This window comes from Erythrobacter sp. QSSC1-22B (assembly GCF_001678665.1).
In the GTDB taxonomy this organism is placed as follows: domain Bacteria; phylum Pseudomonadota; class Alphaproteobacteria; order Sphingomonadales; family Sphingomonadaceae; genus Qipengyuania.
The window spans coordinates 111,147-225,721 of the sequence record NZ_LZRP01000005.1 but is presented as its reverse complement, the minus strand read 5'-3'; the positions used below and the strand labels follow the sequence as shown (position 1 = coordinate 225,721).

The 114,575-nt window shown below is 63.6% G+C and carries 106 protein-coding genes (2 of these 106 cut by a window edge); 43 read left to right on the top strand and 63 right to left on the bottom strand.

Annotated elements, in window-relative coordinates; translation table 11 throughout:
• Positions 1-361: the 5' portion of a DUF1761 domain-containing protein gene (locus A9995_RS10130; protein ID WP_067612387.1), read on the bottom strand. The gene continues 38 nt to the left of window position 1, outside the view; 361 of the gene's 399 nt are visible here — the first part of the coding sequence; it begins with the start codon at positions 359-361; the stop codon falls past the left edge of the window.
• Between the two features lie 82 nt (positions 362-443).
• On the opposite strand from A9995_RS10130, the gene rimO reads away from it, so the two are divergent.
• From rimO to A9995_RS10090, 8 genes are all read left to right on the top strand, one after another.
• Positions 444-1,817, top strand: coding sequence for a 30S ribosomal protein S12 methylthiotransferase RimO (gene rimO / locus A9995_RS10125; RefSeq protein WP_067612666.1), 1,374 nt, complete (start codon positions 444-446; stop codon positions 1,815-1,817).
• Between the two features lie 58 nt (positions 1,818-1,875).
• Positions 1,876-2,676 carry a transglutaminase family protein gene (locus tag A9995_RS10120; RefSeq protein ID WP_067612382.1) on the top strand — a complete coding sequence of 267 codons (801 nt, stop codon included), beginning with the start codon at positions 1,876-1,878 and terminating at the stop codon, positions 2,674-2,676.
• A 75-nt stretch (positions 2,677-2,751) separates the two neighbouring features.
• Positions 2,752-4,194, top strand: coding sequence for a glucose-6-phosphate dehydrogenase (zwf, locus tag A9995_RS10115; RefSeq protein ID WP_067612380.1), 1,443 nt, complete (start codon positions 2,752-2,754; stop codon positions 4,192-4,194).
• Positions 4,184-6,001, top strand: coding sequence for a phosphogluconate dehydratase (edd, locus tag A9995_RS10110; RefSeq protein ID WP_067612377.1), 1,818 nt, complete (start codon positions 4,184-4,186; stop codon positions 5,999-6,001). The genes zwf and edd overlap by 11 nt, the downstream gene beginning before the upstream one ends.
• Before the next feature lie 46 nt (positions 6,002-6,047).
• Positions 6,048-7,028, top strand: a complete 981-nt coding sequence (gene glk / locus A9995_RS10105) for a glucokinase (protein ID WP_067612374.1) — start codon at positions 6,048-6,050, stop codon at positions 7,026-7,028.
• Complete coding sequence (gene eda / locus A9995_RS10100; protein ID WP_067612372.1) at positions 7,025-7,639, top strand: bifunctional 4-hydroxy-2-oxoglutarate aldolase/2-dehydro-3-deoxy-phosphogluconate aldolase; 615 nt, start codon at positions 7,025-7,027, stop codon at positions 7,637-7,639. Before glk ends, eda begins: the two co-directional genes overlap by 4 nt.
• Positions 7,636-10,407, top strand: coding sequence for a phosphoenolpyruvate carboxylase (locus A9995_RS10095; protein ID WP_067612369.1), 2,772 nt, complete (start codon positions 7,636-7,638; stop codon positions 10,405-10,407). The genes eda and A9995_RS10095 overlap by 4 nt, the downstream gene beginning before the upstream one ends.
• Positions 10,408-10,498: 91 nt before the next feature.
• Positions 10,499-11,170, top strand: coding sequence for a L,D-transpeptidase family protein (locus A9995_RS10090; protein WP_067612364.1), 672 nt, complete (start codon positions 10,499-10,501; stop codon positions 11,168-11,170).
• On the opposite strand, the gene tilS is transcribed toward A9995_RS10090, so the two are convergent.
• From tilS to A9995_RS16050, 5 genes are all read right to left on the bottom strand, one after another.
• Entirely contained in the window at positions 11,167-12,048 is an 882-nt protein-coding gene (gene tilS, locus A9995_RS10085; RefSeq protein WP_168157381.1) for a tRNA lysidine(34) synthetase TilS, read from the bottom strand. The genes A9995_RS10090 and tilS overlap by 4 nt on opposite strands.
• Positions 12,049-12,139: 91 nt before the next feature.
• Positions 12,140-13,096 carry a tol-pal system YbgF family protein gene (locus A9995_RS10080; RefSeq protein WP_233998163.1) on the bottom strand — a complete coding sequence of 319 codons (957 nt, stop codon included), beginning with the start codon at positions 13,094-13,096 and terminating at the stop codon, positions 12,140-12,142.
• Between the two features lie 123 nt (positions 13,097-13,219).
• The gene (locus A9995_RS10075) at positions 13,220-14,062 is read right to left on the bottom strand and encodes a helix-turn-helix domain-containing protein (protein WP_067612358.1); all 843 of its coding nucleotides are present in this window, start codon (positions 14,060-14,062) and stop codon (positions 13,220-13,222) included.
• 128 nt (positions 14,063-14,190) lie between these two features.
• Positions 14,191-16,461, bottom strand: coding sequence for a phosphoenolpyruvate--protein phosphotransferase (gene ptsP, locus A9995_RS10070; protein ID WP_067612356.1), 2,271 nt, complete (start codon positions 16,459-16,461; stop codon positions 14,191-14,193).
• A 58-nt stretch (positions 16,462-16,519) separates the two neighbouring features.
• Positions 16,520-16,675, bottom strand: a complete 156-nt coding sequence (locus A9995_RS16050; protein WP_082992626.1) for a YdcH family protein — start codon at positions 16,673-16,675, stop codon at positions 16,520-16,522.
• Positions 16,676-16,854: 179 nt separating this feature from the next.
• Between A9995_RS16050 and A9995_RS10065 the strand changes: the two genes are divergently transcribed.
• Complete coding sequence (locus A9995_RS10065) at positions 16,855-17,052, top strand: YdcH family protein (protein ID WP_067612349.1); 198 nt, start codon at positions 16,855-16,857, stop codon at positions 17,050-17,052.
• A gap of 133 nt (positions 17,053-17,185) precedes the next feature.
• Positions 17,186-17,659 (top strand): DUF1465 family protein, encoded by a 474-nt coding sequence (locus tag A9995_RS10060; RefSeq protein ID WP_067612343.1) that lies wholly within the window; start codon positions 17,186-17,188, stop codon positions 17,657-17,659.
• Positions 17,660-17,680: 21 nt separating this feature from the next.
• Here A9995_RS10060 and glpK read toward each other — a convergent pair whose 3' ends face one another.
• A complete protein-coding gene (gene glpK, locus A9995_RS10055; RefSeq protein WP_067612339.1) occupies positions 17,681-19,144 on the bottom strand; it encodes a glycerol kinase GlpK in 1,464 nt (487 codons plus the stop codon).
• Between the two features lie 90 nt (positions 19,145-19,234).
• Here glpK and A9995_RS10050 point away from each other — a divergent pair, with 90 nt between their 5' ends.
• On the top strand, positions 19,235-20,107 hold the full coding sequence (locus A9995_RS10050; protein WP_067612660.1) for an MBL fold metallo-hydrolase: 873 nt from the start codon (positions 19,235-19,237) through the stop codon (positions 20,105-20,107).
• Between the two features lie 97 nt (positions 20,108-20,204).
• On the top strand, positions 20,205-21,191 hold the full coding sequence (nadA, locus tag A9995_RS10045) for a quinolinate synthase NadA (RefSeq protein WP_067612657.1): 987 nt from the start codon (positions 20,205-20,207) through the stop codon (positions 21,189-21,191).
• On the opposite strand, the gene A9995_RS10040 is transcribed toward nadA, so the two are convergent.
• Together A9995_RS10040 and A9995_RS10035 are read right to left on the bottom strand one after the other, a co-directional pair.
• On the bottom strand, positions 21,188-21,889 hold the full coding sequence (locus A9995_RS10040; RefSeq protein WP_067612337.1) for a Brp/Blh family beta-carotene 15,15'-dioxygenase: 702 nt from the start codon (positions 21,887-21,889) through the stop codon (positions 21,188-21,190). The two genes, nadA and A9995_RS10040, sit on opposite strands and share 4 nt — an antisense overlap.
• A gap of 122 nt (positions 21,890-22,011) precedes the next feature.
• Positions 22,012-22,878, bottom strand: a complete 867-nt coding sequence (locus A9995_RS10035) for a bacteriorhodopsin (protein ID WP_067612333.1) — start codon at positions 22,876-22,878, stop codon at positions 22,012-22,014.
• A 177-nt stretch (positions 22,879-23,055) separates the two neighbouring features.
• Here A9995_RS10035 and A9995_RS10030 point away from each other — a divergent pair, with 177 nt between their 5' ends.
• Together A9995_RS10030 and A9995_RS10025 are read left to right on the top strand one after the other, a co-directional pair.
• Positions 23,056-24,372 (top strand): DUF2254 family protein, encoded by a 1,317-nt coding sequence (locus tag A9995_RS10030; protein WP_168157380.1) that lies wholly within the window; start codon positions 23,056-23,058, stop codon positions 24,370-24,372.
• A 103-nt stretch (positions 24,373-24,475) separates the two neighbouring features.
• On the top strand, positions 24,476-25,795 hold the full coding sequence (locus A9995_RS10025; RefSeq protein WP_067612328.1) for a DUF2254 domain-containing protein: 1,320 nt from the start codon (positions 24,476-24,478) through the stop codon (positions 25,793-25,795).
• On the opposite strand, the gene A9995_RS10020 is transcribed toward A9995_RS10025, so the two are convergent.
• The gene (locus A9995_RS10020; protein WP_067612324.1) at positions 25,792-26,697 is read right to left on the bottom strand and encodes a DMT family transporter; all 906 of its coding nucleotides are present in this window, start codon (positions 26,695-26,697) and stop codon (positions 25,792-25,794) included. The two genes, A9995_RS10025 and A9995_RS10020, sit on opposite strands and share 4 nt — an antisense overlap.
• A gap of 54 nt (positions 26,698-26,751) precedes the next feature.
• Between A9995_RS10020 and A9995_RS10015 the strand changes: the two genes are divergently transcribed.
• On the top strand, positions 26,752-27,843 hold the full coding sequence (locus A9995_RS10015; protein ID WP_067612322.1) for an alkene reductase: 1,092 nt from the start codon (positions 26,752-26,754) through the stop codon (positions 27,841-27,843).
• A gap of 39 nt (positions 27,844-27,882) precedes the next feature.
• Here A9995_RS10015 and A9995_RS10010 read toward each other — a convergent pair whose 3' ends face one another.
• Both A9995_RS10010 and lipB read right to left on the bottom strand, forming a co-directional pair.
• Positions 27,883-28,206, bottom strand: coding sequence for a hypothetical protein (locus A9995_RS10010; protein ID WP_067612318.1), 324 nt, complete (start codon positions 28,204-28,206; stop codon positions 27,883-27,885).
• A complete protein-coding gene (lipB, locus tag A9995_RS10005; protein ID WP_067612315.1) occupies positions 28,203-28,874 on the bottom strand; it encodes a lipoyl(octanoyl) transferase LipB in 672 nt (223 codons plus the stop codon). Before lipB ends, A9995_RS10010 begins: the two co-directional genes overlap by 4 nt.
• A 134-nt stretch (positions 28,875-29,008) precedes the next feature.
• On the opposite strand from lipB, the gene A9995_RS10000 reads away from it, so the two are divergent.
• Positions 29,009-29,776: a glycerophosphoryl diester phosphodiesterase membrane domain-containing protein gene (locus A9995_RS10000; RefSeq protein WP_168157379.1), complete on the top strand. Its 768-nt coding sequence runs from the start codon at positions 29,009-29,011 to the stop codon at positions 29,774-29,776.
• 3 nt (positions 29,777-29,779) lie between these two features.
• Here A9995_RS10000 and A9995_RS09995 read toward each other — a convergent pair whose 3' ends face one another.
• Entirely contained in the window at positions 29,780-30,352 is a 573-nt protein-coding gene (locus tag A9995_RS09995; protein WP_369815835.1) for a class I SAM-dependent methyltransferase, read from the bottom strand.
• A 166-nt stretch (positions 30,353-30,518) separates the two neighbouring features.
• Here A9995_RS09995 and A9995_RS09990 point away from each other — a divergent pair, with 166 nt between their 5' ends.
• Positions 30,519-31,898 (top strand): MFS transporter, encoded by a 1,380-nt coding sequence (locus A9995_RS09990; RefSeq protein ID WP_067612309.1) that lies wholly within the window; start codon positions 30,519-30,521, stop codon positions 31,896-31,898.
• On the opposite strand, the gene arsC is transcribed toward A9995_RS09990, so the two are convergent.
• The gene (gene arsC / locus A9995_RS09985; protein ID WP_067612307.1) at positions 31,895-32,239 is read right to left on the bottom strand and encodes an arsenate reductase (glutaredoxin); all 345 of its coding nucleotides are present in this window, start codon (positions 32,237-32,239) and stop codon (positions 31,895-31,897) included. The two genes, A9995_RS09990 and arsC, sit on opposite strands and share 4 nt — an antisense overlap.
• A 73-nt stretch (positions 32,240-32,312) precedes the next feature.
• Positions 32,313-32,867 carry a (2Fe-2S)-binding protein gene (locus A9995_RS09980; protein ID WP_067612654.1) on the bottom strand — a complete coding sequence of 185 codons (555 nt, stop codon included), beginning with the start codon at positions 32,865-32,867 and terminating at the stop codon, positions 32,313-32,315.
• A 107-nt stretch (positions 32,868-32,974) separates the two neighbouring features.
• Here A9995_RS09980 and A9995_RS09975 point away from each other — a divergent pair, with 107 nt between their 5' ends.
• The 8 genes from A9995_RS09975 to A9995_RS17375 all read left to right on the top strand — a co-directional run bounded on the left by A9995_RS09975 (position 32,975) and on the right by A9995_RS17375 (position 42,939).
• Positions 32,975-34,333: an MATE family efflux transporter gene (locus tag A9995_RS09975; protein ID WP_067612304.1), complete on the top strand. Its 1,359-nt coding sequence runs from the start codon at positions 32,975-32,977 to the stop codon at positions 34,331-34,333.
• Positions 34,334-34,380: 47 nt separating this feature from the next.
• Positions 34,381-36,519, top strand: coding sequence for a chemotaxis protein CheA (locus tag A9995_RS09970; RefSeq protein ID WP_067612302.1), 2,139 nt, complete (start codon positions 34,381-34,383; stop codon positions 36,517-36,519).
• Positions 36,516-36,950 (top strand): chemotaxis protein CheW, encoded by a 435-nt coding sequence (locus tag A9995_RS09965; RefSeq protein ID WP_067612300.1) that lies wholly within the window; start codon positions 36,516-36,518, stop codon positions 36,948-36,950. Before A9995_RS09970 ends, A9995_RS09965 begins: the two co-directional genes overlap by 4 nt.
• A gap of 62 nt (positions 36,951-37,012) precedes the next feature.
• Positions 37,013-37,378: a PleD family two-component system response regulator gene (locus A9995_RS09960; RefSeq protein ID WP_067612296.1), complete on the top strand. Its 366-nt coding sequence runs from the start codon at positions 37,013-37,015 to the stop codon at positions 37,376-37,378.
• 14 nt (positions 37,379-37,392) lie between these two features.
• Positions 37,393-38,538, top strand: a complete 1,146-nt coding sequence (gene cheB, locus A9995_RS09955; RefSeq protein ID WP_233998162.1) for a chemotaxis-specific protein-glutamate methyltransferase CheB — start codon at positions 37,393-37,395, stop codon at positions 38,536-38,538.
• Positions 38,529-39,398, top strand: coding sequence for a protein-glutamate O-methyltransferase CheR (locus tag A9995_RS09950; RefSeq protein ID WP_082992622.1), 870 nt, complete (start codon positions 38,529-38,531; stop codon positions 39,396-39,398). The genes cheB and A9995_RS09950 overlap by 10 nt, the downstream gene beginning before the upstream one ends.
• A gap of 137 nt (positions 39,399-39,535) precedes the next feature.
• Positions 39,536-41,074, top strand: a complete 1,539-nt coding sequence (locus A9995_RS09945) for a bifunctional diguanylate cyclase/phosphodiesterase (RefSeq protein WP_233998161.1) — start codon at positions 39,536-39,538, stop codon at positions 41,072-41,074.
• Positions 41,071-42,939: a methyl-accepting chemotaxis protein gene (locus tag A9995_RS17375; RefSeq protein WP_233998160.1), complete on the top strand. Its 1,869-nt coding sequence runs from the start codon at positions 41,071-41,073 to the stop codon at positions 42,937-42,939. The genes A9995_RS09945 and A9995_RS17375 overlap by 4 nt, the downstream gene beginning before the upstream one ends.
• Before the next feature lie 24 nt (positions 42,940-42,963).
• Here A9995_RS17375 and A9995_RS09935 read toward each other — a convergent pair whose 3' ends face one another.
• From A9995_RS09935 to flgB, 14 genes are all read right to left on the bottom strand, one after another.
• Entirely contained in the window at positions 42,964-46,296 is a 3,333-nt protein-coding gene (locus A9995_RS09935) for an amidohydrolase family protein (protein ID WP_067612289.1), read from the bottom strand.
• A gap of 109 nt (positions 46,297-46,405) precedes the next feature.
• The gene (locus A9995_RS09930; RefSeq protein ID WP_067612286.1) at positions 46,406-47,230 is read right to left on the bottom strand and encodes a flagellar motor protein MotB; all 825 of its coding nucleotides are present in this window, start codon (positions 47,228-47,230) and stop codon (positions 46,406-46,408) included.
• A gap of 1 nt (position 47,231) precedes the next feature.
• The gene (gene motA, locus A9995_RS09925; protein ID WP_067612283.1) at positions 47,232-48,095 is read right to left on the bottom strand and encodes a flagellar motor stator protein MotA; all 864 of its coding nucleotides are present in this window, start codon (positions 48,093-48,095) and stop codon (positions 47,232-47,234) included.
• A gap of 28 nt (positions 48,096-48,123) precedes the next feature.
• A complete protein-coding gene (locus A9995_RS09920) occupies positions 48,124-49,035 on the bottom strand; it encodes a flagellar biosynthesis protein FlgL (RefSeq protein ID WP_067612279.1) in 912 nt (303 codons plus the stop codon).
• Positions 49,032-50,372 carry a flagellar hook-associated protein FlgK gene (gene flgK, locus A9995_RS09915; protein ID WP_067612277.1) on the bottom strand — a complete coding sequence of 447 codons (1,341 nt, stop codon included), beginning with the start codon at positions 50,370-50,372 and terminating at the stop codon, positions 49,032-49,034. Before flgK ends, A9995_RS09920 begins: the two co-directional genes overlap by 4 nt.
• The gene (locus A9995_RS09910) at positions 50,372-50,692 is read right to left on the bottom strand and encodes a rod-binding protein (RefSeq protein WP_082992621.1); all 321 of its coding nucleotides are present in this window, start codon (positions 50,690-50,692) and stop codon (positions 50,372-50,374) included. Before A9995_RS09910 ends, flgK begins: the two co-directional genes overlap by 1 nt.
• On the bottom strand, positions 50,689-51,795 hold the full coding sequence (locus A9995_RS09905; protein ID WP_369815832.1) for a flagellar basal body P-ring protein FlgI: 1,107 nt from the start codon (positions 51,793-51,795) through the stop codon (positions 50,689-50,691). Before A9995_RS09905 ends, A9995_RS09910 begins: the two co-directional genes overlap by 4 nt.
• A gap of 6 nt (positions 51,796-51,801) precedes the next feature.
• Positions 51,802-52,455 (bottom strand): flagellar basal body L-ring protein FlgH, encoded by a 654-nt coding sequence (locus tag A9995_RS09900; RefSeq protein ID WP_082992641.1) that lies wholly within the window; start codon positions 52,453-52,455, stop codon positions 51,802-51,804.
• Between the two features lie 11 nt (positions 52,456-52,466).
• On the bottom strand, positions 52,467-53,255 hold the full coding sequence (flgG, locus tag A9995_RS09895; RefSeq protein WP_067612271.1) for a flagellar basal-body rod protein FlgG: 789 nt from the start codon (positions 53,253-53,255) through the stop codon (positions 52,467-52,469).
• A gap of 21 nt (positions 53,256-53,276) precedes the next feature.
• Positions 53,277-54,017 (bottom strand): flagellar basal body rod protein FlgF, encoded by a 741-nt coding sequence (locus A9995_RS09890; RefSeq protein ID WP_067612269.1) that lies wholly within the window; start codon positions 54,015-54,017, stop codon positions 53,277-53,279.
• Between the two features lie 5 nt (positions 54,018-54,022).
• Positions 54,023-54,835, bottom strand: a complete 813-nt coding sequence (locus tag A9995_RS09885; protein WP_067612266.1) for a flagellar hook-basal body protein — start codon at positions 54,833-54,835, stop codon at positions 54,023-54,025.
• Positions 54,835-55,125: a flagellar hook assembly protein FlgD gene (locus A9995_RS09880; RefSeq protein ID WP_067612262.1), complete on the bottom strand. Its 291-nt coding sequence runs from the start codon at positions 55,123-55,125 to the stop codon at positions 54,835-54,837. The genes A9995_RS09885 and A9995_RS09880 overlap by 1 nt, the downstream gene beginning before the upstream one ends.
• Entirely contained in the window at positions 55,122-55,526 is a 405-nt protein-coding gene (flgC, locus tag A9995_RS09875) for a flagellar basal body rod protein FlgC (RefSeq protein WP_067612260.1), read from the bottom strand. The genes A9995_RS09880 and flgC overlap by 4 nt, the downstream gene beginning before the upstream one ends.
• Positions 55,527-55,528: 2 nt before the next feature.
• Positions 55,529-55,876, bottom strand: coding sequence for a flagellar basal body rod protein FlgB (flgB, locus tag A9995_RS09870; RefSeq protein WP_067612257.1), 348 nt, complete (start codon positions 55,874-55,876; stop codon positions 55,529-55,531).
• 183 nt (positions 55,877-56,059) lie between these two features.
• Between flgB and A9995_RS09865 the strand changes: the two genes are divergently transcribed.
• The 8 genes from A9995_RS09865 (at position 56,060) to A9995_RS09830 (ending at position 62,167) form a co-directional block, all read left to right on the top strand.
• On the top strand, positions 56,060-56,716 hold the full coding sequence (locus A9995_RS09865) for a MotA/TolQ/ExbB proton channel family protein (RefSeq protein WP_067612254.1): 657 nt from the start codon (positions 56,060-56,062) through the stop codon (positions 56,714-56,716).
• Positions 56,713-57,177, top strand: a complete 465-nt coding sequence (locus tag A9995_RS09860; RefSeq protein ID WP_067612251.1) for a hypothetical protein — start codon at positions 56,713-56,715, stop codon at positions 57,175-57,177. The genes A9995_RS09865 and A9995_RS09860 overlap by 4 nt, the downstream gene beginning before the upstream one ends.
• Positions 57,178-57,201: 24 nt before the next feature.
• On the top strand, positions 57,202-57,714 hold the full coding sequence (locus tag A9995_RS09855) for a flagella basal body P-ring formation protein FlgA (protein ID WP_067612248.1): 513 nt from the start codon (positions 57,202-57,204) through the stop codon (positions 57,712-57,714).
• 80 nt (positions 57,715-57,794) lie between these two features.
• Complete coding sequence (locus A9995_RS09850) at positions 57,795-58,079, top strand: flagellar biosynthesis anti-sigma factor FlgM (protein WP_067612246.1); 285 nt, start codon at positions 57,795-57,797, stop codon at positions 58,077-58,079.
• The gene (locus A9995_RS09845) at positions 58,076-58,411 is read left to right on the top strand and encodes a hypothetical protein (RefSeq protein ID WP_233998159.1); all 336 of its coding nucleotides are present in this window, start codon (positions 58,076-58,078) and stop codon (positions 58,409-58,411) included. The genes A9995_RS09850 and A9995_RS09845 overlap by 4 nt, the downstream gene beginning before the upstream one ends.
• Before the next feature lie 80 nt (positions 58,412-58,491).
• Complete coding sequence (locus A9995_RS09840; protein WP_067612240.1) at positions 58,492-59,346, top strand: transglycosylase SLT domain-containing protein; 855 nt, start codon at positions 58,492-58,494, stop codon at positions 59,344-59,346.
• Positions 59,343-61,445, top strand: coding sequence for a flagellar biosynthesis protein FlhA (locus A9995_RS09835; protein ID WP_067612238.1), 2,103 nt, complete (start codon positions 59,343-59,345; stop codon positions 61,443-61,445). Before A9995_RS09840 ends, A9995_RS09835 begins: the two co-directional genes overlap by 4 nt.
• Positions 61,442-62,167, top strand: a complete 726-nt coding sequence (locus A9995_RS09830; RefSeq protein WP_067612236.1) for a sigma-70 family RNA polymerase sigma factor — start codon at positions 61,442-61,444, stop codon at positions 62,165-62,167. The genes A9995_RS09835 and A9995_RS09830 overlap by 4 nt, the downstream gene beginning before the upstream one ends.
• Before the next feature lie 68 nt (positions 62,168-62,235).
• Here the strand turns inward: A9995_RS09830 and A9995_RS09825 are convergent, their stop codons facing one another.
• From A9995_RS09825 to A9995_RS09735, 19 genes are all read right to left on the bottom strand, one after another.
• Positions 62,236-62,919 (bottom strand): response regulator transcription factor, encoded by a 684-nt coding sequence (locus A9995_RS09825; RefSeq protein WP_067612234.1) that lies wholly within the window; start codon positions 62,917-62,919, stop codon positions 62,236-62,238.
• A gap of 192 nt (positions 62,920-63,111) precedes the next feature.
• Positions 63,112-63,492 (bottom strand): flagellar protein FliS, encoded by a 381-nt coding sequence (locus A9995_RS09820; protein WP_067612232.1) that lies wholly within the window; start codon positions 63,490-63,492, stop codon positions 63,112-63,114.
• 1 nt (position 63,493) lies between these two features.
• The gene (gene fliD / locus A9995_RS09815; RefSeq protein ID WP_067612230.1) at positions 63,494-64,912 is read right to left on the bottom strand and encodes a flagellar filament capping protein FliD; all 1,419 of its coding nucleotides are present in this window, start codon (positions 64,910-64,912) and stop codon (positions 63,494-63,496) included.
• Positions 64,909-66,072 carry a flagellar biosynthesis protein FlhB gene (locus A9995_RS09810; protein ID WP_067612226.1) on the bottom strand — a complete coding sequence of 388 codons (1,164 nt, stop codon included), beginning with the start codon at positions 66,070-66,072 and terminating at the stop codon, positions 64,909-64,911. The genes fliD and A9995_RS09810 overlap by 4 nt, the downstream gene beginning before the upstream one ends.
• A complete protein-coding gene (gene fliR / locus A9995_RS09805) occupies positions 66,069-66,854 on the bottom strand; it encodes a flagellar biosynthetic protein FliR (RefSeq protein WP_067612224.1) in 786 nt (261 codons plus the stop codon). Before fliR ends, A9995_RS09810 begins: the two co-directional genes overlap by 4 nt.
• On the bottom strand, positions 66,851-67,123 hold the full coding sequence (locus A9995_RS09800; RefSeq protein ID WP_067612221.1) for a flagellar biosynthetic protein FliQ: 273 nt from the start codon (positions 67,121-67,123) through the stop codon (positions 66,851-66,853). Before A9995_RS09800 ends, fliR begins: the two co-directional genes overlap by 4 nt.
• 5 nt (positions 67,124-67,128) lie before the next feature.
• On the bottom strand, positions 67,129-67,899 hold the full coding sequence (gene fliP, locus A9995_RS09795; RefSeq protein WP_067612218.1) for a flagellar type III secretion system pore protein FliP: 771 nt from the start codon (positions 67,897-67,899) through the stop codon (positions 67,129-67,131).
• Positions 67,896-68,180: a flagellar biosynthetic protein FliO gene (locus A9995_RS09790; RefSeq protein WP_067612213.1), complete on the bottom strand. Its 285-nt coding sequence runs from the start codon at positions 68,178-68,180 to the stop codon at positions 67,896-67,898. The genes fliP and A9995_RS09790 overlap by 4 nt, the downstream gene beginning before the upstream one ends.
• Positions 68,180-68,488, bottom strand: a complete 309-nt coding sequence (gene fliN / locus A9995_RS09785; RefSeq protein ID WP_067612211.1) for a flagellar motor switch protein FliN — start codon at positions 68,486-68,488, stop codon at positions 68,180-68,182. Before fliN ends, A9995_RS09790 begins: the two co-directional genes overlap by 1 nt.
• Before the next feature lies 1 nt (position 68,489).
• Entirely contained in the window at positions 68,490-69,392 is a 903-nt protein-coding gene (locus tag A9995_RS09780; RefSeq protein ID WP_067612208.1) for a FliM/FliN family flagellar motor switch protein, read from the bottom strand.
• A complete protein-coding gene (locus A9995_RS09775) occupies positions 69,389-69,976 on the bottom strand; it encodes a flagellar basal body-associated FliL family protein (protein ID WP_067612204.1) in 588 nt (195 codons plus the stop codon). Before A9995_RS09775 ends, A9995_RS09780 begins: the two co-directional genes overlap by 4 nt.
• Before the next feature lie 36 nt (positions 69,977-70,012).
• Positions 70,013-71,338 (bottom strand): hypothetical protein, encoded by a 1,326-nt coding sequence (locus tag A9995_RS09770; RefSeq protein ID WP_067612201.1) that lies wholly within the window; start codon positions 71,336-71,338, stop codon positions 70,013-70,015.
• A 56-nt stretch (positions 71,339-71,394) separates the two neighbouring features.
• Positions 71,395-71,778: a hypothetical protein gene (locus A9995_RS09765; RefSeq protein ID WP_067612198.1), complete on the bottom strand. Its 384-nt coding sequence runs from the start codon at positions 71,776-71,778 to the stop codon at positions 71,395-71,397.
• Complete coding sequence (locus A9995_RS09760) at positions 71,768-73,099, bottom strand: FliI/YscN family ATPase (RefSeq protein WP_067612195.1); 1,332 nt, start codon at positions 73,097-73,099, stop codon at positions 71,768-71,770. The genes A9995_RS09765 and A9995_RS09760 overlap by 11 nt, the downstream gene beginning before the upstream one ends.
• Entirely contained in the window at positions 73,087-73,662 is a 576-nt protein-coding gene (locus A9995_RS09755; protein ID WP_233998158.1) for a FliH/SctL family protein, read from the bottom strand. Before A9995_RS09755 ends, A9995_RS09760 begins: the two co-directional genes overlap by 13 nt.
• Positions 73,655-74,674 carry a flagellar motor switch protein FliG gene (gene fliG, locus A9995_RS09750; protein ID WP_067612189.1) on the bottom strand — a complete coding sequence of 340 codons (1,020 nt, stop codon included), beginning with the start codon at positions 74,672-74,674 and terminating at the stop codon, positions 73,655-73,657. Before fliG ends, A9995_RS09755 begins: the two co-directional genes overlap by 8 nt.
• Positions 74,671-76,281, bottom strand: coding sequence for a flagellar basal-body MS-ring/collar protein FliF (fliF, locus tag A9995_RS09745; RefSeq protein WP_067612186.1), 1,611 nt, complete (start codon positions 76,279-76,281; stop codon positions 74,671-74,673). Before fliF ends, fliG begins: the two co-directional genes overlap by 4 nt.
• A gap of 3 nt (positions 76,282-76,284) precedes the next feature.
• A complete protein-coding gene (gene fliE / locus A9995_RS09740) occupies positions 76,285-76,650 on the bottom strand; it encodes a flagellar hook-basal body complex protein FliE (RefSeq protein WP_067612183.1) in 366 nt (121 codons plus the stop codon).
• The gene (locus A9995_RS09735; RefSeq protein ID WP_067612180.1) at positions 76,647-77,912 is read right to left on the bottom strand and encodes a sigma-54-dependent Fis family transcriptional regulator; all 1,266 of its coding nucleotides are present in this window, start codon (positions 77,910-77,912) and stop codon (positions 76,647-76,649) included. The genes fliE and A9995_RS09735 overlap by 4 nt, the downstream gene beginning before the upstream one ends.
• Before the next feature lie 221 nt (positions 77,913-78,133).
• On the opposite strand from A9995_RS09735, the gene A9995_RS09730 reads away from it, so the two are divergent.
• Together A9995_RS09730 and A9995_RS09725 are read left to right on the top strand one after the other, a co-directional pair.
• A complete protein-coding gene (locus A9995_RS09730) occupies positions 78,134-78,958 on the top strand; it encodes a flagellin (protein WP_067612177.1) in 825 nt (274 codons plus the stop codon).
• Between the two features lie 240 nt (positions 78,959-79,198).
• Positions 79,199-80,479, top strand: a complete 1,281-nt coding sequence (locus A9995_RS09725; protein ID WP_067612174.1) for an MFS transporter — start codon at positions 79,199-79,201, stop codon at positions 80,477-80,479.
• Positions 80,480-80,507: 28 nt separating this feature from the next.
• On the opposite strand, the gene A9995_RS09720 is transcribed toward A9995_RS09725, so the two are convergent.
• Both A9995_RS09720 and A9995_RS09715 read right to left on the bottom strand, forming a co-directional pair.
• Entirely contained in the window at positions 80,508-82,373 is a 1,866-nt protein-coding gene (locus tag A9995_RS09720) for a methyl-accepting chemotaxis protein (RefSeq protein WP_233998157.1), read from the bottom strand.
• A gap of 92 nt (positions 82,374-82,465) precedes the next feature.
• Entirely contained in the window at positions 82,466-84,964 is a 2,499-nt protein-coding gene (locus tag A9995_RS09715; protein WP_067612168.1) for a TonB-dependent receptor domain-containing protein, read from the bottom strand.
• 235 nt (positions 84,965-85,199) lie between these two features.
• Between A9995_RS09715 and A9995_RS09710 the strand changes: the two genes are divergently transcribed.
• Positions 85,200-86,126, top strand: coding sequence for a DMT family transporter (locus tag A9995_RS09710; RefSeq protein WP_067612636.1), 927 nt, complete (start codon positions 85,200-85,202; stop codon positions 86,124-86,126).
• Positions 86,127-86,610: 484 nt separating this feature from the next.
• On the opposite strand, the gene A9995_RS09705 is transcribed toward A9995_RS09710, so the two are convergent.
• Together A9995_RS09705 and A9995_RS09700 are read right to left on the bottom strand one after the other, a co-directional pair.
• Positions 86,611-87,930: an Hsp70 family protein gene (locus tag A9995_RS09705; protein WP_067612165.1), complete on the bottom strand. Its 1,320-nt coding sequence runs from the start codon at positions 87,928-87,930 to the stop codon at positions 86,611-86,613.
• A gap of 463 nt (positions 87,931-88,393) precedes the next feature.
• The gene (locus tag A9995_RS09700; RefSeq protein ID WP_067612633.1) at positions 88,394-89,068 is read right to left on the bottom strand and encodes an alpha/beta hydrolase; all 675 of its coding nucleotides are present in this window, start codon (positions 89,066-89,068) and stop codon (positions 88,394-88,396) included.
• Between the two features lie 46 nt (positions 89,069-89,114).
• Here A9995_RS09700 and A9995_RS09695 point away from each other — a divergent pair, with 46 nt between their 5' ends.
• Positions 89,115-89,567 carry a hypothetical protein gene (locus A9995_RS09695; protein WP_233998156.1) on the top strand — a complete coding sequence of 151 codons (453 nt, stop codon included), beginning with the start codon at positions 89,115-89,117 and terminating at the stop codon, positions 89,565-89,567.
• A 334-nt stretch (positions 89,568-89,901) separates the two neighbouring features.
• Here the strand turns inward: A9995_RS09695 and A9995_RS09690 are convergent, their stop codons facing one another.
• Entirely contained in the window at positions 89,902-91,716 is a 1,815-nt protein-coding gene (locus tag A9995_RS09690; RefSeq protein WP_233998155.1) for a M1 family metallopeptidase, read from the bottom strand.
• Positions 91,717-92,324: 608 nt separating this feature from the next.
• On the opposite strand from A9995_RS09690, the gene A9995_RS09685 reads away from it, so the two are divergent.
• Complete coding sequence (locus tag A9995_RS09685) at positions 92,325-93,488, top strand: site-specific integrase (protein WP_067612628.1); 1,164 nt, start codon at positions 92,325-92,327, stop codon at positions 93,486-93,488.
• Between the two features lie 216 nt (positions 93,489-93,704).
• The gene (locus A9995_RS09680) at positions 93,705-97,037 is read left to right on the top strand and encodes an NERD domain-containing protein (protein ID WP_145916892.1); all 3,333 of its coding nucleotides are present in this window, start codon (positions 93,705-93,707) and stop codon (positions 97,035-97,037) included.
• A gap of 39 nt (positions 97,038-97,076) precedes the next feature.
• Here A9995_RS09680 and A9995_RS09675 read toward each other — a convergent pair whose 3' ends face one another.
• A complete protein-coding gene (locus tag A9995_RS09675; protein WP_145916891.1) occupies positions 97,077-97,718 on the bottom strand; it encodes a hypothetical protein in 642 nt (213 codons plus the stop codon).
• Between the two features lie 92 nt (positions 97,719-97,810).
• Between A9995_RS09675 and A9995_RS09670 the strand changes: the two genes are divergently transcribed.
• Together A9995_RS09670 and A9995_RS09665 are read left to right on the top strand one after the other, a co-directional pair.
• Complete coding sequence (locus A9995_RS09670; protein ID WP_233998154.1) at positions 97,811-99,778, top strand: ATP-dependent endonuclease; 1,968 nt, start codon at positions 97,811-97,813, stop codon at positions 99,776-99,778.
• Between the two features lie 2 nt (positions 99,779-99,780).
• A complete protein-coding gene (locus A9995_RS09665) occupies positions 99,781-101,685 on the top strand; it encodes a UvrD-helicase domain-containing protein (RefSeq protein WP_067612153.1) in 1,905 nt (634 codons plus the stop codon).
• 135 nt (positions 101,686-101,820) lie between these two features.
• Here A9995_RS09665 and A9995_RS09660 read toward each other — a convergent pair whose 3' ends face one another.
• From A9995_RS09660 to A9995_RS09635, 5 genes are all read right to left on the bottom strand, one after another.
• Positions 101,821-103,761, bottom strand: coding sequence for a DUF2075 domain-containing protein (locus A9995_RS09660; protein ID WP_067612151.1), 1,941 nt, complete (start codon positions 103,759-103,761; stop codon positions 101,821-101,823).
• 79 nt (positions 103,762-103,840) lie between these two features.
• The gene (locus tag A9995_RS16040; RefSeq protein ID WP_082992618.1) at positions 103,841-104,293 is read right to left on the bottom strand and encodes a P27 family phage terminase small subunit; all 453 of its coding nucleotides are present in this window, start codon (positions 104,291-104,293) and stop codon (positions 103,841-103,843) included.
• Between the two features lie 306 nt (positions 104,294-104,599).
• Entirely contained in the window at positions 104,600-105,220 is a 621-nt protein-coding gene (locus A9995_RS09650; protein ID WP_067612146.1) for a hypothetical protein, read from the bottom strand.
• 229 nt (positions 105,221-105,449) lie between these two features.
• Positions 105,450-105,743, bottom strand: coding sequence for a hypothetical protein (locus tag A9995_RS16680; RefSeq protein WP_168157378.1), 294 nt, complete (start codon positions 105,741-105,743; stop codon positions 105,450-105,452).
• Positions 105,744-107,031: 1,288 nt separating this feature from the next.
• The gene (locus A9995_RS09635) at positions 107,032-108,288 is read right to left on the bottom strand and encodes a Xaa-Pro peptidase family protein (RefSeq protein WP_067612137.1); all 1,257 of its coding nucleotides are present in this window, start codon (positions 108,286-108,288) and stop codon (positions 107,032-107,034) included.
• A gap of 492 nt (positions 108,289-108,780) precedes the next feature.
• Here A9995_RS09635 and A9995_RS09630 point away from each other — a divergent pair, with 492 nt between their 5' ends.
• Positions 108,781-109,845, top strand: a complete 1,065-nt coding sequence (locus A9995_RS09630; protein WP_067612131.1) for a class I SAM-dependent methyltransferase — start codon at positions 108,781-108,783, stop codon at positions 109,843-109,845.
• Between the two features lie 82 nt (positions 109,846-109,927).
• Here the strand turns inward: A9995_RS09630 and A9995_RS09625 are convergent, their stop codons facing one another.
• Complete coding sequence (locus A9995_RS09625; RefSeq protein WP_082992617.1) at positions 109,928-111,418, bottom strand: LytTR family DNA-binding domain-containing protein; 1,491 nt, start codon at positions 111,416-111,418, stop codon at positions 109,928-109,930.
• Positions 111,419-111,559: 141 nt separating this feature from the next.
• Between A9995_RS09625 and A9995_RS09620 the strand changes: the two genes are divergently transcribed.
• A complete protein-coding gene (locus A9995_RS09620; protein ID WP_199797246.1) occupies positions 111,560-113,005 on the top strand; it encodes an alpha/beta fold hydrolase in 1,446 nt (481 codons plus the stop codon).
• A 392-nt stretch (positions 113,006-113,397) separates the two neighbouring features.
• On the opposite strand, the gene A9995_RS17645 is transcribed toward A9995_RS09620, so the two are convergent.
• The 3 genes from A9995_RS17645 to A9995_RS09605 all read right to left on the bottom strand — a co-directional run.
• Complete coding sequence (locus A9995_RS17645) at positions 113,398-114,090, bottom strand: thermonuclease family protein (RefSeq protein WP_067612126.1); 693 nt, start codon at positions 114,088-114,090, stop codon at positions 113,398-113,400.
• Positions 114,091-114,144: 54 nt separating this feature from the next.
• Complete coding sequence (locus A9995_RS09610; protein ID WP_067612124.1) at positions 114,145-114,372, bottom strand: hypothetical protein; 228 nt, start codon at positions 114,370-114,372, stop codon at positions 114,145-114,147.
• A gap of 149 nt (positions 114,373-114,521) precedes the next feature.
• Positions 114,522-114,575, bottom strand: partial view of a hypothetical protein gene (locus A9995_RS09605; RefSeq protein WP_082992616.1) — the final stretch only. Its footprint extends 159 nt past the window's final position; the window shows 54 of its 213 coding nt (coding positions 160-213); the start codon falls outside the window, past its right edge; it ends in the stop codon at positions 114,522-114,524.

Sequence of the window (114,575 nt, the reverse complement as noted above, 5' to 3'; positions counted from 1 at the left end):
TGCCGGTCACGATATGGCCTGAATCGATCAGGAAATGGCTCAGCGTCTTGCGCAGATAGAGATAGTGGATCCCCAGCGCCGGGACCATTACCGTCACACCGAAACCGACCGCCATCATCATCGTGGCGCGGGCGCTGGCGCCGCTGCGCTCGATCCCGTGCCACAGCGTCGAGGCGATCAGCAGTTCGAACAGGAAGGTCAGCGCGAAGATCAGCGCCATATTGCCCGAGCGCACCGTTTCGTCGCTCAGCCGCGCGGATTTCTGCCAGACCTTGCCGAACAGCACTCCGTACCACAGCGCTCCGACCACGAAGAAGGCGAGTGCGCCAAGCACCACCGCCAGCCAGTTGAACTCACCCATCCTGTATCCCCTGCCGCGCATGACGCACGATGCGCGCGACGCTAGCGCATTTGCGCTGACGGGTGTAGGGGCGCGCGCAATCATGAACACCGCCACCACCATCCTTCCCGACCAGAAGAAGATCGGCATGGTCAGCCTGGGTTGCCCCAAGGCGCTGGTCGATTCCGAACGCATCCTCACCCGGCTGCGCGCCGATGGCTATGCCATGAGCCCCGATTACGCCGGCGCCGATGTGGTGCTGGTCAACACCTGCGGCTTTCTCGACAGCGCCAAGGAGGAAAGCCTGCAGGCCATCGGCGAGGCGATCGCCGAGAACGGTCGCGTGATCGTGACAGGTTGCATGGGCGAGGAGGCGGAGGCTATCCGTGCCGCGCATCCCGCGGTGCTGGCGATCACCGGCGCGCATCAATACGAGGCTGTGGTCGAGGCGGTTCACACCCATGCCCCGCCGAGCCAGGGGCCCTATGTCGACCTGATCCCCCAGCCCGACATCAAGCTGACCCCGCGGCACTATTCCTATCTGAAAATTTCCGAGGGCTGCAATCATTCCTGCGCCTTCTGCATCATCCCGCAATTGCGCGGCAAACTCGCCAGTCGGCGGATCGACGCGGTGCTGCGCGAAGCGGAGAAGCTGGTCGCGGCGGGGACGCTCGAGCTGCTGGTGATCAGTCAGGACACCTCGGCCTATGGCGTCGACACCCGCCACGATCCGCGCGAGTGGAAGGGCCGCGAAGTGCGCGCGCATATGACCGATCTGGCGCGCGAGCTGGGCGGTTTGCGCACTCCCGAAGGGCAAGTGCCCTGGGTGCGGCTGCATTATGTCTATCCCTACCCGCATGTCGACGCGGTGATCCCGCTGATGGCCGACGGGCTGCTCACGCCCTATCTCGACATCCCGTTCCAGCACGCCAGCCCCAAGGTGCTCAAGGCGATGCGCCGCCCCGCCAATGAGGCCAAGGTGCTCGAGAGGCTCAAGGCCTGGCGCGAAATCTGCCCCGATATCGCGATCCGCTCGTCCTTCGTGGTCGGCTTTCCCGGCGAGACCGAGGAAGATTTCCGCTATCTGCTCGACTGGCTGGAAGAGGCGCGGCTCGACCGGGTCGGCGGCTTCCGCTTCGAACAGGTCGAGGGCGCGCGCGCCAATGCGCTTCCCGACCATGTGCCCGAGGAGCTCAAGGAAGAGCGCTACGCCCGGCTGATGGAAGTGACGGAGCGGATCAGCACAGAATTGCTCGCCGCCAGGGTTGGCCGCCGCATCCCGGTGATCGTCGACGAGGTCGGCGAACCCGACGAGGATGGCGATATCGGTGCTACCGCCCGCAGCCAGGCCGATGCGCCGGAGATCGACGGCCAGGTCTATCTGCGCAATGTGCCCGCTACGCTGGTGCCCGGCGCGGTGATCGATGTCGATATCGAGGATGCCGACGCACACGATCTGTTCGGCGTTCCCGCCTGACCCGGCTATATTTCACGCCACGAGAAACCGTCACACTCGGGAGGCGTTGCCACCACGCATGCCCATAAAAATCGAAGCCAGTTTCGCCTTCACACTTGAACGGCCGACCGATGTCCTGCTCCAGTTTGAGGCGGCGGCGATCCCCGAGCAGGCGATCATCGAGCGCCACACGAGGATGAGCGACGCCGAACATTGCGCCTGGGTCCCGGCGCAGGACGATATCGGCGAACGCATCTGGGTCCGCGCCCAGGGCGATTTCGAGGTCGAATATACCGCGCTGGTTCGCCCGCAGCGCCAGTTGCCCGACATCGCAGGGCTCGCGCGGATGGAACCGCACCACATGCCCGGCGAGGCGGTGCAATACCTGTTCGATTCACGCTATTGCCAGGCGGACAAGTTCCAGCCCTTCGTCAATTCGGAGTTCGGCGGCACCGAGGGCGGCGCGCGCATCGCCGCGATCCGCGACTGGATCGCCGATCACTTCTCCTACGAGCCGGGTACGTCCGATTCGCGCACCACCGCGCTCGACAGCTTCGTCGAGCGGCGCGGAATCTGCCGCGACTATGCGCATGTGCTGGTCACGCTGGCCCGCGCGAGCACAATCCCGGCGCGCTTTGTCGCCTGCTACGCCCCCGGGGTCGAGCCGCCCGATTTCCACGCCATCGCCGAGGTGTTCCTCGACGATCCCGAGACGCCCGGCGGCGGGATGTGGCAGCTGGTCGATGCGACCAAGATGGCCGATCCCGCCGACACGGTGAAGATCGGCGTCGGCCGCGATGCCGCCGATGTCAGCTTCCTGACCAGCTTCGGACCCAACAATTTCCGCCGCAGCTCGGTGAACGTCACCAGGACCGACTAGGCCGCGCGGCGCGCTGGCATGCTCCCCGGCACGATGCTAGGCTGGGAAGCTTCACTAGGGAGGGACGACACCGCGATGATTTTCACTGCGGACAGGCTGCTGCTGTTCGGCGCGACGGGCGATCTCGCGCAGCGGATGCTCCTCCCCTCGCTCTGCGCGCTGCATTCGGACGGGTTGCTGGCCCCTGATCTCAAGATCGTCGGCACCGCGCGGACAGAGATGTCCGACGACGAGTACCGCGAATTCGCTCGCAAGGCGCTGGAGCAATACCTGCCCGCCCCGCGCCGTGGCGGGGTCGGCGAATTTCTCAAGCGGCTGGTCTACGAGGCGGTCGATGCGACCACGCTCGACGGCTACCAGCGGCTGGCCGATCAGGTCGGTAAGGATTGCCAGGGGCTGGCGATTTTCCTCTCCACCGCGCCCAGACTGTTCGAGCCGACTATCCGCGGGCTGGCGCATGCCGGGCTGACCGGAGAGCGTACGCGGATCGGGCTGGAAAAGCCTCTCGGCACCGATCTCGGCTCGAGCTGCGAGATCAACGACGCGGTCGCCCGCGAGTTCGGCGAAGACCGCATTTTCCGGATCGACCATTATCTGGGCAAGGAGACGGTGCAGAACCTGCTCGCCCTGCGCTTCGCCAACCTGCTGTTCGAGCCGGTGTGGAATTCCACCTATATCGACCATGTCCAGATTACCGTCGCCGAGACAGTTGGGCTCGAGGGCCGCGCAGGCTTCTACGACGAGACCGGCGCCCTGCGCGACATGGTCCAGAACCACATGCTCCAGCTGCTGGCGCTGGTGGCGATGGAACCGCCGACCAGCTTCGATGCCACCGCGGTGCGCGACGAGAAGGTCAAGGTTCTGCGCGCGCTGCGTCCCGTGGCGGAGGGCGAAACCGTCACCGGGCAATATCGCGCCGGTGCGTCCGCGGGCGCGGCGGTCCCGGGCTATGACGAGGAGCTGGGCGAGGACAGCGCGACCGAGACCTTCGTCGCGATCAAGGCGCATGTCGACAATTGGCGCTGGAAGGGCGTGCCCTTCTACCTGCGGACCGGCAAGCGCCTGCCCGAGCGGGTGACCGAAATCATCGTCCAGTTCCGCAGTATCCCGCATTCGATCTTCGAGGCCAAAGGCGCCACCACCACGCCCAACCGGCTCGTCATCGGCATCCAGCCCGAGGAAAATATCCAGTTCTCACTGATGGCCAAGCTGCCCGGGCTCGACCGCGAGGGGCTGCGGTTGCGGCAGGTCCCGCTCGACGTGACCATGCCCGATGCCTTTTCCGACACGATCCGCCGGATCGCCTACGAACGGCTGCTGCTCGATCTGGTCGAGGGCGACCAGACGCTGTTCGTCCGCCGCGACGAGGTCGAAGCGCAATGGGAGTGGATCGATGCGATCCGCGCGCAATGGGGCGCGCAAGGGATCAAGCCCCGGCCCTACACCGCCGGAAGCTGGGGGCCGAGCGCCGCGATCGCCCTGATCGAACGTGACGGAGCAAGCTGGCATGACGAGTAAACCTCTCCACGACACGATCCACCGCGTCACCCAGCGCGTCATCGCCAATTCGCGCGCCGGGCGCGCGCGCTATCTGGAACTGATGGAGCGCGAGCGCGAGCGCAGGCCCGAACGCTCGCAGGTTTCCTGCTCTAATCTCGCGCATGCCTATGCCGGGGCCGACGAGGACCAGCAGGCGTTGCGCGCCTCGAGCGGGCCCAACCTCGCCATCGTCACCGCCTACAACGACATGCTTTCGGCGCATCAACCTTATTACCGCTATCCCGAGCGGATGAAGATCTGGGCGCGCGAGGTCGGAGCCACCGCGCAGGTCGCCGGCGGCACCCCGGCGATGTGCGACGGCGTGACGCAGGGCGAGGACGGGATGGAATTGTCGCTGTTCAGCCGCGACGTCATCGCGCTCTCGGCTTCGGTGGCGCTCAGCCACCAGATGTACGACGGCATGGCGCTGCTCGGCATCTGCGACAAGATCGTCCCGGGTCTGATGATCGGCGCCTTGCGCTTCGGCCATCTGCCCGCGATCTTCGTGCCCGCCGGGCCGATGCCCAGCGGCATCCCCAACAAGCAGAAGCAGGCGGTCCGCCAGCTCTATGCCGAAGGCAAAGCGGACCGCGCGCAATTGCTCGAAAGCGAGATGGCGAGCTATCATTCGCCGGGCACCTGCACCTTTTACGGCACCGCCAATTCCAACCAGATGATGATGGAGATGATGGGGGTGCATGTGCCGGGCGCCGCCTTCGTCCAGCCGGGCAAGAAGCTGCGGCAGGAGATAACCCGCGCCGCGGTCCACCGCCTCGCCGCGATCGGGATCGAGAGCGACGACTATCGTCCGTTGTCCCGCGTCATCGACGAAAAGGCGATCGTCAACGCCGCGATTGGCCTGCTCGCCACCGGCGGCTCGACCAATCACGCGATCCACATCCCGGCGATGGCGCGCGCGGCTGGCATCGCTTTCGACTGGGACGACCTCGCCGAACTCTCGAGCGCGGTTCCGCTGGTCGCCCGGGTCTATCCCAACGGCTCAGGGGATGTGAACCATTTCCACGCCGCCGGCGGGATGGCCTATGTCATCGGCACGCTGCTCGACGAGGGGCTCGCGCATGGCGATCTGCTTACCGTGTGGGATGGCGGGGTGCCAGCCTATGCCCGCGAACCCTACGAACGCGATGAGGCGCTCGACTGGCGCGATCCGGGACCGAGCGGCGACACCGAGATGCTCCGCCCCGCCAGCGAGCCGTTCCAGCCCGATGGCGGGATGCGGCTGTTGCAGGGCAACCTCGGGCGCGCCTGTTTCAAGTCCTCATCGGTAGAGCGCGAACGCTGGACGGTGGAAGCGCCGTGCCGCGTATTCTCCACCCAGCACGCTGTGGCCGAAGCTTTTGCGCAAGGCGAGCTCGACCGCGATGTCGTCGTCGTCGTCCGCTTCCAGGGCCCGCGCGCCAACGGCATGCCCGAACTGCACAAGCTCACCCCCGCGCTCGGGGTGCTCCAGGATCGCGGCTATCGCGTCGCTTTGCTTACCGACGGGCGCATGTCGGGTGCCAGCGGCAAGGTACCGGCGGCTATCCATTGCAGCCCCGAAGCGCGTGGCGGCGGCCCGCTGGCCTTGCTGCGCGACGGCGATGTGATCCGGGTCTGCGCCGCGACTGGCGAACTCTCGACCAGCGCCGATCTCGCTTCGCGCGAGCCCTCTCCCGATCCGCAACCCGAACAGGGTGTGGGCCGCGAGCTCTTCGCCATGTTCCGCGCGCATGCCGACGAGGCCGAGCGCGGCGGCTCCTCGATGCTGGCGCTGGCGGGGCTGTGAGGGCCCTCGCGGCGCAGGCTGACTGATCGCAACCGGAGGCAATTTGATGACCGAACTCGTCGCCGTCGATGTCGGCGGAACCCATGCGCGGTTCGTGATCGCCAGCGTAGCTGCAGACGGCAGCCTGACGCTGGGCGAGCCGGAGACGCTGCACACCCGCGATCATGCCAGCTTCCAGACCGCGTGGGAGGATTTCCGGCTTCGTCAGGGCGGATCCCTGCCCCCGCGTGTGGCGCTGTCGGTCGCTGGGCCGGTAGGCGGCGAGGTGATCCGCTTTACGAACAACCCATGGATCATTCGCCCCTCGCTGATGCAGTCCAAGCTGGGGGTCGATAAGTTCACGATCGTCAATGATTTCGCCGCGGTCGCCCATGCCGTGGCGCGCGCGGCCGAAGACCAGTTCGTGCATGTCACCGGACCCGACAGGCCCCTCGCCGCCGAAGGCACGATCAGCGTGCTGGGCCCCGGCACCGGCCTGGGAGTGGCGCATCTGTGGCGGTCCGGCAGCACCTATCGCGTGACCGCAACCGAGGGCGGACATGTCGATTTCGCCCCGCTCGACAGCATCGAGGACGCGATCCTCGCCCGCCTGCGCCGCTCGCACAACCGCGTCTCGATCGAGCGCGTCGTTTCGGGCCCGGCCATCGGTCCGATCCGCCAGACGCTCGCCGCGATGGAAGGGCGCGCGCTCACCGAAGAGGACGACGTCACGCTGTGGACGCGCGGGCTCGAGGACAAGGACAGCCTCGCCGCCACCGCCGTCGACCGCTTCTGCCTGTCGCTGGGCAGCGTGGCAGGCGATATCGCTCTGTCACAGGGCGGGTTTGGCGGGGTGGTGATCGCCGGGGGGCTGGGATACCGATTGCGCGACCACCTGCCCCGCTCCGGTTTTGCCGAACGCTTCCGCGCCAAGGGGCGGTTCGCCGAACTGATGGGCACCATCCCCGTCAAGCTGATCGTGCATCCGCAGCCCGGGCTGTTTGGTGCCGCTGCCGCCTTCGTCGCAGAACATGGAGTTGCCCAATGACCCCGATCGCCGCGATCATGCAAGCCGCCCCGGTGATCCCCGTCATCGTGGTGGACGAGCTCGAGCACGCCCGCCCGCTGGCCGAGGCGCTGGTGGCCGGCGGACTCACCGCACTTGAGGTCACCTTGCGCACCCCGGTGGCGCTCGACGCCATCCGCGCGATGCGCGAGGTCGAGGGCGCGGTGGTCGGTGCGGGCACGGTGACCGGCGAGCGCGGGCTGGCCGAGGCGCTCGAGGCGGGCGCGCAATTCATCGTCTCGCCCGGGCTCACCGAGCCACTGGCGAAAGCGGCGGCGCACGAGCGGGTGCCCTTCCTGCCGGGCATCGCCACTGCCGGCGACATCATGCGCGGGCTCGATCTCGGGCTGACCCATTTCAAATTCTTCCCCGCGGCTGCCGCGGGCGGCATCCCGGCCTTGAAAGCGCTCGCCGCACCCTTCGCGCAATGCCGCTTCTGCCCCACCGGCGGGATCGGCCCCGACGACGCCCGCGACTGGCTCGCGCTCGAAGCCGTGCTATGCGTCGGCGGCAGCTGGGTGGCACCGCGCGGACCGGTCAATTCCGACAACATCACCCGCCTTGCCCGCGAAGCCGCTGGACTGACACGATGAAAACCACAGCCGATCTCTCCGCCCGGCTCGCTGAGCTCCACGAACGGACCCGCGAGACCCCGCTGTTCAATCCAGTGTTCCAGCTCTCGCTCGACCTCTCGCGACAACTCGAATCGGGCGAGATGACGCTCGAAAACTGCGCAACTCTGGTCGCGGAGCTCGAATGCGTTTCGCTCAAGAGCCGCGCCGAACGGCTGCGCTCGCTGGTGGCGCCGGTTTCACGCGAGAAGAATCTCGCCACACTGACGGACGGCGAGGAAGACTTCGATCACTTCCGTGCGCGCTGGGAATCGCCCGCGCTGCACGCGGTCTTTACCGCGCACCCGACCTTCCTTCTGACCCCCGGCCAGACTGAAGCGATCGCCGATGCAGCAAGCGGCGAACGCAGTATCGACGAGAGCGCCTGCGCTGTCGCGGACGACCGTCCAATTATTACGCTCGACTATGAGCACGACCGTGCGATGGCAGCGATGGCGCGGGCCCAGGATGCGCGCGACACCATCGTCGGGAAGGTTCTGGACGATGCCGAGCAGCGCTGGCCCGGCCGGTGGCAATCGCTCAAGCCGCTGCCGTTTCGCTTCGCGTCCTGGGTAGGCTACGACATGGACGGGCGCACCGATATCAAATGGTATCACTCGATCGGCTTTCGCCTCTCGGAAAAAGCGCAGCGGCTCGAACGATATGCCGAAACTCTGGCGAGCTTCGCACCCGGCCACGCACTGCTCGAACGCTTGCGCCGGGCTGCTGCCCATGCTGCGGAACACGCACGCGATTTCAGGAGCGACCTCGCCGATCCCGAGGCGCTTTCCTCCGCCGCCAACCGCCTGACCGCCGAGCATCCCGACAAGCTCACCAGCCTCGCCGCCATCATCGACGCTCTCGAGAGCGAGGCAGCTGGCGCAGACCGCGAAGCCGCGATTCCCCGCAAAATGCTGGCAGCGGCAATGCGCGCCGACGGGCTCGGGATGGGCTGGGTCCATTTCCGCGTCAACGCCAGCCAGCTGCACAATGCGATCCGCCGCCGGATCGATCCCGACAATACGCTCGACATCGCCAGCAAGGGCGCGATGGCGGTGCTGCGCGACATGCTCGAACAGGTCGAACCGCTGCGGACCAATTTCGCAGCGCTGGCGATCGAGAGCAGCACCGCGATCCGCCAGTTCCTGGTGATGGCGCAGATCATCCAGCATCTCGATGCCGACGCGCCGATCCGGATGCTGGTGGCCGAATGCGAACAGCCCTCGACCGTGCTCGCCGCGCTCTATTTCGCCAAACTGTTCGGAATCGCCGACAAGGTCGATGTCTCGCCCTTGTTCGAGACCGAGAGCGCGCTCGAACACGGCGGTCGCTTCCTCGACTCGCTCTGCGCCGAACCGGCCTATCAGGCCTATGCGCGCCAGCGCGGACGGGTCTGCATCCAGACCGGCTATTCCGATGCCGGCCGCTTTGTCGGCCAGATCCCCGCCAGCCTCGCGATCGAGCGGCTGCAGGGCCGGATGGCGGATGCGATGGCAGCCAACGGCCTGACCGATGTTGCGGCGCTGATCTTCAACACCCATGGCGAAGGCATGGGCCGCGGCGCGCACCCCGGCGGGTTCGCCGACCGCCTCGCCTGGCCGCTCAGCCCCTGGGCGCGACGCCGCTTCGCCCGCGCCGGGATAGCGATGGAACCGGAGGCGAGCTTTCAGGGCGGCGACGGCTATCTGTTTTTCGCCACTCCCGAACTGGCGTTGGCCACGCTGTCGCGGATCGCGCAATTAGGGCCCGGCCATGCCAATCCCGATGTCGAACCCGATCCCTTCTATCGCCGCACCGATCTGAGTCTCGATTTCTACCGCGCGGTCCGCAGCGACCAGCGCGACCATCTCGAGAGCCGCACCTACGCGCGCGCGGTCACTGCGTTCGGGCTCGGACTGCTCAACACGACCGGCAGCCGGGTGTCGCGGCGGCAGGGCGATCTGTCGAACGATCGCGAGATGAGCCTGCGCCAGATCCGCGCGATCCCGCACAATGCGATCCTCCAGCAGCTTGGTTATCCGGTGAACATCATCTCCGGAATCGGCAGCGCCGCAGATGGCAATTACGAGGATATCGCCGCGCTGCTGCAGGAGAGCGAGCGCGGGCGGCAGATCATGCGGCTGGTGCGCGCCTCCAACGCGCTCGCCAGCATCAAGACGGTGGCCGCCTATGGCGAGCTGTTCAACTCAGCCTATTGGGCGAGCCGCCCCTATCGCGGGACCGAACAGCATCTTGCGCCCGCCTGCGAGACGCTGGCCGAATACCTCACCGGAGACGATCGCAACGGCGTGTTCCGGCGCCTGACCTCGCGGTTGCGCGTCGATGCGCTCAAGCTGCATCGCCTGTTCGCCTTCCTGCCCGACGAAGCCCCGCTCGAGGGCCGTGAGGAAATCCGCCGCACCATCGGCGCGCTGCAGGCGCTGCGGCTGGCGCTGCTCAAGCACATGTTCCTCAAGGCGGTGTCGATTCCTTCCTTCAGCCGCGCCAACGACATCGATCGCGACGATGTCCTTGAAATGGTCTTCACGCTGCGGATTGACGAAGCGCTGGCGCAGATGCGCCGCGCCTATCCCACCAGCTTCCCTCAGCTGACCGATTTCTCGATCGAAGACCCGAGCGATTACCCCGACGGCGCGGGCGAGGGGTACGCGCAGATCGGGCGCGACTATATCGATCCGATCGAGCGTGCCCAGGCGCTCAACCTGCGGATCGGTACCGCCATCGCCAATCTGTTCGGCGCGCATGGCTAGCGGTTAATCCCTGCCGCCCGAGCGGTCCCCTTGTGGGACGCGCGGTGGCCTGTGCTGGATTTTAACCGCAAGATCGCTATTTCGTGGATCCATGGACGCGACATTCAAATGGATCGGCGGAACGACGCTTGCAGTTTTACTGGCCCTTGGCGCGCTGGCTGTCGGCGGCGGGCTGATGGCCGAAAGCGCCACTGCGGACGATTCCATCGCCGTCGTCGCCAATGAGCAGCCGCGGATCGACCCGCGACCCGCGATCGACGCAAAGATTGCGGCGGATGCCGAACGCCGCGCCGCCGAGCGTTTCACTATCAAGCGCGTCCTGCCCATCGACGGGCCGATGAAATACGGCGAATGGCACTGGGACGCCGAGGGGGCGCCGCAGGATGGCAAGCTGGTGGTTACGGTCGATCTCGAGGCGCGAGTGATTTCGGTGTTTCGCGATGGCTACGAGATCGGCGCGGCGGTGGCCATGCTGGGGGCCGACTCTCACCCTACTCCCGTCGGGAACTTCCCGATCCTCACCAAGGAGCGCCACAACGTCTCGGAGAAATACGGCAATGCGCCGATGCCCTGGACGCTGCGGCTAACCTGGGACGGGATCGCCATCCACGGCGGCAATGTCGTCGAGAACGGATATGCCAGCCATGGCTGTATCGCAGTACCCGATCCCTTTGCCGACAAATTGTTCGACGCTGCGAGCAAGGGTGATCTGGTGGTGATCACCCGAGGCCAGCGGATCGGAATGGGCGACAGCCTGCTTTAATCCTGACGACGGGGCGGTTCGGGCCGGAACGTCCAGCAGGCGATGCCATTCTCGTTTGATGGCACGCCAAGAACCCCCGCCAGCGATGCATTCGCCCCGGAACCCAGCCGGGCCACGAGCCGCGCGATCTCCGAGCGCGGCGGCGCGAAACCCATTTCAGCAAAAATGCGCCCGACCACTTCGACCCGGATGTAGTCGGTCCGGGACACTGTGAAATGAAAACAACCGTTCTCGCGCGTCACCTGTCTTGAATAACTCTCCGCGACCAGTTCTTCGAGCGTTGCCTCCGCCTCTCCGAGCAGCGCCGCGCTGCGCGCCAGCGCCAGCGGATCGATCCAGTCTGCTGCCGCCAGCGCCTCCCTGACCCGGACCCGGTCGAACCGGGTGTCGCGATTGGAAGGGTCCGCGACGGGTTCAAGACCCGCCCCCCGCACCAGTGCTTCCAACTCGGCTTTGCGCCAGCCAAGCAGCGGTCGCAACAAGCGACCCTTGCCACCAGGGACTATCGCGCTGGATCGTACTCCGGCCAGCCCGGGCAGGCCGCTCCCGCGATTTAGCCGCATCAGCAGCGTCTCGGCCTGATCGTCGGCGTGGTGCGCTGTCGCGACCGCAGAGAGACGGCGTTCGTCCGTCCAGCGGTCGAGCGCCTGATACCGCGCCTCGCGCGCCCTGCTCTGAAGATTGCCCGCCTCGACATCGACCCGGACGGTCCGATGCGGCACATCGAGAGTTCGGCATAGCTGCGCCACCCATTGCGCCTCAGCGGCACTTTCCGGGCGCAAGCCGTGATCGACCGTCGCAGCCTCGAGAATTTCGGGTCGTGCTGCATGGGCCAACAGCAGCAGCGCAACGCTATCAGGCCCGCCCGAGACGGCCACTCCAAGCGATCGCAGTTCGCCACTCTCTTCTGGCCAGAGCTCGACGAGGTCGGCCCGGAAGCGTGCGGTCAGCTGTGGGTCGATCGCCCGATCAATTGCAGGTCACCCGCGCGCGATGGCGTTCGTACTGGTCCTGCAACCGCCCGGCAGCCAGCGCCGGATAGGTTTCGGCGAATTCGGCCAGCGCGATGCAGGCACGGCTGGTGTCTTCCAGCGCGATCATCGACTCGGCGAGGAACAGCAGGCTGTCGCCGGCACGCGCCGCGGTCTTGTCGGCCTGGTAATTGCGCAGGAACCACGGCGCCGCCTCGCGGGCCTTGCTGTCGTCGAGATAGGCCCGGCCAAGCAGGTTGCGCCCATAGGTGGCGCGCCAATGTTGCGGGTTCTGTTCGACGAACAGCGTCAACTGCTGCTGCGCTTCGGGGTAGAAGCCGGCTTCCCAAAGACGGAACCCGTAGGAATATTCGTCATCCGCCGGATCTTCGGTCTGCGGCTTGGCGATTGCCGAAACCGCAGCCAGACGTTCGGGGTCGGGTGCCGCCGCTACAGGCGTCGGTGTCAGAGCGGGTGCCGGCGTGCTCAAGGCGCCCGAAGTGTTCGGCGTCGGGGTGACGCTGGGAGTGGGGGTAGCCGGACGGCTCCCCGTCACCGCGCCGGATTCGAGCGCATCGAGGCGTTCGCTCAGCGTACGCAGGGCGAAAGTGTTCTGTTCGGTCTGGCCGGTCAGCCGCTGAAGCTGGGTCTCCATCGCGTCTATCCGCGCGAGGATATCGGTGACCGCGGTCGTCGAAGGCTGCGTGACCATGGTGTTGGTCTGCGGCTGGCCGGTGATCTCGGGTTCGAAATAGCGTCCGTCGCCGCCCGGGAAAACGCGGCGCTGCAGCGCGCGCACTTCCGCCTCGATCTTGCGCAGGCGCGTTTCGTCATTGCTGTCCTGCGCCACGGCAGGCGCGGAAAGGGCGAGCAGAGCGAGCGCAGTGCCCCCCAGTCCGACAAAACGCAGTCCCCAATTCCTTGACCCGGCAATACGGGCAGTCCGAACCGTCATCGTCGCAAGGCTCCTTCGCGCGAGTGTTAGCATTGCGATGCCTTAACCATGCTTGGCTGTCGAGGGGATGAAGCGCAAGTTTACCCAGCGGATCGTCGCAGGGTCGGGCCGATGGATAGCGCGTCAGTTCACCGTGACATCGGGGCCGGAGCTGTCGCCCACTGCCGGTACCGAGGGTTCGGTACGCGCCATAAGCGCCTCGGCGGTCACCGGCACGTCGCGCAGGATCTCGTCTTCCTCTGAGAGCTTGGGCACCGAGCGGCCATCGACCGTGATCGCGAACGCGTAGGGCCTGCCGGTCCAGACCTGCGGCCCTTCGGCATCGGCAGGTATGGTGAAGCTTTCGCCTGCGGCCATCTGCGCCTCATACAGGCTTTCGCCGCTGGCATCGTAGAATTTGACCCAGGTGTCGTTCATTTCGGAGGTGAAGACCACTTCGGCATCGGGGTCGACCGCAGGCGTATCGGCCGGTGATGGCGCACGATCGGCGGCAGCGATGGCGGGTGCACGATCGTCCTGCAAGGGTGCCGGGCCGAGACCGGGCGCGAAATAGGTGCTGTAGAAGGCGAAGCCGCCGACCAGCAGCAGGAGCGCGGCCAGCGCACCGAACCACGCCAGCTTGCGCGAAGGCACGCGCGCCGGGTCGCCCGGCTCGAAGCGCGCCGGGGCCATGTTGTGACGATCATGTTCGTCGCCGAGTTCGCCGCGGAGCTGGTCGAGCAGTTCGGCCTCGTCCAGTTCGAGCACCCGAGCATAGGTCCGGGTGAAGCCGATTGCATAGGTGCGCGACGGAAGCTGCGAATAATCGCCGTTTTCGATGGCGACGAGGTGGCGCTGGGGGATGCGGGTTTCGGCCGCGATCTGCGAAAGTTCGATGCCTTTGGCGCGGCGCGCAGCCTGCAGGCGCTCGCCCGCCGTGGGCACGGGCGCGTGCGTTTCCTCTTCGACGAGCGTTACTTCTTCCATCAAATCCCCGATGCCGACCCGGACCCTTATTTCCTGCACAAAAGCGACAGGTTGAGGTCGAAGTCAACCGTTGTTCCATGATGGCGTACCATCGCAAACGTTGAAGCGGTCCGGAAAAACGTTCAAACTCAGTCGGTTTCGATCTCACGCTCGGCGGCCCAGTCCTGCAGCGCCACCCGCATGTCCGGGGGCGGCGATGCCAGCCAGCCCTGCATCACGCCACTCAGTTCATCCAGATCGATCTTACGGACCAGTTCCTTGATCGGACCGACCGAAGCCGGGGTAATCGAAAGCCGGCGGTAGCCGATACCCAGCAGCGCGAGCGCTTCCAGCCTTCGTCCGCCCATCTCGCCGCAGACGCTGAGGTCGACCGGATGGCCGACCACGCCCTTGGCGATACGCTGGAGAAACCGCAGGATCGACGGGCTCATCCAGTCGTAGCGTTCGGCCAGCTTGGGATTGGCGCGATCGGCGGCGAACAGGAACTGGGTGAGGTCGTTGGTCCCGACCGAAAGGAACGAAAGCTTCGGCAGCATCAGGTCGAGAACCTCGGCCAGCGCGGGCACCTCGAGCATGGCGCCATAGCGGATCTCCTCGGGCAACCGCTTGCGGCGATCCTTCAGCCAGGCGAGCTGTTCGTCGAACACTTCCTTGGCCGCGTCGAACTCCCACGGCTCGCTGACCATCGGGAACATCACATTGAGCGTTCGCCCCGAAGCGGCCTCTAGCAGCGAACGCGCCTGCGCCTTGAGCAGCCCGCCGCGTTCGAGCGACAGTCGCAGCGCACGCCAGCCCATCGCCGGGTTCTCCTCGCGCTCGCCCATCGACGCGTCGATATAGGGCACCGCCTTGTCGCCGCCGATATCGATCGTTCGGAAGATCACCGGCTTGTCGCCCGCCGCGTCGAGCACATCGCGATAGAGCCGGGTCTGGCGATCGCGCTGCGGCAGGGTGGAGGAAACCAAGAACTGGAACTCGGTGCGGAACAGCCCGACCCCATCGGCCCCGGTCATCGCCAGCGAGCTCATGTCGTCGCGCAGACCGGCGTTCATCATCACGTTGATGCGCGTGCCGCAGCGGGTGAACGGTTCGACATCGCGCAACTCGGCATAGGCGGCCTGGCGCTCGCGCTTCTTGGCGAAGCGCGCGTCGAAGGCTTCGCGCATCGGCGGGCTCGGCCGCAGCGTGATGCAGCCCTTGTCGGCATCGAGCAGCACCTCGTCGCCCTCGTTGACGCGGCGCAGCACCCCCTTGGCGCGGCCGAGCACGGGAATGTCCATCGCGCGCGCGACGATCACCATATGCGCGGTCAGCGAACCTTCCTCGAGCACCACACCCTTCAACCGACGGCGATCGTATTCAAGCAGTTCCGCCGGACCGAGATTGCGTGCCACCAGGATCGAATCGCGCCGCAGGCCCTGCCGCGCCGCGGTGCCCAGCTGACCCGAAACGATCCGCAGCAGCCGGTTGGAAAGGTCTTCGAGATCGTGCATCCGGTCCGCGAGCAGCGGATCGTCGATCTCGCGCATCCGCATCCTCGTGCGCTGCTGAACGCGCTCGATCGCCGCCTCGGCGGTCAGGCCGGAATCGATGGCCTCGTTGATCCGTCGGCTCCAGCCCTCGTCATAGGCGAACATCTTGTAGGTCTCGAGCACATCGTCATGCTCGCCGCCCTTGCCGAATTCTGGCTCCTTGCCCATCGCGTCGATCTGGTCGCGCATCTTGTCGAAGGCGCGATAGACCCGCTGGCGTTCGGCTTCGGTATCCTCGGCCACCACCTGATCGATCTCGACCCGCGGCTGGTGGAACACCGCCACCCCCTCGGAAAGGCCTTTGACCAATGCCAGACCGTCGATCATCTCGGGCCCGCTGGGCAATTCGGCGAGATCGAGCGGGTGCTCCAGATCGACCAGTTCCTTGTGCGCAATCAGCTCGGACAGGATCATCGCCGTCGTCTGCAGCGCTTCGATCTCGACATCCTCGTAGCGGCGCGGTTCGACGTGCTGGACGCTCAGCGCCCCCACCGCGCGCTCGCGATAGACGATCGGTACCCCGGCGAAGGAGTGGAATTTTTCCTCGCCGGTTTCGGGATGGTAGAGAAACTCGGGATGCGCCTTGGCCTCGGCCAGATTGAGCGTCTCGATGTTCTTGGCGATCGTGCCGATCAGTCCTTCGCCCAGACCCAGCCGGGTTACATGGACCGCATCGGGATTGAGCCCGCGGGTCGCGAACAGTTCGAGCGCGCCTTCGCGCAGCAGGTAGATCGAGCAGACCTCGCTGGTCAGGCTCTCGCCGATAATCTCGACCACCTGGTCGAGTTTAGCCTGCGCGTGCAGGCGCGAGGCCATCACCTCGTGAAGGCGGGTGAGGATCAGGCGGGCGCTAGCGGCGGCTTTCATCGCGCCGGTCTATCGCAGACCGAGCACGGTGCAAAGCCGCCGCAGCGCCTGCATCGGCTCAGAAGCGGGAGATTTCTTCCTTGATCTGAAGCTTTTGCCGTTTGATCTGCTGAATCTCCGCATCGTCGGGCGCGGGGCGGGATTGTTCCTTGCGCAAGCGGGCCTCGAGCCCGGCGTGCCTGGTACGGAGCGCTTCGACATGAGGTGATTGCATAGGTTCGTCTCCTTATAGGGGGTGTACTGTCCCCGAAAGAGCGACTCGCCAGCGCGGGCGAACCGCGTCACAGCAATGAAACATATTCACCCGCGTTTGCGAAGGGGCAGAATTGCTTTAGCGCTCGGACGGATTGTAATCGCGGCGAGTGGATTCGCCGCATCAGCCAGGGTGGATGCGTGACCGAACAGGAGCTGAGAAAACGGCTGGAGGTGGTGCGTAGCGAGCATCGGGATCTCGATGCGGCGATCCATGCGTTGACCCAGGCCGGATCGCCCGACCAGCTGCAAATCGCCCGGCTCAAGAAACGCAAATTGCGGATTCGCGACCAGATCGCCGATCTCGAGGACAATCTGCTGCCCGACATCATCGCCTGAACAGCACTCAACCTTGGGTCAGCAGTACGGGACCCGAGTCTTAGCGCGGCAGTCTGAGTGCCATAGTACGGAATTGGGACAGCCCGTTCATGGCGCTGGAGCGCATCCGCAGCCGTGGCTAGCCCTCGTCACCATGATCGCAACGACCACCGCCCGCCGCACCATTATCGAAGAGCTCTATTCCGAGGCCCTGCTGCTGGCCGACGAGGCACGGGGCGCCTTCGACATGCGCGGCGAGATGGCCCCCGACGGCGGTCGCAACGAAGAGCGGGTCGCGCTGTCGATCGAGGGCCTGCGCACCACCACGCGGCTGATGCACGTCCTTGCCTGGGTGCTCAATCAGCGCGCCTATCTTGCGGGTGAACTCAACGAACATCAGTTGCGCCGCCACGGGCGCCTGCCAGCCGAGCGCCCGTCGATGCCCGGAATGATGGACAAGCTCCTGCCCGAAACGCGCCAGCTGGTGCGCGAGAGCGAGCGGCTCCACGCACGGGTCGAGCGGCTCGACCGCGACTGGCCGCAAACGCAGGCGGCGAGGCTCGGTGCCGTCGATGCCATGCACAGCCGGATCGCCGAAGCTTTCGCGCCTCAAACCCTCGCCGGGTAGGCGCTCGCAGTCGAGGCAGGTTCAGGCGGCGGTGAGCGCCTTGCGCCACCGGGCCAACCGCTCCTGCCGGACAGCCTCGGTCGAACTCGGCGCGAAACTCTGCGCGGGGCCCCGCATGGCCTTGGCCGCCTCTTCGAGCGTGGCGTAGAGCCCAGCCCCCACCGCCGCGCACAGCGCCGCGCCCAAGGCAGTCGTCTCGACGAAATCGGGCCGCTCCACCGCGATATCGAGCATGTCGGCCAGATCCTGCGCCATCCAGTCGTTGGCGCTCATCCCTCCGTCGATCCGCAGCGCCGTCCAGGGCGCGCCATCGGCGGCGAAGGCTTCTGCCAGATCGTGGGTCTGGTGCGCCATCGCCTCGAGCGCGGCGCGTGCGATCTGCGCCCTGCCGCTGGCGAAGCTGAGCCCGGCGATAACCCCGCGCGCCTCGGGCTGCCAGTGCGGCGCCCCCAGCCCCGAAAGCGCGGGCACGATCACCACCTCGCCGCTGTCCGCGACCGAGCGCGCCAGCTCCTCGGTCTGCGCCGAGCTCTCGATCAGCCCGAGCGTGTCGCGCAGCCATTTGACCAGGCTCCCGGCGACGAAGACCGAGCCTTCGAGCGCATAGGTCCGCTTGCCGTCGCGCTGGTTGAGCACGGTGCCGAGCAGGCGATGTTCCGAACGCGGGATGTCTGCCCCTTTGTTGGTCAGCACGAAGGCGCCGGTGCCATAGGTCGCCTTGGTCTCGCCGAACGACAGGCAGCCCTGCCCGATGGTCGCGGATTGCTGGTCGCCGACCAGCCCGCAGATCGGGATGGCGCGCCCAAACCAGCTTGCGTCGCAGGCAGCCAGCTCGCCATGGGTGTCGGTGACCTGCGGCAGCGCCGCCAGCGGCACGCCCATCAGATCGCACAGGCCCGGATCGAATTGCGCGCCGTCGAGCGCCAGCAGCTGGGTACGGCTGGCATTGCTCGCATCGCTGAGATGCGCTCCGCCGGTCAGCTTGAACACCAGCCAGCTCTCGACCGTACCGAAGGCCAACGTCCCCGCCTTGGCCGCGCTGCGCACCGCCTCGTCATTGTCGAGCAGCCAGCGCATCTTGGTGCCGGAGAAATAGGGGTCGAGCAGCAGCCCGGTGCGTTTCTGGATCTCGGCCTCGTGGCCGGCGTCCTTCAGCGCGGCGCAGAACGCACTGGTGCGCCGGTCCTGCCACACGATGGCCCGCGTCAGCGGCTCGCCGGTGGTTTTATCCCATGCGACCACGGTCTCGCGCTGATTGGTGATCCCGATCGCGGCGATGGCGGCGGCATCCTCGCCGATCGCCTCGCGCGCGCAAGCCAGCGTCTTTTCCCAGATCTCGGCTGCATCGTGCTCGACCCAGCCGGGGCGCGGATAATGCTGCGTGATCTCGGCCTGGACGACGCGTTGCATCGTGCCGTCGGGTGCGAACACCATCGCGCGCGTGGATGTGGTGCCCTCGTCGAGGACCAGAATTGTCTCTCCCATGGCGGGCAGCCTTATCCCGAGCACCCGCGCGAAGTCGAGGCGGCATATAGCAAGCTCGACTAACGCGGCCCGGGTCCCCATATGCGGATCATGGCAAAGGCACCGCCCAAACCCTGGCCCACCGGCCAGGCCGAACAGATCGAGCCGCTGGTGCGCCGCGTGCTCGCCCCCAACCCCTCGCCCTTCACCTACACCGGCACCCAGACCTATATCGTCGGGCAGGGAGATGGCTGCGCGGTGATCGATCCGGGGCCCGACGAGCCCGAACATCTCGCCGCGCTCGAGGCGGCGATCGGCGGCGAGCATGTCTGCGCGATCATGTGTACGCACACGCATCGCGACCATTCGCCAGCCTCGCGCCCGCTGGCGCGGCGCACCGGCGCGCCCATTGTCGGCTGTGCTCCGGTCGCCTTCGACACCGCGGGCCCGCGTGCCGACGAGGGCTTCGATGCCGATTACGAACCCGACCGCGTGCTGGCGGACGGAGAGGCAATGACCGGTCCGGGCTGGACGCTGACAGCGGTCGCCACCCCGGGCCATGTCTCCAACCATCTGTGCTTCGCGCTCGACGAAAGCGGCGCGCTATTCAGCGGCGATCACGTGATGGGCTGGTCAACCAGTGTCGTCGTCCCGCCCGATGGCGATATGGGCGACTATATGAACAGCCTGCAATTGCTCCACGAGCGCGACGACCGGGTGCTCTACCCCGCGCACGGCCCGCCGGTGACCAACCCGCGCCAGCTGGTGCGCTCGATGATCGGCCACCGCCGCCAGCGCGAGAACCAGATCCTGCGGCTGCTCGGCGAAGAGCGGCAGCAGATCGGCGACTTGGTCCCGCAGATGTACAAGGGGCTCGATCCCCGGTTGACCAAGGCGGCAGCGCTTTCGGTCACCGCGCATCTCATCGATCTGGAACGCCGCGGCCTCGTCGCCCGTTCGGAGGACATATGGCAGACCGGTTGAAAGCGGGCGCTGCTCCCGATCACCGCGCAGCCTAAACCGCGACCGGCGCGAGTTTCATATTCTTGAACCAAAATCCACGACCCGAAGGGGGCCCATGATGACTGCCCAGACCACCCCGCCCACTGGCACCGACTTGCTCGCCGAGATCGATCGCCTGCGCAAGGAGCGCAACGCGGTGATCCTCGCGCATTACTACCAGAGCCCGCAGATCCAGGACCTCGCCGATTTCGTCGGCGATTCGCTCCAGCTGAGCCAGATGGCGGCGGAAACCGATGCCGATGTGATCGCGTTCTGCGGCGTCAAATTCATGGCCGACACCGCCAAGATCCTGAGCCCGCAGAAGATCGTGGTGCTGCCCGATATGGATGCCGGCTGCAGCCTCGAGGACAGTTGTCCGCCCGAGAAGTTCAAGGCCTTCCGCGAGGCGCATCCCGACCACATCGCGCTGACCTACATCAACTGTTCGACCGAGGTGAAGGCGCTGTCGGACGTGATCGTCACCAGCTCGAGCGCCGAGACCATCCTCCAGCAGATCCCCAAAGACCAGAAGATCATCTTCGGCCCCGACCGCCATCTGGGGGGCTATCTCAGCCGCAAGTTCGACCGCGAAATGCTGCTGTGGCCCGGGGTCTGCATCGTCCACGAGGCCTTCAGCGAGACCGAGCTGCTCAAGCTCAAGCAGCAATATCCCGGAGCCCCGATCGCGGCGCATCCCGAATGTCCGCCCACCATCGTCGATCACGCCGATTACGTCGGTTCGACCAGCGGCATCCTGCAATTTGCCGAGACCTTCGAAGGCGACACGCTGATCGTTGCCACCGAGCCGCACATCATCCACCAGATGGAAAAAGCGCTGCCGAACAAGAATTTCATCGGCGCACCCGGCGCGGATGGCAATTGCAGCTGCAACATCTGCCCCTACATGGCGCTCAACACGCTCGAGAAGCTCTACACCTGCCTGCGGGATCTGGAACCGCGGATCGAGATCGAGGAAGGCCTGCGGCTGCAGGCCAAGCGCAGCCTCGACCGGATGCTCGAACTGGCAAGCGGGACGATTGGTCATGGCGATCTCGGCAAGATCTAGCGCTCCAATCGCTCCGTCAACATGTGTGGCGTGGCCATCCCAAAGCCGAGCGCGATCGCAAAGGACATGCCCAGTTGGCCGGTTGCGACAAGCAGCGCCATGGTGATCGCACCGGCAGCAGCGACCGCGCTTGGCAACGCCACCGCTTGCCAGACCGCCCTGCGGCCGTAATTCACCATCTGTCGCTGCTGAACCGGCACGGCGTGCGCGATCAGGAATACAAGGCCGACCGCAAGCACCGGATGAAACAGCGCGACGCTGGCAAGCGCGATCACTGCATGACCGAACCCGCGCAGGCCCCGCATCAGCGCATAGAGCGCGCAGCCCACCCCGGTCAGGCCGAGGAGCGCCAGCACCCGGACAACGTTAATTGGTACATCCGTCCCGGTAATTACCGCGAACACGTCCGCCGTCGTTTCGGGGCGGAACAATGCGCTCCCACCCACCGCCAGCCCGGCAATCGCGTAACGAGTGATGGGCGAAAAAGCGCAGTCGCTGCGAGCGAAGTGCCATGCCGACAAGGTCAGGAACAACGCCAGCCCGGCGAACGGCGCAAACAGAAACAGGCCTGCCACGGCCGCGCCGGTCAGAATGTAGGCGCCGGCGTGGATCGGGGTTATGCGAGCGATGGCACCTTCATTCTCGTCCCCCGCGCCGTGGGCAAGACCGAGAAGAAAGAAAACAAGGCCGGCACCCACGGCCCATTCCTGGCCCGCAAGCTGCGCGACACACGCAATTGCGACCGCAATCCACGACAAAAGGGCCCCGGCATCGTGCCAGGGCCCTTTGTTATTCAAAATACGGGCTGGTCGCAAACCGGTCAGTCGCCGCGCTGCGATGCCACGCTCGATCCCAAGGGCGAAGTCTCAAGGGCTTCGGCAGCAGGCACATATCCTTCAAGCGCACTGCGGCGCAGAACGTACCGGCTGAGAATGATACCATAGACCAGCTTCGACGAGATATCGGCAACCGAAAAGAGCAGCTGGCGAACAACCACCACATCACCGGTAAAGCCGAGCTGAGGAAGAGCATAGGCGATCGGGTAGAGGCCCCATGTTGCGAGGAAGAACCACCAGATGTTCTTGGGCCAAGCCTGCAATTGGGTGGGGCTGGTTTGCACTCCGCGAGAAATAACGCCGCGGACCTCGACGATCAGCCAAACGAAGAACACGCTCGAAATCACACCCCAAATGTTGAGTCTGGCCCAATCACCGGTTTCCCCGAACTGGCCATAAAGCCCGGTCCAGATCATAAGTACGGCCGGGATGATCATTCGGATTGCCCGTTTGTGCAGTTCGGGCCGCGGAAGGCCGAAAGCTATCGCCAGCTGCGTCAACAGGATCGGTACTGTAATCGTCCAATTGCCGTAGCGGAAGGCGTTGGTGAAGCTCGAGTTTTCGGCGAGCGGCTGATAAAGGTTGCCGACCAGCGCATAGCTTTCCTGCCACAGGCTGAATTCACGCATCATACTTAGGCCTGCCGAAGCCATGACCACTGCCGACATGATTGGTATGACGCGATAACGCGGCGCCAATTGCCAAGCGATCGCCAGGAAAAATAGAATGAATGCAAAATGGGCACCGTAGCTGACCATCAGGATCAGCGAGCCGGCAGTGTGTTGCCCCACGGTGAGTGCGACAAGATTCTCGATGCTGCCGAGCTGGCTCGCAAGTTCAGGTGTAACCAAGTCCCTACCCTTCACATGGGGGTTGATCTTCGGGCCCTATGGGTTCGGCAGACTTCGCCTGGGCGCCTCGCCTCGGCACCTCGCCTCGGCATATGGCACATAGCAACCAAATCGCTGGTGTGCGGTTAGGTTCCTGTGCGTGGGTGTGCGCCTAGCGTTCAAGCGGGGGGAATAACGTTGAAGACAGGTAACCCGGTTACCGGACTGCCGGGATGGATACTCCACCGTGTCGTCGCCAATTACTGGTTCCTGGCGCTGTGCGCGGTGATCTCGGCGCCGATTGCGTTAGCAGCCGTTCTCCATCTCGATCGCAACGGGCTGACCGCCTGGCTGCTCGATCGCGACCTCGCTCCGGTTGAGACCGCTGACGCGGCGAAGGAAGTTGTCGGGATCATCGCAGGGATCGATGCTGCCTACATAACCCTGTATTTCTCGATCTCCCTAATCGTCCTCACGATTGCAGCGGGCAATCTTGGTGTGCGGTTGATCGACCGCTGGCTGGGCAAGCGTCTGGTTCGCGTGTCGATCGGCGGCCTTTCCTTCACGCTGATCTTCACGGTGCTCACCCTGGCGTCCGTCGATTCCGAGGCCGCGCTGGCCGACACGCCGCTCACGGCAGTCGCTGCGTGCATTGGCTTCCTGCTGATCAACACCGCGATGCTCGCGGTGGCGCTCCATGATCTTGGGCGTACCATGTTTGTCGATAGTGCGATCGACGAGCTTGCCCGCGATGCGGCGCGTCCGCGCTTCAAGCTGGAAGGGGCAGCGCCCTTCACCGGCAAGCTTGCGTATCGGGTTGCCGCTCCACGCGATGGTTATGTCGAAGGCATGGAACTGGATAAGCTCGAGCGGCGACTGGCCGCCCATCCCGGAGCGATCCGCATCTGCGTCGCTCCGGGCCAGCACGTTCTCAATGGTGAGACGCTGATCGCCCTCGAGCACGAGCTTGCGACCTCCGATGATATCCTCGGTGACATTCCGATCGGATCTTTTCGCAGCAACAGCCAGGGCGCGGTGTTCCAGATACGGTTGCTCGTGGAAATCGCTGCTCGGGCGCTGTCTCCTGCGGTAAACGATTTCTACACCGCGCTGGCGGTGGCGGATGCATTGACCGAGGTCATTGTCGGCCATCGCGAAACCTGGGTCGATGACGGCGCGATGCCAGTCATTGGGCAATCGGGGACGTTGGAACTGCCCGGGCAGGACTTCCGAGGCCTGTTCCAGGGTCCATTGGCCGCGTTCAGGCAGGCGGCGGCCGATTATCCCTCTGTTGCGATCCATATGATCCGCAATTATCGCAGGATTTGCGACATCCCGTTCGCCAACGCGGTGCAAGTGCACCGGAAGGGCTTGATCAACTTTCTCTACGACGAAGCGAAATCGCTGTCCGAACATGCCGCAGCACGCGCGCAACACGACGCTGATCGCGAGCATATACTGACGGCTTTCGATGAGTTCCGGCAGATGCGTACCGCCGGTCGGACGCCATCTTAATGACCGGGGCTCTCCCAACAATTTGCAAGTTTCCTAGCGTCGGCTACTTGTTCCTGCTGGCTCAATCTTCGCTCGCGGCTCGAACTCCGGAAGGAACCGCTCCATGACCCGGCTTCGCGTGATCTGGCAGAGCATCAACGCCAGCTACTGGTTTCTTTCTGCGCTTTTCGCGATCTCTGCCTTAGCGCTCGCCGTGGGCACTCTCTGGCTCGACCAGAACGGATATTCGGAATTTCTCGATGAGATCGCCGGGCTGCAACCGGCCCGGCCCGAGGGCGCGAGCAATATCCTCACCGTCATCGCGGGTGCGATGATCGGGGTCGCTTCGACCGTGTTCTCGATCACGATCGCGGCAGTCGCCTATGCTAGCGGCAATTACGGCCCGCGGCTGCTGACCAATTTCATGGAGGACCGTGGGAACCAGTTCAGCCTCGCGACCTTTATCGGCACTTTCGTCTATGCGATCACCGTGCTCCGTACAGTGCGTGCCGAGGATGAGGCCCAGGTCGGCCTGTTGCTTGCGGCGACCGCGACTGCGCCCGGATATGTGCCGCAATTGTCGCTGCTGATGGCCTTCGCACTAATGGGCCTTTCGGTGGCGGTGCTGGTCTATTTCCTCAACCACATTCCGGCCTCGATACGGGTGAATTCGGTGCTGAGGGGCATCGGAGCCCGGCTGCTCAAGGACATTGCCAAACGCTTTCCCGACCAGAACACCGGCGAGCGCGCAGGATCGTCGCCGGAAGGTTCGCACCTCGTTGCGAAGGGCACCGGCTATGTCCAGGCGATAGATTTTGCGCGGCTGGAGCGGATCGCCCAGCGCGAGGAAGGAAAGCTCAAACTGGCGGTGCGGACAGGCGATTTCGTCCATCCCGGCGTCACGATCGCCTATTGGGCGGACATGGATGTGGGCGAGGATCGTCCAGACGACGAAGTGCGCGACTGCTTCACGCTCGGCAGCATGCGCACCCCAAGCCAGGATATGCAGTTTCTGATCGACGAGTTGGTGGAGATCGCGCTGCGCGCGCTATCGCCCGGAATCAACGATCCCTTCACTGCGGTGACCGCAATTCACTGGCTCGGCGCCGCCACCGCCGAACTCGGATACCGCAATCTCACTCGCACCTATGCGAAGGAAGGCGAGGAACCGCATCTTGTCCTGCTCGAGGACGATTTCGAACACTATCTCGCGCGCGGCTTTGGCGCAGTTCGCGGCGGCATCGCCACCAATCGGATCGCGACGCAAGTGACCTTTGACGCGCTGGTCGACGCCGCCAGCCTGGTCGATGATGAAAGTCGGCGCGCCGCAATCCGCCAGGAGGGCGATCAACTGGCGCGCCAGGCGCGCGAACATCTTCTCGGACCGGAGCTCGATGCCGTGGAAGCGCGCTACCAGCTCTTCCTTCAAAGGATCGAACGCTAGGCGAGCTTTGGCGGCGGAGCAGAACGGGCGAGCGCCAGCGCCCCGGCCAGCAACGCCATTCCAGCCATATCCATCACGGTCAGCAGTTCTCCGAAAGCCACCCATCCGACGCTCGCGGCAATCGCGGGCTGGGTCAGCAGCGCCATCCCGATCACCAGCGGCGGAAAATGGCGCAACGCGAACACCAGCAGGCCCTGCCCGATCAGCTGGCTCGACACAGCCAGCCCAACCACCGGACTCCAGCCCGCCGCCCCTGGCAGGATCGGCTCGCCCATGGCGAAGGCCATCGCCAGCATGATCGGCGCAGCAACGCAGCACACCAGCAGCAGCACCGTCCAGGCGCCGAGCGTCGCCCGGGCGCGTTGCGCAGGGAGCAGATAGAAGGCGTAGCACAGCCCTGCGAACAGGCAGAACAGATCGCCGATCACGCTCGTGGGCGAGATTTCCAGACTGCGGCCCAGCAGTATCGCCGCACCCGACAGCGCGGCCAGCACCGCCAGCCCCTCGCGCGGCAACGGCTTGCGGCGCAGCGCGACCAGCCCCCAGAGCATCAGGATCACGCTGCCCGAATTGCCGAACAGCACCGCATTGCCCAGCCGCGTCATCTCGATCCCGATGTGCCAGCTCGCCAGATCGACCGCGAAGAACACCCCCGCTATCGCCGCCAGCCACAGCAGCCGCCGGTCGATCGGTGCGCCGCTGCGTTCGCGCCAGGCTAGAAACGCGATCAGCGGGATCGGCAGCGCCAGCCGCCAGAAACCGGCGCTGACCGGCCCGGTGTCGGCGACCCGGACGAACCAGGGGCCGAACGCCAGCGCGGCATTGCCTCCCAGCAGCGCCACGAAGTGCCAGGCACTGGCCTGATAGGCTTTCTTTGCTGGAGCCGCGCTTGTCACATTCATGGCCGCTCCCTAGCTCGCATGCCACAACACACCAGCAAAATTGGATACCCGTTTATGCACGAAAAGCTTTTCGAACCTTTGTCTCTGGGTGCGATCGAGGCGAAGAACCGCGTCATCATGGCGCCGCTCACGCGCGGTCGTTCGACCCAGCCCGGCTCGGTCCCGAACGAGATGATGGTCACCTATTACCGCCAGCGCGCCGACGCCGGGCTGATCATTACCGAAGCAACCGGGATCAGCGTCGAAGGCCTCGGCTGGCCCGCAGCGCCCGGTATCTGGAGCGACGAGCAGGTCGAGGGCTGGAAGCAGGTCACCAAGGCCGTTCACGAGGAAGGCGGCAAGATCGTCCTGCAGATGTGGCACATGGGCCGACTGGTCCATCCGGTGTTCCTCGGCGGCGAGCCACCCGTATCGGCAAGTGCGACCACGGCCCCGGGCCACGCCCATACCTTCGAGGGCCGCAAGGATCACGAATCGGCACGCGCACTCGGGCTCGACGAAATCGCCCGCGTGGTTGGCGATTATCGCCACGCCGCCGAGAACGCCAAGAAGGCCGGGTTCGACGGGGTGCAATTGCACGGCGCGAACGGCTATCTGGTCGACCAGTTCCTGCGCGACGGAACCAATCTTCGCGAGGACGAATACGGCGGTTCGCCCGAGAACCGGGTCCGGTTCCTGCGCGAAGTGCTCGAGGCGCTGATCGATGTCTGGGGCGCCGACCGCGTCTCGGTCCGCTTGTCGCCCAATGGCGAAACGCAAGGGTGCGACGACAGCGACCCGGCGGCGACCTTCGGCGCGGCGGCGCGGGTGATCGAGGAGCTCAAGCTGGGCTTCCTCGAACTGCGCGAACCGGGCCCCGAAGGTACTTTCGGCCAGACCGATGTGCCCAAGCAGAGCCCGCTGATCCGCAAGATCTACACCGGGCCGCTGGTGCTCAATTCGGATTACACCGCCGAGGAAGCGGTCGCCGATATCGACGCGAACCGCTGCGATGCGGTGGCCTGGGGCCGCTGGTTCATCGCCAACCCCGATCTGCCCGAGCGGATCCGCACCGGCGCCGAGATCGCGCCCAATGTCGATGTGCCCGCCAGCTGGTACAGCAGCGGTCCGGAAGGTTATATCGACTACCCGAAACTGGGCGAATAAACCCCGGTATTGAGCGGGACGAAGGCGTCGCCTGATGCGTCAGGCGGCGTCGTCGTCCGCTTCGCCTTCGGGTTCTGGCTCATCGGTGGTCGAGGCGGGCGCGGCCTGATCGGCTTGAACTTCCGTTGCAGGCGTGGCTGCACTGCCTGCAGGCTCTGCCGAGCCCGTCTCGCTCTCTTCTGCCATGGATGGCCCCTGCGAGCGCACTGTATCCAGCGGCAGCATCGCATCGCTGATCGTCCCGCCGATCACCTCTCCAGCGGCGGTACGGCCGTCATTGTCGGTCGGTTCCGCGACGGGCTCCTCTCCGCAGCCAGCCACGAGGGCGAGCGGGAGCAAGAAGACAGGCAGGCGATTGGTCATGGCAGGGCGCTCATCTTTCCGTTCAGCGCGGCGAGGAAATCGTCGAGACGCGCCAGCAATGCCTCATCCCAGCTCTCGGGCGCAAGCGGTTTGCCAAGCTTTGCCAAGCTGGTGACGCCGAATTCCTCGATACCGCAGGGCACGATGCCGGTGAAATGCGCGAGGTCGGGATCGAGATTGACCGAAAAGCCGTGCATCGTCACCCAGCGCCGCACCCGCACCCCGATCGCGCCGATCTTGGCTTCGCGACCGTCGATGTCGCGCGTCCAGATCCCGATACGGCCCTCGGCGCGCCAGGCCTCGACCCCGATATCGCCCAGCGTGGCGATCACCCAGCCTTCGAGCGCCTGGACGAAGCGACGGACATCGCGCTCGCGTCTCCTAAGATCGAGCAGGACGTATCCGATCCGCTGCCCCGGCCCATGATAGGTGTAGCGCCCGCCGCGCCCGGCCTCGACCACCTCGAACCGCGGGTCGAGCAGTTCGCCCGCCACCGCGCTGGTCCCGGCGGTGTAGACCGGCGGATGCTCGAGCAGCCACACCAGCTCCCGCGCTTCCTCCCGGCCGATTGCCTCGTTGCGCGCTTCCATCGTCGCCAGCGCCTCGCGATAGGGGATGCGGTTCGCGCTGCGACGAATTTCGACTGTTTCGGGGGACGCGCCGGTCATGAAAGATTGCGTGGCGAGAGCCGGCGCGCTTATCAAGGGCGAAAGAACCACACCGGGGAGCAAAGCGAATGAAATTGGACCTCAGCGCCGCATGGGATGGAGCGATGGCGATGATCCGCACCAATCGCGAAGTCGTGCTGGTCCTGGCCGGAGTGTTCTTCTTCCTGCCCTATCTCGCCTTCTCCTTGTTCCTTCCCGATAGCGGAATGGCCGAAGCATCCGCCGCGAACGAAGGCGACATGGATGCCATCGCGGCAATCGTGATGGAATTCTATGCCGAATTCTGGTGGGCGCTGTTGCTGTTGGCGCTGATTCAATCTGTCGGTGCCCTCGCCAGCCTTGCGGTACTTGGCGACAATGCGCGCCCCACCGTGGGCGATGCCATCAGACGCGGCGTTTCGCTGCTGCCAACCCAGCTCGGCGCGCAGATCGTCGCCGCCCTGGCGATATTCGCGCCTATCGTGCTGGCCTCGGGTATTGGCGCGGCGACCGGATCCGCAGCGATCACCGGACTGCTCACGCTGCTCGGCCTCCCGGTCGTGATCTACATCGTGGTCAAATTTTCTCTCAGTTCGCCCGCCATCGCCATCGATCAGACGCGCAATCCCCTGAAGGCGCTGACTCGCTCTTGGGGACTGACCAAGGGCAACAGCTTGCGGCTGTTCTTTTTCTTCCTGCTGTTGATCGTTGCATTCCTGGTGGCCTCGACCGTCCTCAATCTCCTGATCGGCCTGGCGCTGGCGCTGCTGGGGGAAGAGTTGCAGCTTATCGGACTGGCAATCTCCGGGGCGCTGATCAATGCGATCTTCTCGGTCGTGGCCTACGCGGTGCTGGCTTCTGTCCATCACCACTTGGGTGGCAAGGCGATCGCGACAGTTCCCCGCGCGGGCGGCGAGGAATAGCGCTTAGCGCTCGTCGCTCTTCCAGCCCCAGAACAGTTTGCACGGCAACACGTTGAGCCACTCGAAGCCGCTGTCTATCCGGCGGAAATGGGGCGCCATGTAGTCGCGCGCGCGGGCGGTGAACTGATAGACCAGGAAGGCTCCGCCCGGTCGCAGCACCCGGTGCGTGGCCTCGGCGATGGCCGGCGCGACGCCATCGGGCAAGGTCGAGAACGGCAGACCGGACAGCACGTAATCGGCTTGATCGAAACCATGCGCGGTCACAATCTCCTCGACCTCGGCGGCAGAACCCAGCACCGCGTGGAAGCGGCTGTCGGTAATCGTCTTTTGCAGATAATCGACATAGAGCGGATTGGTGTCGATCACGATCAGCGTCCCGTCGCGCCGCAGCCTGTCGAGCACCGGCTGGCAGAACGTGCCGACACCCGGGCCGTATTCGACGAACAGCTTGCATTTGTCCCATTCGACCGGCGCCAGCATCTTCTCGATAGTGAAGCGCGACGAGGGGATGATCGAACCGACCATCTTGGGATGTTCGAGAAAACCGCGGAAAAACACGCCCCACTGGCCGAACAACCGCCCGGTCCGCGCCTTGAGATCGTCGCGGCGGAGCGCTCTTGAGCCTTGAAAATCGTTCACCATTCGACCCTTGTTTGTGGTCAGTGACCCACGGAGCGACGACCGGTTACAGCTTCAACGCGGCATTGCAACCCATCGGGGGCGGGCCTAGCGCAGAAGCGCCATGGCCGAAAGCGACCCCTCCCACTCCGTAGCGCCCCCTCCACCCGCGCTCGCGCAGGCGATTCCGCGCGGGCGGATGGCGCTGCTCTTTACGGTGATGCTGGTCACCGCAGCGGGCAACACCGCGATGCAATCGGTAATGCCCTCGATCGGCACGGCACTGGGCGTCAGCGATGTGTGGATCAGTCTCGCATACAGCTGGTCGGCGCTGCTGTGGGTGGTTTGCGCGCCGATTTGGGCCGACCGTTCGGATCAACGTGGCCGCAAGGCGATGATGGCGCTGGGTCTATCGGGTTTCATCGTGTCGATGGGGTTTTGCGGACTGGCGCTGTGGCTCGGGCTTACCAATGCGCTGCCTGCCATCTGGGCACTGATCGCATTCGCGGCGGCGCGCAGCCTCTATGGCGGGTTCGGCAGCGCCGCCCCGCCCGCGGTCCAGGCCTATGTCGCCAGCCGCACGCCGCGCTCCGAACGCACCCAGGCGCTCTCGCTGATTGCCTCGAGCTTCGGGCTCGGCACGGTGATCGGCCCCGCGCTGGCGCCGCTGATGGTGCTGCCGTTCCTGGGTCTGACCGGACCCTTCATCATTTTCGCATTGATCGGCGTGGTGGCGCTCGTCACGCTGCGCTTGCGGTTGCCCAATGACGAGCCGCAATTCCCCGCCCGCGGCAACGCCTATGATGCGCCCTATGCCGGTGGTTCTACCGCCGGGCACCGCCACGACGGTACCGGGGCGGATGCCAAGGAGCAGGCCGACGCGGAGGACGATACCCTTCCCGAAGGCAAGCTGCGCTGGAGCGACCCGCGGCTGCGCCCGTGGGTCATGGTCGGCCTGCTCGGCGGCCACGCGCAGGCCATGATCCTGGGCATCTCGGGATTTCTGGTGCTCGACCGGCTGGGCCTGCGCGATACTCCGGCGGAGGGCACCGGTCCGGTCGGACTGGTGCTGATGGCCGGCGCGCTCGCGACGCTGCTGGCGCAGTGGGGGTTGATCCCGCGGTTGCATCTGGGGCCGCGCGCGGCGTCGCTGTGGGGTATCGCGGTGGCCGGTGTGGGTGCCGCCCTGCTCGGTGCAGCGCAGGATCTGCACAGCATTGCGCTCGGCTATGCGATCGCCTCGCTCGGCTTTGGGCTGTTCCGCCCCGGGACCACCGCGGGCACTTCGCTGGCGGTCAGCCGCGCCGAACAGGGCCGCGCCAGCGGGGTCACCGCCTCGGTGGCGGGGGCGAGCTTCATCTACGCTCCAGCGCTCGGCGTGTTTCTCTACAACCGTTCCGACTGGCTCGGCTTCGGCCTCATCCTGCTGCTCTGTCTATTGGTATTCGTGATCGGTCTACGCACGCTCCAGCCCGACGAGAAACTGACCCGCGATCGTAGCTAGAGGATTTCGAGCACCGCATCCTGCGGGCGGCACAGCCGCACACCCTTCCCGGTCTCGACCAGCGGACGGTTGATGAGGATCGGATCCGCGACCATCGCTTCGAGCACGGTTGCGGCGTCGGCATCGGGCAGGCCGCGTTCCTCGGCATCGGTCCCGCGCAGCCGCAGCCCTTCCTGCGGTGCGATCCCGGCATCCTTGTAAAGCTGTTCGAGCTTCTCGCGGCTCGGCGGTTCCTTGAGATATTCTACCACGGTAAGCTCGATGCTCGAGAGGTTTTCAAGAATCGCCAGCGTTTTTCGCGAAGTGCCGCATTTCGGATTGTGCCAGATCGTCGCCTTCATGGATTCGGTCCTCTTTGGGGTTGCGCCCGGCGCCAATAATCGAAAGCGCCGCCTACGGAAACACCGTCGTGGTTCAGTTCGCGTCCGCGCTGGCGGGGGGAGTCATCGCCGGCACCCGCCGCGCGGCGTCGTCGGCGCTGATGCCGGGCGCAGGCGCCGCGCTGATCGTTTCCTCGCGGCGCGCCACTCGCCCAGCGCGTTCGATCGCACGGACCAGCCGGGGATAGACCCCGCACCGGCACAGATTGGGGATCGCCGCAATGATCTCGGCCTCGCTGGGAGCGGAATTGCGTTCGAGCAGTGCACTTGCCGCCATCGCGATACCGGGTGTGCAGAACCCGCACTGGATCGCCTGTTCGGCCACCAGCGCCTGCTGCACCGGGTGCGAGCGGTCGCGTGACAGCCCTTCAATGGTGGTGACGAACCGCCCCTCGGCCTCCGCGATGGTGATCAGGCAACTGCGCAGCGCCTCGCCATCGACATGGACTATGCACGCCCCGCAATCGCCGACCCCGCAGCCGTATTTTGTGCCCGTCAGATTGGAGGCATCGCGCAGCGCCCAGAGCAGCGGCGTATCCGGCTCCATCAGATATTCGACCGGCCTTCCGTTGACGGTCATGCGGGGCAAGCGGCGTTCTCCTGCGAATTGGCTCAGCGCGCTCCTTCGCACAGGGGCCTGCGAATCGGCAAGCCGCGCTTCCCAAGCCACCCCCGCCGCTATAGGGGCTTGCCCCGATGAGCGAGACGGCCAAACTGACGCGGGGATCGATCCGCGGCCATCTCGTGACTCAGACCACGCCCATGATCATCGGCGTCGCCGCGATCATGTCGATCGGACTGGTTGACGCCTATTTCATCGGCCAGCTCGGCAGCACGCAGCTCGCCGCGATCGCGTTCATCTTTCCGATCAGCGTCGCGCTCACCAGCATGGGTGTGGGCGTCATGGTCGGAATCAATTCGGTCGTCGCCCGGGCGCTGGGCGAAGGCGATAGCGCCAAGGCCGCCCGGCGCGCCAATCTCGGGATTGTCTTTGCCATCGCCTTGGGCATCGTCATGGGGCTGACGCTGTTCGCGCTGCTCGATCCGCTGTTCGGCCTGATGAATGCCGACGAGCAGACCCGCCCCTTTATCCGCGCCTATATGCAGCCCTTCGCACTCGGCTTTCCCCTGCTGATGACGATCATGGGTTTCAACGGCGTGCTGCGCGGACAGGGCGAAGCGCGTAAGACCAGCTATATCTCGATCTGCTACGCCGCCGCCAACTGGATACTCGATCCGATCCTGATCACCGGGGCCTTTGGTTTCGAGGGGTTCGGCATCGCCGGCGCGGCCTATGCCACACTGGCGGGCTGGGCCATCGCCATCATCTTGGGGCTTTGGCTGATCCGCAGCACCGCGCTGCCATTCAAACCGATGCTGATCCGCCAGAGCGCGGTGATCGAACCGCTGGTTGCGATCCTGCGGGTCGCCGGACCGGCATCTTTCTCTAATTCGATCAATCCGATCGGGCTTTCCGTACTGACCGCGCTGGTGGCAGTCGAAGGTCAGGCTGCAGTTGCCGGGTTCGGCGCAGCGGGCCGGTTGCAGAGCTTCGCCCTCGTACCCCTGCTCGCGCTGTCGGGGTCGATCGGCGCGATCGTCGGCCAGAACTGGGGCGCGGGCCTGCCCGAACGGGCGCGGCGCGCGGTCGCCTTTGCGGGCGGGTTCTGCCTGCTCTATGGGCTGGCGGTGGCGGTATTGCTGTTTGCCTTCGGCGAGCGCTTCGCCGGCCTGTTCAGCGACGATCCGGCGGTGATCGACCAGTTCGCCGCCTATCTCGCGATTGCCGTGTGGGGCTATGCCGGTTTCGGCCTGCTGATCACCGGCAATGGCGTGCTCAACGCGGTCGATCGCGCGCCGCTGGCGCTGCTGCAAAGCGCCGCCCGGGTCTTCCTCGTGATGATGCCCTTCGCCTGGCTGCTGCGCGGCAGCTGGGGCGCCGATGCGATCTATGCAGCGGAGCTGGTCGCGAACCTCGCCGGGGGTGCGCTCGCGGCGCTGATCGTGTGGCGGGTGCTGCGCAAGAAACAGCTGCCTGACCTTACCGATCGTTAACCATCCTCCGGCATAGCCGACCTGATACGCAAAGGGGCGGTGACGGAATGGATGATTTGCTGGCGGATTTCGTCGCCGAAACCCGCGAAATGCTCGAGGCGAGCGGCGAGGAAATCGTCGCCTGGGAGGCCGACCCTTCCGACAAGGCCCGGCTCGACACGATTTTCCGCTTCGTCCACACCGTCAAGGGCAATTGCGGCTTCTTCGATTTCCCGCGCCTCGAGCGCTTGAGCCACGCCGCGGAGGACGCGCTGGCCGATTGCCGCGCCGGACGTCGCGAGCCCGATCGGGCGCTGGTCTCGGCCGTGCTCGCGATCATGGATCGCATCGGCCAGATGAACGACGCGATCGAGGCAGGCGAGGACTATCCCGCCGGCGGCGACGACGTTCTGATCGCGGCGCTGCAGCCCGGCCTCGGCGGGGATGACCCCGCAGAAGCACCCATCGCCGATGCCACGAGCACCGAGGAAGGAACGCACCGCTCGAGCCGAACGACAACCGTCCAGCGCTCGATCCGGCTTCCCGTCGACCTGCTCGACGAAGTGATGAAGGGCGTGTCCGACATGGTCCTGGCGCGCAACGATCTGGCGCGCCGCCTGCGCGAAGCCGGGGAACAGCCGACGCTCGATGGACCCTTCGAACGGCTTTCCGCCATCCTCGCCGATGTCCGCAACGCCACCACGCGGATGCGGATGCAGCGGCTCGAACATCTGTTCGGCTCGCTCCCGCGACTGGTGCGCGATCTCTCCAACGAACTCGGCAAACAGGTTTCGGTCGAATTCGAAGGCGGCGATGTCGAGCTCGACCGCGAGATGGTCGAAATGGTCCGCGACCCGCTCACCCACATCATCCGCAATGCGATCGATCACGGGATCGAACCGCCCGACCAGCGCCGCGTGGCGGACAAGGGCGAGACCGGACAGCTCAAATTCACTGCTCGGCAGTCCGGCAACCGCATATCGCTGGCGATCTCGGACGACGGTCGCGGGATCGATATTGCGCGGCTGGAGTCCAAGGCGATCGCGGCTGGCATCTATACGCGTGCCGAAGTCGCGCGGATGGACGAGCGCCAGAAGCGTCTGCTCATCTTTGAACCGGGTCTCTCCACCGCAGAGGCGGTAAGCTCGGTCTCGGGACGCGGGGTCGGCATGGATGTCGTGCGCGCCAATATCGAAAAGGTCGGAGGATCGATCGACGTTTTCAGCCAGCAGGGCGAAGGGACGACCTTCTATCTCCAGCTGCCGCTCACGCTGTCGATCATGCCCGCGCTGACGGTGGAATCCCAGGGGCGGCTCTACGCCCTGCCTCGATCCTATATCCAGGAAATCGTCTTTGCCAAATCGCGCGACGTCGAACTCGCGCAGGTCGGCGAGCGTCAGTTGCTCACCTTCCGTGACCGCAGGGTGCCATGCATCGCGCTACGGCATGTGCTGGCAGGGGATGAGGCAGAACCGGTCGATTGGCTGGATACGACGCTGGTCCTCATTCGGCTTGCCACCGACGAGGTTTTCGCTCTGGCGGTCGATCGGGTGCACGACCACGAGGATGTGGTGGTCAAGCCGATCCCGCCCGCGATCCTGGAAACCGGCATCTATGCCGGGACCACATTGCTCGACGATGGACGCCCGATGATGTTGCTCGACGTACCCAACATCGCACGCGATTGCGGATTGCTGGAGGATTTGCGCGCCATGCGGGAAACCGTGGAAGATGTCGCCAGCGTGGTAGCCGACAAGCCCAGCGTTCCGGTGATGCTGTTTACCGGGCTCGACCAGCGCCGACGCGCCGTGCGGCTGGACCTGGTGCAGCGGATCGACACCGTCGATAGGAACGCGATCGACATCGAGGGTGGGAGGGCACAGGTCGTCATCGACGACAGGCTCTTCGCTCTGGTGGGCCATAACGACGGCCCGCTGCCCGAGAGATGCTGTCGCCTGTTGCGCCTGTCCGATGGCGAGAGCGAAATCGCGCTGATCGTCGCCGATGTTCTCGATGCCGCAGAGATCGACGAGGACATGCACGCCCAAGGCAAGGACCCGCGTTATGCAGGTATCGCTCTGCTCGAAGGGCGACCGGTCCCGGTCGTCGATGTCCATCGCCTGTTCGCCGAGCATGGCAGCCCCGTTGCCAGCGAAAGTCCCGGTGCCAGCGAGAATGCCGCAACCCTCAAAGTGAGCGGCTTGTGACCCAGGCCCTGCTCATGTGTCTGATCGCCGAACGAAGGGTCGCCTTTCCAGCGGGGAACGTGCGCTCGGTAATCGAAATCGAGCGGATCACTCCGATTCCCCGCACCGCTCCGCACATTGCCGGCCTGACCGCGCTGCGCAGTCAGGCGCTGACGGTAATCGACTGCCGCGTGGCGCTCGGCTTCGAAAGCAGGGGGGATCCGGTAGGAAGTCGGGCGGCAGTGATCGATCACGAGGGTCATGCCTATGCCCTGGTCGTCGACGAGGCTTTCGATGTCGTCGACGCGCAGGGCGAGCCTGAGCGGGTCCCCGGCGGCTATGGCGAGGTGTGGGAAGAAGCGGCAGTCGGAATGGTCGAAACCGCGAGCGGACCAACCCTGCTGATCGCGATCGAAAAGCTCGTTGCCGGTCATCGGGCGCAGGCGGCTTAAGTGAATCGTTACCAGTCCCGCTTTAGGTGCGAAGGGCAAAAGAATCACGAGGGGCGCGAGCAATGAAGAAATGTCTGGTCGTCGATGACTCCCGGGTGATCCGCAAGGTTTCCCGACACATTCTGGAATCCCTCGGCTTCGCAGTAGACGAAGCGGAGAACGGCAAACTCGGCCTCGACAAATGCGAGGAAGCGATGCCCGATGTCGTCCTGCTGGATTGGAACATGCCGGTGATGACCGGGATAGAATTCATCACCCAGCTGCGTCAGCGCGAAGGCGGCGACAAGCCCAAAGTCGTCTTCTGCACCACCGAAAACGACGTTGCCCATATCCGCGAGGCGATCAGCGCCGGCGCGGACGAATATGTAATGAAGCCGTTCGATCACGAAACCCTGCAGATCAAGCTCCAGCTCGTCGGCATGGTCTGAGAAGGACCACTTCCATGGCCGCCGTCCTCCGCCCCGAACGCTATCCTCCGACAGTGGCCCCGCAATCGCGTTCGACGCATGCGGACAAGATCCGGGTGATGATCGTCGACGATTCGTTGACCGTGCGGACGGTGTTTTCGCGGATGATCGATCGCGAGCACGACCTTGCCGTCGTCGCCGATGCAGACACCGCCGAAAAGGCGCTGCTCGCTTTGCGCACTACCGAAGTCGACGTGATCCTGCTCGATCTCGAGATGCCCGGCATGGGCGGGATCGAGGCATTGCCCAAAATCCTCCAGCGTGCTGCAGAAGCGCAGGTGCTGGTCGTGTCATCGCTGACGCAGGACGGCGCGGAACACACGCTTACCGCACTGTCGATGGGCGCTGCCGACACCATGCTCAAGCCCCGCCCCGGCGGATTCAACGACGAATATCGCGACGCGCTGCTTGCCAAGGTTCGCGCTCTGGGCGGCCAGGCGCAGCTAACCGAAGGCGACTTGCCCCCCGCGGCAACCGCCCTCCCCCTTCGCCGCCGCACGAAAGTGCCTCGGGTCGTCGCAATCGGCGCGTCGACCGGCGGGATCCACGCGCTCAACCTGTTCATGCGGCGGCTGCCGCGTGACTTCGACCTTCCCATCCTCATCACCCAACACCTGCCCGAGAGCTTCATGCCGGTGTTTGCCCGCCAAGTTGAAGTTGCCGCCGGACGTCGAACCGTTCTCGCCGATGAAGGAACCAGCATCGAGCGCGGAGGCATCGTGATCGCGCCGGGCTACGGGCATATGGTGGTCCGCCGGGCTCACCCTGGCATGATATCGGACACCGGTGTGGTAACCGGTCTGGCACGCTATCGCGCCACGAGCGGCTGCATGCCGTCGGTCGATCCGATGTTCGAAAGCCTGGCCGAATGCTTCGACGGTCATGTCGCGGCGGTCCTGCTTTCGGGAATGGGCCGCGATGGTACCGAGGGGGCAGGCGCGGTTGCGCGGGCCGGCGGTGCCGTGTTCGCGCAGGACGAGGCAAGCTGCGCCGTGTGGGGCATGCCGCGCGGCGTAACCGAAAGCGGGATCGCCACTGCGGTTCTGCCGCCCGAACAGCTGGCCGACGCCGTTGTCTCAGCGGCGGGTCTGGTGGCCAACGGGACGTCGGCGTGGCCCTGAACGACGCGTCCCATCGTATCGTCGCCGACCTTCTTTGTGCGCGGACTGGCCAGCAACTGACAGACAACCGTTTGTGGCGGGTCTCATCGGCGTTGGCCGGACTGTTTCGCGAACGCGGCATCTCCAATCTCGACCAGCTGGTCTGCATACTCGGCGATGGAGACCAGGCCGAGCTTGCGACCCAGGTGGTCGAAGCGCTGCTCAACAACGAAACCTACTTCTTCCGCGACCATGCCTATTTTTCGATCCTGGCCGACACCGTCCTGCCCGATATCGCCAGCAAGCGCGCTTCGAGTAAGCGGATTCGCATCTGGTCGGCGGGTTGTTCGACCGGACAGGAAGTGCTGTCGCTTGCCATGCTGTTCGCCGGGCAACCTCAGCGCTGGGCCGGCTGGAACATCGAGATCCTCGGAACCGATATTTCCACCAAGGCGCTCGCTGTCGCCAATTCAGGGCTCTATTCCCAATTCGAGATCCAGCGTGGGATCAGCATCGGGCAGATGCTGCAATTCTTCAGCGAAACCCCGGAGGGCTGGCAGGCCAACGACACGATCCGCGCGATGGCGCGGTTCAAGCAGGCCAGCGTCCTCGATGCGCCGCCGCATCCGGGCAATTTCGACCTCGTGCTGTGCCGCAACGTGTTGCTCTATTTCGATCCGCCGACCCGTCGTTCCGTCTTCGAACGCCTGTCGCAGGCAACTGCGGCGGATGGCTGGCTGATGCTGGGAGCGGGCGAAACCGTGATCGGGCAGACCGGCTTCTTCGTTCCCGCCCCTTGCGGGGCCACGCTCTACCACCCGGTCGGAGCCAGCCAGCGGGCCGTTCGGGAGAGATCGGTCGAGCCGGCGCTTGCCGGCTGACCGCACGAGCGGTTCGATCTCACGATGTCGTTTCGTAAAGAAGGTAAACCTGCGCTTTACCCATTCTTAGCACCTGACCGCCTAGAACCAATCCGGCAGCGTCGGTTCGACTTCTGTTGGGGGCTAGTGTGACACATATGACGGGCAAGGGAGGGTTCTCTCCGCAGGTCATGGTTCTTGCCCCGCTCGCGATCCTGTCTTCCGTGTTCGCTCTCCTCCTGCTGGCCTATGTCGCGAACCGCTCGGGCATGCTGGTTTCTCCGCCCCAATTCGTTGCTATCGCGGTCGCTGCCTATGCTGCCGTGGTCGCCGCTCTGCTGTGGTACGGGCTTCGGCATTCCCGCCGCCTCGAAGTAACCAGCCTCACCGATGCCTTGACGGGCTTGCCCAATCGCGGGGCCCTGCATCTCGACTACGCCCGGATTTCCCGCCACGAGCAGGAACTGGCCGTCGCGCTGCTCGATCTCGATGGGTTCATGCTCGTCAATGATCACTACGGACATGCAATCGGCGATCGCACCATCCGCGTATTGGCCGACATTATCTCCGGGATTTGCCAGGGAGAGGCGCGGATCTACCGGCTGGGGGGTGACGAATTCGCCGTCCTCAAATCCGGGCCCGTCGCTGCGACGCTGCTCGAAGGACTGTGTCGCAGGATCGTCGAGCGGCTCGCCAAGCCCGTCCGAGTGGACGAACGCCGCCTGACGCTCGGCGCCAGCATTGGTCTTGCCAGAACGACAGATGCGCACCGGCTCGGTTCCCCCGAACTGCTCCGTCAGGCGGACGTGGCCATGTATGCCTCGAAACGCGGTGGGAAAGCGCGGTGCACCTGGTTCAGCCCCGAATTCGACGCCAGCCGTGAGAAAACGCGCGAAATGGACGAGGAATTGCGTTCCGCGCTCGCGAATGGCGAATTCACGCTCCATTATCAGCCGCTGATCGATTGCAATTCGAGCAAGGTTGTTGCGGTTGAGGCGCTGATCCGCTGGCCGCGCCAGGACGGGACATTCACCGCCCCCGAGACATTCATTCCGGCCGCAGAAGAATCGGGCCTCATCAATCCGATCGGCCTATTCGTCCTGCGCCGCGCCTGCCTCGATGCACTCGAGTGGAACGGTATCACGCTCTCGGTGAATCTCTCTGCCGCGCAGTTGCGCAATCCCGAATTCCCGATCCAGCTCGGCCATATTCTCGAGGAGACCGGTTTCGCTCCCGAAAGGCTCGAGCTTGAAATCACCGAGACCTGCCTGGTGCTCGACCCGGTTGTGGCCGAGCGCAGCCTCTCGGTTATCCGCAATTTCGGCGTCAGCATCGTCCTCGACGATTTCGGGACCGGATACGCGTCGATCGGCTTCCTGCGCCAGTTCCGCTTCGAAAAGCTCAAGATCGACCGCAGCCTGGTGTCGCAGGCAGGTCAGGACGACGGCAGTCGGGCCATGATGCTTTCGAGCATCACAGTAGCGCGCGCCATGAAAATGAGGGTCACCGCCGAAGGCGTGGAGACCGAGGAACAAGCACAGATGGTTCGCGCTGCGGGCTGCGACCAGATCCAGGGCTGGCTCTATTTCAGGGCAATGCCCGCCGGCGAAATCCCGCAATATCTCGACAGACCGATCGATATCGCTGCCACGACTGTAACGGCAGCGGTAGAGAACATGGAAGGCAAGATAGCATGAGTGCGCTACAGGATTTGTCGAAAGAGCTCGTCGCCCAAGGCGAGATTTCCGAACGAGCAGTCGCCGGCACCGATACCGCTCGACCCGACACTATGGAAGGTGAGCCAGCGCACAGCGAGGCCGCGCCCAAGGGGGTCGGCGCGCTCTTTCAGAACATGTCCATTGCTGGCAAGCTACGGGTCTTGTCCTCGGCGAATATGGCGGCGGTCTTTGTCATCTTGTTCGCCACGGCCATCGCAAGCCTGATCGCGCTCGATATGCGGGACGCCCGGCTGGCAGTATCGGAAACCCAGGTCGCTGCGGCCAATCTGACCAAAAATATCGAGCAAGCGCGCCTCCACAGCCAGCGCTACGCCATTACCGGTGACCCCGCGGATCTCGTGACCGCACGTGAAGCGCTGAATGCCACCGACGGCCGCGTAGACACAATCCGCGAGACTGCCGCCGAGTACTCTCCGGATGCAATCTCTGACATCGACTATCTGAGCGAGCAACTGGAGGGGTATGATCGAGAGCTGCAGGCACTGAGATCGTCCTATGCGCGATACGGCTCGGGCGAACGCACCCAGACCATCGCCGACGCCATTTTCCTGAGCGGCGTCAGCTTTGCCGAACAGGCCGAAGCCATCGGTGGACAGCTGGCCGATCAGGGTCAGGCCATCGATGACAGCTCGGCGCAGGCAATCGTCTGGATCTTCGCGGTTCTGGGTCTGATCAGCGTACTGATGGTCGGGGTGATCTTTTTCAGCTCGCGATATCTGACGCGGGATCTCTCGGATATTCTCGTCGAACTGACCTCAGCCGCCGAAAAGCTGGCCAGCGGCGACAAGGCCATTTCCATTCCCGGGCGTGATCGGAAGGATGAGATCGGGGGACTGGCCAACGCCATGCACATCTTCCTGCGGGTTGCCTGGCGTTTCGAAAAGCTCATTTCCGAGAAGGCGGTACGCGCCGAGCGCGAACTGGAAGAACGCGCCGCCCTGGAGCAGGAGCGGGAAGATGTCCGCCTGCAAAAGGAACGCACTCTCCTCGAACTGGCGCAGAATTTCGAAACCACCGTGGGCAATGTGGTCGGCAGCGTCGCCGCTGCGGCCACGCAATTGCAGGCAACCGCCGGTTCGATGGCCAGCGTCGCCGACCAGTCGAGCCACCAGAGCACTCAGGTGGCAAAATCCATGGAGCAGGCCAGCGCCGGGGTGACCGCCGCGGCGGCGGCCTCCGACGAGTTTGCGATGTCGATCGGCGAAATCAGCCGTCAGGCTGCCAGTTCGGCTTCGCTCGCCCGCAAGGCCACCGAGGCCGCTGGTGACGCCGATGAAACGATTTCCGCGCTCTCCGCATCGGCCGATCAGGTCGGCAAGATCGTCGAACTGATCCAGTCGATCGCCAAGCGGACCAATCTACTCGCGCTCAACGCCTCGATCGAGGCGGCACGCGGCGGCGAGGCGGGTCGCGGCTTCGCGGTGGTGGCGAGCGAGGTCAAGGAACTGGCCAACCAGACCAGCCGCGCGACCGAGGAAGTTGCCGAGCAGATCCGCACAATGCAGAACTCGACCGGTGCCAGCGTCAACGCGCTGCGCTCGATCGGCGAGCACATCAAACAGCTCGAAACGACCGCAGTCTCGATCGCCAGTGCGGTCGATCAGCAATCGGTCGCGGGCCAGGATCTGGCGCGGAGCATCGATCTTGCCGCGCAAGCGTCCGGAGAGGTATCTTCGAATATCGACCAGGTACGTGAAAGCAGCCTCGTCACCGGAGCGGCGGCCAGCCAGGTGCTCAACTCATCGACCGAGCTGGAGGGCCAGGCCAGCGCTCTTCGGCAGCAGGTCGGCTCGTTCCTCGCGAAGGTACGGGCGGAAGCCTGACTTCCGCCCGCAGCGCTCAAGCGTTCATTCCCACCAGTGCGGCAGACGGCGGGCATCGCCCGTCCCGACCTCGTTCATGGTCCGCGCATCGTAAAGCCGACCTCCGAGCATCACCCGTTCGATATCGTCGGAATTGCGGATATCCTGAGCCGGATCGGCCGTCAGGATCACGAGATCGGCCAGCTTGCCCGGCTCGATGCTGCCGATATCGCGGTCCATTCCCAGCGAACGCGCGGATTCAATCGTCCCGGCGCGCAGCGCCTGAACCGGGCTCATCCCGCCACGCACAAAGCTCCACAGCTCCCAATGCGCCGCGACCCCGGCCTGCTGGCCATGCGCGCCGATGCTGACCTTGACCCCGCGTTCGGCTAGCTTCTTCGCCTCGCGCGCCGAATTGTCATCGACATAGGCCCATTCGGGCGCCTTGGTGCGACGTGCGGTTTGCGCCAGCAACATCCGCGGCGGAGTGTGCACCAACAAGGGGTTGTCGAACACATCGGTGGACTGCCGCCAGTAGGGATCGCCCGCGAGGCCGCCGTAGGTGACAGTCAGCGTCGGCGTGTAGTTGGTCTGGCTCTGGCCGAATAACTGCAGCACATCCTCGTAGATCACATCGACAGGAATGTTGTGTTCGAGCGTGGAATTCCCGTCAGCGATCAGGTTGATGTCCATCCCGAACAATGATCCGCCCTCGGCGACCACCAGCATGTTCTCCGCCCGTGCAGCCGCTACCACCTGCTGACGCTGTTCGCGGCGGGGCTGGTTGTAATTCTTGACCGAAATGCCGCCCTGCGCCTTGATCCGGCGGACATGCGCGAGCGCATCATCATAGCTGTCGATCCGCGCATAGACGCTCGGCGCCTTGGCCCCATAAATGATCTCGCCGGTCGAGAAGATGCGCGGCGCCAGCAATGTGCCGGCCCGCTGACGCTCTGCGGCCGCGAAGATCGAACTGGCGCTGGAAGAAGGATCGTGGAGCGTGGTTACGCCCATTGCCAGTTCCTGGACTGCCGACCAGTTCTGCTGCGGCACCAGGTCGCCGGTCCCTTGCGGCCCGTGGGCATGCGCATCGACGAGGCCGGGCATGATGGTCTTGCCGCTCGCGTCGATTACCGTGGCGCCCTCAGGCACCTGCGTGCTGGCAGATGGGCCGACCGCGACGATCCGGTCGCCGCGGATAACCACGGTGCCGTTTTCGATCGCTCCCGCTCCGTCGTCGGCCATGGTGAGGATCCGGGCATTGGTCAGCGCATAGGTCCCGGTCGGCTTGTCGGCCCGCACGGTACGAATGAGCGAGATGCCGGTCTGGGGCTGCGAGAATGCGGGTGCATCTTCGCCCGCGGGCGCGGTGCGGAACATCGCCGCCGTGCTCGCACGATAGAGCGTCGGCCCCATCGACCAGTAGAGCGTATCGCCATTGTTCGCCCAGCCGATATAGCTCGCACCGCCCTCGCTCGCGCGGACAACGGGCAGGGAACTGGCCTTTTCGCCGACGGTAACCGCCTGGCCACCTGGCAGCAGCGGCATGGCGAAAACCTCGTAATTCTGACGGAAGGCGACATATTCGCCATCCGGCGCAACGCGGTAATCATTGGCCAGTTCGCCTTCCGCATGCACCCGGACCGCCTCGCCGTTGAGATCGGCCGAAAGCAATTGCAGCTTGCCCTCCGAATTGCCGAGCATGAAGATGCGGTCGTTGTCGGCGCCGAATTGCGGCACGCGGTTGCCGCGCGAGACCAGCTTGGGCGCGCCGCCCGAAACCGGCACGGTGTAGACCCCGGCGTTCTCCGAATATTCGGGCGAAGTCAGATAGCCGCCGGCGCGCTTCTCGAACACCAACGAGCGACCATCGGGCGAGAATTGCGGGACCGCATAATGCCCCGGCATGGTGGTGACGGTGCGCGCGTTGCGTCCGTTGGCGTCTGCGACCACCAGTTCGCCCAGGCCCTCGTCGGTCCAGCGCACGAATGCAATCCGCGCGCCGTCGCGCGACCAAGCCGGCCACAGCTCGAGCGCATCGCCAGAACCGGTCAGCCGCTGCGCGGTGCCGCCGGCGGCGTTCTGGACATAAAGCTGGCCAAGACTCTCGAAGACGATCCGACGTCCATCGGGCGAGAGGCTGGCGAATTTCGGAATCTTGCTCTCGAAACTGTCGGGTGCGACCGGGATCACCGGATGCGGAGCATCGGCCACGCTGCGCGTGTCGTCGACCTGGAAGGGGATCACGCGCGCTGCGCCGCCATCCATACCGATCCGGTTGAGCTTGCCGCCCGCCCAGAACACAATCTCGCGGCTGTCCGGGGTCCAGTCCATCAGCGGATAGACGCCGTAAACCGCCCAGGTCTCCTGCATGTCGAGATCGAGCGAATCGTAGATCATCCGTTCGAGGCCGGTCGCCAGATCCTTGATCCACAATTGCGACTGATCCTTGTCGCGCCGGACAAAGGAGAGGTATTTGCCATCGGGTGAAGGCTGGGGCCGCACCGCGCCACCATAACCCGACACCGCAGTGGTCACTTCACCGGTGGCGATATCGAACCGTTCGATCTCGAACAGGCTCTGGGTGGAATCCTGAGCATATTCGAACACTGCCCCGGGCGACACGTTGCGGGTGTAGAAGATCGATGCGCCATCGGCGGAGTAAACCGGTTCGCCAAGTTCCTTCTGCGCAGTTTCATTCGCCCGCTCGACCAGCGCGACGCCGCCGCCGCCGGAGACGTGATAGATCCAGATTTCGCCCGTCCCGGCAGACCGCTGGGTGGTGAAGTGCTTCTTGGCCGCGATATAACGCCCGTCGGGGCTCCAGGTCGGCTGGTTGAGCAGGCGGAAGTCTTCCTTGGTGATCTGGCGCTTGTCCGAACCATTCGCGTTCATGACCCAGATGTTGTCAGCTCCGCCGCGGTCGGAGGTGAAGGCAATCCGCTGCCCGTCGGGCGAAAAGCGCGGCTGAATTTCCCAGGCGAGACCATCGGCGATGCGCGTCGGCGTGCCGCCTGCGATCGGCATGGTATAGATGTCGCCCAGCAGCGAGAAGGCCAGCGTGCCCCCGTCGGGCGACACATCGACATCCATCCAGGTGCCTTCGTCGGTGCGGATCGGCACTTCGCGCAGTGTCGCACCGCGCGGTGCGGTAATATCCCACGACGCCTCTGCCACATCGGTGACCGGCTGGGCCACCGCCGGAGCGGCCTCGACCGCCTCGCCGGTGCCTTCGTCGGGCAGCGCCTCGTCGGCCTGCGAGGCATCGACTTCCTGCTCCTCGACCGGATTGGGCGATGGCGGAGGCGCGGCGGATTGCGCGGCGGCAGCCTGCGCGATGAACAGCGAGGCGAGGACGGATGCGACAGTGAATTTCATGGATTGGCTCTCCCGGATTTGCGCCGGTTTAGGCGCACGTCCGCAAGAGTCAAAGCTGCTGAGAAGTTGTATCCATCCCGACGGTGCGAGAGCTCCCGGTCCCCCCGCCCTATTTTGCCAATGTGAGCGAAATCCGGCGGTTGCGTGGATCGCTGGGATCGGCGCGGATCAGCGGCTCGGTGTCGGCGACGCCCTCGATCCGGCGAAAGCGTTCCATGGCGATTCCGTGTTGCATCAGCATCTGACGCGTCGCCTCGGCACGGCCGGCCGAGAGCGACCAATTGTTGACGCGCCTGGGATCGCGCCACCGCAGCGCATCGGTATGGCCGCGAACAGTGATTTTGCTGGGTTCAGGATCGATCGAGGTGGAGATGATCTGAAGAAGATCACGCGCGTCAGAAGTCAGCGCGGTGGTACCGAGCGAGAACATCGAGAAATCGGCATCGTCGACCAGATCGATGCGAATCCCCTCCGTGGTGTCGACCATCCGTACCTGACGCATCAAGCGCCGCAGCCGTTCCTCCTGCGCGATCCGCTCTTCCACCCGTTGCTCGATCCGCTTGATCATCGCCGCACCTTCGCGCGGCCCTCCCGTCGCGTCGCGCGGTATGGTCAGGGTCTTGGTGCCCGTTTGTCCCGCAGCATGGGGATAGTTCTCGACATCGGTCAGCGACGAGCCGCCCAGCAGGCCATAGGCGCCCGCGCTCTGTTCCTTGGTCTTGACCAGCGTCGGAGTGAAATAGTCGGCGAGGCCCTTGCGCTGGTCTTCGGTGGTGGCGCCCAGCAGCCACAGCAGCAGGAAGAACGCCATCATCGCAGTGACGAAATCGGCATATGCCACTTTCCACGCACCACCATGGTGCCCCGCCGCGACGATGGTCACCTTCTTGACGATGATGGGTGTGGGATCGTTGCGCCCCGCCTTGGTAGCCATGTCAGCGCCCTCGCAAGGCGTCGAGCAATTCGGTCAGACCGGGCCGCACCGCATGGCCGAGACCCGACCTGGCCGATTCGACGACCAGTGGTTGGGGATGGCCATAGAGCGAGGCGATGATGACCTGCTTGACCGCGTGGAAGATCATCTCATCCTGTTCGAGCACCTGTTTCAGCCGGCCCGCAAGCGGTCCCACTATGCCATAGGCCAGCAGCACGCCAAGAAAGGTTCCGACCAGCGCCGCGCCGATCATCTTGCCCAGAACCTCGGGCGGCTCGTTGATCGAGCCCATCGTCTTGACCACGCCGAGCACCGCGGCGACGATGCCCAGGGCGGGTAGAGCGTCGGCGAGCGATTCCAGCGCGTGCTGCGGCTCGTGCAGTTCGTGGAAATGCGTCTTCATTGCATTGTCCATGACCTCTTCGACCGCATGGGTTTCGAGCGTGCCCGAGGACACCACCAGCAGCGTCAGCGTATCGCTGATCAGGGCGATCAGCGGCTTGTTGTTGAGCAGGCCGGGATAGGCGCCGAAAATGGTCGAATCGGCGGGGTTTTCGAGATGGCTCTCGAGCGCAACCGGCCCATCGTTCTTGAGGGTCTTCATCAACTGCGTGGTCAGCGCGATCGCGTCGACGTGATCCTGCTTGGTGTGTTTGGGTCCCTTGAAAATCTTTCCGAAGGCCCTGCCGATCGCCTTCAATCCGTCCATTGAATTGCCTGCGACCATCGCCCCGATCGCAGCGCCGCCGATGATCAGCATCTCGAACGGCATCGCCGCCATGACCGGGCCGAGCGCACCGCCGCTGAGCGTGAACCCGCCAAAAACCATAACGAGCAGAACGATTATTCCGATGGCCGCCAACATTGAACTAATACTCCAGCTGATTGCGCGGTCAGCGCAACATCGAAAAGAGGGACAGATTGGCGAGACGGACGAAACTCGATTGGGTCGCTTCCAAAACGGTAAGCGTTTCCTGCAGTCGACTCATGGTGACGGCGATATCCGCTCCGCCCACGTCGGCGCGCTCTCCAGCGAGGCGCTCGGCATTATTGTCGCGGCGCTCGGTCATGAGATCGACCCAGTTGAGCCGCGCGCCGACCACGGTCTGCGCCGTCGTAATCTTGGCCAGCCCCGCATCGAGCGATGCCAGCGCATCCGAGCTCGCCTGCGTGGCAGTGCCGCCACCGACCGTCAGCGCGGCGGCCAGATTACCGAGCACGCTGAACATGTCGGTCGGCCCACCCGCGGCCTCGAATTCAAAGACTTCAGGGCCGGTCAGCCCCGGAACGACGGACTGGCCCTCGCCGATCTCAAGCGAGTCCACCGCCGCAGTCCCGACAAATTGTGCGGTCACGCCATCGTCGACATAGGCTGCGCCGGTCGCCTGACCGCCGAGCAGGGCATGGCCGGCAATGTTGCGGCTGTTCGCCAACAGGATCAAATTATCGCGCAGCCCCTTCATTTCGATTCCGATGGCAGCGCGCTGGTCGTCGCTCAGCGTCGGTGCGGCTCCCCGCACCGCCAGTTCGCGCGCGCGGATCACCAGATCGGCAATCGAACCAAGGGACTGGTCGGCGAGCGACAAATCCGCTTCCGCCAGTTGCGAGTTGCGGGTGTCGACCGCAGCCATGCGTTCGCTGCGCGCCAGCATCCGGAGCCGTGCCGCGGCGACGGGATCGTCGGAAGAGCGCTCGATCCGGTTGCCCGTGCCGATCTGCTGCTGCAACGTTTCCGCGCGCGAGCGCAACACGCCGATTTGCTGCGTGCTGCGTTCGAAGAAGGCACCCGTGCTCAGATTGATCATCGCCCGATCCCCAGAAGAGTATCGAAAATATCGCTCGCCACCTGCATGGCGCGGCCAGAAGCCTGGAAGGCCTGCTGGAAGCGAATGAGGTTGGTGGCTTCGGTGTCGAGATTGACGCTCGATTGCTGTTCGAGCGAGATGCGCGCCGAAGAGGCTATCGTCTCGAGCGCGCTTTGCGTCACGTTGCGCCCGGCCACCGTGCTCGAGACATCGAACAACAGGCTGCTGAGCTGTTGCGCCGGATTCCCGGTCGCAAGCGCTTGGCGCAAATTGGCCAGGTTCTGTGTATCGCGGCTGCCCGCACCTGCCCCTGCCGGTGCAGTGGCGATGCCCTGTCCACTTGCCAGAACCACTCTGAGCGTAGCCGCGGTGGTCCCTGCGAACAGCGGTTGTCCGGGCGATCCGTCGCTGCCGACACCCGCCGCCTGCGCGGCATTGACCGTATTGGCCAGACCGTTCGCCAGCGTATCGAGCCGGGCGCGCGTCGCGGCGAGCGTTCCGAGCGCGAGCGTGGCACCCGCCAGTCTGCCCGACCCCGGATTGGTCGGCTGACCATCGACCGCGAAGCTCAGGGTTCCGTCGGGGCCTGGCGTGGATGAGAGCACGCCCGAAGCGCCGCCTTGCACGAAGCTGCGCGCTGGCGCCGAGCCCAGCGAGACCGCTACGGTCCCGTCGCTGGCAAAAGACGTGGTGACCGCGCTGAACCCGGCCAGCCGCTCGAGCATCTGGTCGCGCTGATCCAGCAGTGCGGCACGGTCGCTGCTGCCGCTGCCGGCGCGGGTCAGGCGCAGGTTTACCCGGGCGAGCTCGCCGCCGATGATATTGGCTTCGGTGACCTTCGCATCGGCGTCGAAACGCAGACCGTCACCGACAGAATCGAGACCGGCCGCAGTGATTTCGAACTTGCTGGCCATGGTCTCCGCTTCGGCAAGCACTGCCGCGCGGCGCGAGGGATCGGAAGAATCGCCGGCAAGCTGCTGCAGCGAAGCCTCGAACTCGACGATCGAGGTAAAAATGCCCGATTGCTCGATCGCGCTCTCGATGTTGCTCAGGCCCGACAGCTCGGTGTTGGCGCGCTGGAGATCGCCATTGGTCCGACGCACCTCGCTCTGGAGGAACGGGTCCGCATTGCGGTTGATTTCGGCGATCCGCGCACCCGATAGCGAAATGTCGCCATTGCGCCCCGCCCCGCCCGAGGCGGAGACCTCCTCGATCCGCAGGCTGCGCCGGACATAGCCATCGCTCGAGGCATTGGCGATATTCTGCGCGGTAACGTCGAGCGCCCCGCGCGCCGCCCGTGCGCCGCTGGCGGCGATCGAGAGCATGTCCGAAGCCATCAGTCGTTACCCTGCGGCAGGAAGCGCTCGAGCTGCTGCTCGATCGCTGCGGCAAAGCCGAACTGGCCCGATTGCGCGGTGATTTCCGCGAACCGCGCGTCGCGCATCTCGTGGAAGGTCTTGTCGCTCTCGCCGCCGAACAGATCATTCCCGCCGAAGTCGACATTGCGCGCGCTGGCCAGCATCTGGCGCAGCAGGATCGCCTCGAACTGCTGCGCAGTTTCGCGCAGCTCGGTGCGGGCCGGATCGGCTTCGCTCTGGGCCTTGACCGGCGAATGAACCGCCTGCGGGCCACTGATATGGATAGCCGGGACCGTCATATGATCTCCAGTTCCGCGTTGAGCGAGCCCGCCTGCTTGAGCGCCTCGAGGATGGCGACGAGATCCGCCGGGCTGGCGCCCAGTGCGTTGAGCGCATCGACCACCTCGGCGAGCGACGCCGCCGGTCCGACTTGCGTCACGACGTTATCGGTCTGGGTGGCGGTGATCGTGGTATCCTGTTCGACCGCGGTGCGACCATTGGCGAAAGGTTCTGGCTGGACCACGAGCGGATCCTCGTCGATCCGCACGACCAGGCTGCCATGGCTAATCGCCGCCGGAGCCAGGCGGACCGCGCTGGAGATCACGATGGTACCCGTGCGGCTGTTGACCACCACCTTGGCCGCGCGCTCGGCCGGCTGGATATCGAGCATCTCGATCCGCGCCATGATCTCGGCGCGCGAATTGGCGCCCGGCGGCAGGAACAGCGCGAGAGTCACGCCGTCCTCGATCTGCGCCATGCCCGGGAACACCCCGTTGATGGCGTCGCGGACGCGCGAGACGGTCAGGAAATCGGCTTGATAGAGGTTCCAGCGCAGGACCTCAGAGAAATCGAAATTGCTCGCCACGGCCTGTTCGACGGTCGCGCCATCAGCGATGCGGCCAACGGTGGGCACGTTGACGGTCAGCTTGGACCCGTCCCTGCCCGAAACGCCGAGGCCGCCCACGGCCAGATTACCCTGCGCCATGGCGTAGATCTGGCCGTCTGCGCCATAAAGCGGGGTCAGCACCAGCGCGCCGCCGCGCAGCGACTTGGCCTTGCCCATGGTCGAGACGGTAACCGGAATGCGCTGACCCGGCTTGGCGAAGGCGGGCAGCTCGGCAGTGATTATGACCGCCGCCGCGTTCTTGAGCGCCGGATTGACGCCCGGCGCCAGTTGCAGCCCCAACCGTCCGGAAACACCGCGCATGGCCTGCGTCAGATAGGCGAAATTGTCATCGCCCGAGCCATCGAGGCCTACGACGATGCCGTAGCCGGTGAGCTGGTTGGTGCGGACCGAATGAAACTGGCCGAGATCGCGGACGCGCTCGGCTGCGGCCGGAACCGGCAGTAGCGCAAGCAGCGCGGCGAAGAGAAGAGCAAGGCGGCGGATCATGATGGGCATTCCCTGTTAGAAAGGCGAAATCGCGCCGAAGAAGCGCGACAGCCAGCCTTCGCGGCTGGCGCGCTGAACAGAACCCGCTCCGGAATACGAGAAGCGCGCATCGGCCACCCGGATCGAAAGGATCCGGTTGTCCTGATCGATATCGGAAAGCCGGATGATGCCCGCGAGCTGGACCCATTCCTCGCCCTGGCTCAGCTCCATGAGTTTTTCCCCGCGTATCAGCGCCGTGCCATTGGAACGGACCTCGGCGATAGTGACGGTGAGATCGGCCCGGATCGAACTCGCCTGCGATGCATTGCCCGAACCATTGAACGACCCGCCGCCCGAGGCATTAAGATCGGCATCGTCGATTCCCACGAAGCGTGGCAGCGACAATCCGATGTTTCCTTCGCGATCGGTCGAGCCGGCGGTCGATTTGGTGGTCTGCGTCCGCTCGACGAGCACCACCGTGACGAGGTCACCGACCTGCGAGGCGCGATTGCCGTTATAGAGCGGCGCATAGCCCTGGTTGACGCGGAAGATCGCGCCATCGGCCGGCTGCGCCTGCTGGGCGACCGGCGGCGGGGGCAGCGCGGCAGCGAAGCCTTCCGGCCTTGCCCCGCCTGCCCCGCAGGCGCCGGACATCAGCGCAAGCGGTAGGACGAGTGCGAAAGATTTCATAGCGCTCATCCTCACAGCGTCTGGTTGGCGTTGCGCAGCATTTCGTCGACGGCCGAGACCATCTTCGAGCTGATTTCATAAGCGCGCTGCGTTTCGATCATCGAGACAAGTTCCTCGACGATGTTGACGTTGGAGGATTCCAGCATTCCCTGGCGGATATTGCCGCGGCCGTTCTCGCCCCCCGCGCCCAGTTCGCCCGCCCCGCTCGCTGCGGTCTCGACCAGGAAGTTGTCGCCGATTGCCTGCAGGCCGGAAGGGTTGGTGAAGCGCGCGACCTGGATCTGGCCAAGCTCCGCCGGTTCGGCCTCGCCCGCCAGCGTCGCCGACACCGTGCCGTCGGGGGCGACTGCAACCGCGGTTGCGCCTTCGGGGATGGTGATGGCCGGCTGCACCGCGAAGCCCTGCTGGGTGACCAGCTGCCCTTCGGCCGAGACGGTGAAATTGCCCGCGCGGGTGTAAGCGGTTCGACCACCGGGCATCTCGATCTGGAAATAGCCATCGGCATCGAGCGCGAGATCGAAGGCATTGCTGGTTGTCGCGAGCGCGCCCTGGGTCATGATCTGGCTGGTCGACTGGACCGCCACGCCGGTGCCCAGGTTGAGCCCGGTGGCGTAGGCCGTCTCGCCCGAGGAGCGCTGTCCTGCGACGCGCGTATCCTGATAGGCGAGCGTCGCGAAATTGGCGCGGTCGCGCTTGAAGCCGGTCGTACCGACGTTGGCGAGATTGTTCGCGATGACCCGCATCCGCGCGTCCTGCGCCTCGAGTCCGGTCCGTGCGACCTGGAGAGCTGAAGTGGGCATGTGCTGGATCCCTTTCGTGGATTAGCCGAGGCGCATCAGTTGCGCGCCGCTTTCGTCGATTTCGCGGGCCGTCGCGATCATCTTGCTGCGCATCGCGAACAGGCGCTGCGCATCGATCATTTCGACCAGAACTTCGGTGGTACTGACGTTGGACTGTTCGAGCCCGCCGACCCGGACCGTTGCGGTCTCGTCGAGCGGCAGGATGCCGCCGCCCTCGACCCGAAACAGCCCGTCGAGGCCCTTCTGGATCGGCGAACCCTGCCACCCGGCCAGCTTGATCCGACCGATTTCGGCGGGCGGCTGGTCGGGCACGGCAGGATCGGAGATGGTGATCGTACCATCGGGTGAAATCGCCGGAATGCCGGTGGGAGGAACGGTGATCGGGCCGTTGTCGCCCATCACCGGGCGTCCATCGCCATTCACCAGCAGCCCCGTCGCAGAGATCGAGAGATCCCCCCGGCGCGTGTAGGCTTCGGTGCCGTCTTCTGCCTGAACCGCCATTAGCGCGTCGGTTTCGATCGCGATATCGAGCGAACGCCCGGTCTCGATGATCTCGCCCGCCTTCATATCCGCACCGCGCACCCGGGCGGTCTGCATCGAACGGGCCTCGTTGGGGAGACCCTCGATGGTGACCGAGCGCGCATCGACCAGTTCGGCACGAAACCCGAGCGTGTTGGCGTTTGCCATATTGCTCGCGATAACGCGCTGGCTGTCCATCGACGCCCGCATGCCCGAAAGCGCAGTGTGGATGAGGCGGTCCATTGCGATCAGCTCCGCAGGTTGATGACGGTTTGCGAAATCTGGGTTGCGGTATCGATCGCCTTGGCGTTCGCCTGGAAGTTACGCTGGGCTGTGATCAGCCCGACGAGCTCCTCGGCGATGTCGACATTCGAGCGCTCGAGCGCGCCCGAAAGCAGCGAACCATATTGGCCGGTGCCCGGCGAGCCATAGCTCGCCACACCAGACAGGCCGGTGCTTTCCCAATTGGACGAGCCGACGCGCTTGAGACCGGTCGGAGCGATGAAGCCGGCGACCGCGACGCTGCCGATCGCCTCGACCGAGCCATCGGCATAGGAGACGTTGACGGCACCCTCGGTGGAAACGGTGACCCCGGCAAACTCCGCGCCCGCGGCATTGGCCGCAGGAATGACCGCATCGATCAGCGCGTTCGAGGTGACGGTGCCATTGGCATCGGTCGGGAACAGTTGCAGGCGGTTGCCCTTGCTGTCGGCGATATGCCCGCTGCCGGTGATCGAGAAGGATCCCGAGCGCGTATAGAGCGTGGCGCCGTCGCCCGAGGAACGGGTGGTGAAAAAGCCGTCGCCGGTCAGCGCAAGGTCGAGCGCCGAACCGGTCTGTTCCACCGGGCCGAGCGCAAAGTTCTGATTGATCGCCTCGACCGAGGAACCGATCCCCTGGATCATCCGCGGATTGGTCAGCGCCGAACCGGCGACGAGCTCGGAGAATTCCGCGCGGCTGCGCTTGAAGCCGTAGGTTTCCGAGTTGGCGATGTTGTGCGAGATCACGCCGAGCGATGTCTGCGCGTTCTTCATGCCGTTGAGCGAAGTATAGAAGGACATCAATTTTCTCCGTTGCGAAGGTCGTTGGCGGATTGGGTCGAGACGATCAGCTGATCGAGCTTCTCGGCGATCCGTTCGAGCATGGAATTGGTCTCGGCAGTGCCGGCGAGCGAGGAGAACTGCGCCATCTGCGCGAGCATCTCTTTGTTATCGACCGGGTCCATCGGATCCTGCTGCTGCATCTGGACGGTGAGCAGGCGGAGGAAATCCCCCTGTCCCAGCTGGTCCATGCCGCGACCGGCGACCGGCGCATTGGAGGCGGCCGGCTGGTTGGTGACTGGTGTGATCATTTCATCCTCATCGTTTCGAGCATCAGTTGCTTGGCGGTCGAGAGCGCCTCGACCATGTTGCGATACTGGCGCGAGGCTTCGAGCATCTCGACCATCTCGGCGTTCTCATCGATCGGCGCTTCCCAGACATCGCCATTCTCGTCGGCGAGCGGGTGGCCCGGATCGTGCCGGCGGATCGGGGCGACATCCTCGCGCACGACGCCATCGACACGCACCGAGGACAGCCCGCTGGCGCGATCGAGTTCCTGCGCGAAGACGGTGCGCATGGGGCGGTAGGCTGCCTCCTCGCTGCCCGCGACCGAACCGGCATTGGCTAGGTTCGACGCTGCCGTATTCATCCGTACGAGCTGCGCGGACATGGCGCGGTGACCCACTTCGAAAAGGGATGTTGGTCCCGCCATGGTCAATCGCCCCTGATCGCGCGGGTCAGGGTCTCGACCCGTCCGCGCAAAAAGCCGAGCGTTGCCGAATAGGCGACTGCGTTCTCGGCGAAGGCAGCCTGCTCGGTCGACATCTCGACGGTGTTGCCATCGAGACTGGCCATGGTGGGGATGCGATAGCTGGCGGCGGAACCGGCCGCGCGTTCGCTGTCGACTCCCCCCAGCCGCGCCTGGAGCGCCGCAGCGAAATCGATGTCGCGCGCCTTGTAATTGGGCGTCGCGGCGTTCGCGATATTCGAGCTGAGCACGCCCATGCGCTGCGATCTGATCTCCAGCGCTGCACCGTGAATGCCGAACAAACCTTCGCTCATGAGAGCCTCCGCAAAAATTACGGAAACGTGATAGCAAGGGGCGTGCCAAACTGTGCGGACCCGGATGAAACCGCAGATTGCGGCAAACTGCGGCAAGCTTCTGCCGGAGGGCGGCAAAGTTCTTCCCCGGGGTAAAGCCCGCCTCCGACCGGTCGTTCTGCAATGCGAGGAGTAGCCGTACCAATGCTGCAAAACTGGATCGATCCCGTCGCGATCGCCATCGTCTTCATGGGAACCGTGGCGGCAACGCTGCTGCGCTGCGGCTTTGCCGATATGCGCGTTGCGCTCGCAGCGGTTCGCGGCATGTTCGGCCCCGCCTTCGATGCAGCCAAGGCAAAGGCCGAGCTGTCCAAACAAATCCGCGAGATCGCCGACGACGGCTTCGTCCGTGCCGAACCGCATCATTTCGGCGATGTCGAATTCGACCGCATCACCGATATCATGATCGGCCAGCGCTCGATCCAATCCATCCACGGCGCGCATCAAAGCTACAAGCAACGGCGGCTCGATACTGCGCAACGCGCCGCGCGGACCTTCGAAAGCGCGGCCGAGCTCGCCCCGGTGCTGGGCCTCGCGGGCACCCTGTTCGCGCTGGGTCAGGCTCCGGGCGCCACGCCTGGGGGTGATGGCCTGGTCGACGCGATCGCCATGGCGGTGGTGACCACGCTCTACGGGCTGGTGGCCGCCAATTTCCTGTTCGCCCCCATTGCCGCCGCCATCTCCCGGCGCTCGCGGCAGGAAGAGCGTGACCGCGACGAAGTGCTCGAATGGCTCGCCGAAGGCGTGCGCAAGACCGGCAGCACTTCGCCGGTCGACAGCCCTGCGCAGGTGGCCGCATGATCGTGCGTCTCGGCTCGGGCTGGCAGACCGTCACCGCGGATCTCGCGCTGATCCTGTTCCTCATCACCGCACAGGCCACCCGCGGCACCCCTCCTGCAGATCCGCCGCCCTCCGAGCGCGCTGCGACGGTAACGACGGATGGCAGCGGCGCCGGACTGGCGATCTATCGCCCCGGGCCCGGAACGGATCTCGGAGAATGGCTCGAGATGACGCTGACCGACGAGCGACAGGGCGCAACCGTGCTCCTGCGCTACCCCGCCGGCGGACGCGAAGACGCGTTCCACGCCGGCTCCGACCTGCTCGAAGAAATCGAGAACCGAGGTTTGACGGCCCGCCTTGTCCTCGAACCAGGCATCCTCGAACCAGGCACCCGAGCCGAGAGCATGGTGCTCATCGGCTACGAGGGCGATCCGGACGATGGCGCACTCCTTGCTGGCACACTCCTTGCTGAGAGACAGTAAACCTCTCACGACCAAGGAAACGCCATGCGCCAGTTTGTTGCTCTCGGATTGATCGGCTCCGCCCTGTTCGCCACGGCGGCTGTCGCAGCCCCCACCGATCTCGACATGATCGACCGCGCGGTGGTCGATTTCACCGGTTCGCAGATCGGCCAGCCGGGCGGCGCCAGACTGCCGGTCGATCGCCGTCTCAGGCTTTCGCCCTGCCGCACTCCGCTCGATCTGACCTGGTTCGGGCGCGACCAGCGCTCGGTCCAGGTCGCCTGCCCGACTGCGGGCTGGAAGATCTATGTCGCGGTCGATGGCGGTCCTGTGGGCAGCGCACGCGGGGCATCCGCTCCTGCCGAAACACTGGTCCGCCGCGGAGAGAACGTCAGCATTCTCGTGCGTGGCAAGGGGTTCACCCTGACCCGCCAGGGCGAAGCGGCGGAAGACGGCGCGCAAGGCGAATGGATCCAGGTGCGCGCCGATGGCAAGCGCAGCGAAACCCTGCGCGCGATGGTGATCCGACCGGGCCAGGTCGGCATCCAATTGCCCTAAGCGGCAAAATTTGTTGCCGGGCCGTTAAATCCGCGCAGCATCCGCCGTTCTACATATCGACCAGATAGTGGAGCGAAACGATGCGTATTGTCGGATTGCCGGAAATTGCAGGAGCGGTGCAGCGCGCGAGCGCATCCGTTGCGCCTGCGCAGCGGATCTCCGCTTCGCAAAAAGCCGCCTCCGAGACGCGCGAATCCGAAGCTCCGGTTGCCACCGCGCGGGTCACCGCAGGCGAGCACCCTGTCGATCACGATCGCGTCGCCGAGATCCGCAAGGCTCTCGCGGACGACCGCTATCCCCTCATCCCCACCGAAATCGCCGATGCGATCATCGCCGCCGGCCTCTACGGGACGATCAGCAAATGACCCTGACCTCCAGCCCGCTCGCCACCTTGCGGCAAATGGTTGCCCTTCTCGAAGGCGAACGGCAGGCGCTTGCCGCTCTCGACCTCGACGGGATCGTCCGATCCACCTCGGGCAAACTCGATCTGTGCGCCAAGCTCGAAGCGGTCGAGCGCGAGCAGCTCGACGAGGAATGCCTTGGCGCGCTCGACGCGGTCCGGCGGCTCAACGAGATCAACCGCCGCCTGCGCAACCTCATCGCCTCCAACGTCCAGAATCGCCTTGGTACGCTGACCAACACCAGCGATTCCTACACCGCGCTGCCGCGCCGCAGCGGAGGCGTGGCACTTGCCTGACGCCTGAACGGGTTCGGCCAGACCAAGGGGTTTGGCACGGACCTTGCTGAACATCCGGGAAGGCAATCCCCGGAGGTTTCGTGCCAACCGTCAATTCCGTTCAACACACAGAAGTGCAGGCTGCCATCGCGCGCGCTTCGGTGCGCACGGGGGTCGACTTCAATTATCTGCTGGCGCAGGCGAAGCTGGAATCCGGCCTCGACCCGCAAGCCAAGGCAGGCACCTCCAGCGCAACCGGCCTCTTCCAGTTCATCGATTCCACATGGACACGGATGGTCGACCGCCATGGCTCGAAGCACGGTATGGAATGGGCCGACCAGGCGATCGGCCCGGGCGGCCGGATCGCCGATCCCGCCACCCGTGCACAGGTCATGTCGCTGCGCTACGATGCCGACGCGTCTTCACTGATGGCTGCCGAGCTCGCCCGCGAGAATGCGGATGGCTTGCGGGTCACGCTTGGTCGCGAACCCGAACCCTCCGAACTCTATCTCGCGCATTTCCTCGGTCTGGGCGGAGCGCAGAAGTTCCTCGGCGCGCTGGGTGCCAACCCCGACCAGTCCGCGGTAGCCCTGATGCCGCAGCCCGCGCGCGCCAACCGCCCGATCTTCTACGATGGCGGCCGCGCGCGGTCGGTCGGCGAAGTCATGGCGGTGATGCGCGACAAGGTGGCCTCCGCCTATGGCGACAGTCCGATGCCCAGCGGCGTGACCGGCGCGCCCGAACGCTTCGCTGCCTTCGCCGCGCAGGGCAATTTCGGCCAGCACGGCTTTTCGGGTTCGGCCGGGTCTTCCCCGGCCCTGCCAGCCGCCGCGTCGCGACCCTCGATGTCGGAAACGCTCAAATCCACCTTTGGCAACGCCGGTGCCCCGATGGGGGGCCGCGCCAGTGAGACCATCGCGACCGCCTATGGCAAATTGAGAGCATTCGGCCTGTGAACGTGCGTCAGATATTCAGTCCCGCCCTTGCTCTGCCAGTCGGGATCCTCACGATCATCCTCCTGATGGTCATGCCCATCCCGGTGATCCTGCTCGACCTGTTCTTTGTCCTCAATATCGCGCTGTCGGTTTCGGTACTGATGGCCGCGATGAATGCACAGAAGCCGCTCGATTTCTCGTCCTTCCCTTCGGTCCTGCTGTTTGCCACGCTGCTGCGCCTTGCGCTCAATGTCGCCTCGACACGCATCGTGCTGCTCAACGGGCACGAAGGCGAGGCCGCTGCGGGCATGGTGATCGAGGCCTTTGGCGCCTTCCTGATCGGCGGCAATTTCACCGTCGGTATTTTCGTCTTCCTGATTCTGATGATCATCAATCTGATGGTGGTCACCAAGGGCGCTGGCCGCGTGTCCGAAGTCTCGGCGCGCTTCACCCTCGACGCGTTGCCCGGCAAGCAGATGGCGATCGACGCCGATCTTGCCGCGGGCCTGCTGACTGCGGACGAAGCCAAGGCGCGTCGCCGCGAAATCGCCACCGAGGCCGATTTCTACGGCTCGATGGATGGTGCCAGCAAGTTCGTGAAAGGCGATGCGGTCGCGGCGCTGCTGATCCTGTTCATCAACATCATCGCCGGGCTGGTGCTCGGAATGACCACCCACGGCTTGTCGATGGGCGAGGCTGGACAATTCTACATCACGCTGGCGATCGGCGACGCGCTGGTGGCCTCTGTTCCTTCGCTGCTCCTCTCGATCGCCGCCGCCGTCATCGTCACCCGTGTTTCGGACACGCGCGACCTCACCGGGCAGATCGGCGGCCAGCTGGCCGATCCCAAGATCTGGCTGCCGGTCGCGTGCATCCTGTTCGCGATCGGATGCATCCCCGCGATGCCGCAGGCGATCTTCCTGCCGCTTGCCGGCGGCACCTTCCTGCTCTGGCGCGCCCTCAAGAGCCGGCGCGACGCGGTCGAGAACTTCATCGAACCGGTTGTCGCGCCAGATCCTTCGAGGATCTCGATCGACGATGTCACCGACCAGACCATGGTTACCATCCAGCTGGGCTACGGGCTGATCCACCTCACCGACGAGCGCCACGGCGCGACGTTGATTGCGCGCCTGACCGGCCTGCGTCGCCAGATGTGCCAGGCCTTTGGCTTCGTGATTCCCCAATTCCGTATCGAAGACACCTTCGAGATCGACCCCGAGGGCTATCGCATCACGCTGGGCGGCACACCCATCGGCAGCGGCAGGCTCAAGCCCGGCTCGCTGTTGGCGATCGACACCGGGGAAGTGATGCATTCTCACGCGGTGCCGGGCGAGGCCACGGTCGACCCAAGCTTCGGCTGCCCGGCGCTGTGGATCGATCCCGGCTCGCGCGATCTCGCGGTGGCCGAAGGCTATCTGGTCGTCGATCCCGAGAGCGTCATCGCCACCCAGCTCCACCAGTTGATCGCGACCCGCGCGCAGGATCTGCTCGGCCCCGACCAGGTGCGCGATCTCGTCGATCACCTGCGCGGGCGCCATGGCCAACTCATCGAGACGATCACGCCGCAGCCGCTCTCGCTCGCCGCAGTCACCCGCGTTCTCAAGGCGCTGCTGGCCGACGGCATCTCGCTGCGCCATGCCCTGCCGATCTTCTCCAGCCTGTCGCTCGCTGCCCAGCAGACCGGCGAGCACGATCGCCTAATCGACATCATCCGCGCCGATCTGGGCGCAATGCTGCTCGGCGACACCTGCTCACCCGATACCAAGCTGCCGGTGATCACCCTTGCCGCCCAGCTCGAGGAGATGGTCGTGAGCGGAATGCAGGACCCCGCTTCCGGCGAGCTCCTCATCGAGCCCGACCTCGGTCGCTCGATCGGGGAACGCATCGCCGCGATCGTGGCGGGCCGCGAACCGGGCTCCACTCAGCCCGCGCTGATCGTCCAGCCGCGCGCCCGCCGGGCGCTCGCCGCGCTGCTCAAGATGCGCGCACCGGGCTGCACAGTGCTCTCCATTACCGAACTCCCGCCTACGCAACCGATCGAGGTGATCGCGGTTGTCGGCGGCGAAACCCATGAAGAACCCGCGGCACTTGGCCATGACACGGAGGCTCTCGCGGCATGAAACACGACCATTCGAACTTCAACGCGCGCCGCGCCTACGCCAGCGGGATCGACGATCGGGTCGCGCAATTCCTGCCGATGGTGCGCAAACTCGCGTGGTATTACGCGAGCAGCTGCAGCGGTTCGATCGATCTTGACGATCTGATGCAGTCCGGACTGATCGCGCTGACCGAATGCGCGCAGCGTCACGACCGCCCCAGCGACGATGGCTTTGCCGCCTATGCCAAGATGCGGGTGCGCGGCGCGATGATAGACCTGTTGCGGTCGCAATCGCATCATACGCGCGGCGCCCTGCAGATGCGGCGCAAGCTCGAGCAGGCGACCGATGCGTTGCGTAGCGAGCTCGGGCGGGAACCCTCGGCAGACGAACTGGCGCGCGCGATGCATATTTCGCTCGAAGAACTCCACGACACCCGCCGCCAGATCCATACTTCGATGAGCTCGATCGAGGATTGCTATTCGGATAGCGATCCGGCCTTTCGGTGCGAGGACCCCGATGCCGAAACGAGCTTGCTGCAACTAGAGGACCGCGCTGGCCTGGCGCAGGCGATCGCCGCGCTGCCCGAACGCTTGCAGCTCGTGATAAAGCTTCACTTTGTGGAGGAACTCAATCTGACCGAAATCGCGGCGGTTCTGGAAGTGAGCGTTCCCCGCGTCCATCAACTCAAATCCGCTGCGCTGGAGAAGCTTCGCCTGAGCATCGCTGCCGCGGACCGCGACTGAACGCCCGCGGTGCCTGCGCGCATGTACCGACGAAGCCCTGAACTTTCGCTTGTCGATCAAACCGTTACTTACGCGGAAACTTGCTCGACCAGCTCTTCGTAACGGTCGTGACAGGCGATTCCCAACGTAACATTGTCCGGAAGCGTCGAAACTTCGGCCGTCAGACCGAAGGCATCGCCCTCGACCGCGATCCGGATCGCCTGGGCCGCAGTGCGTACCTCTAGCCGCGCCATGAGACTTGCGCGATGTGCCTCGACGGTGCGCGGACTGATCCCGAGATGGCGGGCGATCGCCTTGCTCGTGCCATGGTCGAGCATGCAGGTGAGAATCTCGCGTTCACGTTTGCTCAGCGTTTCGAGCATTTTGCGCGCGGCGGTCGAGCGCTGCTGTTTGGCGAACTTGGTTGCGAAGGCGCTGTTGAGCTTGTCGTATTCGCGCCGGAATTCCACGGCTGTCAGTGGATAGGTGACATAGGATGCGACACCTGATTGCATGGCGCTGACGATCCGGGCGGTTTCCGGCAGATCGCTATAGGCAATGACAGGCAGCCATCTTCCACGCTCGAGCCTTTGGACCAATTCGAATACCCCCTCGCCCTGGTCGTGGACGAGGATAAATCCCTGCGACGGCATGAATTGGAGAAGCTCGTTGATCGAATCGAACGGTTCGGGGTGAATATTTTCGCCCGCCAGAAGCCGACAAATTTGCGCGCGTCGCACTGCGTCGTCATCGACGACGTACACTTTCGACATCAATGAAAAGCCCCCGCTTACCCCGTCCAGAAATACGAACCCGACGCATTCAATCTTTTCAGCAGGCTAGAGCAAGCCAACCCACTGACGGAGGCATTGTTAAGATTTGTTAACCATGTCCGTAAAGGATCGTTAGCCCAATCGATTCGCGCATCGCAATCGAAAAGTTTCGGATCGAAATTTATTTTCGATTCAGGGGAGTCTGGCCGCCTGCATCGCCTTGGCGATGTCGCGAAAATCCTGTTTCATGGCAGCGATGTTGGACAGGTCGGTTTCCCGAACGGAGTCGAGCAACGACACCTTGGCGGCCCCGTAGAATTGCAGCAGGCTGGTCGCGAGTTCCGCTCCGCGATCGATACCCAGTTCCAGAGCGGTCAGCGCGGTCACGCAGCGGGTGAGCGCCTTGCTACGCGCCGCCCGGTCGGTGCGCGCCTCGGCGATTTCGAGCGCGCCGAGATTGGCGATCAGGTCTTCGATGCAGAAGATTACCAGGTCGTCGCGGCTGCCGCCCATCAGACGGGCGTCGAAATTGGCCTCACGATAGGCGTCGGCGGGTTGCGAGCGGGCCAGCATGTCAGTTTTTCTGCGCGTTCCACACGTCGATCTGCGACTGCAGGAAGGACAGGGTCGATTTGGAAGCTGCGACGCGACTGTCGGCCTTGGCGAAACGCGCGACCATGCTGGCACGCAGGGTTTCCTGCTGTTCGGCCAGCTTGGTCAGGTCGCTCGAGATCCGCTGCGACTGCGACTGGTAGCGCGTGATCGATCCAGCAAGCGAGCCGGGGTCGCTCGACACGCTGCTCGAACGGGCCAGTTTGTCGATTGTCGAGTAGACACCGTTGATCCCGGTGGTGAACATTGCAGCCACCCCCGCGGGGTCGCGTTCAAGCGCCTGAGACAGCTTGGCATTGTCGAAGCGAAAGCTGCCGTCGCGCTCGATCGCCAGCCCGAGTTCCGCCAGCGTGCGCGGCGATCCTTCGGGAGCGCCCGGCATGATGATTGTCGAGCCGAGCGCCGACAGGCTCCGGCTGAGCGCGCGGGCGCCGGGATCGCGCGACAGATCGCCCCCGAGCGGATTGGTCGCTGCGCGCAGTTCGGACGCAATCTCGTTGAGCGCGCCGGTGATGTCCTGCATCACGCTGGAGATCGCGCCGTTCGAATTGGCGAAGCCGATCGTCGCTGGCGCGCCGGCGTTGAGGCCCGTCAGCGATAGCGACAGACCGGGCGCGGCGTTGGGAATGGTGTTGCTGCTGCTGCGACGGAGAAGGCCATCGAGCAGATATTCGGCGTCCGCGGAGGCCTTTATCAGCCGCGTGGGATCGCCCCCGGGCTGCCAGGCGAGCGCGGATAGCCCGGGATTGGTGCCGTCCTCGGTCGCTTCCAGGACAAACCCGTTCTCAAGGCCTTCGGCCCCTTTCATGACCAGCTGGGCGCCCGCCGAGGTTTGCGCGACATAGGCGGTCAGGCCGGCGTTCTGCGAATTGATCGCCTGAGCCACGTCTGCCAAGCTGGCGCCGGGTGCGATTTCCAGAGCTAATGCCGGGCGCGCCGTATTCTCGGTAAAACCGGCATTCGACGTCGCACCGAAGCGAATGGTCAGCGTGCCCGCCCCGACGATGTCGGCAGATGAAGCATAGACCGGGCCGGTCAGCGTCTGATTGCTCGCCAGGCTGTTGACCTCGAGCAAATAGCTGCCCTTGCCAAGCGAGCCCGGCGGGCTCGAGACGCTGGCGACCGAAGGGTTGTTGATGTTCGGAACCGGCGCGAGATCGCCCGTCCGCAAGCGGTCGCCCAGCGCGCTGGCGAAGACCGAGAACGAACTGCGGATCGATCCGGCGAGCGAAATCTGGCGTTCGAGCGTCTCGGACTTGGCAGTCAGGCGCTCGTTGCGGCCCGCGAATTGCGCTTCGGCCAGCTGGACTGCCAGCCCGGCCATGTCGATACCGCTGCCGATACCCAGCGTGGTTGCGATCGAGGAGGGGGGAACATTCATCGTTCTGAGAACGGCGCAGCGGCTGCGGGATTAACGGCCAGCCGACCATCGGCGTCGAAACGCAACGCAACCGGCACATCGATCTGCGGAGGTTGGGGCGTTTCTCCGCGCTTGAGCGAGAGCACATAGGCAAGGACAGACGCGATCGCGCCATAGAGGTCCTCGCAGATCACCTGCCGCTCGCGCGTGGTGAAATAGACCGATCGCGCCAGCTGCGGGAATTCGAGCATGGGCAGGTCCATTTCGCGCGCCAGTTCCTTCATCGCCATGGCCTTGTCGCCCCTGCCCTTGGCCAGCACGATCGGCGCCGATGCCTTGGTCTGGTCGTAGGTCAGAGCGACCGCGAAATGGCTCGGATTGGTGATGACGAATTGCGCCTCGCGCATCGCCCCCATCACCGAACCGGTCGCGATATCGCGCTGGCGCTGGCGACGAGCGGAGCGCATTTCGGGCGAGCCCTCGGCTTCCTTGTTCTCGTCGCGCATTTCCTGGTGGCTCATCTTGAGCCGCTTCTGCTGGCGCAGCCACATGACCGGCAGATCGATCATCGCGATGACGATGAGGCCGCCCGACAGGGCAAAGATCAGCGAGACGACCGCCTTCCAGGCTGCGGCCAGCTGTAGCTCGAGCGAGCCGCGACCAAGGCCGACCACGGTGTCGATGCTCGACCACCACCAAGCCAGCGCGATCGCCCCGAGCAGGACGACCTTGAGCAACCCCTTGGCCATTTCGATGAGCCCGGTCGGGCCGAACATGCGCTTGAGACCGGAAAGCGGATTGATCCGCGATCCCTTCGTAGCAAGATTGCCCACCACCCACCGCCCGCGCCCGAAGCTGAGCTGGGTGAGAAGCGTTACGATAATGACCGGGACCGCCAGAGTGAGAATGGCGATCACCGACAGGATCAGCCCTTCCATCATCAATATGGTGACGTTGTAATCGTTTAAGTCGCGCACATCGAAGAGGAAAGCCTCGCGCATCAGACCGCCGAGATCGCCAAGAAGCCAGGGTCCCGCAAAAGTCAGCCAGGCGCCGCCCAGAATCATGACAGCGGCAGTGCCGGTCTCCTTGGAACGCAGGACGTCGCCCTTCTTGGCGGCGTCGGCGAGGCGCTTTTCGGTTGGCTCGTAGGTCTTTTCGCCGGGGGTTTCCTCGCTCATCGGATCATCAAGCTTTCGGTCTGCTCGAGCGAACGCTCGACGATCCCGAGGAACTGGTCATAAATCAGCGGGGCGGAGATCACGAGCGCGGCGATCCCGGCGAGGACGCCCGCCGGAAGCCCGAGCGCGAAAAGGTTGAGCGAAGGTGCCGAGCGGCTCAGGATGCCGGTCAGAACCTGGACCAGCAGCAGGACCAGAACGACTGGCAGCGCGATCCGCAATCCGGTCTCGAACATGCTCGTTGCGAAACCGGCGATGGCGAGGAAACGGTCGGGCCCCAGCCAGGTCTCGCCGGGCGGAAACACCTGGTAGCTCTCGGTCACCAGCGCGATCCAGTGCAAATGGGCACCGGTCGCAAGAAAGATCAGCGTCAGGACAATGAGGAAATACTGCCCGAACGCCGTCGTTGTGCCGCCGCCCATGGGGTCGCTCGCCATCGCCATGCTCATCCCCATCCCGCCGCCGATCAATTCGGCGGCGATGGTCGGAGCGGCGAAGGCCAACTGCAGCACGAAACCGAGCGCCAGACCGACAATGACCTCCCCGCAGATCGCGAGCAATCCATCGAGCGATAGTAGCGCTGCGGGGGTTTCGATCGCTGGCAGCCAGATCGATGTGAAGATGGCCAGGGCCCCGGTGAGCGCGACGCGCACGGTCATCGGTACCGAGGCCGCTCCGAAGAACGGAGCAGCCAGCAACGCAGCGCCAATCCGGGTCATGAGGAACACGACCCGCCACATGTCCTGCTCGAGCGCACCGAAGCCGAAGTCGAGGCCGATCACCGGCCCATCCGTGCGATCTCGGTGAAGATATCCAGCATGAAATCGCTTACCAACGCCATCATCGAGGCGCCGAAGATGACCATGACGAATGCCACCGCAGCCAGTTTTGGCACGAAGGTGAGCGTCTGCTCGTTCACCGACGTCGCAGCCTGGACCAGACCGATTACCAGGCCGATGGCGAGGCTGGCGAGCAAGACCGGTGCCGCGACGAGTGCAGCGATCCACAGCATGCGATCGGCGAGCGCGAGAAGGGAGGATGCTTCGTCCATGGCGGCTACGCGAAGCTTGACGCGAGCGAGCCCATCAGCAGCGCCCAGCCGTCCACAAGGACGAACAGCAGCAGCTTGAAGGGAAGCGAGACGAGCATCGGGCTCATCATCATCATGCCAAGGCTCATCAGCACGCTCGAAACGACGAGATCGATGACGAGGAATGGCAGGAACAGCATGAAGCCGATCTGGAACGCGGTCTTGAGCTCGCTCGTGACGAAGGCCGGTAGCAGGATCGAGAACGGTACCTCCTGCGGGCTGGCGAATTGCGGCGCGTCCGCGATGTCGGCGAACATCCTGAGATCGTATTCGCGGGTCTGGCGGATCATGAAAGCGTGGAACTGGTCGCCGCCGCGTTCGATCGCCACCTCGGCGCCGATTTCTCCCGCCGAATAGGGGGCGATGGCGGTCTCGTTCACGCGCTCGAGCGTCGGCGCCATGATGAACAGCGTCAGGAACAGGCTGATCCCCAGGAGGACCTGGTTCGGCGGGGATTGCTGCAGGCCGAGCGCCTGACGCAGGATCGCCAAAACGATGATAATCCTGGTGAAGCTGGTCATCATCAACAGCAGCGCCGGCAGGATCGTGAGCAACCCCATGACCAGCAAGAGCTGAAGCGACATGCTCAGAGGCTCGCCCCCTGCCCCGGAGAGCTGTCCGAAGGCGCGGTCGAGCGCACCGGGGACCGCACCGTCGGCGGCCGTTTGCGCCTGGGCGATAACTGGATAGGTCATCGCGGCTAGCGCCGCCCCCATCCTGGCGAGGCGAGCGATCATTGGACCGGCCCCACTTCGGTTCGCGTCCGCGCCGGGGCTTCGCCGAGAAGGGTCAAGCCGTTGCGCGAGGTCGACACGAGGATTTCGCGACCGTGGAACTCGATCACTGCAAGGCGGAGCGTGGGCGAGAGCATGGTGGTCTCGACGATCTTGACCGATTTCTCGCCACCTGCAGGGACGCCGAACTGGCCCTGCATCCGCTTGGCAAGCTTCAGCGCGCCCCAGATCATCCCGCAAATGAGCGGCAGCAGGATCAGCAGTTTTGCTACGTACCAGAACATTACTGATGCACTTCGACGCTGGGTTCGGCGGTCATGCTGGATCCTGAACCAGTGTGGCCTGAAGCCCCGACGAGTTCGAGCACACGGATCGCGAAGCGGTTGCCCTGGGCGACCACCTCGCCGCGCGCGATCATCTTGCCGTTGACGAGGATATCGAGCGGCTCGTCGGTGAGGCGATCGAGCTCGATGAAGCTCGACTCGCCCAGCGCCAGCACGTCGCGCAGACGCATCTGCTTGCGCCCCAGTTCCACCGTGAGGCGGACGTCGATATCCTGGATGAGGCCGAAGCCGTCTGAATGAAGCGACATGTCAGTTATCCCTCGAGATGGAAGTTTGCGTGAGTTCGAGCGCCACGTGATCGTCGATTTCTCCGACGGTTCCGTGGGCGATGATGGTATTGCCGATCAGCAGCGGGACATTGCGATGCACCGCGACGGGAATGAGCAGGCCGGGCGAAAGCTGTGACAGCCGGGCGATCGACATCGGCACGTCGACCAGCACTGCGCGAAGCGGCATCTCGACCTCGGCGATCGCCGAGCCTTCGAGGCCGCGTGCGCCAATCGTGCGACCCGTGGCGGGCGATACCGCGCGCGAGCCGACGATCTTCGCCAGCATCGCTTCGCTGGCCGCGAGGCGAACCCGCCAGGCCCGCTTGCCCCCTGAAAGCGTTACCGAGAGCGTCGCGGTCCAGATGCGCTCGGCGGGCTCGAACGGGGCGACCTGATCGACCACCGAACCGCTGGCCGAAGCGGCGATCTCGCGCCGGTCGCAGCTGCAACGTAGCGTCTCGGCGATGCGGTCTTCGAACTGCTGCGCGAACCGCGCCGCCGAAGCCGGAAGGACTGCATAGTCTTCCTCGATCTCCCCGGTCCCGCCAAGAATGCGTTCGAACTGGGCGACCAGATCGGCAACTGGCGTAGACACGAGGATGCCGCAGCGCTCTTGCCCGAGGGCATAGAAGGAGTGGACGCTGCCGGTGGCGACCTGGGTCAGCCAGTCACTCGCGGGAAGCTGCGCCATCTCGCCGATTTCGGCCTGCAGGTTGCGGCAATCGCACAGCTCACCCAGCGAGGACTGCGCATGCTCCGCGAACTGCCGGGCGAAACGCTCGAACTCGTTGGCGAAGTCGGGCGGGGTAGCAGCGCGGCTCAGCAGCTCGTCGCAGTGGCTGGCAGCCCGCGCCGCCGCTTTGGGGAAGGTCGCGCTGATCATTGGATGATAAGCGAACGAAAATAGACGTTTGCGACGCCGCCAAAGCCTTCGCGCTCTTCGAGCACTTCGTTGATCGCCGCTGCGAGACGCACCTGCAGCTGCTCCTTGCCCGACACGCCCATCAGCTCGGCTTCCTCGGTCGAAGCCAGTTCGACGAGGATCCGCGAGCGCAGCGCTGTCTCATGCTCGTGCATCCACATGAGCACGCGGCCGTCATGATGGGTCGAGGCGGCGACGCTGATCTGGATCAAAGCCGCGCCACCGGCGAGGTTGGAGGTGAACTCGTCGTCGAAATTGTAATAGGCGGTGCGATATTTGCTGCCGCCCGCCCCGTGGACGATTTCGATCTTGTCCTTGTCCTTGCCGTCGACTGTATAGTGAAAGGGATCCTTGGCGCCTTTCAGGACAAGCTTGGGTTTGAGATCTTCCGCCTTTTCGGCGGGCTGGCCGATCATGCCGCTGGCGAAGGCGGCATAGGTGCCCCCGCCGCCCGCGCCGAGCAGGACGAGACCGAACAGCGCAGCCTTGATGAAGCCACCCTTCTTCTTGGGCTTTGGGTCAGCGGTGGATTTGTCGTCCGACATTGAGCGATCCTATTGGTTCAGAAATATTGGCGTTGATCAGGCGTAGAGCGCGTCGTCGCCGGGCGAAGGGCGTGCGGGATTGCGAGGGTCCTGCGGCGGGGAAGGCAGATCGCGGTCGCGCTGGTTTGGCGACCGGTCGCCTTCCGATCCGGCGCCCGACGACGTGGCACCCTGCCCTGTCGAACCCGCGCCGCGCTCGGAGCCGGCGGAGGCGGCTTGCGCATTCTGCTGGAGCGATTGGTGGAACGGCTCGCCGGTGCGCGAGGTCGGTCGATCGGCGGCAACTGCCTGAGCCAGCGCCCGCTGCATGTCGTTGTCCTTCGCCGCGATTTCGACGTCGAGGCCGTTGCGGGCGTTGTCGAAGGTCACCGTCAGCGCCCCGAACTCGCGATGCGTCACGGAAATGCTCGCGGATTTCGTCATATCGAATTCGCGCGCTACCGAGAGACGCTCCACCAATCGTTCGATACCTTCGACCGAGGTCATGGCGTTGGTTGGCGCTGCAGCGGCCATCCGCATCGCGTCACCCCTGGTCGGTGCAGCGAGTTCTGGAGCAGCGGCGACCGGCATTGCGGCCGACTTGCCGGTATCGCCCGATGTGATCGCACGGGCGGCGGCGCTCGCGGTCTCGGCTCCCGGGGCCTGGACAGGACGTTCGCCTGCACCGAATTCTTTCTCCGACGCTGCCGCGCGACCCGACTGAAACCGCTCTGCCATTGCGGGTGTCTGGGTCTGCGGATCGCGGCCCGAATGCTTGGGCTCGCCCGATTGCGACGCAAGCGCTTGGGCAAGCTGCTTCTCGACCGGCGGAGACGCATCCTGCAGCGCTGCGGTGCGGAGCGCTGCCGTTTCGGCAAGTGCGACCGAGACGGTCATGCGGATTTGATCCGCTCGCGGCGTCGATTGGGAAACGGGGCCTTCCTTGGCTGGCGCCTGGGGAACATCGGCGTCCGTTGCGCCCTGAGCAATCGGCTCGCCCTGCTTGGCGGCCTGCGCCGTTTGCGCCTGCTGGAAGGATATGATCGTGGCGGAAGAGCTCATCAGTGCAGCCGAGACCGGCACCGGCGAGGTGCTGGGGAGCGCCTGGCTGGCGACCGGACCTGCGGTTGCAGCGGCAAGGTTGTGGCTGTCGACCGGCAAGATCTTGCCGCTTGCCGGGTTGCCGCTCTCGCCATCTGCCGAAAGGCTGCCCTCGGCGTCTTGCCCGTTCGCTGCCGGAACGATCTGGATGAGCTGCGCGATAAGCGCTGCGAAGCCGTCGTTCCCTGCGTTTTCCGTGTTTTCCGGCGCTTCAGCCTCGCCCGATACGGACTTCGCTTGCGGCTTGTCGAATGTGGCGAGGAAGGAAGGAAGCGCGATCATCGTGAGTCCGTTTGTTGTTCACGGCTCTCTCTTCAAGAACCGTGCCAATCTTGGACTCAGCGCTCCAGATCGGCGACGATCGCGCGGGCCAGGCTGCGCCTGTCCTCTTCCGCACGGCGCATGCGGCGCTCCGCGCTTGCGAGTTCGTCCATGGTCGCTTCGGAACGCAACTCGGCCTCTTCGGCATGCTGTTCGCTCAGCGCGCAGAGCTGCTGCAGCTGGTCCTGCATCGCTTTCGCACCGCGCAGATCGGTACCGATCATCGCGCCGTCCTGCCTTGCATAATGGCCTGCGAGCGAACGAGTCCTTTCGGCTACTCCGAACAGCCGTCGACGGGTCGCCTCGGCCTCCGACGCGGCGAGCGCGGAGCGGCTGCGTTCGACGGCCCGGATCCGCTCGACCAGCCGCGCGCGTTTGAGTTTTCGAGGATCAATTTTCACCGGCGACGAGCTCGTTCATGGCATTTGCCGCCGTAGCGATATCGACATGGCTGCCGACTTCCTGGGAGAGAAAATCGACCATCTTCGGATTGAGCGCGATCGCCTCGTCGAGCAGGGCATCGGTGCCCTTGCGATAGGCGCCCATCATGACGAGGTCGCGGTTTGCCTCATAGGTGGCGCTCAACGCCCGAAACCGTCGCGCGGCCTTCGCATGTTCGGGCGAAACGATATCGTTCATCACCCGGCTGAGCGAAGCGCCGACGTCGACTGCGGGATATTGGCCGCGCTGCGCGATCTCGCGCGAGAGCACGATATGTCCGTCGAGGATCGCGCGAGCGGTGTCGACGACCGGATCGTTCTGGTCGTCGCCATCGGCGAGGACCGTATAAACCCCGGTCACTGCGCCGCCGGTTTCCCCGGAATTGCCCGCGCGCTCGATCAGCTTGGTGATGGTGGCGAGTGCGGATGGCGGGTAGCCCCGCGCCGCGCCGGGCTCGCGTAAAAGAATCCCGATTTCGCGCGCGGCATGCGCGACGCGGGTCAGGCTGTCGAGGATCAGCAGGACGCGCTTGCCCTGACTGCGCAGATGTTCTGCCAGCGAAGTTGCAAGCAACGCACCGCGCATCCGCAGATTGGCGGCATGGTCCGCGGGGACCGCGACGATCGCGGTGGCGGCGGCGCGCGGTCCCGACATATGGCGACCGACGAAATCGGAGACTTCGCGGGCGCGTTCACCGATCAGGCCGACCACGACGGCATCCGCCTGCGCGCCCTCGACGATCATGTCCATCAGCACGGATTTGCCGACGCCCGAACCGGCCATGATCCCGATCCGCTGCCCAACCCCGAAAGTGGTCAGCGCGTTGAGCGAGCGAATCCCGCTGTCGAAAGGTTCGGTTACGCGCGAACGGTCGAGCGCGCTGACGCGGTGCCCGCCCGCGGGCCAGGCAATGGTCGATCCGACCGGTCCGCGCCCATCGATCGGACTGCCCGAGCCATCCACGGCACGCCCGAGAAATTCCTCGCCGACATAGAGCATGCCCGGCTGCCCTTCGGGCCGCACCACCGCGCCGGGGCGCAGCAGGACGGTATCGCCGAGCATCATCATCATGGTGTGGCCGTTGCGGAAGCCGATGGTCTCGGCGCGGTGTTCGGTGCTGTTGCCCTGCGCGATCCGGCACAGGCTGCCGATCGGCACGCCCAGCCCCGAGACCTCGATCAGCCCGCCGTCGCAGGCCACCACTCGCCCGAAACGGCGCGGGGCCAGATCGAGCGGAGCCATAGCGGCCTCGGTCAGTACGGAGTCGATCAGGGCGCGCATGAGTCGAATGCTTCGGCGATCGCACGGCGCCACTGCTGCGGGCCGTCCTCGACCCCGCCATCGTCGGTTTCGACACGCAAACCGCCGCGTTCGATCGTCGCATCGGGCCGCAGTTCGAGTTCGGGCGGGACGTTGTCGCGCACCAGCGCAAGGTCTTCGGGGTGGATATGGATGATCCGCTGGTCGTGCTTGCGCTGGAGCATTGCCGCGGCCACTTCAATCCGGCTGGCAAGCGCTTGGCTATCGAGCGCGAGCGGCAAAACCGCGTCGTCGCAGAGCGCATGGACGGTGGCGCGCAAGGTTTCGCGCAGCGTCTGCGCGCTCTCCACGTCGAAGCGCGCAAAGGCGAGTTCGATCTGCGCGCGCTCCGCGCGTTCGCGGGCGAGCTGGGCTTCGGCATCTGCCTTGGCCGAGATCTGGCCGTCTTCGAAACCGCTGCGATAGGCCTCGGCCGCGGTATCGACCGGAACGGGCAAAGCTTCGTCGACAACGACCCGCGCATAGCGAGCGCTTGGGGTGAAACCACCGGGCTTGCCGAGAGCGGAATAGGCTATTCTAGACATAGTCCTCGTCGCCATCGCCCATGATAATCTCGCCGTCGGCCATCAGCCGCTTGGCGATCGCCACCACGTCCTTCTGGGCCTGTTCGACCTCGGATTTCTTTACCCGGCCGCGGCCTTCGATATCGTCGCGCAACCCGTCTGCCGCGCGCGAGGACATGGCGCCGAAGAACTGTTCGCGCTGTTCGGCCTCGATGCCCTTGAGCGCCAGGATCAGCGTGTCGTTCTCGATCTCGCGCAGCAGGACACCGGTCATCTTCACATCGAGCGTAAACAGATGCTCGAACTTGAACATCTCGTTCTCGAGTTCCTTGGCGAGCTTCTTGTCGACCTTGCCGATCGACGGGATCACGCGCTTCTCGACGCTACGGTGCGAGCGGTTGATGATTTCGGCCGCCCGCTTGATGCCGCCCATGGATAGCGGGATCGTGCCGTGAAGCTTCTCTATCTTGGCGTTGAGCGTCTGTTCGAGAATGGAGATCGCCTGACGTGAAACGGGTCCGAGCCGCGCGACGCGGTGGAGCACCGGGGTGTGCAGATGCTCGGGCAAGGCCGCAAGCGCGGCCGCCGCCACTTCGGTATCGAGCTGGAGCAGCAGCACTGCAATCGCTTGCGGGTGTTCGTCGGCGAGCATCTCGCCGATGATCTGCGGATCAAGCCAGCGTAACAGGCCCAGCGCCGGCTGACCTTCGTCTTCCGATCCCGGGGCGATCTGGCGCATGAGGTTTTCGGTTTTCACCTCACCCACTGCGCCCTCGAGCAGGCGTCGGACGCTGGCCACGCGGCCATGCTCGCCAATGCCGCTGCCTTCGGTCGAGCGGGAGAAGCCCGAAATGGCGTCGATGATCGACTGGGGTTGTACCTCGCCGATGCCACACATCGTTCCCGCAAGCTGGCGCAGTTCGTCCGGGGTCAGTTGCGAGAGAATCTTGGAAGCATCCTCCTCGGCGAGCAGCATCACCATGATCGCCGCCTTGTCGGTGCCGCCGAGCGGCAGGGGGGTGGTCAGGCTCATGCCGCTTCCCCCGCTCTGGCGTCTTCGGCAAGCAGGCGTCGCAAGGCGAGGACGGCATCGTCGGGATTTTCGCGCGCAATCCGCTGGGCGAGTTCGATCTGGCTATCGAGCGCCTCCCGGTCGTAGGGGACGAGCGCTTGCGAGGATCCAGCCAGGGCAAGCGTTCCATCGCCACCCTCGGCGTCCCGATTGCCCGCAGCAGGACCCCGCAATGCCTTGATTGCCGGCCTGACCGCCAGAAGCAGGACCAGCAGGACCGCGAGAATGGCCACGCCATTGCGCACCGCCATGCCGAACCAGCTGGTTTCGTAAAAGGGTATGCCTTCGGCCTCGACCTTCTCGAAGGCACGCATCATCACGGTTACCTGGTCGCCACGATCGACTCTCGCGCCCACCGCGGCGGAAACGAGTTCCTTCACCTTGGCGATATCCGCTGCGCTCGCCTTGGCCAGCGCTGCCTGATCGATCGCGACGGCTACCGATAGATACTTGATCGATCCGGGGGTGAGGTTCGAAACCGATACCTCGCGGCCCATCTCGTAGACCCGGGTGGCGCTGCTTTCGCCAATGCCGTTGGGCTCCTCCTGCGCGGCATCCTCGGGCGCACCAGGGCGCGCTTCGGGATCGGCGGGTGGCGCATTGGCGAGCACGCCGGGTATGCCGCCAGCCTGCATCGCGACGTTTTGCGATTGCTGCGTGGTTTCGCGGCGGACCGAGCCGTCCTTGTCGTAGGTTTCACGGGCCGAGGTGACCTCGTCCATGTTGAGTTCGACCTGGACCTGCGAGGAGAAGGCGCTGTCGCCGAACATCGGGGCAAGCAATTGATCGACCTGCGCGTTGAGCTTCGCCTCCATCTGCGCCTGCAAGTCGAGCCGGCCGCTGTTCGGGTCGCGGGCCTGGGTCAGCAATTTGCCGTGCTGATCGACGACCTTGACCGCATCGATCGCCAGGCCCGAGACCGATCCGGCAATAAGGTTGGTGATCGCGCTCACCTGGCTGTCAGCGAGCTGCCGCCCGGGAGCCATTCGCACCATGATCGAGGCCGAGGGTGCGACATCGTCGCGCACAAAGACCGAACGCTCGGCCTTGGCGATGTGGACGCGGACCGCCTCGACCCCGTCGATCTCCATGATGGTGAGCACGAGCTCGCGTTCCTGCGCAGCGCGCAAGCGGTCGCCCTCAAGCGTCCGGCTGGCTCCCATCGGGAGATTGTCGATCAGGTCGGTCCCGCTGGCGGGCGCCGCCAGCGAGCCATCGGCGGCGACCAGCATGCGGGCGCGGTAGACATCGTCTTCATTGACGGTGAGCGTGCCCGAGCCATTGTCGATCTCATAGGGAATGCCCGCCTGATCGAGCGAAGCGACCACGCCCGCTCGCCCGGAATCGTCGAGCGAGGAGTAAAGGACGCGCTGCGGCGCGGGGGAAAGCGTAGCCCAGGTCAGCGCCAGCAGGCCAAGGCCCGCCGTACCGGCGAACCACGGCAGCATCTTGCGAACCGAGGGTTGCCCCGCGAAGCCGCGCGCGCGTTCGGCGAATGAGCCGGACCCGCTTGTGAGCATGGTGAGCGCGCCGCCGCCGGTGGGCGCGGTGGGAACGAGTCCGGTCATGGCTTAGATGCCCATCCGCATGGTTTCCTGGTACGCAGACAACAGCTTGTTGCGCACCTGGAGGGTTGCCTCGAAGGCGACACCGGCTTCCTGCCGGGCCAGCATCACCTTGGCGATATCGGTCACTTCGCCGCGCTCGTAGGCTTCGGTAATTCCGCTGGCGCGCGCCTGTGTCGAGTTCACATTGTCGAGTGCGCTGCGCAGCGAATCCCCGAAGTTTGCCCCCTGCGGCGCCGCGCCTTCGACCGGAGATGCCGGCTTGGCTTCGTGCAGTTCCTGCAGGACTTTCGAACGATCGATGATCTGCTGGCGCAGCGCGATGATCTGGTCGATCGATCCGCCTCCGCCCATGCCGCCTACGGGGTTCATCGTGTGCCTCCCACTGCAATGCCGGCTTCACGGAAGGAAGCCAGTCGATAACGCAAGGTTCTCTCGCTGATGCCCAGCACGCGGGCCGCATTGGCGCGGTGCCCGCCGACCGAATCCAGCGTCTCCATGATGGCGCGCGCTTCGGACAGCTTGACGATCTTGGACAGTTTCGCGGGCGCTTCCTCGGGGACCGTCTCGGTCGCCATCGGCGCAGTCGGAGCTGTCGGCGCGACGGCGCGTGCGGTCATGTCGAAGATGATGTGCTGCGTACCAATTTCGCCCTCACCCTGTGAAAGCAGCAGCGCGCGGCGCATCACGTTCTCGAGCTCGCGGACGTTGCCCGGCCAGGGATAGGCGCGCAGCGTTGCGAGCGCGGCCTCATCGATCCACGGCACCCGGTCGCCCTTGGCCGAATGGCGCATGAGCATGGTAAAGGCGAGCGGCGCGATGTCGGCCTGGCGCTCGCGCAGCGGCAGCATCGCGATCGGAAAGACGTTGAGGCGATAATAGAGGTCGGCGCGGAAGCGGCCCTCGGCCACCTCGAGCGGGAGATCGCGGTTGGCGCAGGCAATGATGCGCACATCGACCTTGATCGGCCGGGTCGCGCCGATCGGGACGACCTCGCCTTCCTGCAGCGTGCGCAGCAGCTTCGCCTGGAGCGAGAGCGGCATTTCGGCGATTTCGTCGAGCAGCAGCGTGCCGCCATCGGCGGCGCGGAAAAAGCCTTCGCCCGCCGCGCTGGCGCCGGTGAAGGAGCCCTTCTCGTGGCCGAACAGCATGGCTTCGAGCATGGTTTCGGGGATTGCGGCGCAATTGAGGGCGATGAACGGCTTGTCCCTGCGCTCGCTGCGGCGATGAATGAAGTTGGAGAGGACTTCCTTGCCGGTCCCCGTCGGCCCGTTGATCAGCACCGGAATGTCGGTCCGGGCGAGCCGGTCGGCCAGTGCGATTACCGAAAGCGAGGCAGGATCGGCTGCAACCGGACCTTGCCCGGCATAGATCATCGCGACCAGTGCCGCGATGGTGCTCTCGGCGATCGGGTCCTTATAGGTAAGCGCGCCGCCGGTGCCGGCGAACGAGAATTCGGCTGTCTCGCCGCGGGCGAGAGAGATGGTGCGGGCGTCGCGGTTTGCTGCGGGCTCGCCGTTATCGGCAAGAGTTACCGGCCGATCCATGAAGAGCGACGACGCAATTCCCGCCAGCCGGGACTCGATCGCCGAGTGCCGCTTCGCAAAATTCGTGGTCTTCGTAATCCCGTCCATCACTGCCCCCTGGTGGCATGTCTTACCGACGGGAGGTCAATTGCACCCGGGACGTCGAACAAATGGATAAATTTAGACCCCGTAGAATTACGGATATGGTTAACGGAACCCTGCGGCCGAAACGATTTTTCCCTTAATTCCTGCCCGAACCGGTCGGTCTGGTTATCGGCTGCCGCATCCTGACCAGGGGCAGTGATCGTAGACCAAGAGGGATAATTGTCATGAATGTCATCAATACCAACATCGGGGCACTGAAGGCCTCCAACGCTTCGAACACCGCCGGCAAGGCGCTTGCAACCGCCATGGAACGCCTGTCGACCGGCAAGCGCCTCAACTCCGCCAAGGACGACGCGGCCGGCCTCGCCATCGCCACCTCGATGACCTCGCAGGTCAAGGGCATGAGCCAGGGCATTCGCAACGCCAACGACGGCATCTCGATGGCGCAGACCGCCGAAGGCGCGCTCAACGAAGTAACCAACATGCTGCAGCGTCAGCGCGAGCTGACCGTCCAGGCCTCCAACGGCACCTACTCGGCCGACGACCTGACCAACATCGCCTCCGAAATGACCGCTCTCAACACGCAAATCTCCAGCGTGCTGACGAACAGCGAATTCAACGGGCAGAAGCTGTTCGACGGCTCGGCCGGCGCAGTCAGCATCCAGGCGGGCGCCAATGCGGCTGACACCGTGACGCTCGACCTGTCGGTGAATCTGACCGCAGAAGCCACGATCGTGGCTGCCGCTGCTGTCGACGTGACGGCGCTTGCTGCCGCTGGTGCGGATCTTGCGACATTCGACGATGCCATCTCCACTATCTCGAGCACGCGTGCCGGGCTCGGTGCGTCGCAGAACCAGCTGGATTCTGCGGTGAACAACCTCAACAACAACATCACGAACCTGACCGACGCGCGTTCGCGGATCGAAGACACCGATTATTCGGCCGAAACGACCGCTCTCGCCAAGGCGCAGATCCTCAGCCAGGCTTCGGGCGCCATGCTCGCACAGGCCAACCAGAGCCAGCAGAACGTCCTTTCGCTGCTTCGTTAATCCCGAGACAGCAATCGAACGCGGCGAGGTCCGTCGTCCCCCTGGGGCGGCGGGCCTTTCCTTTTGATGTTCGGAGACCCCCATCCATTGTTTGCGCCGCCCCTGCCCTTCGCCTTGCCCAACCAAGGTTGCCGGTTTAGCCTGAAAATGAAGCACAAGAGTGCAGTCGAGCCCGGCTCGGCAATTGGCTGACGGAGCGGGAGCGACAGGCTTGCCTTTGACAATCGAGCCTGCCGGGCAATGAACCGGCAGCCAACGTCCCTGTTCGCTGCAAGACCCACCGCTCTCCAGGAATGGCAGCGCGGCGGCTCGGTGGTGGCGAGCGCGCATGTGGGGATGGCCACCGGGGCGGGCCTCTATTTCTACACCTCGAGCCTGTTCGTCATTCCGCTCTCCGAACAATACGGCTGGAGCCGCGGCGATATCGCCATGGGCGCCGCACTCGGCCTGCTCGGTTCGCTCACCGCGCCGCTGATCGGTCGGCTGACCGATCGCTTTGGCGCCCGGATCATCGCAGCGATCAGCTTCGTGATGATCGCCGCGGTTTTCGCCGTCATGTCGCAAATGCCGGGCCCCTATATCCATTTCGTCCTGCTCTCCGCCCTGTTCGGGATCGTCGCACCCGGCGCGACGGGAATGACATTTTCCCGCGCAGTAACCGGCTGGTTCGAGCGCGCCCGCGGGCAGGCGCTGGGGATCATGGCGGCGGGCGCCTCGATCGGCGCGCTGCTGTTTACCCCGCTGATTGCGCATATGATCTGGCAATATGGCCCCGAGGGCGGGTTGCTCACTCTCGCTGCGCTTGCCGCCTTTCTGGGGGCACCTGTCATTCTGGTTGGCCTGAAGGACAGGGTAGCCGAAAATGAGGTTTCCGAAGCCGAGCTACATGAAGAAAGCGGCACGGGCGCGCTCGGTTCGCTCGCCGCTATCGAGCGATCCGCCCCTGCGAGCCGTTCGAAGATCTGGGCCTCGCTGCGCAGTCGCAGTTTCATCGCGCTCGCCTTGGCAGTCTTCGTAACCAATATCCCGACCTCGGGAATCCTGACCCAGCTCGAACCGCTCCTGCGGCACAACGGGATCGAGCGAACCGCTCCGCTGATCGCGATGTATTCCGTAGTCGTGCTCATCGCGCGGATCGGGATCGGATGGTTGTTCGATCGCACCGACGCCCGCTATGTGGCGGCCGTCGTAACCATGGCGGCCGCCGCCGGATGCCTGATGTTCTATTCCGGCGCGCCGGGATGGATGGTGATCATGGGAATCGTCTGCGTCGGATTGATGCAGGGCCTCGAACTGGATGCGATAGGCTATTTCGTCGGTCGCCATTTCGACCGCGACGAATTCGGCCTGATGTTCGGAATGCTGCTGACGATCTCGCTTCTCGGCACGGCTCTGGGCGTGGTCGGCTTCGGAATGCTTTACGATGCCACACTGTCGTACGATCTGGCGCTGACCTTGGCAGCGGGTGGCTTGGTGGTCGCGCTGGCGGCCTACCTCTCGATCCCGCGCGAAGCGGAATAGAGAGGAAGGCACCGAGCAGAAACGTGGGCTAGAAGTCTTTCCAGTCTGCCGCTTGCGCGTGCAGCGCGCCATTGCCATTGGCTTTCGCCATCGCGGCAATCGGCAACGGCTTCACGGGCGAGACATAGCCGTTCGACCGTTTCACCGGCTGCTCCGCAATTCTTGCGGGACGCTTCGCCGCTCCATTCTCGAGCTGGAAGTGGCCGGCCTTTTCGGCGAGAGACTCGACCTCGGTATTGAGATTGCGCGCCGCGGCGGAGGTTTCCTCCACCATCGCCGCATTCTGCTGGGTCGCTTGATCCATGCTGCCGATCGCTGTGCTGATTTCGGTGATTGCCGTCGACTGCGCCTGATTGTCCTGTGCGATGCGAGCGAGCAACTCATGCACCTCCGCGACATCGCCGGCGATGTCCTCGAGCGCACCATCGACCTTCTGAACCATTTCTACGGCGGCAGTTACATCGCTCTGCGTCGCGGTGAGCTGGTCGCGGGCGCGAGCGGCTTCCTCTTCGGAGCGCATGGCCAAAGCGCTGACGAGGTCGGCGACCACGGCGAAACCGCGCCCCGCCTCGCCCGCGCGCCCCGCTTCCACGGCGGCGTTCATTGCGAGGACCCGCGTCTGGAAGGCGATCTTGTCCAGGCCTTCGATGACGCTGTCGATGCCTTTGGCACTTTCCCCTACGCGGCTCATGGCTTCGACCGCCTGGTCGGCAGTGGTGCGGCCTTGGGTCACGGTGCCGATTGCCTCGTCGGCGCGCTGGACCGTGCTCGAAGCCGCTGCAGCCGTGGCCTTGAGGCGTTCGTCCATCTGGGTGACGGCGGCAGCGGTCTGCTCGAGACTGGCGGCATTTGCTTCGGTCCGGCGCGCCAGATCTTCCGAGGCCTGGGCGATCTCGTCCGATCCGGTGCGGATGCTCGAGGTCGTTTCCATCACCGAGCCGATCAGGTCGCGCAGGGCGGCCACGGCGGCGTTGAAGTTGGTCTTGACGGCGGTGTAGCTCTCGGGAAAATCCTGCTCGATCCTGGCCGTGAGATTGCCCCCGGCGAGCTCCGAGAGACGTTCGGAAATGGTCTCGACAACCATCTTCTGCTCCGCCTCGGCGCGGGCATTGGCTGCATCGGTGGCCTGCTTGGCGACCGATGCGTCTCGGAACACGAGAACCGCGAGCGCCATGTCACCCAATTCGTCCCCACGGTCGGTATCGGGAACAGCGACCTCGTTCTTGCCCGCAGCAAGATCGGCCATCGTCCGGGTCAATTCGGTCACCGGGCGGGCAATCAATCGCGTCAAGATGATCGCGAGGGTGATGGCGATCCCGATCAGCGCGATGCCACCAAAGATCAGCACCACGAGGGCAGATGCGATTGCCGCTTCCTGGCTTTCACTGTTCTGTTCGATTTGCGCTGTCTCGGCGTCCTTGATGTCGCGCAGGGGAAGTACTGCCGCGCTGGTCAGCACCGCCTTGCCGGCGTTTCGCGCCTCGGCGGCAGCTTCCTCGCGCTGGCCTGCCTGCACCATTGCAATCAGACGATCGCTCCAGTCCTCGCGCCATTTGAGCGTTTCTTCACGCGACGTCAGGAGGGCTGCTTCCATCGTAGGATTGGTCAGTATCTCTTCGAGTTCGATGGTGGTTCGGTCGTAGTCGTCGCGCCCCTCGTAATAGGATTTGAGGTAGGCTTCGTCGCCGGTGACGATGAAGCCGCGCATCTGGCTGTTCTGGCGCAGCAGCGCGGTCTCCAGCGCGAGCGCCTTGGCGTAGATCGATTGGCTCAGATTGTTGGCATCGGTTGCGCTGCGGATCGACGAAATATTGACGAAGAACACCAGCATAACGATCGCCGCGGTCGCGCAGATCGCGAGGAAGGATAGCCCCAGTTTTCGCGGAATTTTCATGGATTTCAGCACTGTTCGCCTCTCGGTCGGTCTTGTCGTGTGGACTGTTTGTGCCGGTGCCGGAGCGCGCAATGCGCCCCGGCACCAGACCATTAGAAGGAAAGGCGAACCGATGCGGTCACCGTCCGACCGTTCAGCGCGCGCGCGGTGACGAGGCCGCTTGCCGGGATTGCCCCCTGCGTGACGTCGGTAAGCGCGAGCTTGTCGAACAGATTGTTCCCGACCAGCGCCAATTGCACCTTGTCGTTCAGGCGAAGCTGAGCAAAGCCGTTCACCAGCGTGTAGCCGGGCAGGCGAAGCTGGTTGGAGTCCTGTGCGAAGCTCTCGGTGGTGCCGACGAAATTGGCGCCGATCGTGAACCGCTCGGTTTCCACCTGCGGCGTCACCTGGAAGATGAGGTCGGGCTGATGCCTCGGCGTGTTGCCGATCACTGCCGGGTTGAACACATCGTCCACGATCGTCGCATTCGTATAGGTGGCACCCGCCGTCACGCTGAAGACACCGCGCTGATAGGCACCCTCGGCCTCGACGCCATAGGCGCGATAGGTGCGGAAGATCTGCTCGACCTGCGTGGTCCCGTCGGGCCGCGAATTGATCTGCAGATTGCGCTCGTCGGTCTTGGCCCAGAAGCCTGTGAGGTTGAGCGTCAAATTCGCCTGGCGATATTTCACTCCGCCTTCGGCCTGCTTGACGATGTCAAAGGCGTCCGACGGATCCGTCAGGCCACCGCTGACCGGGTCAACCGCCGGGCTGAACAGAATGCGGTCTGCAGCGGCGCGGCCACCGCGGCTGTAGCGGGCGAACACCGCCAACGGCTCGGAGATGCGATAATTGATACCGCCCGAATAGCTGATGTAATCATAGTCGAAGTCGACCGGCGCCGGCGTCGTCAGCGGGACCACCCCGGTACGGCTCTCGGCGGGCGAGATAACGCCGTCGCCATTGATGTCGGTCGGCTTGATGCCCGACCGGCCGTTGCCCAGTTCGGATCCGAACACCGAGCCTTCGGCGCTGCCGCTGTTGAAGCGCACGCTGGCACCGATCGCGACCTTGCCGATATGGTAGTTCAGCGAGCCGTAGGGCGCATTGGTGTTGAAGGCGACATCGTATTTGCGACGATAGGCGTCGGTCACGATTGCGGCGCTATAGGCGAACACGCCTTCTTGCGTCTGCGGAATACCCGTCGCTGTGGTCACGTCGATGAGCGCAAGTTCGCCACCGCCGCGTACGTCGGTGATGACCGAATTGAACAACCAGTCGGTCTGGACCTCCTGACGCGATTTATAAAAACCTGCGGTGAAAGTCAGCTTGCCGCGACCAAGGTCCCAGACACGGCTGGCGCGCAGATCGTTGGTCATGTTGTCGACGCTATGCAGGCGAAAATTCTCGAACAGTGAGATCGCCAGCAGACCGTTGCCGTTCAGAGCCGTGGGGTCGGCGATCGCCTGGCCTGCATTGGGGCCGGTGGCATAGCTGAGCTGTGCACCCGGGCCGCCAAGCGAGCGGGCCAGCAGTGCGGCGGGCGCGATGGTGAGCGGGAAATTCTGGAACAACTCGCCCGAAATGTCGGCATAGCGGAAGCGTTCGGTGACCGTCCATTCGCCGATGTCGAACTTCGATTCCAGGCCGATCGACTTGACGACCGGATGGACGCCGTTGCGCATGTCGTAGCGTGCGAGATTGTTGTCGCCGTCGAGCGAGACGAAATTCGCGGCATTGGGCGACAGCAGCGTATCGCTGCGCAGGTCGAAGTTCGGTAGCGCCTCGTAGCTGGGGTTTTCGTTCGTCCCGGTGACGCGGACCGGTGCCTGCAGGTAAGTGGGAACGCGATCGTCGAGATATTTGGCGTGGAGGCGCACATAGCCGCCGGCGAACTCCTTGGTGACATTCGCTTTGATCTGGCCACCCTGCAAAGCCGTGAAGCCGGTTGCCCGCGGACCTTCGCCTTCGCGGTAGAAGCCGCCGACATGGAAGCGCAGCGTCGGGCTGATACGGCCGCCATAGTCGAAGTCGAGGCGATAATTCTCGTGGTCGACGCCGACCGATGCCTGGATCGCGCCGCCTTCGACGTCACCGGTCTTTGAAATGAAGTTGATCACGCCACCGGGCGAATTCGACGCGAAGGTCGAAGACGAACCGCCGCGGATTGCTTCGACCGCTGCCAGATTCAGGTCGTTGCGGATGAACACGTCGGCGCCTAGAAACGAAAGGTCGCCGAATTCGAGTACGGGCAGTCCGTCTTCCTGGAACTGGAGATATTTCGAGCCCGTCGATGCCAGCGGAAGGCCGCGGATCGTGTAGCTGTTGTTGGCCACGCCGCCCGAGGCTTCGACGCGAACGCCCGGAATATTGCGGACGATCTCGGCGACCGAATTGGCTCCCAGCTCCTCGACTTCCTCGGCACTCAGCGCGCTGGTCGAAATTGCGGCATCGAGGACGTCGCGGCCTTTCGCGACACCGGTCGAGAATACTTCGCGCGGCGCCTCCTGCTCCTCGGCGGAATCGGCCGTGGTCGGTGCTGCCTGAGCGAATGCATCGGATGCGAACAGCGCGAGCGGCGCTGCCGCCAGAAGGAGATAGGTGGTTTTCATTGTCTTCCCTGAAGATGTTGGATTAGTAGGGAAGTTATAGGATGATATGCCGGGGGTCGGTCGGAGGCGGGAAATTTAAGTTCCCCTCGGCGGTGCGAAAGATCTTGTTTACCCTTCTGCAATCCCGCGCTTCTAGATCCGCCTTTCCTGACCCTTTTGTTGCTCGCCTGATTTCCCTTTCCGGATACGTCACGGCTTGCACGACCTCGGGCCGATCCAGCAAAGCGACCCGACAATGACCGTCGAACTTTCGTCAGCCAGGCAGGAGAATGTGGCGCGCGGGATCGGGCTTCGGATCGCTTCTGCGGGTTCTTTCTCGACCATGGCCGCCTTGCTCAAGCTGGCGGGGGAGCAGGGCGTGGTCGCGCCGGAAATGATGTTCTATCGGGCATTGTTCGGCCTGCCGGTGGTGCTCATATGGGTTTTCGCGACCGGCGGCGTTGGGGTCCTTTCGACGCAACGCCCGCTCGCGCATCTCGGACGGACCGCGCTGGGAATTCTGGCGATCCTTTGCAGCCTGCAAGCGCTGGTGATGCTGCCGCTGGCCGAGGCTGCGACAATCGGCTTCACCATGCCGATCTTCGCGACCCTGCTGGCCTGGCTCCTTCTTCGTGAGCGCGTCGGTCGGCGTCGTTGGCTGGCGGTGGCATGCGGTCTGTTCGGTGTCGTTATCATCATGCGTCCGGGAGGGGGCGGCGGAGCGCTGCCGCTGGCAGGAGTGATCGTCGGCCTGTTCGCCGCCCTCGGTACTGCCGGGGTCACCGTCGCGCTGCGCCAGATGCGGGAGACCGAGCATGTTGCCACGATCGTGTTCTGGTTTTTCGCCGGTTCGGGTCTGGTGGGGCTGGCGCTCCTGCCCCTCTTCGGTAGCGTTCACGATGGCGAGACGATGGCGCTGCTGGCGGCCGCTGGAGTGGCCGGGGGGTTTATGCAGATCACCATGACCGCCTCGCTCCAGTCGGCGCCCGTGTCGGTGCTGGCCCCTTTCGACTATTTGCAAATCGTAGGCGCTGTCGTTCTGGGCTGGGCGCTGCTTTCGACCTTGCCCACCGTGAACACTCTTGCAGGCGCAATAATCATCAGCGGAAGCGGGCTTTTCACAGCATGGCGCGAACGCGTTTTGCAGAGGGAACGGGTTATCACTGCGACACCGTTTTCCTGAGGCAAAACGAACAAGGTTTGCAGGTTTTGCCTCATCCGCTTATCTTACTGATAACGAACCCAAACCAAGGGTCAGGAGCGCCGACAATCCAGTTGTATCGAACTTCGGCTGTCATGGAGCGCGCCCCAAACTTCTCAGGTGGCAAGCGACCTGAACGACCTAATCGGCTGTGGCGAGTAGGAGGAAGATTGGACAGTCCGCATCCAGATAGTTTTCCATAGATCACGAAAGACCCAGATTGGGCTTCAAAGTGGATAGCGTTATCAGTTTGAAAGGGCGACCGCCTTTAAAGATCGCGGGCGAACACCGGAATGACCGAGAATAGGCCGCGAAGCTGACTGACAGGAGCTGGACCGTAAGCCGACCGGTCAGTTCCGGATCGGCAATGAGCGGAAAGCTGCCATTCTGGCCTCTACCCAATTCAATGGTGAGCGCCCGCCGATGTCGATGTTTTTCGCTGCCTCACGTGAGTTTCGCGGCATGCTTAACCCTGCTCCTCGGTCGCCAGCCAGCTTGGCAGGTCCGGATCCACGGCCAGCATGGCAAGGCCCTGAGCGATTGAGGTGAGTTCATTCCCCTGCGCAAGCCGGCCCTCGCCGAAGCGCTGTTCGAACAACTTGCGTACGGCAGGGACCAACGACGAGCCGCCGGTCAAGAACACATGATCGACCTCTTGAGCCAACATTCCGGCCCTGGCCAGCGCCACGTCGACCGTTTGGTCGATGCTCCGCAGATCGGGCTCGATCCAGCGTTCAAATTCTTCGCGGCTTGTCTCCGCCTGGATGGTGAGGCCGGGACCGTGGAAGCAAAGCTCAGCATTGGTTTCAGCCGAAAGGGCGCGTTTCAACTGTCCGACGGCCTGATATAGCGAGTAGCCCAGCTCGTTTTCGATCACCGCGATCATACGCCGGATCATCGCCGGGTCGGTGGCGCTCCGCTCAAGGCGCGACAGGTCGGCCAGGGTCCGCCGGTTGCGCATCAGCGCGAGACGCGACCAGTCCCCAAAGTCCGCATAGTGACCGGCCGGTATCGTCAGCAATTTGTCGAACGAACGATAGGTGCTGCCCTTGCCAAGCAGGGGCAGCACCATGTGATTCATTATCCGGGAATCAAACCTGTCTCCCGCGATTCCGATGCCCGCCGAAGCGAGTGGGACGCAACGCTTCGCCAAGCCGGGGGCTTCGACACGCACGATCGAGAAGTCGCTGGTGCCGCCCCCGAAATCCGCGACCAGCAAGGTAGCGGGTTCGGTAAGGCGCGAAGCAAAGCCATAGGCCGCGCCCAGTGGCTCATAGACGTAGTTGATCGGGCGGCCGAGCATGGCAAACATCGCATCATAGCGTGCCCGTGCCAGTGCCGGATCCGGGCGAGCCCCGACGTAGCGCACGGGCCGTCCAATCACGATTGTATCGGGCAAGTCGTCCAGGGCGGGTCCTGCATGGGCCAGAAGGTGCTCCAAGAAGATCTGCCCCAGCTCCTCGAAGCGCAGTCGCTTGCCGAACAGGCTGGCGCCTTCAAACAATGAATTCGCGGCCATCGATTTGAAGGATTGCAGAAAGCGGCTGCCTTCCGGAAAATCGAGAAACTCCGCGATAGCCCAGGGTCCTGCCTCATGGCCCAATGCGCCAGGCACCGCCTCATCCTGCCAAAAACAGAGCGCGGAGCGAAACACTGCGTCGGCACCTTTGGGCGTGGCGAACTCGACCAGGCTCGCTTGCCCCCCGGCCGAAGCGCGCGCGATGACCGAATTGGTTGTGCCGAAATCGATTCCGACACCATTTCCGGCGGGCGTGCTGTTCGTCATGTTCGATGTTCCTTTCTCAGCCGCAAGCTGCCGGCCGGCACAGCGAGGCGGTGTACGCCCGCTCCCTGCCGCTGGTGTGGCGAGGGTATGCATCGGGCCGCCAAGCGGCTGCCGCAGTTGTCTCGCTCTATTCCAGTGGGTTGATGAAGAGATATTATGCCCTGGAGCGGAGTCGCTGGCTACTGGGTATCGTCACTCGAAGGCCCCAAAGCGGGGCGGTTTGCCGATTGCTGAACCCCCGGTGCGCAGCGCGAGAAAGCCGCGCAACCAAGTAGATTGACGACGAGGTCAGCACCAATTCCCGCGTCGATTGCAACGCCAACGGCTGCCTGGTTCTCAGGCCTTGGGTGCAGAAGGTTGAGGAACTCGCGCAAATCCTCTTCCTCACAATGAATCTCGATTGGGACTCAACCGCAGAAATCGGCTTGCACCTCCTATTCGCTCTTCCCCGAAGACGGACGGTTTACGGTCGAACGCGGGGCCCTTCCTTAAACGCTTCAGCCACGAAATCCCGACCAAGCCTGAGGCCAACCGGATCGACGCTATGCCCCAGTCCGTGGGAAACATGTGTCTTCACCTTGACCCCCAGGCGTTTGAGTTGGCTTTCGGCCTCATGCAACGCAGCAACAGGGACGACAGAATCGGCGGTGCCGTGAGCCAACATCACGGGTGGCTTTGAGAATTCCGAACGTGCCAACTCGGCGGTGCTGGTCAGCATTCCTGAATAGCCGACCATTGCTGCCACCGGGCGAGCGCGCCGCAACCCAACGTGGAGCGCCATCATGGTGCCCTGGCTGAAGCCTACCAGAGCCAGGTCTGCTTCAGTCAATCCGTACTGCTCCAGCTTGCGGTCGATGAACGCATTGATCGCTGGTGCAGCCGAAGCAGCCCCGGCGGCGAGTGCTTGCGGCGCAAAGCCTGATAAGCCCCACCATTGATAGCCTTCTGCCGTCATTCCGCAGCGCTGTGGCGCGTGAGGTGCGAGAAACAGGGTGTCTGGGAGCTCTTCCTGCCAGTGCGGGGCCAGTGAAATCATGTCCGCGCCGCTGGAGCCATAGCCGTGCAAAAGGAGTACGATTCGCTTGGGTGCTCCTCCCGATCGGGGCTGCAGGCTGGCACCATTCACAATCTTGGACATAGGGGTCTCCATCGCCGTATCTGCACGCCAAACGGACGTGGAGCTAATGCGTCTCGCCCGCTATGGTACCACGATGTCATTTGCAAAGGTCGATCACTGGATTGGTAAGACGCTGTTCGTCCCACCGATTATTAAGCTGTGCCAACTTACTCGCCAAAGCCAGTTCGCCGTTGCGCGCCTGTTTTGGTTCATCGCTGCATTGGACGGGCTGTACCGGGCCGAAACGCTTGTCGGTCAGGTCATCTGGGGTGGGTTCAGCCTGGTTATGATGGTGACCGCTTCGAGCCGTGCTGATCGCCCCACGGTCAGCTTTATGTTCTTCCGCTTGTTGGCAGTGCTCCTGCTTGGGTTGGATCTGATGAGGGGCGTCACGACCGGGGAGTGGGCAGGGATTGAGTTTTGGCTTTTCGTGTTAGTGGCCGAGTACGCGGCGACCATCCGCACGATCCCTCCCAGAAAGATAGCCAAGCTTGCGGGCAAGCAAGCTGCCGCGAAGTAATCCGCTCACTGTCGGCACGACCTTCAGCGCGAGAAAGGCGGTTCGAACGCCAGACCCAAGCGGTGACCAGGTGGTGCCCTGTCACTTGTAGGCGCACGGTCACTGGACCCAAATGGGAACCCTCTGGCACGAAACCAAAGCTGCAGCTGAAGCCCCATTCTATCGGCGGCTGACGGGTCAACCGATCGCGAAAGTCGCTCGCGAATTTATTTACGTTCGCTTGAAGGTGCCCTCGGAATGAGGAAGTCCCTTTCCAAATGCAGACCATTCTTGCCGGACCTTAGCCTGAATCTAGCTTCAGCCACCCGTTTCGAAAAACCCGACCCCGCTTCTCTCAGCCCTGCTCACGCAGGACCTGATCGACCTTGCCGCGGGTGTAGGAATGATAGGAGGGCCGGGTGCGGTCATAGATGCGGCGCGCGATCGGAAGGCCCCATTCGGCCTCATCCACGAGCGCCCTGAACAAAGGCTCGACGAACTTGTTGCGTCCCACGGTGGAGAGGAAAGTCTCCGCCTGAGCGACCGCGGGATCGTAGCGATTGCGCAACGCCGCCTCCAGCCACAGGAACTTGATTTCGTTGTTGCCGGTGGTCGACAGGCTAAGAGTTCGGTCCAGCTGCGCCAGCTCCTCGGCCGAAAGCGCTTCGGGCAGGCTGCGCAGGAACCGCATCTGCTCGGCTGCGCTCCAGCCCTGCCATGCCTGCGCATCGAGGGTACGATCCTGCGCATAGGCGCGCGCCGCCGCATCGACTGTGGCGAAGGCCTGTGGATCGGGCCGCGTGACATTGGCGGGAATGCCGGTTCCGTAAACCCACTGGTCGAGCATCAGCCGCTGTTCCAGCGCCCGGTCGTCCCCGATGAGGTTGGCGCGCATATCGGCCAGGAACATGGCCGAAGTGGCAGGCTCGAAAGCATGCCGGTCGAACCAGCTGCGTAGCCACGGATCGAACCGCTCGCGTCCGACGATGCTCTCCACCGTATGCAGGAACAGCGCGCCCTTATCGTAGGTGATGGAGGAATTGTAGTTCAGCGGATCGAGGGTGTCCGGGGTCCGTAGCGTGGTTTCAGGCGCTTGGGTGCCCAGCTCTTCCACCGCTTCCATCACCCCGGCATAGCTTAGCGCCCGCTCCTGCGCGGCGCGGGTTTCGCCGAATACCACCTCGGAAATGCGGTTTTCGAGGTAGGAGGTCACGCCTTCGTTCAGCCAGCCATCGCGCCAGCTGGCATAGGTGACCAGATTGCCCGACCAGCTATGCGCCAGCTCGTGCGCCACGAGCCCAGTCAAGGAGCGGTCTCCGGCGATGAATGTCGGGGTGAGAAAGGTCATCACCGGGTTTTCCATCCCTCCGTATGGGAAGGCGGGCGGCAAGACGATCATGTCGTAACGGCCCCAGCGATATTCGCCGTACAGCTCCTCGGCGGCATCGATCATGGCTTCGGTATCAACCAGCTCGGCGGCGGCGCGGTCGAGCGTCGCGCGCTCCGCCCATACGCCCGAGCGCGGGCCGAGGGTGCGGAAGTCGATATCGCCAGCGGCGATGGCGATGAGATAGGGCGCCACGGCCTTGTCCATCTCGAAAGTGAAGGCACGCCGGCCTCCGCCCACATCGCTCGTCTCTCCTTGCAGGATGCCCGACATCACCACGTCCAGTGGCGCCGGCGCCGTGATCCGCGCTTCCCAGGTCTGCCGGATCCCGGGGCTGTCCTGAGTGGGAATCCAGGTGCGGTTGTTGATCGCCTGCCCTTGGCTGAAGACGAAGGGGTGTTCGCCGCCCGCCGTTTGCTCCGGCGCAAGCCATTGCAGCGCATCGGCTTGAGGCGCGGAGGTGTAATCGATGGTGATCCGCCGCGCATCGCCGATCTGCACGGTGATCGGCTCGCCCTTGCCCTCGACGGTCTCGCCGATCGTGTAGGCGAGCCGGGCGCCGTCCGCTGCCATGATCTCGTTGATCTGCAGGCCGTTGGAATCGAGAACGATCTCTTCGGCGCCGGGCGCGGCGGCGATGTCCAACGTCGCTGTGCCCCCCACCGTCTGTGCCCTGAAGTCCAGCTCGAGATCGAGATCCAAATGCGTGACGCGCGCGATCTGCGGTCTGGCGAAGGTATAATCGTCGCGCGCCTCCACCGTGGCGAGAATCGGCGAGATCATACGATCCGCCTTATCCGGTCCGGTCGTGGTGCAGGCAGCAGCTGTGAGGCACATGGCCGTAAGAGCCAGAAGGCGCATCGAAATCTCCGGTAATTGAACAGCAAGCTTGTTAGATACACCCACCTTAAGCGCGAGTGAGCAGGCTTGTCATTGGAGTTCCGGGATTTCATCATCGAAGCTTTCTGGGAGCTCTCGCGAGATCAACTGCAGCCCCTCGGGGGCCCTTAGGCCCCAACCACATTGGCCCTTTGCACCGCCCAGCCCGGGCGTTCATCGCTAGCGCCCGGCCATGCTCTCGCATGGGCTTGCTGCCTGAAACGCAAAAAACCCCGCTGAAGCAGCGAGGCGATTGGATCATGATTTTCGATGAATGGTTACGGGGGTTGGATTTGAACCAACGACCTTCAGGTTATGAGGGCTCTGGGCCGGCCCTACCCTGCACTACCTTTTTTCACGCTTAAGCCCTTTATTTCAGCAGCTTAGATTGACTTTTGAGGCCAATGCTCGCTGTGTGGCTACGCACGGTTTCGCTGCAGTTCGCTCCCGCCTGCTTCCTATTTGCTTACGGATCGGACCTCGAAATCGCCGCTGGTAACAGGAGGGGTAAAATGGCCAAGCTCACAAAGCGTCAGATCGAGGCGCTTGAGCCAACCGATAAAGACTATTTTGTCTGGGATGGTGATCTATCCGGGTTCGGTATCAGGGTGTTTCCCACCGGCCGCAAGCAGTTCGTCGTGCAATACCGCTACGGGCGGATCTCGCGACGGATGAGCCTCGGGCGGTTCGGAGCCATTACGCCGGATCAAGCACGGGGACTGGCTCTCGAAGCGATTGTGAAGCTTCGCAACGACATCGATCCGATTTCTGAAAAGCGCGGCCGCAGAGACGCTTTGCTCGTAAAGGAACTCGCCCAACGCTTCGACGAAGAGCATATCGCGGTCCACCTCAAAGCTAGTACGGCGAAGGAGTATCGGCGCAATCTGAACCTTTTTATTCTGCCGGCGATCGGGCACCTACGCATCATCGATGTGACGCGGGCAGACATTTCCAAATATCATCATGATTGGCGGCACAGGCCCTACCAGGCCAACCGCAATCTCGAGATCATCTCCAAGATGTTCAACCTCGCCGAGCTCTGGAGCCTTAGGCCCGACGGCACCAACCCTCGCAAGCACATCAGGAAGTATCCCGAGAAAAAACGGGAGCGCTACTTTTCGGCAAGTGAGCTGCAAGCCGTCGGTCGGGTGCTTGGCGAGATGGAAGAGGAGCGCATCGAACTCCCCTCAGCGATCGCAGCAATCCGGCTGCTTCTCTTCACCGGCTGTCGCTTAGGCGAGATCATGTCGCTGCGCTGGGAGCACGTCGATCTCGAAGCGAACGTACTGCGTCTGCCGGATAGCAAGACTGGCGCGAAGGTGGTCCATCTTGGATCTGCCGCAGCGAGTGTACTGCGAGCATGCGAGCAGATCCCCGAAAATCCTTTTGTTATTGTCGGCCGGAATGAAGGCGCGCATCTTACCGATCTACAGCCGTTTTGGCAGCGCTTGCGGGGACGAGCCGGCCTCAAGAACGCCCGCATCCACGATCTGCGCCATACTTTCGCATCTGTCGCAGTGAGCAACGGACAAAGCTTGCCGATGATCGGAAAGCTTCTGGGACATACACAAGTTCAAACTACAGCCCGTTATGCTCACCTGGCCAACCAGCCGGTCCTGCAAGCGGCCAACGACATATCGGCGCTGATTGATCTTCAGCTTCGCGGCTCGAGCTGAGCCAATGGTCCGGCCGCTTTGTGCCCCAATATCGGCCATTCGCTGTCGAGTTATTTACGCCTAAAACCTAACGTCACCGTCGAACGTCAAAAAGCCCCTTAGACACAAGCGATAAGCTGGTCGGCCTCACACAGTTCTTGCCTCTGCCCAGCCGCCTCAACCACCATCAACTCCTGGAAGACAAAAGCAGAGTTGATCGTCTAAAATCCTACCGACATGAGCCATTTGGAAATTTTCGTTGGTGAATTAGTCGAGCATGGCTCGGATCGTATGGTGTTGGCTGAGGTCGTCGATCAGCTCGATCGCCTCGGTCGACCCGCGATCGTCATCGCGAACCTCGAGATCGGGCGCCAGCTCGATCTGGTCGTCGCGCTCGATGATCTGACCTTGGTCATCGAAGCCAAAACTTATGGAACGGCAGTCCGCGGCAGCGAGAACGGCTTGTGCTGGGAGGTGCAAACCGGGTCAGGACGCTGGAAACCGACCGGCAATGCTTTGCGACAAACCATCGCCGCCAAGTACGCTTTGCGTGACAAGATGGCTGCGTTTCACGGCGATGGGCAAGGCTATCCCGAAGCCGCGCTCGTTTACTGCCCGACTATCCCGTCAGGGTCTGCCATCCCGCGCGGGGACTTCAAGGCAGCGGTCTGCGCGTTGGACGCTGTCGGAAGGTTGCTAACCCGACAGAGCGAGTTGCATTGGCCTTTGCCGCGGTGGCGGGAATTCGCCAAGCACCTGGGGCTGACGCGCGTAAATACCATCGAAGCCGCGTGCCAGTTGAGCCTGGCGAAAGCCGAATTGCTCCTTGCGACCTACCTCGCGGCGTTCCGCGAAACTTACACGCCGCTCGCCGACGAACTGCTGCCCGAGGACGTCGCGGACGATGGAACACCCGTCTCGCCGACTAATCTGCTCGACCGCTGCACCGGCGGCGACAGCATCCTATTGATTGGGCCATCGGGCTGCGGCAAGTCGTTATGGTCGAGTCGGATTGGCGTTCGCGCCGCCGACGCCGGCCGGGTGCCGATCTATCTTTATGCCAGAGATTTCAATGGAAGCGCGGGTAACGTGCTCGCTCGCGAGGCCGCGCTGCTCGGTGCGCCCTCGCTGCGGCTGCTGCTCGACGCGTGCCGCCGCCTGGCGAAGCCGATCCTATTGCTGGTCGACGGCTATAACGAGTGCGCCCATGCTCATCGCAGCCGATTGACGCGAGCCGCCGCCGCCCTTTGCGGCCGGTACGAAGTTTCGGTTGTCGTCACCTCGCAAATTCCGGTCGAGCGCTCGGACCTGCTGGCGCTGACCGAGATGGCGCTGTCGGCGCCGCGCCACGATACGAAGCTGGCAATCGCGTCGCGGCAAGCTAGTGGAGCGCTGTCGCGGGCGGCCGCAGTGTCGCTCGACGTAGTGAAGAGTGGGCTTGAGGCCAAGCTGCTCGGTGACGTGAGCCATCGGGTTGCCGAACCAGGTAGCCGCACCGCGCTATTCGACACCTATGTTCGCGCGCAATTGGGCGAGTCCGCGTCGACCGGCATCCGTGCGCTCATCGCGATCGCAACGCTTATGGCCGCCCGTATTTCCTTCAGCTTGTCAGTGCGCGACCTAGATCGGTTGATCGCCAGCGAGGGTTTGCCGGCAGCCATTGTCGGTGAGCTGACCGCCGCGAATGTGCTGACCTTGCGCGGCGATCGCGCGAGCTTCAGCCACGAGATGTTTCTGACCGTGTTCGTGGCTGAATCAGTTGTGCGCCTGGCCGGCGCTCAGCCGGACCTAATTTTGGCGGCCATCACGTCTCCCCTCCATGCCCACCGCGCCGCCCAGATCGTCGGCTCGATCGACGATCATCACCTTCAGCATGCCGTTCTGGCGCAGCTCGACGACGCCGACGTTATTGCCGAATGTTCGGCTGGGGAATGCGGCAGTTATGCCCAGGCATGGGCGCGCGGGAGGATCGACGCCGTGCTCGATCGCGCCCTTCGTGAGGCTCACGCCATCGCGTTCGAAATTGACGAGACCTGCTACCCCATGGTGCGCCGGACCGATACATTTATGGCGCAATGGACGGGACAAGAGCGCGCGGTGATTGCGACGCTGGCAGACCATTTTTTCGCGGGACGCGACGTCGATCGCATAATGGACATCGTCGCGACACTGGATAGAAAGCTGATTTCGGAGGTCGCGCGCCTTCGCGTGCGTCTCGACGGCCGCAAGCTCGCGCTACGCAGCGCGATGTTCGAATTCTGTTACGTATCTTCTTCCCATGAAGCACCCGCGATCGCCGCGATCGCGCAGCGGCTGCACCTGAGCCTGTCGTTAGCTGACCAGCCACACCGCGCCGGCGAAATAGTCAAGAGCTGGCTGGATCGTACCGACCTCACGAACGGCCAACTGTATTTGCTGCTAATGCTCGCCCGGAAGGCGTGGAGCGACGGGGATTTGCTCGCTCCTTCCCTGCCTGCGCTTCTGAGCGAGACCTATCGATACGCGCCCTACCATTTGAAGCTTGACCTCCTGCATGCGGCGCATTTTTCGTGGCGCGCAAGCGACGATGAGAAGGCAGCGATCATCGACGCGTTGCACGCCTTGCCGGACGACCAGCACATCTTTCTGTCGTCCTCGGTGGTCGAGGCGCTTAGCGCGCTTGGCGCGCTGGAAGATTCCGAAGCCGAACAGATTGGACCCCTGCGGCAAATCTTGCGCAGTGCGCTGGAACGCTCCGGTTCGACCATGGCTGAAACCGCCTACACGTTCTGGATCGCTCGGTTCGACCATCCCTACGCCGGCGCCTACTGTACGATTTATGACGAACTTGGTGCCGCCGACCGCAAGCAAATGCTGGAAATGGCCGCGGGCGTTGCACCGCTCGATGCCTCGTTCTGCGGGCCACTAATGGTCGAACTTGCCGAGTTCGGCGATCCTTTGTCAGGGGCTCTTGTTGCCCGATGGCTTGCCTTGCCGCCCCAACGCTGCGTGATGCCGCAGGACGCCATTAAGCATTTCCTGACGGCGCACATCGCGCTGGCGCGCCTGGAGCGCGAACTGCCGCTCGACCGCCCGCCACCGCAACTTCCGTCGGAAGCGGCGCTCGCGGCCTGCGGCGAAATTCTCTATTGGCTTAACCGGCTCGACTTGGCGAGCGAGGATCAGCGCGGCCAATGTAGCGGTCCGTTGGCAATATTGGCCCGCCATAAAGCGGGCGCCGCCCCCGCCGCCCTCTACGAAATCGGACGCTGCTACATCGGCGAAGGATTGGACCGCCTGCCGGGCGCAATGGCTCCGCGACTGTCTTTCGAAACCGAATTCCGGAGCGAGGTCGCCAGCATATTCCGGCAGTGTCTCCAGTTTCCGGAACTGCAAATCGGCTATTTTTCGCATACCGATCTACAAACGATCCTAAACTATGCGATCAGCGGGATGGCGCGCGTTGGCGATGTCACCGACCTCGCGACATTGCGGGCTTTGGTGGCAAGCCCGACTTTCGGTCGAGCCGCGGTGCGTGCGGTGAACGACCTCGAAGCCAGATTGCTCGATCCCGCCTTGCCGTTACGATAGCCCTGCGGCGGCGTCGTGCTGTGCACTGGGAAGCGGCGGTCAGCTCCCGCGCTTTCCGACGTTAGGCACGCTGTGGCCCAAGGCCTGCGCCTTTATGCGCTGCGCCGAGGAGAGTGCGCGCCAGAAACGATGCACTCTCCGGGTTGGCATGGCGCGGAGGTCGGCGATGTGCTGGTCGCGGCGCAGTTCGATCTGAAAGAATGACGGATGATGATCAATCCTGAACCTCTGCAATTTCCAGAAGACCACGGCAGCATATTTGGGGGTGAGTTTGTTGTTGCGCCGATAGTATTTGAGCGCCCCTGACAAGATGGGGTTGTTCTCTTTGGCGGCGAGTTGCTCCAACGCGCGGATGCAGGAATTGAGCTGCATCAGCTGGGTTAGCTTATCCAAATGCCGCTTGGCCTGGTCGGGCGAGAGGCGCAGACCATTTTCGAGGATGGCAACGTCGAACTGGAGGATGCAATGCGATCCCACCCAGAGGGTTGCCGCCGTCAGGTGGTTGGCGATCTCGAAATGATAGCGCAATTTTTGCTGACCGCAGAGTTCGCAAGTTTCGATCGGCGTCTCGTGGTCCACAGTGTTTTCGGTGAAGGACCATTCCGTGAAAGCCGACGGCAGGGTATTCGCCACGGAAAGCGGCAGGACGCTTTCGCGAACGCGTTGGCTGTAGACGCTCACGGACAATTGTCTCCCGCAGTCATTCAGACGGTGAATCTAAGCACTAAAGTCGACAAAGCATAGTTGGAAGGATGCGCGTGCAAATAGAAAGCGTGACCGTTTCGGGATTTCGTTGCTTCGGCCCCGATGCCGTCGTGGTGGCCATCGCCTCGGAAATCACCGCCGTCGTCGGTCCGAATGCGGCCGGCAAAACCGCGCTACTGCAGGCGCTGGCCAAGCTGTTTGGAGTATCGCGCGCGCAGCGCACGGTTCAACGCTCGGATTTCCACGTTGGCGCCGACGACGATCCCGACGATCGCGAGGGGAAGGAGCTCTTCATCGACGTAGTAATCGGCTTGCCGGAATTGGAGGACGGCACGGCGACGGCGGAGACGGTCGCACCTTCGTTCCGGCATATGCAGATAGAACGCGCGGGCGCAGCGCCGGTTTGCCGGATGCGGCTTGAAGCGCGCTGGGAAGACGACGGCACCGCCGAAGGAGAAGTGTCCCAAGATCTGTTTTGGGTCGACACGCTCGACGACAACCCGCCGGAAGACAAATGTCACAGCGTGTCGGCTGCCGATCGTGGTTTGATCCAACTTTATTACACCCCCGCCAGTCGCGATGCAGCGGCCCAAATCCGTGCAACCACGGGGTCGCTGGCGGCGCGGTTGCTGCGCGCGATCGAATGGTCATCGGATACCGAGGAAGCGGTTCAGGAAGCAAGCAAAAGCCTCAATGCCGCGTTTGAAGCCGAAACGGCGATCGCAGCGATCGGTACGGCACTGACAGAACGCTGGTCAGACCTACACGATGAGGTCGTCGATACGAGACCCCGGCTGAGCCTCGTCAGTCGCCGGTTCGAAGAGATCGTCAACAAGATTGTGGTGATCTTCGAGCAGGGTGCGGACGGCCATGAACGTGGTTTGGACGCGCTCAGCGACGGTCAGCAATCCTTGTTCTACTTCGCGCTGGCGGCCGCGGTGTTCGATCTCGAACGTAAGGTGGTCGCCGGTGACGTCGAAGGCTTTCTCGACGACCAGCTGCGCATCCCGGCGCTAACGCTGTTCGCGCTTGAGGAACCGGAGAATCATCTGTCGCCCTATTTCCTTGCGCGGATCGTCCGCCAAGTCCGATCACTTACCGGGGATGGCGGCGCACAGGCAATCATTACCAGTCATTCGCCGGCGGTCCTGAGCCGGGTGAAGCCGCGCGAGGTGCGCTACTGCCGCTGCGACCCCAAAACCCGCATCTCCACGGTCAAGAAGATAAAGCTCCCTACCGCAACCGACGAGGCGGCTAAGTTCGTCCGCGGCGCAGTCCTGGCCTATCCGGAATTGTATTTCGCGCGCTTCGTCTTGCTCGTCGAAGGCGATTCCGAACGAATCGTGCTGCCGCGCTTAGCCGAAGCCCTGAACCTTTTGATCGATCCGGCCTTCGTCGCAATCGTACCGCTGGGCGGTCGCCATGTGCAGCACTTCTGGCGGCTGCTGAGCGACCTTGGCATCCCCTACTCCACCTTGCTCGATCTGGATCTCGGCCGGGCGGGCGGGGGCTTTGGCCGCGTCAAGACAGCGATCGAGAATTTGATCGAAATCGGCGCGCCCAGGATTGAGTTGCTGAAGATCGAGGGCGGCGTGTTGCCCGACGTTGATTTTGCAAAGATGCACACGTGGCAAGACACTGAAGACCGCAAGGTCCTCAAGGGGTGGGTTGATACCCTAAAGGCCTACGGCGTTTATTTCTCTGCTCCGCTCGATCTCGACCTCGCCATGCTGAAGGCGTTCCCGGACGCTTACGAAGCCATCATCCCGGCAGGCGGCGGGCCGAAAATGGCACCCGACAAAGCGGCTGAGGCCGTGCTTGGAACGTCTGGGCCAGGGCTGACTTTCTACACGGGCGCCTTCAAGGACTATGCTCAGCTGCTGCCCGCATATCGTTATCACTTCTTGACCCGCAGCAAGCCCGCGACGCATCTCGCGGCCCTGACCCACATCGAGTCCAAGGCTTTGCGCGACGACATGCCCGCGGTCTTGCGCGATGTGCTGAAGCACGTGGCCGCCAATCTGCGGCGAGACTGAACGTGGCGGTGCTGGCGCGGCGAGTCCGTCCTGAACAATGGAAACCGATTGGCGTCGCGGCGCTCGAAGCGAACGCCATGACCGTCGTGCGCTCGACAGACAATCGTTCGGTGATCGCCGGGCCTGGCGCTGGGAAGACTGAGCTTCTTGCTCAACGCGCGGCTTATCTGTTGCAGACCGCAACGTCGCCGCCACCGCGCCGCATCCTGGCGATCAGCTTCAAGCGCGATGCCGCTTCTAATTTGGCAGCACGGGTCGGCCAGCGTTGCCACCGCAGCCATGCCGCCCGGCTTGACTCGATGACGTTCGATGCCTTCGCAAAGGGATTGGTCGACCGTTTCGGCCAAGCGCTTCCCAAGCGGTGGCGGCCGCGTACTGACTATGAGATCATGTTCACCAGCGACGCGCTTTATCGCGGATTTCTGCTCCAAGAGGTCGGTGCGCCACCGAAGATCATCGGCTCCTACGCCGACTTTCAGGCGATCTCGCTGCGGGAGTTCGAACGTGAGTTACTGCTGGGCAAACCGTTGCCCGAAGACGGTTGGCCGATCCCGACCGTCGGCCAATGGGCGGCGGATCGCTTTTGGCAGTCGTCGTTGCATGAAGGAAAAACATCGCGGCTTTCCTTTCCGATGATCGGTCGGCTCGCCGAGCTGCTCCTGCGCGTCAATCCGATGGCGCGCGAGGCGTTGCGGCTCACCTACTCGCATCTGTTCATGGACGAGTTCCAGGATACGACGCAGGTCCAATATGACCTGGTGCGAACCATCTTCAAGGGCACCGAAACGGTGATAACGGCGGTTGGCGACAACAAGCAGCAGATTATGCGCTGGGCGATGGCGATGGACGATCCGTTCGCCGCGTTCGATCAGCATTTTGTTGCGAAGCGAACACCGCTCTTCAATAATTACCGCTCGTCGCCGGAATTGGTCCGAATCCAGCACGTATTGGCTCAGGCACTGGATGCGCACACAGTCAAACCGGTTTCGAAAACGGTGGGAACGGTCGCGGGCGACAGTTGCGCGATCTGGGATTTCTCGACGCCCGAAGCGGAGGCCTCCAGCCTCGCCGCCTTCGTTGCGAACGAAATAAAGACCCACACGCTTGTGCCCCGCCATTTCGCGCTGTTGGTCCGGCAGAAGCCGGCGGACTATGCAGCCGTGCTGGCCCCCGCATTCGAAGCAGCCGGCATCCCGCTGCGCAACGAAGCCGGTTTTGTCGGTCCGATGATGCTGCAGGAGCTGTTGACCGAAGAAGCTTCGCGGCTGGTGGTGCAACTTCTGCGGTTGGCCATGACCAAACACGCGGGCCGCAATTGGTCGGAATGCCAGGCTAAGCTCGGTGTGTTGCGCGGCATCGCCATCGACGACGAGCCAGCGCAGGCGAAGCTGGCGCGTAAGCTCGATACCTTCGCCACGACGTTAGCAGCTGCGCATCCAAAGGCGCCCACATCGTTTGCGGACAGCTTGGCGATTGTAGAGCAGGCCATCGACTTCATTGGTCGCCAACGGCTGGTCGCCGTGCATACGTCCTATGCGCAAGGGGGCTGGCTCGGGAAGGTCGTGGAAGCAATTAGTTCGCATCTGACCGGGTCTGCCACGCGCGGCGGGGCTTGGAGCGAGGTGCTCGACATTTACGAGGGAGTCGACGCCATTCCGCTGATGACCATTCACAAGAGTAAGGGCCTCGAATACCATAGCGTGATATTCGTGGGACTGGACGATGGGGCATGGTGGAGCTTCGCGAACGACCAGATCGAGGCCACTGCTGGATTCTTCGTAGCGTTCACCCGCGCCAAGCAGCGAGTTATCTTCACATATTGCGCGCAACGCGGGCGGCGCACGAAAATCGCTACGCTGTACGCGCTCTTGAACAAAGCTGGCGTAACGACCATCGCGGTCACGTAAACGCCGATGTCGAGCAAGGGTGACAGCCATGCTGCGCGTGAACCTGGGTCCGCTTTCCGCAAATCGCCATCCGAACCCTGCTTGGCGGCTCCCGGCCCAGCTACTGCCATGCGCCGAGGATTGCCTTGGGTGAGTTTAGAGGCACATGAAACCACATCTCAAAAGGTAATCAAAGATATCATCGTATCCTTGAGGAGACCGGGTTCGGTCAGTTTCAGAGCCCTCCGGAACAAACACGACTAATCCCTGCCTGGCTCTCGTTAAAAGCACGCGATACGAATTTGCGATGTACCCCCGCCGAGCGGGATCGTTGACCGCTTGCCATCGGGATCCACGAAATTGGAGCATTTCCCAGCCGTCTCTAAAGCGCCTGAGATTTGCGTCCCAAGATAGGCAAGCCCAATCGAGCTCTAACCCCTGGACATCAAACTCTGTCGCGGCATCTTCGAGTGCATCGGAGGATCGGACGTCGTCTAGTTCAGCCAGAAACCATTTCTCGGGCTCGATCTTCGCTTTGACGAAAATGCCGTGCGGCTTGAGACGATGGCCATTCGAAGAAGCCAGCAGCCCCGCTCTCTCGGTGCCCCTCCTTTGAGACCGAAGCCATTCGCGAGCCTGATCGAGATCGCGCGTGATCAGAAGTGGGTAGTCACCGAGCTCTGCGTGCACTTCGTTCGCGGCGTCCGCATCTCCATCGATAACATGTCCGACAAAATCCGAGAGCTTCTCGGCGCGAAACGAGCGGATCGACGTTGCGAGGTGCAGGGCCGGAGCACGTACTTCGTTCGGGAGCACTATTGTCGTTTCGAGTGCATTGGGAACGTGTGCTTCCCAATGTGGAAACGACCGGTTCAGAGCTCTCAACCACTCGTCGATGCCAGCCTCACCAGTGTTGATTTCCTGCCCCCCGCCAACGAGGCATACGATCGCGCACCACTGAGGATGGCGGTCCATGATGCTGAGCAAAAACTCTGGCTCAGACATTGAGAAGCCGACCTGCCCCTTTTTTTGCTGCATAAACTTGGAAGTCTGCTCGACATTCCATGCCCGCTGAGCCTCGTCGAACACTACCACCTTTTCATCAGGTGGGAGTAGCGAGGTTAGTGCCTCATCTCGAAAATGATGGATGTTCTGGATGAATGCCGAGGCCCTTCGTTTTTCGAGGGTCTTAGAACTGGGATTTTCGCTCGTCTTGGACTGTGCAACAGCGTCTAGCGCCAGCGCTTCCCTCAATACGGCTACCAGCGGTCCATTGCCTGATAGGAAAACCGCGTGCTCGTCCGAATGCGAGCGCTGGCGAGCTGTCGCGATGTTGAGTCCGGCTAGCGTCTTCCCAGAGCCAGGCACTCCAGTTATGAAACATATTATCTTCTTATCAGCCTTCTTCGCGCCTTCGATGGCCCTCGACACATAGTCGGCCGTTTTAGTCAGATTGTGCGCTCCGGCTTCAGAGCGCGAAATTTCCTCGACGCCGTGCCCGCCGTATAGGGCCTGCGCCGCCTCGACGATGGTGGGCGTGGGCCGGTATCTCCCACCCAACCAAACAGATGAGTCAATCGAGCCGCCCTCACCCCAGATCCGGCTGGTGAAGTTTATCAGGGGAGCGAGCTCTTGAGGGCTTACAGTCAGAGGGCGTGCTAAGCGAAGGTCGTCCCACTCAAGAGCGGCGACCTGTCCGCCGGTCGCTTCGGTCGCCACCAGGATCGGCACGATATCTCGTTCATGGCTCGGTTCGTGGAAATGTTTTAGATCGAGGCCGTAGCCATACGTCTGATTTAGGCTCGAGCGATCAAACGTCTTCGAGCCGACCTTGTACTCGACAACAAAAATGATTCCAGAATGTAAGATTACGAGATCGGCCCTGCGGCCCATTCTCGGGATCAGAAATTCCATCGAGAAATGCGCGTCGGGAAGGTCTCGAGCAAGCTCACGCAAATGCTTGATCTGGTAATTCCACGCTGAGCGCTGGGCCGGCTCAATAGGAAATGAAAGCTTCCCCGCAAGCTGCCCATATATTTCGGCATCGCTGAAGGTTCTAACCTCGGAGGCGGAAAGTGTGATGAATGTGCGATGCATCTTCGGTGGATGAGCTAAAGCCAACCAGCAAGCAACGCCCTAAGCTTTCGGAGGCTCGTGGATCGAGACCGACAGCACGCTATTTGAAGAAGCGATCGGTCGGGTCATTCTCAAATTCTTCTTCCATCGCGATCCCTGTTCGAGCCGCAGGCGAAAACCCGAACTCTGCCGCGAGAGACTTCATGTTCGCAGTCTGCTGATTGAACATACGCTGGTAAGGTGAGAGCACCACGTTCCCGTTCGAAGTACGAATGAGAAGCGCCGAGTTCGCAAGCTTTTGCGCAGCCTGATTTCGGAGATCGACGGCGACGACCCAGGAGACAAAGAGCTCACTGTCCATCCCTTTGAGCAAGCCATATGGAGCTGCAGCTACAGCGTGCTCCCAAATCCGCAGCTGGTCGGGCGTCAGCCAATCGGGCGGTGCAGATAGCCCATCCGTCGGTTGGGGCTCGCAAGAACGCAGCCTTTCCGCCCGCCGGTCGCGAGAGTTTTCAATCAATTTCAGATGGGTGGGTTTGGTACGACGTCCCATTCCTAACTCCTTGCCATCTATTCTCACCTGTGGGGCGGACAAAACCAAGACCGAGCGGGGCGGATCGCGAGAGATGCGATGCGACGCGTAGATCCACGTAATTCAAAATTTCGACCAAATGGGAAATTTTGCCCCCCGCCGGTGTCCGTCCTTTCCTCCCCAAGGTTTCTAACACCCCCCTCCCCACCACGCGGCTCTATCCAAGTTTTTTCGCTTTGGTGTTGCGGATTGAACTGGTGCGACAAACGCACAGGTCTCCAGTGACGAAGACCTGCGCGGGGCGGCCTTTAGTAGACGGTTACGAGCTCACACCCACTTCGTGAAGGAGCGGTAATCCATAGCTTCGAACGTCTCTGCGAGCATATACAGCTCAATCTCCAGCTGCTTGTTGCTCTTCTCAATGATCACGGTTTGCCAGGCGATCAAGGTACGGATTTTTTCAAGGTCGCTCGCTTGGGGTTCCTCCCGAGCAATCAGCACGAGATTATCGCGGTAGATCTCTCCGTAAGGACGCTCCATGGTTTCCCCGGGGGGCAGGAACCAGTTGCTGAACTCGCTGCCCTCAGGAAGCCTATCGTGGACCGGGTCCGGCGAACACTCCCAGAAGAGCGCATCACCACTGAACTTGATGCCGAACTGAAACTCTTGGGACCCGTCAGACAAATTCCAGTTCGACTGGAGAACAACTTCATCATCGAGCCATAGCGGTACACTACCGAAGCGTTCATGTGTCCGCTCCACAAGCAAATTCAAGTCAGCCTCCCGGCAACCCTCGTTAAACTGCCGCAGTGCAAGGTCGTTGCGATGCTGCAAGTAGCTGCTCAGGTTGAGCTGGGAAAACAAGCGGCGCTGGTGGAAACCCAGCGAACCGCTAACACCATCTAAAACGTTAAGCTCGTAGCTATCCAATTGAATATCTTCAGCCATTTAATCCTCCTAGGTAAATTTTTAAAAATGTTCGAAATTAAATTCAATAACGCGCTATGAGCGGTCTGCTATGCTTGCCTAGTTCGAACGACCACGCGTAACGCGCCTCCCCGGTTAAAAGTCGAGACGCCAGGGCTGTGGGCCTCGCTGAGCCATGAGCGGAGGTAGCGACCTCCCCCCCTCCCATTGGCGAGAGCAGTCCTTCGCAGGGCGATCATGCTCCTCGGGGTCACCCACGTTGGATCCGCCCAATTTGAACCCGACACCAATGGACGCGGCCGGCAAGCGCAGAAGCAGCAGCGCTCGAAACCCCATCGATGCATTGATCAAGAACATCACGAGCGGAGACAGGGCAGACTACGGTGATGCCGAACGGCCCCGGCCCAGAGCCGTCGCCAAGCGCATCGACCTGGATGGCCGAGCGGCGAAGCCAATCGGGCTCACTGCCAGCAGCACGGATGATCTCCGCACGCACCGCCTGCCCTTCCACGCCTTCGGTCATCTTCTCGATCACCTCGGGCAACGCCAGCCGTTCGGTCGTAGCAGGCCCACCCAAGGGGCCTGCAGGCGAACGAACAGGGCGCGACTGCCCGCCTCGTGCGCGCGCGCTAGGTTGATTAGGGTTACTTAGGGTTTCCCCGCAGCAGCTGCGGGGGGCCCCGGCAGGAGCTGCGAGGGTAGGCGCAGGAGCTGCGGGGGTGGGCGCTTTCGGCACGCCCGCATCTACTGCGGGGGACGATACTTCGCCAAACGCCACCGGATGGATCCAGTAATTGCACCCGATCCCGAGTTTCTCTTCACGAGTTATATGCCCAGCCTTCTCCAGCCGCTGGATAGCCGCTTGCACGGTTCGCTCACAATACGAAGTCTTGACCATGAGGTTCAACTTAGGGTTCCCAGCCCGATTCAAAGCAACGCGAGACTTAACAGCAATCCACGTGTGGCCCTCTTCGTCATTCGCAGCGTCTGCCAGCGCCATAAGCACCCACTTGTCCGTAGGCGACATTTTGAGGGGCCAAATTTTGCTCATGATAGTGATGCTCATGGAAGATATTGCCGGGCGACGTGATCGCGCCCTGCTTCCTCACTACGCGCCTCAATTTCTGCGTGAACGCCTGGCGGAACCCGATTGTGCATCACGACAGCTGCTCACCCGATCGCCAGCAGCGCTCGCACTCCTCAACTTCGTCGATGTGGTAGCGGACGCTGTTGCCGATCTTGGCGTAGGAGGGGCGACTGCCTTTCAGCCTCCATCCCTCAAGGGTTCGGGGACTCAGTCGCCACCTCTTGGCTAAGTCATACTGAGTGAAGAAAACCTGAGCGTGCATAACTGTACCTCCAGAGAGGCCGTAAGAAATAGTGAGTATGTCGCAGAGGAGGCAAACACAGCATATTTTAAAATACTGGTTAGAACGGACGCTGAGCGAAAAAATTGCTTTTTTTTGGGTTTCCTCAATTTTATCCACAGAAGAAAGCGTGGCACACGCTTCTTGTAAGGAAGGGCCTGTACCCTACCCTCTTTAATCCGGCGCGACGCTCAAGAGAGCCTTATATGACGCAGGAGGATAACCGCGATTATGCGAAGTCGACTGCCCAGCGGTCACGCGGGAAATTTGGGACCGGTGGCCTTCGTGCCAGCCGTCGTTCTTTGCGGCAGCTCTTGGGTCGATCGAAGACTATCTGCTTTCCGGCGAGCAAGCTATGAAGGTGGCCAATCTCTGCGATACGCACCCGAAGTTGTCGCCGGCACCGCAAGAAAAGGTCCTGAGATCCAACTTTTCAGGATAAGGAACAGCAAACAGATACCCGGCTTAAATCGGATTCTCGATCGAAGCGGGGGGCTGGCTGAACCAGTTGGGTCCGCTTTCAGTCATATAGATGCAGTCCTCCAGCCGAACACCGAACCGGCCCGGCAGGTAGATGCCGGGCTCGTTCGAGAAGCACATGCCAGGCGCCAATGGAGTTTCCTCCCCGCGCACCAGATTGATCGGTTCGTGCCCGTCCATGCCGATTCCGTGGCCGGTGCGGTGGGAGAGACCAGGCAGCGCATAGCCAGGACCGTAGCCCATGCTCTCGTAAAAGGCGCGCACCGCATCGTCCACGCGGCCCGCGGGCGTGCCGATCTGCGCCGCGTCGAACACAATGCCTTGGCCGCGCGCTACGGTCTCCCATACGCGCGCCACGTCTGCGCGGATCGATCCGTAGGAAAAGGTGCGCGAGACATCGCTTTCGTAACCGTGGACCGCACAGCCGCAATCCATCAGCAGCACCTCGCCGTCGGCGATCCTATGGACCTGCCGCGAGCCATGGGGATAGGCGGACGCCTCGCCCACCAGCGCCAGCGAGAATTGCGGGGTGCCGCCCAGCGCCCGCGTCGCACCGCTCATCAGAGCAGAAATCTGCGCGCCGGTCATTCCGGCCTCGACGCGCGGCCAGGTCCAGCGATAGGCCGCCATGGTCACGTCGGTCGCGAGCTGCATCAGAGCGATTTCCGACGCGCTCTTGTGCATCCGCAACGCGCGCACCACCGGATCGGCGGACACCGTGCGCATCTGTGGCAGGAGGGCCGCCAGACCATCGGCCACGAAGAAGCGCGCGGTCTCCTCGATGCCCAGCCGCCCGCTTGCAAGGTTGCGCTCGTGCAGCCATGCGGCGATCAGCGCCAGCGGGCTTTCATCTTCCTGCCAGACGCGCAGCTGGACCGGAATATCTAGCGTCTCTCGCACGGAGGGTTCTTCGAAGAAAGGCGTCACGATCAGCGGCTCGCCTTCGCGAGGCAGGACTGCGCCTGTCACGCGCTCGCTTCGACCCCACTCGACGCCGGTGAAATAGGTCAGCGAGGCGCCCGGTTCGATTACCACGGCGGCAATGTCGTTCGCTTCCATCAGCGCCTGCGCACGGGCGATCCGCTCCAGTCGTTCCGCTGAGGTGATGGGCTTGGCCGCGCCGGTCATGTCCGACAGCTGCGACAGATCGGACTGCGCGGCGCGCAGGATTGGCGCGTAGGCGAGCGCGGGGATGGCGAGCGAGGCGCCCAGAACGGCGCGGCGGGAAGCGGTAAAGATCATGCCTGCCGGATGGCCGGTTCATCCGCACTGCGCAAGCCGCGACCGCCGCTAATGGGCCGTTAGCTGCCATTCCGGTTCGCGGGTCTCGCGATGCCATTCCTGCCATTCCGCTAACGACCTCGAACAAATCGAAGCGCCCGAGGGTCGCCGACTGTTTTGCCATACTCCCCTTCGTCCGCCTACGTCCTTCCGACGACCTCTGGTCCGCCTCGGCTTACGCCGCGAGCGCGACCGGAGCCCTGTAATCCTCGTTCTTCGTGAGCGCTGCCCAGACGACCAGCGATAGCTTCAAGGGGCCCAGCGCTCACGATCTGATTGCAGTACCTCAGGTCCTTCGCTCGAGTTGCTTGACAATAATGGAACACAGGCCGAGCCTGCGGACTCAGTCCTCAAGCCGCACTAACTGACATCAACGAGGATGCGGTCGCTCCATTCGCTTGCTGATCCCAGCGTGCGCAACGGCTTCTCTCTCGAAGCCCGTCGGAGATCGATATGACTGAGCCCGATCCAGACACACTAAACCTCTTGGTCGGCAAGATGCTGGGTGATCTCGGCGGTGCCTACAGCGTGCCGACGGTCCGCATTGGCATCCGTCTGGGCCTGTTTGACTCTTTACATAGTCAAGGACCAGCAGCTTCCGCCGAGCTTGCGACCCGCCTCGGGCTTGCAGAACGGTATGTCCGGGAGTGGGCGCTAGCGCAGGCTGCCAACGGTTACATTGATTTTGATCCGGAAACGCAGCGTTTCAGCATCTCTCCCGAGCAGGCGATGGTCTTTGCCATCAAGGACAGCCCGTTTTACCTAGAAGGAGCTTTCGAATTGGCCGCCGCCATGATCGAGGGTGAGCCTAAGGTCGAGCAGGGGTTCCGAACAGGAGGCGGCGTGGCTTGGGGCGAGAGCGCAGGATGCCTGTTTTGTGCGGTAGGAGCCTTCTTCCGACCCGGCTACGTAAACAGCATTGTTCAGTCTTGGCTTCCTGCCCTTGAAGAAATGGTGCCGCGGTTGGAAGCTGGCGCCAAGGTTGCGGACGTGGGCTGCGGCGTCGGCTTTTCAACTCTCCTAATGGCCGAGGCTTTCCCGAAGAGTCACTTCATCGGTTACGACTTTCATACCCCTTCGATCGAACAAGCGAACGCCCATGCCGCGGCGCATGGGTTGAGTGATCGCGTCAGGTTCGAAGCGGCTCCCGCCAAAGAGATTTCCGAAGCCGATTTCGATCTGATCACCATGTTTGATTGTCTGCACGACATGGGCGATCCGCGCGGCTGCGCTGAACACCTGCACAAGATTCTCAAGAAAGACGGCACTTGGATGATCGTTGAACCGATTGCGGGAAACAGTCCTGCTGAGAACATCGGTAACCCGGTAAGTCGCCTCTATTACAATGCATCCACAATGGTTTGTGTGCCGACATCGCTTGCCCAAGAGGTCGGCGAAGCCCTTGGCGCCCAAGCTGGACAGGAGAGGCTCACGCAAGTGATCACAAGTGCAGGCTTCGGCAATGTCCGAAGGGCTAGCGAAGGACCTTTCAACATGGTTCTGGAAGCGCGACCGTAGCAAAAAAGCGTTGCGAAAGCCGACGCTCCACCAGTTCTAGCTAAGCCTCGACCCCTTCAGTGGGCTCGAGCAGATTCGTTTCTCAATTCACCAGTACGGCTTTCACACGCGGCATCACCCGTCGGCTTACCCGTACGCTGTCTCCATTTTGCATGGCTAGGCTACCGGTACCCGACGGATCGCGCGTCAGTGCCGACACGAAGCCGGTATTGACGATGTGCGAACGGTGCACGCGGAGAAAAGTCGAGGGAAGTGTCTCCTCAAGCTCGTTCAGTGTCCCGCCGTGGAGCAGCGTCCTGCCGCACGAAAGTATCAGTTCGACATAATCGTCCGCCCCCCGGCAGTGGACGATATCGTCGGCAAGAATTAAATCGGTGCGTCCCATCGCGGCCACGGACACGCGAACCGGTTTGTCGCGCTGGCGCGCCCGGTCGAGCGCCGCGTCCAGCCGTCCGGCGCGCGCCGTTTCCTCAATCCGGCGCTCCTCCTCCGCGACGAATGCAACAGCCTGCCGGACAAACAGGAAACCCAGCAACGCCGCCACGGCAAAATAGAAATGGCGATCGAGAAACTCGAAGCGCGCCCAGACAATCAGCCCGGCGAAAGTTGCGAGCGCAGCAAGATACACCAATGCACCCGGTCGCCGCTGCAACGACCACCAGCCAAGCGCAGCGATCCCAATGGTTGTCGGCACCAGCAGCATCATCATCGTCTTGCCGTCGAACCCTGGCGTCACGAGTGCGACCACCACCGCGACAATCGCGACTGCCGCCAGCGCCTGGGCAAGCCGGCGCACTACGAACCGGCTCCACAGATAGCCAAACAGGCTCAGCCCAAATCCTAACGAACAGGCGAAGATCGCCGACAGCCGCAGATCGTGCACTGGATAGGAATATCCCCACAGTCCGCGCGACACTTCGGCGAAAAGCTGCCCTGCTGCGAAGATCGACATCGCCGTCAGCAACGCCGATCCGGCGGTGTCGCGCCCGCGCACCGCCATCGCTCCGAAGTAAAGTGCGGCCGCCACGAACGCGCCGAAGGTGATCAGCGAAGGCCAGTAAGCAACCAGTGCCAAATGCGCGGGCTGTTCATAGGGCGCGACCCCGATCCAGTGCACCGGCTGGTCGAGGTGGAAATAGCCGTGCATCCCCGACATGTGGATCGCGATGTGGTTCGCCCCGGGAAGGACCAGCGCGGGCGGCACGAAGAACACTGCGTCCATCCGTCCTGGCAGCTCGGTATCCGCGTTCGAACCGGGGCGCCCATCGTCGCCGAGCTTGTAACCGTTCCACCAGACACTGCCCGCCATTTTGCCCGACAGATAGAGTCCTAAAGGCCTAGCCTCGCTTTCCATGGACAAGTGGACCGTGCCCAGCACCCACAACAACCGCCCTTGCGGATCGATCTCGCTGATGCGCGTCTCATTGCAGGTCTCCGGGTTTATGCCATCGGGACTTTTCGCGCTCACGTCGCTGCAGGCCCGCAGATCGCTCACCTCGGTGGCGACCGATTGCGCAGCCACGGGAGCAGCAAACATAGCAAGCAGCAGGACTAAGAGCAGGCGCAGCGGCATCCCTTGCACCCATAGCCGGTCTTGACCGGTTAAGCCCGACCATTCGCGGAACGGGCATGACCGTTCGCCGCAAAATATGTGACAGGCAGCGGAAGGCGGTGCCACCTTCCATGCAGACGATCCTGATTAGAGGCTGACCCAATGACCCGCTTTCCTCTCCTGCTGCTTGCCGCCTCGATGCTCACCTGCCCCGCTGCGGCACAGGTGAAGGGTGAAGGTCCGATTACCTTCGAAACCTTCGAACGCCGCACCGCCGACGCGTTCGAAGGGACCTTCACCGTGCCGGAGAATCGTGCCGACCCTGAAAGCCGCACGCTTACCCTCCATTATGTCCGTTTTCCGGCAACGACCGATACGCCCGGCGCGCCGATCATATATCTGGCCGGCGGACCGGGCGGATCGGGGATCAACACTGCGAAGGGTGCCCGCTTCGATCTGTTCATGGATCTGCGCAAGTTCGGCGATGTCATTGCATTCGATCAGCGCGGCACCGGTGCCTCGAGCGATATTCCGCGTTGCACCTCACAGGTCACGATTCCCGCGTCCCAGCCGGCAGACGAGGCGCAACTGACCGCTTATTACCGCCGCGCGACCGACGAATGTGCGACCTTCTGGCAAAGCGAGGGGGTCAATTTGGCGGGCTATACAACCGCCGAAAGCGCTGCCGATCTGGACGCGCTGCGCCGCCATCTCAAAGCGGAGAAGATCAGCCTGTGGGGCATTTCCTACGGCACCCATCTCGCGCTCGCCGCGATGCGGCAGATGGACGGACGGCTCGACCGGGTCATTCTGGCAAGCGCAGAGGGCTTGGCGCAGACGGTCAAGCTGCCCGCGAGCACCGACGCCTATTTCGATCGGCTCCAGACCGCGATCGATAGTGTGCCGGCCGCAAAGGCGATCTATCCCGACATCGTCGATCTGATCCGACGGGTGAACGTCCGCCTTCGCGATCATCCCAAGATGCTGCATCTGCCGCAAAAGGACGGCTCGCATATCGAAGCGATCCTCGACATGGGTTCGATGCAGCGCATCGGCTCAGCAATGATCGCCGATCCTGCAACCGCAGCGATGCTGCTTGCGCTCTACCGTGCGATCGACGCCGGCAATTATGATCCGATCACGATGGTCGTCGGTGGTTACTTCCAGCCCAATAATCCAATCACCCTCGACGCGATGCAGCTCGTCATGGACTTGGCCTCGGGGATTGACGACGATCGCCTGGCACTGGTCGATGATCAGGCGAAAACTGCACTGCTCGGGCGGTATCTCAATTTCCCCATGCCGCAGCTTCGCGGTGCGATTGCCGGCGTAGACCTCGGCCCCGATTTTCGCGCCTCCCCGAAAAGCGAGGTCCCCACCTTGCTGCTCACTGGAACGCTCGACGGTCGCACCTATCCCGATGAGCATGCAGAGGCCGTAGCGGGCCTCACACAGGTCGACCAGGTCACCGTGGTCAATGCCGGCCATAACCTTTTCATGGTCTCGCCGGAGGTAACCCAAATTATCGCCGCTTGGATGGCCGGCGCGGAAGTTGATGGGACGCGGATCACCATCGGACTGCCCGACTTTGAGAATCCGATGCCCTAAAGGGGGCAGCACGCGATCATGCGCGCTAGTGACGTCGGAAAATCCAATCAAGCTGGCCAGCACCTACCTGCCCCATTCAGGGGGGCTTTGGCGGACGATCGCTCATTGGCTCAGTCTCAACAGTCGCAAATGGGGAGCTTTCTGCCTCAGGTACTCATCTGAACGATGGGCCGCTTTCAAAAAGATTCATCGACCCGTTGAATGGCCGAAATTAGGGCGCAAACCAGCCGCCCGAGAAAATAACACCATTTATGTGAAGCGTTTGGCGAGTAAAGATCGCAGTCCTTAGCCTAGTGCACTCGCCCATTGGTCGCATTTTTTTATTGGGACCGGGCGATCTTCGGACCTGGCACCGGTGAAAGCCAACGACGAGAGTTTGGGGGAGCTCCGACCTAAATCTTTGACCGCCGGTATCCAGCCGCGCGAGCCTCTGTCTCGGAACAGAAAACTTCTTCGGCCCGAGTTGCCTGGTAATATTTCATGCCTGGTAGATGATAGATCCAGTCACCGCGTCGGCTTCGATTTCCCTTGATCGTGCACCCGTAGTCAACCTGATCTGCAGTCTGCGACCGCCTCTGCCGAGAGGCCGGCCTATCTTCCAAGACAGGTGGCGCAGCTGCCTCTCCTTTTGCAAGACGATGATACTCCGGCAGAACAAACTCCGAGCGCCAAATCCCCTGCCGTGCTGACTTTGCGCGATGCTCGTGTCCGATGTAGGCGGCGCTGTAGCTGCGGTAGGCGGTCGCCCACCCATACTCCACCATCGTTGCGCCTAGTTCGAGACCGTTCGCATGACAGACTGCTAATACGCGCCCGTGAGCATCGTTGCCTTGCCCAAAGCAGGTCACGGTCTGGCCCTCGGCCAGCGAGCGCAATTGGGTCGCGGCCTCTTCGCCGCACCTCCACCGTTGCCCATCTCGCGTGCAATTCTGATCGAGTTCCGGAGCATCGATACCCTTCAGTCGCACATAGGTTTGGGCAATCTCGAGCGAGTCCCCGTCAACCACCCGCGCCGGCCCGCTCACATTTTGAGCGCTCGCAGGAACTGCGACTATCGATACCAGGGCGATGGCAAGGCTACGCATTCATGCAATCCTAGGGCAAAAAGATGAATAGTCGGTGTGTGGTGAGGCGACCCATCATGACTTGAACCCCGGTCCTACACGCACATCCCGGCTGCCGCATTTCGAGCAGCGCAGCCGTCCCTCGACCGCCGCGATCTGTTTCGACCACTGGCGCTGCTGACATAGCAATGTGATCGTGCGCGGGTCGATGATGGCCAGCCGCCTGCACACCCGGCAATCGACCCGGAGGGTGAAACCGTGTCTGCTGTAGTCCGAGATGGTGTCGAGCCGCTTCGAGCTCATGGCTTGCGCCGAATGGCCCAGATGAGCGCAGAGCAGGCTGTTATGACGGCGGCGATAGCTGCCAGGGCAGCCGAATCTAGAATGAGCATGTCAGTCTTCCGAGTCGATGGAAGTCCGCTATGTTCACATTTTGTTCGCTGTAGGAAAGTTCAATCTGCCGGTTGCGAGCGCTCGGCCAGCTGGGAGTAGCCATTCGCGACCTG

Excerpts from the sequence above, each read along its gene's own strand:
- rimO (WP_067612666.1), top strand. The coding sequence starts at position 444 with ATGAACACCGCCACCACCATCCTTCCCGACCAGAAGAAGATCGGCATG.
- A9995_RS10120 (WP_067612382.1), top strand. The coding sequence starts at position 1,876 with ATGCCCATAAAAATCGAAGCCAGTTTCGCCTTCACACTTGAACGGCCG.
- zwf (WP_067612380.1), top strand. The coding sequence starts at position 2,752 with ATGATTTTCACTGCGGACAGGCTGCTGCTGTTCGGCGCGACGGGCGAT.
- edd (WP_067612377.1), top strand. The coding sequence starts at position 4,184 with ATGACGAGTAAACCTCTCCACGACACGATCCACCGCGTCACCCAGCGC.
- glk (WP_067612374.1), top strand. The coding sequence starts at position 6,048 with ATGACCGAACTCGTCGCCGTCGATGTCGGCGGAACCCATGCGCGGTTC.
- eda (WP_067612372.1), top strand. The coding sequence starts at position 7,025 with ATGACCCCGATCGCCGCGATCATGCAAGCCGCCCCGGTGATCCCCGTC.
- A9995_RS10095 (WP_067612369.1), top strand. The coding sequence starts at position 7,636 with ATGAAAACCACAGCCGATCTCTCCGCCCGGCTCGCTGAGCTCCACGAA.
- A9995_RS10090 (WP_067612364.1), top strand. The coding sequence starts at position 10,499 with ATGGACGCGACATTCAAATGGATCGGCGGAACGACGCTTGCAGTTTTA.
- A9995_RS10080 (WP_233998163.1), bottom strand. The coding sequence starts at position 13,096 with ATGACGGTTCGGACTGCCCGTATTGCCGGGTCAAGGAATTGGGGACTG.
- A9995_RS10075 (WP_067612358.1), bottom strand. The coding sequence starts at position 14,062 with ATGGAAGAAGTAACGCTCGTCGAAGAGGAAACGCACGCGCCCGTGCCC.
- ptsP (WP_067612356.1), bottom strand. The coding sequence starts at position 16,461 with ATGAAAGCCGCCGCTAGCGCCCGCCTGATCCTCACCCGCCTTCACGAG.
- A9995_RS16050 (WP_082992626.1), bottom strand. The coding sequence starts at position 16,675 with ATGCAATCACCTCATGTCGAAGCGCTCCGTACCAGGCACGCCGGGCTC.
- A9995_RS10060 (WP_067612343.1), top strand. The coding sequence starts at position 17,186 with ATGATCGCAACGACCACCGCCCGCCGCACCATTATCGAAGAGCTCTAT.
- glpK (WP_067612339.1), bottom strand. The coding sequence starts at position 19,144 with ATGGGAGAGACAATTCTGGTCCTCGACGAGGGCACCACATCCACGCGC.
- A9995_RS10050 (WP_067612660.1), top strand. The coding sequence starts at position 19,235 with ATGGCAAAGGCACCGCCCAAACCCTGGCCCACCGGCCAGGCCGAACAG.
- nadA (WP_067612657.1), top strand. The coding sequence starts at position 20,205 with ATGACTGCCCAGACCACCCCGCCCACTGGCACCGACTTGCTCGCCGAG.
- A9995_RS10025 (WP_067612328.1), top strand. The coding sequence starts at position 24,476 with ATGACCCGGCTTCGCGTGATCTGGCAGAGCATCAACGCCAGCTACTGG.
- A9995_RS10020 (WP_067612324.1), bottom strand. The coding sequence starts at position 26,697 with ATGAATGTGACAAGCGCGGCTCCAGCAAAGAAAGCCTATCAGGCCAGT.
- A9995_RS10015 (WP_067612322.1), top strand. The coding sequence starts at position 26,752 with ATGCACGAAAAGCTTTTCGAACCTTTGTCTCTGGGTGCGATCGAGGCG.
- A9995_RS10010 (WP_067612318.1), bottom strand. The coding sequence starts at position 28,206 with ATGACCAATCGCCTGCCTGTCTTCTTGCTCCCGCTCGCCCTCGTGGCT.
- lipB (WP_067612315.1), bottom strand. The coding sequence starts at position 28,874 with ATGACCGGCGCGTCCCCCGAAACAGTCGAAATTCGTCGCAGCGCGAAC.
- A9995_RS09990 (WP_067612309.1), top strand. The coding sequence starts at position 30,519 with ATGGCCGAAAGCGACCCCTCCCACTCCGTAGCGCCCCCTCCACCCGCG.
- arsC (WP_067612307.1), bottom strand. The coding sequence starts at position 32,239 with ATGAAGGCGACGATCTGGCACAATCCGAAATGCGGCACTTCGCGAAAA.
- A9995_RS09975 (WP_067612304.1), top strand. The coding sequence starts at position 32,975 with ATGAGCGAGACGGCCAAACTGACGCGGGGATCGATCCGCGGCCATCTC.
- A9995_RS09970 (WP_067612302.1), top strand. The coding sequence starts at position 34,381 with ATGGATGATTTGCTGGCGGATTTCGTCGCCGAAACCCGCGAAATGCTC.
- A9995_RS09960 (WP_067612296.1), top strand. The coding sequence starts at position 37,013 with ATGAAGAAATGTCTGGTCGTCGATGACTCCCGGGTGATCCGCAAGGTT.
- cheB (WP_233998162.1), top strand. The coding sequence starts at position 37,393 with ATGGCCGCCGTCCTCCGCCCCGAACGCTATCCTCCGACAGTGGCCCCG.
- A9995_RS09945 (WP_233998161.1), top strand. The coding sequence starts at position 39,536 with ATGACGGGCAAGGGAGGGTTCTCTCCGCAGGTCATGGTTCTTGCCCCG.
- A9995_RS17375 (WP_233998160.1), top strand. The coding sequence starts at position 41,071 with ATGAGTGCGCTACAGGATTTGTCGAAAGAGCTCGTCGCCCAAGGCGAG.
- A9995_RS09935 (WP_067612289.1), bottom strand. The coding sequence starts at position 46,296 with ATGAAATTCACTGTCGCATCCGTCCTCGCCTCGCTGTTCATCGCGCAG.
- A9995_RS09930 (WP_067612286.1), bottom strand. The coding sequence starts at position 47,230 with ATGGCTACCAAGGCGGGGCGCAACGATCCCACACCCATCATCGTCAAG.
- motA (WP_067612283.1), bottom strand. The coding sequence starts at position 48,095 with ATGTTGGCGGCCATCGGAATAATCGTTCTGCTCGTTATGGTTTTTGGC.
- A9995_RS09920 (WP_067612279.1), bottom strand. The coding sequence starts at position 49,035 with ATGATCAATCTGAGCACGGGTGCCTTCTTCGAACGCAGCACGCAGCAA.
- flgK (WP_067612277.1), bottom strand. The coding sequence starts at position 50,372 with ATGGCTTCGGACATGCTCTCGATCGCCGCCAGCGGCGCACGGGCGGCG.
- A9995_RS09910 (WP_082992621.1), bottom strand. The coding sequence starts at position 50,692 with ATGACGGTCCCGGCTATCCATATCAGTGGCCCGCAGGCGGTTCATTCG.
- A9995_RS09905 (WP_369815832.1), bottom strand. The coding sequence starts at position 51,795 with ATGCCCATCATGATCCGCCGCCTTGCTCTTCTCTTCGCCGCGCTGCTT.
- A9995_RS09900 (WP_082992641.1), bottom strand. The coding sequence starts at position 52,455 with ATGAAATCTTTCGCACTCGTCCTACCGCTTGCGCTGATGTCCGGCGCC.
- flgG (WP_067612271.1), bottom strand. The coding sequence starts at position 53,255 with ATGCCCACTTCAGCTCTCCAGGTCGCACGGACCGGACTCGAGGCGCAG.
- A9995_RS09890 (WP_067612269.1), bottom strand. The coding sequence starts at position 54,017 with ATGGACCGCCTCATCCACACTGCGCTTTCGGGCATGCGGGCGTCGATG.
- A9995_RS09885 (WP_067612266.1), bottom strand. The coding sequence starts at position 54,835 with ATGTCCTTCTATACTTCGCTCAACGGCATGAAGAACGCGCAGACATCG.
- A9995_RS09880 (WP_067612262.1), bottom strand. The coding sequence starts at position 55,125 with ATGATCACACCAGTCACCAACCAGCCGGCCGCCTCCAATGCGCCGGTC.
- flgC (WP_067612260.1), bottom strand. The coding sequence starts at position 55,526 with ATGGCGGGACCAACATCCCTTTTCGAAGTGGGTCACCGCGCCATGTCC.
- flgB (WP_067612257.1), bottom strand. The coding sequence starts at position 55,876 with ATGAGCGAAGGTTTGTTCGGCATTCACGGTGCAGCGCTGGAGATCAGA.
- A9995_RS09865 (WP_067612254.1), top strand. The coding sequence starts at position 56,060 with ATGCTGCAAAACTGGATCGATCCCGTCGCGATCGCCATCGTCTTCATG.
- A9995_RS09860 (WP_067612251.1), top strand. The coding sequence starts at position 56,713 with ATGATCGTGCGTCTCGGCTCGGGCTGGCAGACCGTCACCGCGGATCTC.
- A9995_RS09855 (WP_067612248.1), top strand. The coding sequence starts at position 57,202 with ATGCGCCAGTTTGTTGCTCTCGGATTGATCGGCTCCGCCCTGTTCGCC.
- A9995_RS09850 (WP_067612246.1), top strand. The coding sequence starts at position 57,795 with ATGCGTATTGTCGGATTGCCGGAAATTGCAGGAGCGGTGCAGCGCGCG.
- A9995_RS09845 (WP_233998159.1), top strand. The coding sequence starts at position 58,076 with ATGACCCTGACCTCCAGCCCGCTCGCCACCTTGCGGCAAATGGTTGCC.
- A9995_RS09830 (WP_067612236.1), top strand. The coding sequence starts at position 61,442 with ATGAAACACGACCATTCGAACTTCAACGCGCGCCGCGCCTACGCCAGC.
- A9995_RS09825 (WP_067612234.1), bottom strand. The coding sequence starts at position 62,919 with ATGTCGAAAGTGTACGTCGTCGATGACGACGCAGTGCGACGCGCGCAA.
- A9995_RS09820 (WP_067612232.1), bottom strand. The coding sequence starts at position 63,492 with ATGCTGGCCCGCTCGCAACCCGCCGACGCCTATCGTGAGGCCAATTTC.
- fliD (WP_067612230.1), bottom strand. The coding sequence starts at position 64,912 with ATGAATGTTCCCCCCTCCTCGATCGCAACCACGCTGGGTATCGGCAGC.
- A9995_RS09810 (WP_067612226.1), bottom strand. The coding sequence starts at position 66,072 with ATGAGCGAGGAAACCCCCGGCGAAAAGACCTACGAGCCAACCGAAAAG.
- A9995_RS09800 (WP_067612221.1), bottom strand. The coding sequence starts at position 67,123 with ATGGACGAAGCATCCTCCCTTCTCGCGCTCGCCGATCGCATGCTGTGG.
- fliP (WP_067612218.1), bottom strand. The coding sequence starts at position 67,899 with ATGATCGCTCGCCTCGCCAGGATGGGGGCGGCGCTAGCCGCGATGACC.
- A9995_RS09790 (WP_067612213.1), bottom strand. The coding sequence starts at position 68,180 with ATGTTCTGGTACGTAGCAAAACTGCTGATCCTGCTGCCGCTCATTTGC.
- fliN (WP_067612211.1), bottom strand. The coding sequence starts at position 68,488 with ATGTCGCTTCATTCAGACGGCTTCGGCCTCATCCAGGATATCGACGTC.
- A9995_RS09780 (WP_067612208.1), bottom strand. The coding sequence starts at position 69,392 with ATGATCAGCGCGACCTTCCCCAAAGCGGCGGCGCGGGCTGCCAGCCAC.
- A9995_RS09775 (WP_067612204.1), bottom strand. The coding sequence starts at position 69,976 with ATGTCGGACGACAAATCCACCGCTGACCCAAAGCCCAAGAAGAAGGGT.
- A9995_RS09770 (WP_067612201.1), bottom strand. The coding sequence starts at position 71,338 with ATGATCGCGCTTCCTTCCTTCCTCGCCACATTCGACAAGCCGCAAGCG.
- A9995_RS09760 (WP_067612195.1), bottom strand. The coding sequence starts at position 73,099 with ATGCGCGCCCTGATCGACTCCGTACTGACCGAGGCCGCTATGGCTCCG.
- A9995_RS09755 (WP_233998158.1), bottom strand. The coding sequence starts at position 73,662 with ATGTCTAGAATAGCCTATTCCGCTCTCGGCAAGCCCGGTGGTTTCACC.
- fliG (WP_067612189.1), bottom strand. The coding sequence starts at position 74,674 with ATGAGCCTGACCACCCCCCTGCCGCTCGGCGGCACCGACAAGGCGGCG.
- fliF (WP_067612186.1), bottom strand. The coding sequence starts at position 76,281 with ATGACCGGACTCGTTCCCACCGCGCCCACCGGCGGCGGCGCGCTCACC.
- fliE (WP_067612183.1), bottom strand. The coding sequence starts at position 76,650 with ATGAACCCCGTAGGCGGCATGGGCGGAGGCGGATCGATCGACCAGATC.
- A9995_RS09735 (WP_067612180.1), bottom strand. The coding sequence starts at position 77,912 with ATGGACGGGATTACGAAGACCACGAATTTTGCGAAGCGGCACTCGGCG.
- A9995_RS09730 (WP_067612177.1), top strand. The coding sequence starts at position 78,134 with ATGAATGTCATCAATACCAACATCGGGGCACTGAAGGCCTCCAACGCT.
- A9995_RS09725 (WP_067612174.1), top strand. The coding sequence starts at position 79,199 with ATGAACCGGCAGCCAACGTCCCTGTTCGCTGCAAGACCCACCGCTCTC.
- A9995_RS09720 (WP_233998157.1), bottom strand. The coding sequence starts at position 82,373 with ATGAAAATTCCGCGAAAACTGGGGCTATCCTTCCTCGCGATCTGCGCG.
- A9995_RS09715 (WP_067612168.1), bottom strand. The coding sequence starts at position 84,964 with ATGAAAACCACCTATCTCCTTCTGGCGGCAGCGCCGCTCGCGCTGTTC.
- A9995_RS09710 (WP_067612636.1), top strand. The coding sequence starts at position 85,200 with ATGACCGTCGAACTTTCGTCAGCCAGGCAGGAGAATGTGGCGCGCGGG.
- A9995_RS09705 (WP_067612165.1), bottom strand. The coding sequence starts at position 87,930 with ATGACGAACAGCACGCCCGCCGGAAATGGTGTCGGAATCGATTTCGGC.
- A9995_RS09700 (WP_067612633.1), bottom strand. The coding sequence starts at position 89,068 with ATGTCCAAGATTGTGAATGGTGCCAGCCTGCAGCCCCGATCGGGAGGA.
- A9995_RS09695 (WP_233998156.1), top strand. The coding sequence starts at position 89,115 with ATGCGTCTCGCCCGCTATGGTACCACGATGTCATTTGCAAAGGTCGAT.
- A9995_RS09690 (WP_233998155.1), bottom strand. The coding sequence starts at position 91,716 with ATGATCTCGCCGATTCTCGCCACGGTGGAGGCGCGCGACGATTATACC.
- A9995_RS09685 (WP_067612628.1), top strand. The coding sequence starts at position 92,325 with ATGGCCAAGCTCACAAAGCGTCAGATCGAGGCGCTTGAGCCAACCGAT.
- A9995_RS09680 (WP_145916892.1), top strand. The coding sequence starts at position 93,705 with ATGAGCCATTTGGAAATTTTCGTTGGTGAATTAGTCGAGCATGGCTCG.
- A9995_RS09660 (WP_067612151.1), bottom strand. The coding sequence starts at position 103,761 with ATGCATCGCACATTCATCACACTTTCCGCCTCCGAGGTTAGAACCTTC.
- A9995_RS16040 (WP_082992618.1), bottom strand. The coding sequence starts at position 104,293 with ATGGGACGTCGTACCAAACCCACCCATCTGAAATTGATTGAAAACTCT.
- A9995_RS09650 (WP_067612146.1), bottom strand. The coding sequence starts at position 105,220 with ATGGCTGAAGATATTCAATTGGATAGCTACGAGCTTAACGTTTTAGAT.
- A9995_RS09635 (WP_067612137.1), bottom strand. The coding sequence starts at position 108,288 with ATGATCTTTACCGCTTCCCGCCGCGCCGTTCTGGGCGCCTCGCTCGCC.
- A9995_RS09630 (WP_067612131.1), top strand. The coding sequence starts at position 108,781 with ATGACTGAGCCCGATCCAGACACACTAAACCTCTTGGTCGGCAAGATG.
- A9995_RS09625 (WP_082992617.1), bottom strand. The coding sequence starts at position 111,418 with ATGCCGCTGCGCCTGCTCTTAGTCCTGCTGCTTGCTATGTTTGCTGCT.
- A9995_RS09620 (WP_199797246.1), top strand. The coding sequence starts at position 111,560 with ATGACCCGCTTTCCTCTCCTGCTGCTTGCCGCCTCGATGCTCACCTGC.
- A9995_RS17645 (WP_067612126.1), bottom strand. The coding sequence starts at position 114,090 with ATGCGTAGCCTTGCCATCGCCCTGGTATCGATAGTCGCAGTTCCTGCG.
- A9995_RS09610 (WP_067612124.1), bottom strand. The coding sequence starts at position 114,372 with ATGAGCTCGAAGCGGCTCGACACCATCTCGGACTACAGCAGACACGGT.